Origin of the sequence: Micromonospora sp. NPDC049359 (assembly GCF_044466585.1) — a bacterium.
GTDB lineage: Bacteria > Actinomycetota > Actinomycetes > Mycobacteriales > Micromonosporaceae > Micromonospora.
Genome location: NZ_JBITMW010000009.1, coordinates 172,299 through 285,499, shown reverse-complemented (window position 1 = coordinate 285,499; position 113,201 = coordinate 172,299). Strand labels below are relative to the sequence as shown.

Annotated in this window: 106 protein-coding genes and 1 pseudogene (2 of these 107 cut by a window edge); 58 read left to right on the top strand and 49 right to left on the bottom strand. The window is 72.7% G+C overall.

All coding sequences use genetic code 11. From position 1 onward, the window contains the following. The 3 genes from ACIBTX_RS22025 to nadA form a co-directional block, all read right to left on the bottom strand. A protein-coding gene (locus tag ACIBTX_RS22025) for a DUF3043 domain-containing protein (protein ID WP_357126698.1) crosses the window boundary here: on the bottom strand, positions 1-145 show its start. 449 nt of this gene lie to the left of the window's left edge; 145 of the gene's 594 nt are visible here — the first part of the coding sequence; its start codon is at positions 143-145; the stop codon falls past the left edge of the window. A gap of 114 nt (positions 146-259) precedes the next feature. Next, positions 260-1,615: a UDP-N-acetylglucosamine 1-carboxyvinyltransferase gene (murA, locus tag ACIBTX_RS22020; protein WP_203177790.1), complete on the bottom strand. Its 1,356-nt coding sequence runs from the start codon at positions 1,613-1,615 to the stop codon at positions 260-262. A 212-nt stretch (positions 1,616-1,827) separates the two neighbouring features. Further along, positions 1,828-3,003 (bottom strand): quinolinate synthase NadA, encoded by a 1,176-nt coding sequence (gene nadA, locus ACIBTX_RS22015; RefSeq protein WP_357126702.1) that lies wholly within the window; start codon positions 3,001-3,003, stop codon positions 1,828-1,830. A gap of 68 nt (positions 3,004-3,071) precedes the next feature. On the opposite strand from nadA, the gene ACIBTX_RS22010 reads away from it, so the two are divergent. From ACIBTX_RS22010 to ACIBTX_RS22000, 3 genes are all read left to right on the top strand, one after another. After that, the gene (locus ACIBTX_RS22010) at positions 3,072-4,211 is read left to right on the top strand and encodes a glycerate kinase (protein ID WP_357126705.1); all 1,140 of its coding nucleotides are present in this window, start codon (positions 3,072-3,074) and stop codon (positions 4,209-4,211) included. Between the two features lie 158 nt (positions 4,212-4,369). After that, on the top strand, positions 4,370-4,738 hold the full coding sequence (gene erpA / locus ACIBTX_RS22005) for an iron-sulfur cluster insertion protein ErpA (protein ID WP_007463211.1): 369 nt from the start codon (positions 4,370-4,372) through the stop codon (positions 4,736-4,738). A 151-nt stretch (positions 4,739-4,889) separates the two neighbouring features. Continuing rightward, positions 4,890-5,867, top strand: a complete 978-nt coding sequence (locus tag ACIBTX_RS22000) for a carbohydrate kinase family protein (RefSeq protein WP_357170650.1) — start codon at positions 4,890-4,892, stop codon at positions 5,865-5,867. A 114-nt stretch (positions 5,868-5,981) separates the two neighbouring features. Here the strand turns inward: ACIBTX_RS22000 and ACIBTX_RS21995 are convergent, their stop codons facing one another. Both ACIBTX_RS21995 and ACIBTX_RS21990 read right to left on the bottom strand, forming a co-directional pair. Continuing rightward, positions 5,982-6,215, bottom strand: a complete 234-nt coding sequence (locus tag ACIBTX_RS21995; RefSeq protein ID WP_355049374.1) for a sulfurtransferase TusA family protein — start codon at positions 6,213-6,215, stop codon at positions 5,982-5,984. Then, a complete protein-coding gene (locus tag ACIBTX_RS21990; RefSeq protein ID WP_357170652.1) occupies positions 6,212-7,363 on the bottom strand; it encodes an aminotransferase class V-fold PLP-dependent enzyme in 1,152 nt (383 codons plus the stop codon). The genes ACIBTX_RS21995 and ACIBTX_RS21990 overlap by 4 nt, the downstream gene beginning before the upstream one ends. Before the next feature lie 230 nt (positions 7,364-7,593). On the opposite strand from ACIBTX_RS21990, the gene coxB reads away from it, so the two are divergent. The 3 genes from coxB (at position 7,594) to ACIBTX_RS21975 (ending at position 9,499) form a co-directional block, all read left to right on the top strand. Continuing rightward, positions 7,594-8,565, top strand: a complete 972-nt coding sequence (coxB, locus tag ACIBTX_RS21985; RefSeq protein WP_357126715.1) for a cytochrome c oxidase subunit II — start codon at positions 7,594-7,596, stop codon at positions 8,563-8,565. 9 nt (positions 8,566-8,574) lie between these two features. Then, a complete protein-coding gene (locus ACIBTX_RS21980; RefSeq protein WP_357126718.1) occupies positions 8,575-9,000 on the top strand; it encodes a cytochrome c oxidase subunit 4 in 426 nt (141 codons plus the stop codon). Between the two features lie 292 nt (positions 9,001-9,292). Then, the gene (locus ACIBTX_RS21975) at positions 9,293-9,499 is read left to right on the top strand and encodes a hypothetical protein (RefSeq protein WP_357126721.1); all 207 of its coding nucleotides are present in this window, start codon (positions 9,293-9,295) and stop codon (positions 9,497-9,499) included. 389 nt (positions 9,500-9,888) lie between these two features. On the opposite strand, the gene trpD is transcribed toward ACIBTX_RS21975, so the two are convergent. The 3 genes from trpD to ACIBTX_RS21960 all read right to left on the bottom strand — a co-directional run bounded on the left by trpD (position 9,889) and on the right by ACIBTX_RS21960 (position 12,541). Then, positions 9,889-10,956, bottom strand: a complete 1,068-nt coding sequence (gene trpD / locus ACIBTX_RS21970) for an anthranilate phosphoribosyltransferase (protein WP_363661092.1) — start codon at positions 10,954-10,956, stop codon at positions 9,889-9,891. A gap of 90 nt (positions 10,957-11,046) precedes the next feature. Continuing rightward, entirely contained in the window at positions 11,047-11,442 is a 396-nt protein-coding gene (locus ACIBTX_RS21965; RefSeq protein WP_355049380.1) for a hypothetical protein, read from the bottom strand. Positions 11,443-11,551: 109 nt separating this feature from the next. Further along, positions 11,552-12,541 carry a cytochrome c oxidase assembly protein gene (locus ACIBTX_RS21960; RefSeq protein WP_396832910.1) on the bottom strand — a complete coding sequence of 330 codons (990 nt, stop codon included), beginning with the start codon at positions 12,539-12,541 and terminating at the stop codon, positions 11,552-11,554. A gap of 108 nt (positions 12,542-12,649) precedes the next feature. Between ACIBTX_RS21960 and ACIBTX_RS21955 the strand changes: the two genes are divergently transcribed. The 5 genes from ACIBTX_RS21955 to ACIBTX_RS21935 all read left to right on the top strand — a co-directional run bounded on the left by ACIBTX_RS21955 (position 12,650) and on the right by ACIBTX_RS21935 (position 17,833). Further along, positions 12,650-13,249: a heme-copper oxidase subunit III gene (locus tag ACIBTX_RS21955; RefSeq protein ID WP_357126727.1), complete on the top strand. Its 600-nt coding sequence runs from the start codon at positions 12,650-12,652 to the stop codon at positions 13,247-13,249. Between the two features lie 72 nt (positions 13,250-13,321). Further along, positions 13,322-14,161, top strand: a complete 840-nt coding sequence (locus ACIBTX_RS21950) for a cytochrome c (protein ID WP_396832909.1) — start codon at positions 13,322-13,324, stop codon at positions 14,159-14,161. A gap of 64 nt (positions 14,162-14,225) precedes the next feature. Next, positions 14,226-15,329 carry a Rieske 2Fe-2S domain-containing protein gene (locus ACIBTX_RS21945; RefSeq protein ID WP_355049384.1) on the top strand — a complete coding sequence of 368 codons (1,104 nt, stop codon included), beginning with the start codon at positions 14,226-14,228 and terminating at the stop codon, positions 15,327-15,329. Beyond that, a complete protein-coding gene (locus tag ACIBTX_RS21940) occupies positions 15,326-16,957 on the top strand; it encodes a cytochrome b N-terminal domain-containing protein (protein ID WP_355049385.1) in 1,632 nt (543 codons plus the stop codon). The genes ACIBTX_RS21945 and ACIBTX_RS21940 overlap by 4 nt, the downstream gene beginning before the upstream one ends. Positions 16,958-17,152: 195 nt before the next feature. Next, the gene (locus ACIBTX_RS21935) at positions 17,153-17,833 is read left to right on the top strand and encodes a DUF4142 domain-containing protein (RefSeq protein WP_357126735.1); all 681 of its coding nucleotides are present in this window, start codon (positions 17,153-17,155) and stop codon (positions 17,831-17,833) included. A 70-nt stretch (positions 17,834-17,903) separates the two neighbouring features. On the opposite strand, the gene ACIBTX_RS21930 is transcribed toward ACIBTX_RS21935, so the two are convergent. The 5 genes from ACIBTX_RS21930 to ACIBTX_RS21910 all read right to left on the bottom strand — a co-directional run bounded on the left by ACIBTX_RS21930 (position 17,904) and on the right by ACIBTX_RS21910 (position 23,354). After that, positions 17,904-18,191, bottom strand: coding sequence for an Lrp/AsnC ligand binding domain-containing protein (locus tag ACIBTX_RS21930; RefSeq protein ID WP_355049387.1), 288 nt, complete (start codon positions 18,189-18,191; stop codon positions 17,904-17,906). A 36-nt stretch (positions 18,192-18,227) separates the two neighbouring features. Continuing rightward, complete coding sequence (locus tag ACIBTX_RS21925; protein WP_363661090.1) at positions 18,228-19,082, bottom strand: sugar phosphate nucleotidyltransferase; 855 nt, start codon at positions 19,080-19,082, stop codon at positions 18,228-18,230. Continuing rightward, positions 19,079-19,624 carry an NUDIX hydrolase gene (locus ACIBTX_RS21920; RefSeq protein ID WP_357126740.1) on the bottom strand — a complete coding sequence of 182 codons (546 nt, stop codon included), beginning with the start codon at positions 19,622-19,624 and terminating at the stop codon, positions 19,079-19,081. Before ACIBTX_RS21920 ends, ACIBTX_RS21925 begins: the two co-directional genes overlap by 4 nt. 54 nt (positions 19,625-19,678) lie before the next feature. Further along, a complete protein-coding gene (locus ACIBTX_RS21915) occupies positions 19,679-21,472 on the bottom strand; it encodes a RelA/SpoT family protein (RefSeq protein WP_396832924.1) in 1,794 nt (597 codons plus the stop codon). A gap of 127 nt (positions 21,473-21,599) precedes the next feature. Continuing rightward, on the bottom strand, positions 21,600-23,354 hold the full coding sequence (locus tag ACIBTX_RS21910) for a DEDD exonuclease domain-containing protein (protein ID WP_396832908.1): 1,755 nt from the start codon (positions 23,352-23,354) through the stop codon (positions 21,600-21,602). 127 nt (positions 23,355-23,481) lie between these two features. On the opposite strand from ACIBTX_RS21910, the gene ACIBTX_RS21905 reads away from it, so the two are divergent. Further along, positions 23,482-24,912 (top strand): NYN domain-containing protein, encoded by a 1,431-nt coding sequence (locus ACIBTX_RS21905; protein ID WP_357126746.1) that lies wholly within the window; start codon positions 23,482-23,484, stop codon positions 24,910-24,912. A gap of 123 nt (positions 24,913-25,035) precedes the next feature. Continuing rightward, entirely contained in the window at positions 25,036-25,449 is a 414-nt protein-coding gene (locus ACIBTX_RS21900; protein WP_355049393.1) for a hypothetical protein, read from the top strand. Between the two features lie 50 nt (positions 25,450-25,499). On the opposite strand, the gene ACIBTX_RS21895 is transcribed toward ACIBTX_RS21900, so the two are convergent. Both ACIBTX_RS21895 and ACIBTX_RS21890 read right to left on the bottom strand, forming a co-directional pair. After that, a complete protein-coding gene (locus ACIBTX_RS21895; protein WP_357126750.1) occupies positions 25,500-25,832 on the bottom strand; it encodes a hypothetical protein in 333 nt (110 codons plus the stop codon). Between the two features lie 23 nt (positions 25,833-25,855). Beyond that, positions 25,856-26,248 (bottom strand): hypothetical protein, encoded by a 393-nt coding sequence (locus ACIBTX_RS21890; protein WP_357126753.1) that lies wholly within the window; start codon positions 26,246-26,248, stop codon positions 25,856-25,858. Positions 26,249-26,607: 359 nt separating this feature from the next. On the opposite strand from ACIBTX_RS21890, the gene ACIBTX_RS21885 reads away from it, so the two are divergent. From ACIBTX_RS21885 to ACIBTX_RS21870, 4 genes are all read left to right on the top strand, one after another. After that, positions 26,608-26,841: a hypothetical protein gene (locus ACIBTX_RS21885; protein WP_357126756.1), complete on the top strand. Its 234-nt coding sequence runs from the start codon at positions 26,608-26,610 to the stop codon at positions 26,839-26,841. Between the two features lie 155 nt (positions 26,842-26,996). After that, on the top strand, positions 26,997-27,155 hold the full coding sequence (locus ACIBTX_RS21880) for a hypothetical protein (protein ID WP_363661088.1): 159 nt from the start codon (positions 26,997-26,999) through the stop codon (positions 27,153-27,155). Then, the gene (locus tag ACIBTX_RS21875; protein ID WP_357126762.1) at positions 27,152-28,411 is read left to right on the top strand and encodes a M48 family metallopeptidase; all 1,260 of its coding nucleotides are present in this window, start codon (positions 27,152-27,154) and stop codon (positions 28,409-28,411) included. Before ACIBTX_RS21880 ends, ACIBTX_RS21875 begins: the two co-directional genes overlap by 4 nt. Next, entirely contained in the window at positions 28,408-29,532 is a 1,125-nt protein-coding gene (locus tag ACIBTX_RS21870; protein ID WP_357126765.1) for a glycosyltransferase family 4 protein, read from the top strand. Before ACIBTX_RS21875 ends, ACIBTX_RS21870 begins: the two co-directional genes overlap by 4 nt. Before the next feature lie 13 nt (positions 29,533-29,545). On the opposite strand, the gene ACIBTX_RS21865 is transcribed toward ACIBTX_RS21870, so the two are convergent. From ACIBTX_RS21865 to ACIBTX_RS21835, 7 genes are all read right to left on the bottom strand, one after another. Continuing rightward, positions 29,546-30,202, bottom strand: coding sequence for a lysophospholipid acyltransferase family protein (locus ACIBTX_RS21865; RefSeq protein ID WP_357126768.1), 657 nt, complete (start codon positions 30,200-30,202; stop codon positions 29,546-29,548). Positions 30,203-30,214: 12 nt separating this feature from the next. Beyond that, entirely contained in the window at positions 30,215-30,799 is a 585-nt protein-coding gene (locus tag ACIBTX_RS21860; RefSeq protein WP_357126771.1) for a TetR/AcrR family transcriptional regulator, read from the bottom strand. 71 nt (positions 30,800-30,870) lie between these two features. Continuing rightward, complete coding sequence (locus ACIBTX_RS21855; protein ID WP_357127307.1) at positions 30,871-32,529, bottom strand: EAL domain-containing protein; 1,659 nt, start codon at positions 32,527-32,529, stop codon at positions 30,871-30,873. 79 nt (positions 32,530-32,608) lie between these two features. Then, the gene (locus ACIBTX_RS21850; protein ID WP_357126774.1) at positions 32,609-33,418 is read right to left on the bottom strand and encodes an SAM-dependent methyltransferase; all 810 of its coding nucleotides are present in this window, start codon (positions 33,416-33,418) and stop codon (positions 32,609-32,611) included. Between the two features lie 189 nt (positions 33,419-33,607). Then, positions 33,608-34,276, bottom strand: coding sequence for a response regulator transcription factor (locus ACIBTX_RS21845; RefSeq protein WP_007072219.1), 669 nt, complete (start codon positions 34,274-34,276; stop codon positions 33,608-33,610). A gap of 7 nt (positions 34,277-34,283) precedes the next feature. Continuing rightward, entirely contained in the window at positions 34,284-35,975 is a 1,692-nt protein-coding gene (locus ACIBTX_RS21840) for a GAF domain-containing sensor histidine kinase (protein ID WP_357126777.1), read from the bottom strand. A gap of 14 nt (positions 35,976-35,989) precedes the next feature. Continuing rightward, positions 35,990-37,807, bottom strand: coding sequence for a long-chain fatty acid--CoA ligase (locus tag ACIBTX_RS21835; protein WP_357170662.1), 1,818 nt, complete (start codon positions 37,805-37,807; stop codon positions 35,990-35,992). A gap of 155 nt (positions 37,808-37,962) precedes the next feature. Here ACIBTX_RS21835 and ACIBTX_RS21830 point away from each other — a divergent pair, with 155 nt between their 5' ends. The 6 genes from ACIBTX_RS21830 to ACIBTX_RS21805 all read left to right on the top strand — a co-directional run bounded on the left by ACIBTX_RS21830 (position 37,963) and on the right by ACIBTX_RS21805 (position 43,262). Then, positions 37,963-38,418, top strand: a complete 456-nt coding sequence (locus tag ACIBTX_RS21830; protein ID WP_355049405.1) for an SRPBCC family protein — start codon at positions 37,963-37,965, stop codon at positions 38,416-38,418. A gap of 31 nt (positions 38,419-38,449) precedes the next feature. Then, positions 38,450-39,142 (top strand): hypothetical protein, encoded by a 693-nt coding sequence (locus ACIBTX_RS21825; RefSeq protein ID WP_357126786.1) that lies wholly within the window; start codon positions 38,450-38,452, stop codon positions 39,140-39,142. Positions 39,143-39,221: 79 nt separating this feature from the next. After that, positions 39,222-40,169 carry an ROK family glucokinase gene (locus ACIBTX_RS21820; protein WP_357126789.1) on the top strand — a complete coding sequence of 316 codons (948 nt, stop codon included), beginning with the start codon at positions 39,222-39,224 and terminating at the stop codon, positions 40,167-40,169. Between the two features lie 13 nt (positions 40,170-40,182). Further along, the gene (locus ACIBTX_RS21815; RefSeq protein ID WP_396832907.1) at positions 40,183-40,875 is read left to right on the top strand and encodes an endonuclease/exonuclease/phosphatase family protein; all 693 of its coding nucleotides are present in this window, start codon (positions 40,183-40,185) and stop codon (positions 40,873-40,875) included. Between the two features lie 115 nt (positions 40,876-40,990). After that, positions 40,991-42,397, top strand: coding sequence for an NAD(P)-binding domain-containing protein (locus tag ACIBTX_RS21810; RefSeq protein ID WP_357126795.1), 1,407 nt, complete (start codon positions 40,991-40,993; stop codon positions 42,395-42,397). Between the two features lie 70 nt (positions 42,398-42,467). Continuing rightward, positions 42,468-43,262: an alpha/beta fold hydrolase gene (locus ACIBTX_RS21805; RefSeq protein ID WP_357127310.1), complete on the top strand. Its 795-nt coding sequence runs from the start codon at positions 42,468-42,470 to the stop codon at positions 43,260-43,262. A 13-nt stretch (positions 43,263-43,275) separates the two neighbouring features. On the opposite strand, the gene ACIBTX_RS21800 is transcribed toward ACIBTX_RS21805, so the two are convergent. Beyond that, complete coding sequence (locus ACIBTX_RS21800; protein WP_396832906.1) at positions 43,276-44,748, bottom strand: trehalose-6-phosphate synthase; 1,473 nt, start codon at positions 44,746-44,748, stop codon at positions 43,276-43,278. 211 nt (positions 44,749-44,959) lie between these two features. Then, positions 44,960-45,820: a DUF308 domain-containing protein gene (locus ACIBTX_RS21795; protein ID WP_357126801.1), complete on the bottom strand. Its 861-nt coding sequence runs from the start codon at positions 45,818-45,820 to the stop codon at positions 44,960-44,962. A 278-nt stretch (positions 45,821-46,098) separates the two neighbouring features. Here ACIBTX_RS21795 and ACIBTX_RS21790 point away from each other — a divergent pair, with 278 nt between their 5' ends. Both ACIBTX_RS21790 and ACIBTX_RS21785 read left to right on the top strand, forming a co-directional pair. Next, complete coding sequence (locus tag ACIBTX_RS21790; protein WP_357126804.1) at positions 46,099-46,407, top strand: hypothetical protein; 309 nt, start codon at positions 46,099-46,101, stop codon at positions 46,405-46,407. Between the two features lie 156 nt (positions 46,408-46,563). Continuing rightward, on the top strand, positions 46,564-47,244 hold the full coding sequence (locus ACIBTX_RS21785; RefSeq protein WP_357127312.1) for a lysophospholipid acyltransferase family protein: 681 nt from the start codon (positions 46,564-46,566) through the stop codon (positions 47,242-47,244). Between the two features lie 3 nt (positions 47,245-47,247). On the opposite strand, the gene ACIBTX_RS21780 is transcribed toward ACIBTX_RS21785, so the two are convergent. Continuing rightward, entirely contained in the window at positions 47,248-50,790 is a 3,543-nt protein-coding gene (locus ACIBTX_RS21780; protein WP_357126807.1) for an adenylate/guanylate cyclase domain-containing protein, read from the bottom strand. A 148-nt stretch (positions 50,791-50,938) separates the two neighbouring features. Between ACIBTX_RS21780 and ACIBTX_RS21775 the strand changes: the two genes are divergently transcribed. Beyond that, complete coding sequence (locus tag ACIBTX_RS21775) at positions 50,939-51,136, top strand: hypothetical protein (protein WP_357126810.1); 198 nt, start codon at positions 50,939-50,941, stop codon at positions 51,134-51,136. Between the two features lie 96 nt (positions 51,137-51,232). Here ACIBTX_RS21775 and ACIBTX_RS21770 read toward each other — a convergent pair whose 3' ends face one another. Further along, the gene (locus ACIBTX_RS21770; protein WP_007463121.1) at positions 51,233-51,925 is read right to left on the bottom strand and encodes a Crp/Fnr family transcriptional regulator; all 693 of its coding nucleotides are present in this window, start codon (positions 51,923-51,925) and stop codon (positions 51,233-51,235) included. A 304-nt stretch (positions 51,926-52,229) separates the two neighbouring features. On the opposite strand from ACIBTX_RS21770, the gene ACIBTX_RS21765 reads away from it, so the two are divergent. From ACIBTX_RS21765 to ACIBTX_RS21735, 7 genes are all read left to right on the top strand, one after another. Then, the gene (locus ACIBTX_RS21765) at positions 52,230-52,727 is read left to right on the top strand and encodes a polyadenylate-specific 3'-exoribonuclease AS (RefSeq protein WP_357127315.1); all 498 of its coding nucleotides are present in this window, start codon (positions 52,230-52,232) and stop codon (positions 52,725-52,727) included. Positions 52,728-52,804: 77 nt separating this feature from the next. Further along, the gene (locus ACIBTX_RS21760) at positions 52,805-53,308 is read left to right on the top strand and encodes a pyridoxamine 5'-phosphate oxidase family protein (RefSeq protein WP_357126814.1); all 504 of its coding nucleotides are present in this window, start codon (positions 52,805-52,807) and stop codon (positions 53,306-53,308) included. A gap of 158 nt (positions 53,309-53,466) precedes the next feature. Then, positions 53,467-54,495, top strand: a complete 1,029-nt coding sequence (locus ACIBTX_RS21755) for a 6-phosphofructokinase (RefSeq protein ID WP_357127318.1) — start codon at positions 53,467-53,469, stop codon at positions 54,493-54,495. 93 nt (positions 54,496-54,588) lie between these two features. Next, the gene (gene proC / locus ACIBTX_RS21750) at positions 54,589-55,407 is read left to right on the top strand and encodes a pyrroline-5-carboxylate reductase (protein ID WP_357126817.1); all 819 of its coding nucleotides are present in this window, start codon (positions 54,589-54,591) and stop codon (positions 55,405-55,407) included. A 762-nt stretch (positions 55,408-56,169) separates the two neighbouring features. After that, positions 56,170-57,429 carry a magnesium transporter MgtE N-terminal domain-containing protein gene (locus tag ACIBTX_RS21745; protein WP_396832905.1) on the top strand — a complete coding sequence of 420 codons (1,260 nt, stop codon included), beginning with the start codon at positions 56,170-56,172 and terminating at the stop codon, positions 57,427-57,429. 53 nt (positions 57,430-57,482) lie between these two features. Next, positions 57,483-57,902, top strand: coding sequence for a hypothetical protein (locus tag ACIBTX_RS21740; RefSeq protein ID WP_357170674.1), 420 nt, complete (start codon positions 57,483-57,485; stop codon positions 57,900-57,902). Positions 57,903-58,207: 305 nt separating this feature from the next. Further along, entirely contained in the window at positions 58,208-58,558 is a 351-nt protein-coding gene (locus ACIBTX_RS21735) for a DUF2203 domain-containing protein (protein WP_357126827.1), read from the top strand. A 72-nt stretch (positions 58,559-58,630) separates the two neighbouring features. On the opposite strand, the gene ACIBTX_RS21730 is transcribed toward ACIBTX_RS21735, so the two are convergent. The 4 genes from ACIBTX_RS21730 to ACIBTX_RS21715 form a co-directional block, all read right to left on the bottom strand. Next, positions 58,631-59,266 (bottom strand): class F sortase, encoded by a 636-nt coding sequence (locus ACIBTX_RS21730; RefSeq protein ID WP_396832904.1) that lies wholly within the window; start codon positions 59,264-59,266, stop codon positions 58,631-58,633. Beyond that, positions 59,263-60,117, bottom strand: coding sequence for a DUF4397 domain-containing protein (locus ACIBTX_RS21725; protein WP_357126833.1), 855 nt, complete (start codon positions 60,115-60,117; stop codon positions 59,263-59,265). The genes ACIBTX_RS21730 and ACIBTX_RS21725 overlap by 4 nt, the downstream gene beginning before the upstream one ends. Before the next feature lie 277 nt (positions 60,118-60,394). Further along, the gene (locus ACIBTX_RS21720) at positions 60,395-61,060 is read right to left on the bottom strand and encodes a methyltransferase domain-containing protein (RefSeq protein ID WP_357126836.1); all 666 of its coding nucleotides are present in this window, start codon (positions 61,058-61,060) and stop codon (positions 60,395-60,397) included. 78 nt (positions 61,061-61,138) lie between these two features. Then, positions 61,139-61,363, bottom strand: a complete 225-nt coding sequence (locus ACIBTX_RS21715; protein WP_357126839.1) for a GntR family transcriptional regulator — start codon at positions 61,361-61,363, stop codon at positions 61,139-61,141. A gap of 536 nt (positions 61,364-61,899) precedes the next feature. On the opposite strand from ACIBTX_RS21715, the gene ACIBTX_RS21710 reads away from it, so the two are divergent. Then, a complete protein-coding gene (locus tag ACIBTX_RS21710) occupies positions 61,900-63,501 on the top strand; it encodes a glycosyltransferase 87 family protein (RefSeq protein ID WP_357126842.1) in 1,602 nt (533 codons plus the stop codon). Between the two features lie 25 nt (positions 63,502-63,526). Here ACIBTX_RS21710 and ACIBTX_RS21705 read toward each other — a convergent pair whose 3' ends face one another. After that, on the bottom strand, positions 63,527-64,201 hold the full coding sequence (locus ACIBTX_RS21705) for an NADPH-dependent F420 reductase (RefSeq protein WP_396832903.1): 675 nt from the start codon (positions 64,199-64,201) through the stop codon (positions 63,527-63,529). 426 nt (positions 64,202-64,627) lie between these two features. Then, positions 64,628-65,110, bottom strand: a complete 483-nt coding sequence (locus ACIBTX_RS21700) for a glutathione peroxidase (RefSeq protein ID WP_396832902.1) — start codon at positions 65,108-65,110, stop codon at positions 64,628-64,630. A 167-nt stretch (positions 65,111-65,277) separates the two neighbouring features. On the opposite strand from ACIBTX_RS21700, the gene ACIBTX_RS21695 reads away from it, so the two are divergent. The 5 genes from ACIBTX_RS21695 (at position 65,278) to ACIBTX_RS21675 (ending at position 71,225) form a co-directional block, all read left to right on the top strand. Next, positions 65,278-66,915, top strand: a complete 1,638-nt coding sequence (locus ACIBTX_RS21695; RefSeq protein WP_357126850.1) for a glycosyl hydrolase family 18 protein — start codon at positions 65,278-65,280, stop codon at positions 66,913-66,915. Between the two features lie 181 nt (positions 66,916-67,096). Next, the gene (locus tag ACIBTX_RS21690; protein WP_357126853.1) at positions 67,097-67,603 is read left to right on the top strand and encodes a hypothetical protein; all 507 of its coding nucleotides are present in this window, start codon (positions 67,097-67,099) and stop codon (positions 67,601-67,603) included. 87 nt (positions 67,604-67,690) lie between these two features. Beyond that, positions 67,691-69,097, top strand: coding sequence for a class II 3-deoxy-7-phosphoheptulonate synthase (locus tag ACIBTX_RS21685; protein WP_355049430.1), 1,407 nt, complete (start codon positions 67,691-67,693; stop codon positions 69,095-69,097). A gap of 113 nt (positions 69,098-69,210) precedes the next feature. Continuing rightward, on the top strand, positions 69,211-70,248 hold the full coding sequence (locus tag ACIBTX_RS21680) for a threonine aldolase family protein (protein ID WP_396832901.1): 1,038 nt from the start codon (positions 69,211-69,213) through the stop codon (positions 70,246-70,248). 110 nt (positions 70,249-70,358) lie between these two features. Further along, a complete protein-coding gene (locus ACIBTX_RS21675) occupies positions 70,359-71,225 on the top strand; it encodes an alpha/beta hydrolase family esterase (RefSeq protein ID WP_396832900.1) in 867 nt (288 codons plus the stop codon). Between the two features lie 29 nt (positions 71,226-71,254). Here ACIBTX_RS21675 and ACIBTX_RS21670 read toward each other — a convergent pair whose 3' ends face one another. Further along, on the bottom strand, positions 71,255-72,130 hold the full coding sequence (locus ACIBTX_RS21670; protein WP_396832899.1) for a deoxyribonuclease IV: 876 nt from the start codon (positions 72,128-72,130) through the stop codon (positions 71,255-71,257). Further along, positions 72,130-74,118 (bottom strand): Stk1 family PASTA domain-containing Ser/Thr kinase, encoded by a 1,989-nt coding sequence (gene pknB, locus ACIBTX_RS21665; RefSeq protein ID WP_357126866.1) that lies wholly within the window; start codon positions 74,116-74,118, stop codon positions 72,130-72,132. Before pknB ends, ACIBTX_RS21670 begins: the two co-directional genes overlap by 1 nt. 191 nt (positions 74,119-74,309) lie before the next feature. Here pknB and ACIBTX_RS21660 point away from each other — a divergent pair, with 191 nt between their 5' ends. Beyond that, positions 74,310-74,684: an Rv2175c family DNA-binding protein gene (locus ACIBTX_RS21660; RefSeq protein WP_357126869.1), complete on the top strand. Its 375-nt coding sequence runs from the start codon at positions 74,310-74,312 to the stop codon at positions 74,682-74,684. A gap of 149 nt (positions 74,685-74,833) precedes the next feature. Here ACIBTX_RS21660 and ACIBTX_RS21655 read toward each other — a convergent pair whose 3' ends face one another. Both ACIBTX_RS21655 and ACIBTX_RS21650 read right to left on the bottom strand, forming a co-directional pair. Beyond that, positions 74,834-75,916 carry a polyprenyl synthetase family protein gene (locus ACIBTX_RS21655; RefSeq protein ID WP_357126872.1) on the bottom strand — a complete coding sequence of 361 codons (1,083 nt, stop codon included), beginning with the start codon at positions 75,914-75,916 and terminating at the stop codon, positions 74,834-74,836. Between the two features lie 9 nt (positions 75,917-75,925). Then, positions 75,926-76,315 (bottom strand): helix-turn-helix domain-containing protein, encoded by a 390-nt coding sequence (locus ACIBTX_RS21650; protein WP_357126875.1) that lies wholly within the window; start codon positions 76,313-76,315, stop codon positions 75,926-75,928. Between the two features lie 241 nt (positions 76,316-76,556). Here ACIBTX_RS21650 and metF point away from each other — a divergent pair, with 241 nt between their 5' ends. Continuing rightward, on the top strand, positions 76,557-77,474 hold the full coding sequence (gene metF / locus ACIBTX_RS21645) for a methylenetetrahydrofolate reductase [NAD(P)H] (protein WP_355049438.1): 918 nt from the start codon (positions 76,557-76,559) through the stop codon (positions 77,472-77,474). Positions 77,475-77,495: 21 nt separating this feature from the next. Next, entirely contained in the window at positions 77,496-78,209 is a 714-nt protein-coding gene (locus ACIBTX_RS21640) for a CDP-alcohol phosphatidyltransferase family protein (protein ID WP_357126879.1), read from the top strand. Positions 78,210-78,301: 92 nt separating this feature from the next. Here ACIBTX_RS21640 and ACIBTX_RS21635 read toward each other — a convergent pair whose 3' ends face one another. The 6 genes from ACIBTX_RS21635 to ACIBTX_RS21610 form a co-directional block, all read right to left on the bottom strand. Continuing rightward, positions 78,302-79,789 (bottom strand): phytoene desaturase family protein, encoded by a 1,488-nt coding sequence (locus ACIBTX_RS21635; protein WP_357170691.1) that lies wholly within the window; start codon positions 79,787-79,789, stop codon positions 78,302-78,304. Positions 79,790-79,801: 12 nt separating this feature from the next. Next, positions 79,802-80,941, bottom strand: coding sequence for a glycosyltransferase family 2 protein (locus ACIBTX_RS21630; RefSeq protein WP_357170693.1), 1,140 nt, complete (start codon positions 80,939-80,941; stop codon positions 79,802-79,804). Continuing rightward, a complete protein-coding gene (locus ACIBTX_RS21625; RefSeq protein ID WP_357170695.1) occupies positions 80,938-81,786 on the bottom strand; it encodes a carotenoid biosynthesis protein in 849 nt (282 codons plus the stop codon). The genes ACIBTX_RS21630 and ACIBTX_RS21625 overlap by 4 nt, the downstream gene beginning before the upstream one ends. Further along, positions 81,783-82,334: a GNAT family N-acetyltransferase gene (locus ACIBTX_RS21620; protein WP_355049443.1), complete on the bottom strand. Its 552-nt coding sequence runs from the start codon at positions 82,332-82,334 to the stop codon at positions 81,783-81,785. The genes ACIBTX_RS21625 and ACIBTX_RS21620 overlap by 4 nt, the downstream gene beginning before the upstream one ends. Then, positions 82,331-82,999 (bottom strand): monooxygenase, encoded by a 669-nt coding sequence (locus ACIBTX_RS21615; protein ID WP_357127321.1) that lies wholly within the window; start codon positions 82,997-82,999, stop codon positions 82,331-82,333. The genes ACIBTX_RS21620 and ACIBTX_RS21615 overlap by 4 nt, the downstream gene beginning before the upstream one ends. A 161-nt stretch (positions 83,000-83,160) precedes the next feature. Continuing rightward, the gene (locus ACIBTX_RS21610; protein ID WP_357126892.1) at positions 83,161-83,649 is read right to left on the bottom strand and encodes a YbaK/EbsC family protein; all 489 of its coding nucleotides are present in this window, start codon (positions 83,647-83,649) and stop codon (positions 83,161-83,163) included. A gap of 453 nt (positions 83,650-84,102) precedes the next feature. On the opposite strand from ACIBTX_RS21610, the gene ACIBTX_RS21605 reads away from it, so the two are divergent. The 3 genes from ACIBTX_RS21605 (at position 84,103) to ACIBTX_RS21595 (ending at position 87,005) form a co-directional block, all read left to right on the top strand. Next, a complete protein-coding gene (locus ACIBTX_RS21605; RefSeq protein ID WP_234589090.1) occupies positions 84,103-84,552 on the top strand; it encodes an SAV_6107 family HEPN domain-containing protein in 450 nt (149 codons plus the stop codon). Between the two features lie 96 nt (positions 84,553-84,648). Next, a complete protein-coding gene (locus ACIBTX_RS21600) occupies positions 84,649-85,374 on the top strand; it encodes a hypothetical protein (RefSeq protein ID WP_355049446.1) in 726 nt (241 codons plus the stop codon). Beyond that, a complete protein-coding gene (locus tag ACIBTX_RS21595; RefSeq protein WP_396832898.1) occupies positions 85,371-87,005 on the top strand; it encodes a DNA polymerase Y family protein in 1,635 nt (544 codons plus the stop codon). Before ACIBTX_RS21600 ends, ACIBTX_RS21595 begins: the two co-directional genes overlap by 4 nt. A 1-nt stretch (position 87,006) precedes the next feature. Here ACIBTX_RS21595 and ACIBTX_RS21590 read toward each other — a convergent pair whose 3' ends face one another. Next, the gene (locus tag ACIBTX_RS21590; RefSeq protein ID WP_396832897.1) at positions 87,007-87,159 is read right to left on the bottom strand and encodes a hypothetical protein; all 153 of its coding nucleotides are present in this window, start codon (positions 87,157-87,159) and stop codon (positions 87,007-87,009) included. A gap of 152 nt (positions 87,160-87,311) precedes the next feature. Between ACIBTX_RS21590 and ACIBTX_RS21585 the strand changes: the two genes are divergently transcribed. The 6 genes from ACIBTX_RS21585 (at position 87,312) to ACIBTX_RS21560 (ending at position 94,806) form a co-directional block, all read left to right on the top strand. Beyond that, positions 87,312-90,677 (top strand): error-prone DNA polymerase, encoded by a 3,366-nt coding sequence (locus ACIBTX_RS21585; protein WP_396832896.1) that lies wholly within the window; start codon positions 87,312-87,314, stop codon positions 90,675-90,677. 93 nt (positions 90,678-90,770) lie between these two features. Then, positions 90,771-90,950: a hypothetical protein gene (locus ACIBTX_RS21580; protein ID WP_355049450.1), complete on the top strand. Its 180-nt coding sequence runs from the start codon at positions 90,771-90,773 to the stop codon at positions 90,948-90,950. Continuing rightward, positions 90,947-91,717 carry a methyltransferase domain-containing protein gene (locus ACIBTX_RS21575; protein ID WP_357127324.1) on the top strand — a complete coding sequence of 257 codons (771 nt, stop codon included), beginning with the start codon at positions 90,947-90,949 and terminating at the stop codon, positions 91,715-91,717. The genes ACIBTX_RS21580 and ACIBTX_RS21575 overlap by 4 nt, the downstream gene beginning before the upstream one ends. Further along, positions 91,714-92,973, top strand: coding sequence for a nucleotide pyrophosphatase/phosphodiesterase family protein (locus tag ACIBTX_RS21570; protein ID WP_357126909.1), 1,260 nt, complete (start codon positions 91,714-91,716; stop codon positions 92,971-92,973). The genes ACIBTX_RS21575 and ACIBTX_RS21570 overlap by 4 nt, the downstream gene beginning before the upstream one ends. 62 nt (positions 92,974-93,035) lie before the next feature. Then, positions 93,036-94,295 carry a DNA polymerase IV gene (locus tag ACIBTX_RS21565; protein ID WP_357126912.1) on the top strand — a complete coding sequence of 420 codons (1,260 nt, stop codon included), beginning with the start codon at positions 93,036-93,038 and terminating at the stop codon, positions 94,293-94,295. Between the two features lie 115 nt (positions 94,296-94,410). Then, positions 94,411-94,806 (top strand): DUF3040 domain-containing protein, encoded by a 396-nt coding sequence (locus ACIBTX_RS21560; protein ID WP_234590673.1) that lies wholly within the window; start codon positions 94,411-94,413, stop codon positions 94,804-94,806. Between the two features lie 423 nt (positions 94,807-95,229). Here ACIBTX_RS21560 and ACIBTX_RS21555 read toward each other — a convergent pair whose 3' ends face one another. Genes ACIBTX_RS21555 through ACIBTX_RS21545 form a run of 3 tightly spaced genes read right to left on the bottom strand, consistent with a single transcriptional unit; the run spans position 95,230 to position 100,073 of the window. After that, complete coding sequence (locus ACIBTX_RS21555) at positions 95,230-97,704, bottom strand: transglutaminaseTgpA domain-containing protein (RefSeq protein ID WP_357170699.1); 2,475 nt, start codon at positions 97,702-97,704, stop codon at positions 95,230-95,232. Positions 97,705-97,720: 16 nt separating this feature from the next. Further along, complete coding sequence (locus tag ACIBTX_RS21550) at positions 97,721-99,019, bottom strand: DUF58 domain-containing protein (protein WP_357126920.1); 1,299 nt, start codon at positions 99,017-99,019, stop codon at positions 97,721-97,723. A gap of 1 nt (position 99,020) precedes the next feature. Then, the gene (locus tag ACIBTX_RS21545) at positions 99,021-100,073 is read right to left on the bottom strand and encodes a MoxR family ATPase (RefSeq protein WP_357126923.1); all 1,053 of its coding nucleotides are present in this window, start codon (positions 100,071-100,073) and stop codon (positions 99,021-99,023) included. Between the two features lie 403 nt (positions 100,074-100,476). Here ACIBTX_RS21545 and leuS point away from each other — a divergent pair, with 403 nt between their 5' ends. Further along, positions 100,477-103,317, top strand: coding sequence for a leucine--tRNA ligase (gene leuS, locus ACIBTX_RS21540; protein WP_396832895.1), 2,841 nt, complete (start codon positions 100,477-100,479; stop codon positions 103,315-103,317). A 154-nt stretch (positions 103,318-103,471) separates the two neighbouring features. On the opposite strand, the gene ACIBTX_RS21535 is transcribed toward leuS, so the two are convergent. The 3 genes from ACIBTX_RS21535 to ACIBTX_RS21525 are packed head-to-tail and all read right to left on the bottom strand — an operon-like array spanning position 103,472 to position 106,108. Next, positions 103,472-104,155 (bottom strand): VTT domain-containing protein, encoded by a 684-nt coding sequence (locus ACIBTX_RS21535; RefSeq protein ID WP_357126929.1) that lies wholly within the window; start codon positions 104,153-104,155, stop codon positions 103,472-103,474. Then, complete coding sequence (locus tag ACIBTX_RS21530) at positions 104,152-104,871, bottom strand: glutamine amidotransferase (protein ID WP_357126932.1); 720 nt, start codon at positions 104,869-104,871, stop codon at positions 104,152-104,154. Before ACIBTX_RS21530 ends, ACIBTX_RS21535 begins: the two co-directional genes overlap by 4 nt. Further along, on the bottom strand, positions 104,861-106,108 hold the full coding sequence (locus ACIBTX_RS21525; RefSeq protein WP_396832922.1) for a MurT ligase domain-containing protein: 1,248 nt from the start codon (positions 106,106-106,108) through the stop codon (positions 104,861-104,863). Before ACIBTX_RS21525 ends, ACIBTX_RS21530 begins: the two co-directional genes overlap by 11 nt. A 355-nt stretch (positions 106,109-106,463) precedes the next feature. Here ACIBTX_RS21525 and mraZ point away from each other — a divergent pair, with 355 nt between their 5' ends. From mraZ to murF, 6 genes and pseudogenes are all read left to right on the top strand, one after another. Further along, positions 106,464-106,895 carry a division/cell wall cluster transcriptional repressor MraZ gene (gene mraZ, locus ACIBTX_RS21520; protein ID WP_396832894.1) on the top strand — a complete coding sequence of 144 codons (432 nt, stop codon included), beginning with the start codon at positions 106,464-106,466 and terminating at the stop codon, positions 106,893-106,895. Between the two features lie 206 nt (positions 106,896-107,101). Continuing rightward, positions 107,102-108,211, top strand: a pseudogene (gene rsmH / locus ACIBTX_RS21515) (16S rRNA (cytosine(1402)-N(4))-methyltransferase RsmH). Beyond that, a complete protein-coding gene (locus ACIBTX_RS21510) occupies positions 108,201-108,806 on the top strand; it encodes a hypothetical protein (RefSeq protein ID WP_357126937.1) in 606 nt (201 codons plus the stop codon). Before rsmH ends, ACIBTX_RS21510 begins: the two are co-directional and overlap by 11 nt. Positions 108,807-108,809: 3 nt before the next feature. Then, positions 108,810-111,038 (top strand): peptidoglycan D,D-transpeptidase FtsI family protein, encoded by a 2,229-nt coding sequence (locus tag ACIBTX_RS21505; protein WP_396832893.1) that lies wholly within the window; start codon positions 108,810-108,812, stop codon positions 111,036-111,038. A gap of 52 nt (positions 111,039-111,090) precedes the next feature. Next, positions 111,091-112,653: a UDP-N-acetylmuramoyl-L-alanyl-D-glutamate--2,6-diaminopimelate ligase gene (locus ACIBTX_RS21500; protein WP_357126943.1), complete on the top strand. Its 1,563-nt coding sequence runs from the start codon at positions 111,091-111,093 to the stop codon at positions 112,651-112,653. Continuing rightward, positions 112,650-113,201 carry the 5' portion of a UDP-N-acetylmuramoyl-tripeptide--D-alanyl-D-alanine ligase gene (murF, locus tag ACIBTX_RS21495; RefSeq protein WP_396832892.1) on the top strand. Its footprint extends 846 nt past the window's final position, so 552 of the gene's 1,398 nt are visible here — the first part of the coding sequence; it begins with the start codon at positions 112,650-112,652; the stop codon falls past the right edge of the window. The genes ACIBTX_RS21500 and murF overlap by 4 nt, the downstream gene beginning before the upstream one ends.

The window sequence follows — 113,201 nt, the reverse complement described above, 5'->3', positions numbered from 1 at the left end:
GCCGGCCGACCGTGGGCCGCTTCGGCGTCTCCCGACCCTTGGCCGGGGTGTAGCCCCGGGAACGATCGGCGGTCTCCTCGGGGGTCACCGAGGTGACGGCCTCGTCGACGAGGTCGGTGGACTTGCGGCGAAAGAGCGACGGCACGCGGCAAGGGTAGCCAACGGTCCGTGCCCGGTGCACATCGCGGTGCAACGGGCCGACGGCTCCAGGTCGCAGCGCGACCTGGAGCCGTCGGGATCGAACGATTGGTGCGGGAGGTTACGGGCGCTCGGCGTGCGCGCCCAGGTCGGCGAGCTTCGCCTCGAAGTCCTCGTAGCCCCGGTTGATCAGGTCGACGCCGTACACCCGGGAGGTGCCTTCGGCCGCGAGCGCCGCGATCAGGTGGCTGAACCCGGCCCGCAGGTCCGGGATGACCAGGTCGGCGGCGTGCAGCTTGCTCGGCCCGGCGATCACCGCGGAGTGCTTGAAGTTGCGCCGGCCGAAGCGGCACGGGGTGCCGCCGAGGCAGTCCCGGTAGACCTGGATGTTGGCGCCCATCGAGTTCAGCGCCTCGGTGTAGCCGAGCCGCTGCTCGTAGACCGTCTCGTGCACGATCGACAGGCCACGGGCCTGGGTCAGCGCCACGACCAGCGGCTGCTGCCAGTCGGTCATGAAGCCCGGGTGCACGTCGGTCTCCAGCGCCACGGCGTTCAGCTCGCCGCCCGGGTGCCAGAAGCGGATGCCGCCCTCCTGGCCCGGGTCGCCCAGCTTCGGCGCGCGGGCGTCGGTGACCTCGTACTCGCCACCGACGGACCGGAAGATGTTCAGGAAGGTCATCATGTCGGCCTGCTGGGCACCGAGGACCTCGACGTGACCACGGGTGGCCAACGCGGCGGCGGCCCAGCTCGCGGCCTCGATCCGGTCCGGGATCGGCCGGTGGGTGTACCCGTGCAGCTTCGGCACGCCCTGGATCTCGATCACCCGGTCGGTGTGGACCTTGATGATCGCGCCCATCTTCTGCAGGATGCAGATCAGGTCGATGATCTCCGGCTCGACGGCGGCGTTGCGCAGCTCGGTGACGCCCTCGGCCATGACCGCGGTCAGCAGCACCTGCTCGGTGGCGCCGACGCTCGGGTACGGCAGGGCGAACTTGGTGCCGTGCAGCCCGTTCGGCGCGGACAGGTGCAGCCCCTCGGGCCGCTTGTCGACGGTCGCGCCGAACTCCCGCAGCGCCTGCAGGTGGAAGTCGATCGGACGCGGGCCGATGTGGCAGCCGCCCAGGTCCGGGATGAACGCGTGGCCGAGACGGTGCAGCAGCGGCCCGCAGAACAGGATCGGGATCCGGCTCGAACCGGCGTGCACGTTGATCTGGTCGGTGCTGGCGCTCTCCACGTTCGCGGGGTCGAAGACGAGTTCACCGTCCTCGGCGCCGTCGGTCACCTTGACGCCGTGCAGACCGAGCAGACCCCGGACCACCTCGACGTCGCGGATCTTCGGCACGTCGAACAGCCGGCTCGGGCTGTCGCCCAGCAGTGCGGCGACCATCGCCTTCGAAACCAGGTTCTTCGCGCCGCGCACGCGGATCCGCCCTTCGAGCGGAGTGCCTCCATGCACGACCAGGACGTCGTCGGTCAACGCAACCTCCAGCGCTTCGGTGCTGCTGTGTTGATGGTGGGGAGCGTGAACCTTGTCGCTACCCCGGATGCGGCCATATCGAAACGGCCCGCTCGCGTCGTCGCTCCGGCAGCATAGCCCTCGGTGACGAAAAAGGACTCGGTCAGACCGGCGTGTGTGGCATTAATCGGTGATCCGGCACTTTTGTGTACCAGGGACGTCACGGATCGTGGTCATGCGCCGGGCAGAGCGAGCATCTGGTCCAGCGCCACCCGCGCGTGGTGGGCGGTGTCGGCGTCCACCGTGATCTGGTTGACCACCCGGCCCGCGACCAGCTCCTCCAGCGCCCACACCAGGTGCGGCAGGTCGATCCGGTTCATCGTCGAGCAGTAGCAGACCGCCTTGTCGAGGAACATGATCTGCTTGTCCGGGTGGGCCAGGGCCAGCCGGCGGACCAGGTTCAGCTCGGTGCCCAGCGCCCACGCCGAGCCGGCCGGCGCCGCCTCGATGGTCTTGATGATGTACTCGGTCGAGCCGACGTGATCGGCGGCGGTGACCACCTCGTGCCGGCACTCCGGGTGGACCAGCACGTTGACGCCCGGCACCCGCCCCCGTACGTCGTTGACGCTGTCCAGCGTGAACCGGCCGTGCACCGAGCAGTGCCCCCGCCAGAGGATCATCTTGGCGTCGCGCAGCTGCTCCGGCGTGAGCCCGCCACCGGGCTTGTGCGGGTCGTAGAGCACGCAGTCGTCCAGCGACAGGCCCATCTCCAGCACCGCCGTGTTGCGGCCCAGGTGCTGGTCCGGAAGGAAGAGCACCTTCTGACCCTGCTCGAACGCCCAGTCCAGGGCGCGCTTGGCGTTGGACGAGGTGCAGACCACGCCGCCGTTGCGCCCCACGAAGCCCTTGATGTCCGCCGACGAGTTCATGTACGTCACCGGCACGGTGTCGCCCGCGATGCCCAGCTCGGTCAGCGTGTCCCAGGCGGCCTCGACCTGACCCAGCACGGCCATGTCCGCCATCGAGCAGCCGGCCGCCAGGTCGGGAAGGATCACCCGCTGGGTGCCGGTGGTGAGGATGTCGGCGCTCTCGGCCATGAAGTGCACGCCGCAGAAGACGATGTACTCCGCCTCCGGACGGGCCGCCGCCTCCCGGGCCAGCTTGAACGAGTCACCGGTCACGTCGGCGAACTGGATCACCTCGTCGCGCTGGTAGTGGTGCCCCAGCACGAAGACCTTGCTGCCCAGCTTCGCCTTCGCCGCCGTGGCGCGGGCCACCAGGTCGGGATCGCTGGGCGCCGGCAGGTCGCCCGGACACTCGACGCCGCGCTCGGTGTCGGGGTCGCTGCCCCGGCCGAGCAGCAGCAGAGCCGTCGCCGTGTTGGAGGGTTCCACCCAGGTCGAAGTCACGTAGCCCATGGTCCCACAGCACGAGCGCGCCGCAGCTCCGCTCGGTGTGTGCTGCCACACTGCTCGCCATGCGCGTGCTGCTCTGCCCGGACAAGTTCGCCGGCACCCTGTCCGCACCGGAGGTGGCCGCCGCGGTCGCCGCCGGTTGGCGCACCGTCACCGACACGGATGACCTGCTGATCCGGCCCCTCGCCGACGGCGGGCCGGGCTTCGTCCAGGTGCTCGCCGAAGCGCTCGGCGGCCGGCGGCTGCCGGTGTCGACGGTCGATCCGCTGGGCCGCCCGGCGGCGGGTGAGATCCTGCTCACCGCCGACGGCACGACCGCCTACCTGGAGAGCGCCCAGGCGTGCGGACTGCACCTGCTCGCCGCCGACGAGCGCGACCCGAAGGCCGCCACGTCGTACGGGCTGGGACTGCTGGTGGCCGCCGCCGTGGAGAGCGGGGCCCGGACGGTGGTGATCGGGCTGGGCGGCTCCGCCACCAACGATGCCGGCGCGGGCATGCTCGCCGCGCTGGGCGCGACTCCGCTGGACGGGACCGGCGCGGCGTTGCCGTACGGCGGAGCCGCGCTGGCCGCGGTCGACGCGCTGGACGGCGTACCCCGGTTGCGGGACGCCCTGCTGGTCGCCGCCACCGACGTGGACAACCCGCTGCTCGGCCTGCACGGCGCGAGCAACGTCTTCGGTCCGCAGAAGGGCGCCGACCGGGCCGACGTGCTGCTGCTCGACGCCGCCCTGGAACGCTTCGCGGCGGTGCTGGAACGGGACCTGCCCGGCTGCCCGGCGGGCCTGGGCGCACTGCCCGGCGGTGGGTCGGCCGGCGGCCTGGGCGCAGCCGTCCTCGCGCTCGGCGGCACCGTTGAGTCCGGTATCGGGCTGGTCACCCGCGCCAACCGGCTGGACGCCGCCCTGGACACCGTCGACCTGGTGATCACGGGGGAGGGGTCCTTCGACCACCAGTCGCTGCGCGGCAAGGTCGTCGCCGGGGTGGCCGGGGCCGCCCGGGACCGTGGGGTGCCCTGCGTGGTGGTCGCTGGCCAGGTCAGCACCGGTCGGCGGGAGGCCGCCTCGGCCGGGGTGACCGACGCCTACAGCCTGGTGGAGCACTTCGGCGGCGAGGAGACCGGCGGGCTCGCCGCAGCGCTGAGCCGCCCCGCCGACGGGCTGCGCGAACTGGGCGCCCGGCTGGCCCGGCAGTGGAGCCGCTGAGCGCGCGCCCCCGTCCCACCTGGGCCGGGTGCCCGCCACGCGGGTACGTCCGGCCGGGGCGGCGTACCATCGGAACCGGACCACAACCGGGAATCACTGGACGGCGTACGACGTTGGCCAGTGCGTCCGGACCCAAAACCGCGCAGGGAGACTTCCACGTGACCACGCCAGCGCAGACCGAGTCGACCGAGGCCCAGGCCCCTACTTCCGTCGTCCTCACCGACGTCGCGGCGCAGAAGGTCAAGGCCCTGATCGAGCAGGAGGGCCGCGACGACCTGCGGCTCCGGGTCGCGGTGCAGCCGGGCGGCTGCTCCGGCCTGCGGTACCAGCTCTTCTTCGACGAGCGGTCGCTCGACGGTGACGTCGTCACCGACTTCGGTGGCGTCGAGGTCGTCGTCGACCGGATGAGCGCCCCCTACCTGTCCGGCGCGACGATCGACTTCGCCGACCGGATCGACGCCCAGGGCTTCACCATCGACAACCCCAACGCGGGCAACTCCTGCGCCTGCGGCGACTCGTTCAACTGAGTCACGCACCACACCAGCGATGACGGGGCCGTCCCTTTCGGGGCGGCCCCTTCGTCGTGACGAGCTGGTTGCCGTCGCCCGACGGACCGGACACGCCCCGGTTACCGGGCCGGTAGGCTGACCGCGCCCCGCTCCCGACCCTGAGGTTGACATGAAGATCGCCGTGACCGGCTCGATCGCCACCGATCACCTGATGAGCTTCCCGGGTCGCTTCGCCGACCAGCTCATCGCCGATCAGCTGCACAAGGTTTCGCTCTCCTTCCTGGTGGACGACCTGGTGCTGCGCCGCGGTGGGGTGGCGGCGAACATCTCCTTCGGCATGGGGCAGCTCGGGCTGCGTCCGGTGCTGCTCGGGGCGGTCGGCGCGGACTTCGCCGACTACCGCTCCTGGCTGGAGCGGCACGGCGTGGACTGCGACTCCGTGCACGTCAGTGAGGTGGCGCACACCGCGCGGTTCGTCTGCACCACCGACACCGACATGTGCCAGATCGCCTCGTTCTACGCGGGCGCCATGAGCGAGGCGCGCAACATCGAACTGGCCCCGGTCGCCGACCGGCTCGGCGGGCTGGACCTGGTGCTGGTCAGCGCCAACGACCCGGAGGCGATGCTGCGGCACTCGGCCGAGTGCCGCACCCGCGGGTACGCGTTCGCCGCCGACCCCTCCCAGCAGCTCGCCCGGATGCCCGGCGAGGACGTGGTGGCGCTGATCGAGGGCGCCGAGTACCTCATGACCAACGACTACGAGAAGTCGCTGCTGCAGAGCAAGGCGCAGCTCAGCGACGAGCAGTTGCTGGACCTGGTGAAGGTGCGGGTCACCACGCTGGGCAAGGACGGCGTCGAGATCGCCGGTCGGGGCATCGACCCCATCCACGTACCCATCGCCCGGGAGATCCGGGCCGTCGACCCCACGGGTGTCGGCGACGGCTTCCGGGCCGGTTTCTTCACCGCGCTCTCCTGGGGTCTTGGCCTGGAGCGGGCCGCCCAGGTCGGCTCGCTGCTGGCCACGCTCGTCCTGGAGACGGTCGGGACCCAGGAGTACGACGTACGCCGCGACCTGTTCGTCAAGCGCCTCGCCGAGTCCTACGGCGACGTGGCGGCAGAAGAGATCCGCCCCCACCTCCTCCCGTAACCCTCACCCTCACCCTGACCCCGCGCCGATCTTGCACTTTGTGTCGCCGTTTCGCGGCTTGTGTCCGCTCTTGTCGGCACCGAAAGTGCAAGATCGCGGGGGAGGGGGTGGGGGTTAGTGGGTGCGGCGGATGTCGTAGGCGGGGCCTTCGGGGCCTGTTAGGGCGCCTAGGTACTCCTGGCCGCGCATGCGGCACCAGGCGGGGAGGTCGACCGCCGCCGCCGGGTCGTCGGCCAGCACCCGGACGACCGTGCCGACCGGCACCTGCGGCATCCGCCGGGCCGCCGCGATCACCGGCAGCGGGCAGCGCTGACCCCGGCAGTCGATCACCTCGTCCGGCATCGTCACAGCCCGACCACCCCGGCGTCGGCCCGCAGGCCGGCGACGATCCCGGGCAGCTCGGTGAGGAACCGCTCGACGTCCTCGTCGCTGGTGTCCAGGTGCAGACTGACCCGCACGTTGCCGTGCGAGAGCACCCCCATCGCCTCCAGCACGTGCGACGGCCGCAGCGTGGACGACGTGCAGGACGAACCGGACGACACCGCGAACCCCCGTCGGTCCAGCGCGTGCAGCAACGTCTCGCCGTCCACGTACAGGCAGGAGAACGTCACCAGGTGCGGCAGGCGCAGCACCGGGTCGCCGACCACCTCCACGTCGGGCACCTCCGCCGCGACCCGCGCCCGGATCCGATCCACCAGCGGGGACAGCCGGGCCGCCTCGGCGGCCGCGTCGGCCGCCGCCGCGCGCAGGCTCGCCGCCGCCGCCACCACCGCGGGCAGGTTCACCACCCCGGGGGTACGGCCACCCTCCCGCTCGTCGGCCGGCCATGGCGACTCCCAGCGGGTGCCCTTGCGCACCGCCAGCAACCCCACCCCGGGTGGCCCGCCCCACTTGTGGGCGCTGGCGCTGAGCACCGACCAGCCGGCCGGCAGCGGCACCCGTCCGACCGACTGCGCCGCGTCGACGTACAGCGGAACCCCGGCGTCCGCGCAGACGGCCGCCGCCTCGGCGACCGGCTGCACGGTGCCCACCTCGTGGCTGGCGCTGATCAGCGCCGCCAGCGCGACCCCGGGAGCGCCGACGGCGTCCGACCAGCCGGTCAGGTCCAGCCGGCCCATCCGGTCGACAGGTACGGCGGTGGCGGCGCCGCCGGCCGAGACGTGCCGCTCGGCGGCGTGCAGGACGGCGGAGTGCTCGATCGCCGAGTGCACCAGCGTCGCCCCGACCCGACGCCGTCCCGCGAGCGCGCCGAGCACCGCGCCGTGGGCTGCGGTCGTACCGCTGGGGGTGAAGGACAGCTCGTCGGCGCGGACGCCGAGCGTCTGCGCGGCGGCCTCGCGGGCGGCGTCGAGCAGTTGGCGCGCGCGGCGTGCCTGGCCGTAGAGCTTCCCCGGGTCGGCCCAGCCGTCCTCCAGGGCAGCCAGCAGCGCCTGCCGGGCGACCGGATGCAGCGGCGCGGCCGTCGCTGCGTCCAGGTACACCGAAGAGGCGCTCACGGCGCCGCCTTCTGCTCGCGACTGCGGGGCTCGCAACCCCGGCTCACTCCTCGCACTCACGGGTCCCCACGCTATCGCGACGTTATGCCCAGGATCCCCCCGATGGGGGCGGACAGTGACCCCACCACGGCCGAGTCCGTCATGGTCGAGTAATCTGCGACCGTCGGTGACGCCTTTGCCGCCGGTGCTGACGAACGACGCACCGCGGCGCGCTAGGGAGGCAGGACCAGGTGGTCGCAAGGAGTTCGGAGGTACGGCCGTCGGCCGTACGGCACGGTGCTGCCCCACGGGTCGGTGGACGCCGGGGACGTGGTGCCGGTCGGCTGGCCGGGCTCGGTCTCGGGGGCGTGGCGCTGCTGGTTCTGCTCACGGGCTGTGACGTCGGCAAGACGTTCGACGGCTTCGGTTGGCCCCAGGGCGGCATCACGCCCGAGTCGCACCGGATGTACGACCTGTGGATCGCCTCCTGCGTCGCCGCGCTCGCGGTCGGCGTCTTCGTGTGGGGCCTGATCTTCTGGTGTGTCGTGCGGTACCGCAAGCGTGGCAACGCGCTGCCGGTGCAGACCCGCTACAACCTGCCGATGGAGTTCCTCTACACCATCGCGCCGATCCTGATCGTCTCCGTGCTCTTCTACTACACGGCGATCGTGCAGACCGACGTCGACAAGCTGTCGAAGAACCCGGACGTCACGGTCGAGGTCGTCGCGTTCAAGTGGAACTGGCAGTTCAACTACCGCGACGGTCAGGGCACGGAGGCCAAGACCACCGCGTCGACGCTCGGCACCAGCGAGGTCATCCCGGTGCTCGTGCTGCCGACCAACCGGTCCATCCGGTTCGAGGAGACGAGCCGCGACGTCATCCACTCCTTCTGGGTGCCGGAGCTGCTGTTCAAGCGGGACGTCATGCCGGGCAAGATCCGTAACGTCTTCGAGGTCTCCAGCCTGGACGCGGAGGGCGCGTACGTCGGCCGCTGCGCCGAGCTGTGCGGCAGCTACCACGCGTTCATGAACTTCGAGCTGCGGGTCGTGTCGCCGGAGAAGTACGACCAGTTCCTCGCGGCCAAGCAGGGTGGCAAGTCCACCCAGGAGGCGCTGGCCCAGATCGGCGAGGAGCCGTACGCGCAGACCACGAAGCCGTTCGACACCCGACGGACGCAGAGCAACTTCAACCCGGACGACGCTCCGGCCGGCACGGGAAGCTGAGGCAGCCGCATGAAGACCGAGTGGCGTATCTTCCTGATCATCGCCGGGTTCCTCTTCGGCGCGACCATCCTCTACGGCGCCTGGACGCACGGTGAGTCCGGCAACATCGAGTGGGTGGGCACCGTCGCCCTGGCGCTGTCGTTCCTGCTCTGCTCGATGTGCGGTGGCTTCTTCTGGTTCGTCTCCCGCCGTATCGACCTGCGCCCCGAGGACCGGGCCGACGCCGAGATCGCCGACGGCGCCGGTGAGGTCGGCTTCTTCAGCCCGGGCAGCTACTGGCCGTTCGGTCTGGCGCTGGCCGCTGCGATCGCCGCGCTGGGCTTGGTGTTCTGGCAGTTCTGGCTGATCGGTCTCGGCCTGGTGGCGGTCGTCTTCGCCGCCTGCGGCCTGCTGTTCGAGTACTACAGCGGCACCCGGCGCACCGCCGAGCACTGATCGACGAGATCGCGTACCGCCACGGAGGCCCGCACCCCGACCGGGGGAGCGGGCCTTCGTCGTGAGGCGCGCTTGATCGACCCGGGTTCCCGGAATTCGGGGTGTCCGGGTGGCCCGAACACCCCGCCTTCAGTGATGTCGGGGTGGATCACCCGAGGCGGCGCGGTCCGGGGGCGGGCGCGGAGATTTGTCGGACCCGCGTGGGAAACTACAGGCGAGTAGTTCTTCGCTTCCGTTGTGCGTCGTTGTCACGTTCCGGGGGCGGGTCGCCTGGAGTGAGAGGAGACGCCCGATGTCGCACCGCGATCTCTACTGCGACGTCTGTGCGGGCGTGACGCCGTTCGAGGCGCCGCCCTGCGTCGACGGCCACGGCAGCGACTGTCCCGAGCTGGTCTGCGCCGGTTGCGGCGCGGCCGTGGTGATCACCACGTTCGTCGCGCCCGTCACTCGGCTGGCCGAGCGCCGACGCCGCCAGCCGTCGCGCCGCCACGCCGCCTGACGCACGGCACCGCCGCCTGACGCACGGCACCTGACGCCGCGCCGCCTGACGCACGGCACCGCCGCCGCGCCGCCTGACGCACGGCACCCGCCGCCGCGCCGCCTGACGCACGCCGCCCTCGGCCGCCCGGACATCGCGGCGACCGACGCGACGCCGTGCCCAGATCGCCGATGCGGCGGTGTCTCGCTGTGCTGTCGCCGCAGGTCGCCGATGTGGCGGTGTCTCGCCGTGCTGTCGCCGCCAGATCGCCGATGGGGCGGTATACCGCCGCGCCGACACCCCCGCGTCGCCGAGGTGGGAGCATTCCGTCGTACTGTCGCCCCCCACCTCCCCTACCTGGTCAGACGCGGCCGCGCGTGCCGGCCGATCCGGTGGGACGGGCGCGCGGATCAGGCGGTGGTCGCGGCCTCGGCCGTGGTGGTCGCGGTCTCGATCCAGCGCTCCAGGACGCCCGCCGCCGCGCCCGAGTCGATCGACTCGGCGGCGCGGTCCAGGCCGGCGCGCAGCGCCTCGGTCAGGTCGCCGTCGAGCGGCCCCTGCGTCGCGAGCGCCGCCGCCGCGTTGACCAGGACCGCGTCGCGCACCGGGCCGGTCTCACCGGCCAGCAGGCGACGGGCCACACCGGCGTTGTACGCGGCGTCACCGCCGCGCAGGTCACTCAGGGTGGCCCGGGGTACGCCCAGGTCGCTCGCGTCCAGCACGGCCTCTCGTACGGTGCCGTTCTGCGCCGCCCAGATCCGGGTCGGCGCGGCGGTGGTGAACTCGTCCAAGCCGTCCTCGCCGCGCATCACCAGCACCGAGTCGCCACGGGCGGCGAACACGCCGGCCATCACCGGGGCCATCCGCGCGTCGAAGCAGCCGACCGCGCCGGCGCGGGGTCGGGCCGGGTTGGTCAGCGGGCCGAGGAAGTTGAACACGGTGGGGACGCCCAGCTCCCGGCGGACCGGCCCGGTGTGCCGCATGCCCGGGTGGAAGCGGGCGGCGAAGCAGAACCCGATGCCCGCCTCGGTGACGCACCGCACGATGGCGTCGGGGTCGAGGTCGAGCGGGACGCCGAGGAACTCCAACAGGTCGGCGGTGCCGCAGGAGGAGGACGCGGCGCGGTTGCCGTGCTTGACCACCCGGACACCCGCGCCCGCGACGACAAGCGCGGCCATGGTGGAGATGTTGACCGTGTGGGCGAGGTCACCGCCCGTGCCCACGACGTCCAGCGCGGTGGAACGCAGCTCGTCGGGCAGGTCGACGGGGACGGCCCGGCTCAACATCGTCTCCACCAGGCCGGCCAGCTCGGCCGAGGTCTCACCCTTGGCCCGCAGCGCCACCGCGAAGCCGGCCACCTGGGCGGCACCCGCCGAGCCGGCCATGATCTCGCCCATGGCCCAGGCGGTGTCGCCGGTGGACAGCTCCTCGCCGCGCAGCAGCGAGTTGAGCAGGTGCGGCCAGGTCCGATCGCCCATGGCGGGCCTCCCGAGCGTACGAAGTGCGGGTGGGCTGGAACCGGCGCAGGCTCGGCCGGCGCCGTGTCGGTGCCGGGTGGCGCGGGGACGTCAGGCGGGTGCGTGCGTCCGCAGCAACTCGGCCACCGTGCTGCCGGTGGTCACCGGGTCGAGCGGGTGCACCAGCGTCGCGTCGACCTCGGCGTACGCGGCGAGCCATCGGTCCGCGGCGCGGGCGATCACGAGGCAGGTGGGAGGCGCGTCGTCCCGGTCGTCCTTGATCTGCCGGGCGATGCCGATGCCGCCGCCGGGGCTGGCCTCGCCGTCGAGCAGCAGCAGGTCGATCTCGTAGTCGTCGACCAGCCGGATGGTCTCGGCGTAGGTCGACGCGTCGACGAACTCGATCCGCAGGCCGGGCGCGGGCCGGGTGCCCACGGCGAGCCGCATCCGGTCACGGACCTGCGGGTCGTCGCTGTAGAGCAGGACGGTGCACAGACGCTCACTCATGCCGACACTCCGCTTCCAACCTCGTAGCTGCCCGCCGATCGTACCGGCCGACGTGACGTACCTGACACGCCGCCCGCTTCCCGCGCGTCGGGCGTGCCGTCTGCGCAGCTCAGGCCGTCGGGGCTTCGGCCGCGCGCTCGCGCGCCTCCTGGCGGTCCAGCTCGCGGTCGACGCGGCGGGCCTCCCGCTCGGACTGCTTGACCCACTGCACGACCAGCACCGCGAGCATGGTGACGCTGACGAACTCGCCGCCGGCCCAGAGGATGCCGCCGGCGACCACCTGGTCGGCCTTCGGGTCGGACCAGCTCAGGTTGAGCGAGGGGTACCAGTCGCCGCCGAAGAGCGTGGTGCTCTGCATGATGGTGAGCCCGAGCACGGTGTGGAACGGCACGGAGAGCAGCATCAGCAGCGCCCGCGCCGGATACGGCCAGCGGCCGGGCAGCGGGTCGAGGCCGAGCAGCGGCCAGAAGAACACGCAGCCGGTCATGATGAAGTGCGCGTGCACCAGCTCGTGCGCCCAGGCGTGCTCCAGCGTGAAGCGGTACAGGTCGCTGAAGTACAGCGCGAACGGGTTGACCACGAAGATGGCGAACGCCACCAGCGGGAAGCTGTAGACCCGGGCGATCCGGCTGTGCACGATCGCCAGGAGGCGTTTGCGCGGCCCGACCGGCAGGGTCCGCAGGGCCAGCGTCATCGGCGCGCCCAGTGCCAGGAAGATCGGCGACACCATGGAGAGCACCATGTGCTGGACCATGTGCACCGACAGCAGCGCGGTGTCGTAGGCGTGCAGCCCACTGACCGTGACGAGCGCGATGCCGCCGAGGCCGGGGCCGAGGAAGAAGACGGTACGGGCGACCGGCCAGCGGTCGCCCCGGATGCGCAGCCGGTGCACCCCGTACAGGTAGAGGCCGGCGGCGAGCACCAGGCCGAGGGCCAGCCAGCTGTCCAACCGGGTCTCGGTCAGCACCGCGCCGATGGTGAACGGTGGCGGGGTCGCCTCGGCCCCGGCGGCCAGCGTCGACGGGCCCGCCGAGGTGGCCGCGAGCACATCGGCCGGGAGGGCCGAGGTGGCGGCGAGGATGGGATCGACGTGCAGCACGCTTTTCAGGCTAGGCCAGGCGAACCGGACCCTGACGCCCGGGCCACGGAAGGCGCAGGTTTGCCACCCCGCTGATCGCCGGCCCCGGTCAGGGGCAATAATGACGGCGTGACTGCGGCCCCAGCCATTGACAAGAGCCGGATCCACTCTCTGACGCGACCCAACATGGTCAGCGTGGGGACGATCGTGTGGCTCTCCAGCGAACTCATGTTCTTCGCGGCGCTCTTCGCGATGTACTTCTCGATCCGCGCGGCTGCGCCGGAGCAGTGGGAGAAGCACACCGAGTCGCTGAACATCCCGTACGCGACCACCTTCACGGTGATCCTGGTGCTGTCCTCGGTGACCTGCCAGCTCGGCGTCTTCGCGGCGGAGAAGGGTGACGTGCACGCGCTGCGCCGCTGGTTCACCGTCACCTTCGTGATGGGCCTGATCTTCGTGCTCGGCCAGGTGAACGAGTACCGCCACCTGGTGGAGGACGGCGTCAGGATCAACGCCGACGGCTACGGCTCGATGTTCTACCTGACGACCGGTTTCCACGGCCTGCACGTGACCGGCGGTCTCATCGCCTTCATCATCTTCATGGTCCGCACGACCATGGGCCGGTTCACCCCGGCGCAGGCGACCTCGGCGATCGTCGTGTCGTACTACTGGCACTTCGTCGACGTCGTGTGGATCGGCCTGTACGCCATGATCTACTGGCTTCAGTGATCTTGGCGCGTCACGAACCGCGCCGCTGCTCCGTCCCCTGAGACAAGGTCCAACCGGTTAAGGACACAGCTCATGACTTCTGACAACGACCGCCGACGCGGCCTGCTCGCGCGGTTGCGCGGGCGGCCCGCCGCGCGCAGCAGGGGCCGCCGCCGGCTGGGCGCCGCGGTCCGGCTGATCGCGGCGCTGATGCTCGCCGGCGGCGCCTACACCGTCTTCGCGCCCGGTGCGCAGGCGCAGGACAATCCGCCGCTCACCGGCGCCGCAGCCGAGGGCAAGGCGCTGTTCGACGTGAGCTGTGTGACCTGCCACGGGCGCAACGCCCAGGGCGTCGAGGGCCGCGGGCCGAGCCTGATCGGCGTCGGCGCGGCCTCGGTCGAGTTCCAGGTCAGCTCGGGCCGGATGCCGCTGGCCCGCCAGGAGGCCCAGGCGCACCGCAAGCCCCCGGTCTTCACCGACGAGCAGACCCGGCAGCTCGCCCAGTACATCCAGGAACTCGGCGGCGGTCCGGTCGTCCCGGGCACCGAAGACGACCTGCACAAGAGCGGCAACGTCGCGGCCGGTGGCGAGCTGTTCCGGATCAACTGCTCGCAGTGCCACGCCTTCGGCGGTGGCGGCGGTGCGCTCTCCTCGGGCAAGTTCGCCCCGAGCCTGCACCCCGCGACCGACCGGCAGATCTACGCGGCGATGCTGAGCGGTCCGCAGAACATGCCGGTGTTCGGCGACAACCAGATCACTCCGGAGCAGAAGGCCGACATCATCGCCTACATCCAGGAGACGCTGAAGACCGACCAGGACCCGGGCGGGTTCAACCTCGGTCGGTACGGGCCGTCCACCGAGGGCCTGGCGATCTTCCTGGTTGGCATCGTGGCGCTCGTGTTCGCTAGCCTGTGGATTGCGGGTAAGTCGTGACCGAGCGGATCTTCAGTTCCACCGCCGTGGTGCCGCTCGGCGCCACCCGTAGCGAGGTGACGGCATGAGCACGCACACCGAGCACCAGGCCTCGCAGGGCCCGGAGCCGCTCGACGTGAACGACCCCAGGCTGAGCCGGTTCGACATCGTCCGCGAGGGCGCGCGTCGGGACGACATCGAGATCGTCCACTACGAGCCGCAGGTGCTGCCGGGCACCAAGGCGGAGCGTCGGCTCACCCGCGTGGTGGCCGGGTTCTTCCTGATCACCGGTCTGGCGGCGACCGCCTTCCTGGCCATCTACATCTGGTGGCCGTGGCAGTACGAGCCGGGGCGCGGCGGCGACAAGTTCTACACGCCGCTGCTGGGCGCCACCCTCGGCGTGGCCCTGCTCGCCGTCGGCTTCGGCATCCTGACCTGGGGCAAGAAGTTGCTGCCCAAGGAGGTCTCGATCCAGGACCGGCACGAGGGCCAGGTCGACTCCGAGGGTCGCACCATCACCGGCCAGACCATGCTCTACCTGGCCGACGAGATGGGCATCAAGCGTCGTCCGTTGCTCGGCATCTCGCTGCTGGCCGGTCTCGCGCCGGTCGCCGCGGTCGCGGCGGCGCCGCTGGTCGGCGGCCTGATCTCCCAGCCGCACAAGAACAACCAGATGTTCACCACCGGGTTCGCCCCGACGGAGAACGGGCAGAAGATCCGCCTGGTCCGCGAGGACGGCCGCCCGGTGCGCCCGGCGGACATCAGCGCCGGTGGTCAGCTGACCGTCTTCCCCGGCATCGAGCACGGCGTGAGCAACCGGCACGCCGACTCGCCGACGTTGCTGATCCACCTGCGCGACGCGGACGCCCAGAAGTCCCGCGAGGCCAACTCGCGCCCCGGCGAGACGCAGAAGCACCACAAGGACTACATGTGGGGCAACTACGCGGCGTTCTCCAAGATCTGCACGCACGCCGGCTGCCCCGCCAGCCTCTACGAGCAGCAGACCAACCGGCTGCTCTGCCCGTGCCACCAGTCCCAGTTCCTGATCACCGACAACGCCCGGCCCGTCTTCGGCCCGGCCAGCCGGTCGCTGCCGCAGCTGCCGATCGAGTTGGACTCCGAGGGCTTCTTCGTGGCGAAGTCCGACTACACCGAGACCGTCGGGCCTGATTTCTGGGAGCGGCCATGAAGCGTCGAAAGTTTGACCTGGCGGCCACGCCGGGCAAGGCCGCGGCGGGGGTGGACGACCGCTTCGCGGTGGCCACGCCGCTGCGCAAGCTGCTGAACAAGGTCTTCCCGGACCACTGGTCGTTCCTGCTGGGCGAGATCGCGCTGTTCTCGTTCATCGTGCTGTTGCTGACCGGTGTGTTCCTGACCTTCTTCTACGAGCCGGCGATGACCGAGGTGGTCTACGACGGCAGCTACGCGCCGTTGCAGGGCACCCCGATGTCCGCCGCGTACGCCTCCAGCCTGGACCTGTCGTTCGACGTCCGGGGTGGTCTGGTGATGCGGCAGATGCACCACTGGGCGGCGCTGCTGTTCATGGCCGCGATCGTCGTGCACATGCTGCGGGTGTTCTTCACCGGCGCCTTCCGCAAGCCGCGCGAGACCAACTGGATCATCGGCTCGCTGCTGTTCTGGGTCGGCTTCCTGGCCGGCTTCACCGGCTACTCGCTGCCGGACGACGGCCTGTCCGGCACCGGTCTGCGGATCGCCTCCGCGATCATGCTGTCCATCCCGGTGGTGGGCTCGTGGGTGACGTCATCGGTCTTCGGTGGCGAGTTCCCCGGCACGATCATCATCAGCCGGTTCTTCATCGCCCACGTCCTGTTGATCCCGGGCCTGCTGCTCGCGCTGATCAGCGCCCACCTGGGTCTGGTCTTCAAGCAGAAGCACACCCAGTGGCCCGGCCCCGGCCGGACCAACAACAACGTGGTCGGCGAGCGGATGTTCCCCCGCTACGCGCTGAAGCAGGGCGGCTTCTTCATGGTCGTCTTCGGCGTCATCGCGCTGCTGGGCGGTCTGTTCCAGATCAACCCGATCTGGCTGTTCGGGCCGTACGAGGCGTGGGTGGTCTCGGCCGCCAGCCAGCCCGACTGGTACGTCATGTTCCTCGACGGCTCGACGCGACTCATGCCGGCATGGCAGATCAACATCCCGATCGGCGACGGGTACGTCATCCCGCCGCTGTTCTGGCCCACTGTCGTGCTGCCCGGCATCCTGGTCGGCCTGTCGACGATGTACCCGTTCCTGGAGGCCCGGCACCTCAAGGACCGCAAGAGCCACAACCTGCTCCAGCGGCCCCGTGACGTTCCGGCCCGTACGGCCGTGGGCGCCATGGCCGTCGCCTTCTACATCGTGCTGACGCTTTCGGGCGCCAACGACGTGATCGCCGACAAGTTCCAGATCAGCCTGAACGCGATGACCTGGGCGGGCCGGGTCGGTCTGCTCGTGGTTCCGCCGCTGGCGTACTACGTCACCTACCGGCTCTGCCTGGGTCTGCAGCAGCACGACCGGGAGGTGCTCGCGCACGGCGTCGAGACCGGCATCATCCGGCGTCTGCCGGACGGTCGGTTCATCGAGGTCCACCAGCCGCTCAGCGCGTCGAACGGGCACGCGGACGGCCACGGTGAGCTGGAGTACGTCGGCTGGGTGGTACCGAAGAAGATGAACCGGCTCGGGGCCCTCGGCCCGGCGGTCCGGGGCTTCTTCTACCCGATCGAGAAGCCGGTCGAGGCGCCGGTCTCGCCGGGTCACCCGCCGGTCGAGCCCCGGGGAGATCGTGCGGAGATCGGCAGCGGCGAGAGCCGCCGCTGACCTCCCGACAGCACCGTCACGTGACGCCCGCCGGACTTCCGGCGGGCGTCACGCCGTTTCCGGTGTCCGGTCGCCCAACCGAGCAGGAGTCGGACGGGCACGGCGGGACCGGTCGACCCCGCGCGCCGGGCGATCGCAGGAATAACCCCCGTGAGCCGGGTATCCGTGCGATCCAACGTCTCTAGGGGGGGAAGCATGTTGGGTCTCAAACGCCTCGGCCTGTTGGCCGCGCTGGTGCTGGTGGGTGTCGCGCCGGCAGCAGCCGCCCAGGCGGCGGCACAGCCGTCGACGCAGGACACCCAGTACCTGCAGGCGGTGCACCAGGTGAACCTTTTCGAGATCACCGCCGGTGACCTGGCTCAGCAGAAGGGCCAGAACCAGGGGGTCAAGGACCTGGGCGCGATGTTCAAGACCGACCACACCCAGCTGGACCAGACGGTGCAGCAGACCGCGTCGCAGCTCAACGTCCAGCTGCCGAACGAGCCCACGACCGATCAGCAGGCGGTCATCGACAAGCTGAACAACGTCAGTGGGACGGAGTTCGACCGGCTCTGGGTGACCAGTGAGCTGGCCGGTCACGTCCAGGCCATCCAGGCCACCCAGACGGAGATCTCACAGGGCTCCGAGCAGTCGGTGGTCCAGTTGGCCCAGACCGCCCTGCCGACGCTGCAGGCGCACTACGACGAGCTGGTCCAGCTGGCCAACCAGTTGGGCATCCCGGTCCCGCAGACCAGCGCCAGCGGCACGCCCAGCCCGGGCACCTCGTCGCCGGCTCCGGGTGGCGTCACCGAGTCGCCGGCTCCGAGTGGTGGGATCACCGAGTCGCCGGAACCGGGCCTCGGCACCACCGAGCGGCCCGCTCCCAGCGAGAGCTGATCTCGCGGTAGCGCGACGGCCGGTCCACCCCACGCGGGGTGGACCGGCCGCGGCGCATGCGGGCTGCGGGTCAGTCGGCGTCCGCGAGGCCGATCGCGAACGTCTCCTCAAGGTCGAGCTTCGAGTACGCCCGGAACGCGATGTGCGACTCCGTGTTCAGCACACCCGGCACCTTGGAGATGCTGCCCGCGATGACCTGCGCGATCTGGTCGAACTCGCGGACCCGGACGATGGCGATGAGGTCGACGTGCCCCGCCACCGAGTAGACCTCGCTGACGCCGGGGACGTTGGCCAGGGCATCGGCCACCTCGGGGATCGCGTCGGTGGCGCAGTCGATCAGCACGATCGCGGTGATCACGGGGCACTTCTCCGTTCGTCGGCGTCGTCGCCCATGCTAGACCTGCACCGTCCCGCCGTCGCCGAAGCGGATCACGTTCCGCAGACGCTCGTCCGCTCGCACGGTCGCGCCCGGCCAGATCACGCTGCGTCGCACGTCGCCGTCGACCCGGGCGTGGGCGCCGACCACCGATTCGACGCAGTTCCCGGGCACCGTGGCGGACTCGTCGACGAGCACGCCGCCGGCCGCCGCGTGCAGGTTGGCCGCCAGGTAGTCGGCCGGCGTCCCGGTGTCGTAGAAGGTGCCCGCGTACGGCACCACGTCGAGCGCCCCGGCCGCCTCCGCCGGCCGCCACACCGCGCGCACCAGGTCGGACATGACCACCGGCAGGTCGCGGACCAGTCGCCACGGCAGCAGCGAGAAACCGGTGAAGCAGTGCCCGGCGAAGGTACCCGGCGCGTGCGGGTCGGCGGCGGGCTGCCCGAGCAGGCGTACGGAGTCCCGGTCCCAACCGTCGAGCAGCGCGGCCACGTCGGGGCCCGGCGCGGTGGCCGGCTCGGCCAGGTACGCGTCGGCGTTGCCGACCAGGACTCCTCGGCCGTCGATCCAGTCCCGCAGGTTCGCCACCCCGCCCGCCGTGCCGAGCGGGTCGCCGGGCTCCACCGACAGGTGGGCGCGGTCGCCGACGTGCGCGACCACCTGGTCGGCGAGGTAGCAGGCGTTCACCGCGACCCGGGCCGGACTCCTCAGGCCCAGACCGGCCAACCGATCCAGGGCCCGGTCCAGGAGCGGCACGTTACCGACCGGGCAGAGCGCCTTGGGCACCCGTTCGGTGAGCGGACGCAGCCGGGTGCCCTCGCCCGCGGCGAGCACGACCGCGCAGACGTCCCTCGGCCAGCTCGCCCTGGTCATGGCGCGGTGTCGGGCACCGGCGGCGGGAACTGCCCGGCCAGCGGCCCGATGTCGTAGTAGGCGAGCAACCGCGCGGTCGGCCAGGTGAGCTTGGGCAGGTCGTCCAACCGATGCCAGGCGGCCTCGAAGACCTCCCCGCCGTCCACCACCAGTTCGGTGCTGGACGCCGGCACCTCCGCCTCGAAGACCATGTCCACCCAGCCCTTGGCGTGCACGATCGCGTTCGGCACGGCGGGGCGCAGCCGGGACGGCGGCAGCCGGACGCCGGACTCCTCGAACAGTTCGCGGGCCGCGCCCACGACCGGGGGCTCACCCCGGTTCAGCAGGCCGGCGGGGAGCGACCAGCCCTTGTTGCCGGGAGGCTGGCGCAGCATCAGCAACCGACCCGCGCCGCTCGCCTCGGTGTCGCGGACCAACGTGACCGCGCCGACGATGTACTTCGGTACGGCGAGTCGGACCAGACGCCGGCGCACCGGCAGCGGCAGCCGGTAGAAGGCCTGGTAGAAGACGGCCCGACCGGTGGCGCGGGAACGGGGGATCATGACCCCAGGCTAGTGGTCACGAATGTCCCTCGGACGCGCTGGGGCACGCCCGAGTCACTGTCGATGGTCGACCAGGTCGATGAGCTGGCGTACCACGGCGTCCGGTTCGATCACCCGGTCGAAGACCGCGACGAGCAGGGTCTCCAGGTCGGGGTAGCCCAACTCCTCGGAGAGCCGCAGCAGCGGCAGGTCGCTGGCGAGGCCCCGGTTGTGCTGGCGCAGGGCGAGACCGATGGTGGCCCGACCGAGGCGTACCTTGTCGCTGATCGTGATGCCCGGCTCGGTGTGTTCGGCGAACCACCTGTTGATCTGCATCTGCGCGTGCGGCGACTTGACGAAGCCCAGCCACTCCTTGCGGGGGCCGCGCGGGGCGGCGGCGGCCTCGAAGCCGTTGTCGGCGTCGTTCTCGGTGAAGATCTCCACCACGTCGCCCTCGTCCAGTTCCGAGCTCAGCGGCGCGAGCCGGCCGTTGATGCGGGCCGCGAGGCAGTGGTCACCGCGATGATTGCCCAGCTCGTACGCCAGGTCGACGGGTGTGGCGCCGGCCGGCAGCACCACCTGACGGCCGTCGGCGAAGACCTGGATCTGGCCCTCGGCGAGGTCGCAGCGCAGCGACTCGTAGAACTGCGCCGGGTCGGCGGCCTCCGGCTCCCAGTCGAGCACGCGGCGCAGCCAGTCCAACTGCTCGGCCCGGGCCGCCGCGCTGCCGCTGCCCGAGCGCGGGAAGCGGAAGTCGGCGGCGATGCCGTACTCGGCCGCGCGGTGCATCTCCTGGGTGCGGATCAGCACCTCCACCGTACGGTCCTGCGGGCCGCAGACGCTGGTGTGCAGCGAGCGGTAGAGGTTGTTCTTCGGCGAGGCGATGAAGTCCTTGAAACGGCCCGCTACCGGCCGCCACGTGCCGTGGATCGCGCCCAGCGCCGCGTAACAGTCGGTGGCCGGGCCGTCGACCACCACCGAGATGCGGGGCAGGTCGTACGGCGCGGTGTGGCCGCCGGCGACGGTGTCCTTCCAGATCGAGTAGAGATGCCGGGGACGGGGGCTCACCTCGGCGTCGACCCGGCTGCGCTTGAGCGCGGCCCGGGCGCGGTTGACCACGGCGTCGAGGTAGGCCTCCCAGCCGGGCCGGTCGTGCACGTGCCGGGCCAGCCGGGCGTGCTCGTCGGGCTCCAGGTGCAGCAGCACCACGTCGTCCAGCTCACGCTTGAGGGTCTGGATGCCCAACCGGTCGCAGAGCGGGACCAGGACCTCCTGCGTCTTGCGGGCGATCCGCTCCCGGGACGCCGCCGAGCGCACCCCGAGCGTACGCATGTTGTGCAGCCGGTCGGCCAGCTTGATGATCAGCACCCGGACGTCCTTGGCGGCGGCGACGATCATCTTGCGGACCGTCTCCGCCTCGGCGGCCTTGCCGTAGAACGCCTTGTCGAACTTGGTCACCCCGTCGACCAGGTGGGCCACCTCGTGGCCGAAGTCCTCCGCGAGCGCCTGGAGCGTGTAGCGGGTGTCCTCGACCGTGTCGTGCAGCAGCGCCGCGACCAGGGTGGTGGTGTCCATGCCCAGCTCGGCGCAGATCTGCGCCACCGCGAGAGGATGGGTGATGTACGGCTCGCCGCTCTTGCGGAACTGCCCGCGGTGCATATTTTCCGCGATCGTGTACGCCCGGCGCAGCACCGCCGGATCGGTGCCGGCGTGGATGCCCCGATGGGTGCGGACCAGGTGGGTGACCGGGTCGGAGTCGGTGGTCGGCCAGGTGAGCAACGACCGCAGTCGGCGGGTCAGGGGCAGCTCGCCCGACTGGGTTGGCAGGGCGCCCCCCAGGGCGGCGCCGTGTCCGGCGTCGACGTCCACGAGGGACACCTCCTCACCCCGGCTCCGCGGTCACCGGACCCGGTGAACGGAGCAGGCCCACGAAACGGGCAGGACTGCACTTCCTTAACAGCCTAAGCGAGTCGACGTAGTCCGATCGGTCAGTTGGTCATGAGCGTTCGGTCGAGAGTTGGTGCGACGCCCCGCTCTCGGCCTTCGCCAGCAGGTCACGGAAGCGGCCCGCGCCGCCCGCCGGTGAGGACCAACCGGACGACATCTCGACCAACCGGGTCTCCGGCCGCTCCAACCAGGACAGGATGCGCTCGGACTCCTCGGCGGTGGCCGACGGCACCGGCCCGTGCCCACCCGACACCGTCTCGGCGGTGGCCCGGATGGCGTTCAGCGTGGGTCTCGGGTGGACGCCCGGCGGGGACACCCCGGCGCCGGCCAGCCGACCGTGGCGTACCAGGGCCAGCTCCCAGCCGCCGCGGGCGGCCGGTCGGGCCGCCGCCAGCTCGGCGATCCCGGTCAGCGCCGCCAACCGCTGCATCCGCACCGTGGCGCGCAGCACCGCGGCCAGCCGGTACCGCACCACGGCGGCCTCCTCGTAGCGCTGGTCGGCCGCGAGCACGTCGATCCGGGCCAGCAGCGCGTCCACCACCGGCCGCGGGTCGCTCATGGTGGCCGTCCGGAATGGCTCGACGGCTCTGTCGTCGTACTCCTCGGGGGTGATCCGGTGCTCGCAGGGCGCCGGGCAGCGACCCAGCTCGGCCAGCGCGCAGGCCGGCGTGACGGTGCGCAGCGAGAGCCGGTGCGTGCACTGGCGCAGCGGGACCGCGTCGTGGAAGGCGGCGGCGGCCAGCTCCGCGGCCCGCCGGGAGGTGAACGGCCCGAGGTAGGCGGTGTCGGTGGGGGAGATGTCGCGCACGATCGACAACCGGGGGTACGGCCCGTCGGTCAGCTTGAGCCAGACCATCCGCTCCGGGTACTTCGACCGCCTGTTGTACGGAGGCGCGTGCGCGGCGATCAGCCGCAGCTCGCGGACCTCCGCCTCCAACGAGTGCGCGCACTCCACCGCCTCGACCCGCTCGGCCGCGGCCAGCATCTCGGAGATCCGGGCGCGCTTCTCGCCGGCGGTGAAGTAGCTGCGCACCCGGGTGGCGATGTCGCCCGAGGTGCCGACGTAGAGCGGCCGGTCGTCGGCGGCCCGGAAGATGTAGACCCCCGGGACCCGGGGCAGCCCCTCGGCCAGATGCCGCTTGCGGCGCTGCGTCGGGGTGACCGCGCGGGCGAACTCGATGGCGTCGCCGACGGTGTCGACGCGGTGCCCGCCGAGGCGACCGATCAGACCGTGCAGCACGTCGACGGTGGCCTTGGCGTCGTCCAACGCCCGGTGGGTGGGCTGGGTGGCGGTGCGGAAGTACGCCGCCAGGGTGCCGAGCTTGCGGTTGGGCACCTCGTCGCGGGTCAGCACCCGCCGGGCCAGCGCCGCCGTGTCCAGCACGCGGGGGTTGGGCCAGCGGTAGCCGTGCCGGGCGCAGGCGGCCTTGAGGAAACCCACGTCGTACGGGGCGTTGTGGGCCACCAGCACGGCGTCGGCGATGAACTCCAGGAAGCTGGGCAGCACCTCCTCGATCGGCGGGGCCGGCAGCAGCATGGCCTGGGTGATCCCGGTCAGCACGGTGATGAACGGCGGGATCGGCTGCCCCGGGTTGACCAGGGTGGCCAGCACCCCCAGCTCCTCGCCGCCGCGCACCTTGACCGCGCCGATCTCGGTGATCCCGCCGCCGTCCGGCGCGCCGCCGGTGGTCTCCAGGTCGACCACCACGAAGGTCGTCGCGTACAGCGGCAGGGCCGGGTCCACCCCGCCCACCGCCGGGTCGAGACCGGCCAGTGACTCCTGGACGTACTCCGCCTGTGCCATCGGCGGCACGCTAGCGCCCCGGTCCGACACTCCCGTCGCAGAGGTCCCAGCAGTCACCATGGGGCTAGGATGAGAGATCGGCTCACTCACCAGGCGGTGGGCCCGCCAGCGGTGGGAGACTTGCCACATGCCCCTCGCCGAGCCGCACGACGACCACCTCCCGCAGGAGGATCCGGTCGCCCGCGACGGCGCGGTGAGCGATCCGGACGCCAGTGACACTCCCGCCGATTCGGGCGGTGATCCGACGATCGAGCCGGAGCCGACGCTGCCCGAGCCGGTCCGGCAACGGATCGTGGCGCTGACCGCCGCCGTGCTACCCAGCCTCCCCGGCGACGAGGTGCCGGTGCCGTTGCGGCGGGTGGCCAAGTTCGCCCCCAACCGGCGCGCCCGTCTCGGCGCTCCGGCCATCGCCGCCCAGCTCACCGCCGACCCGCTGTTCCGGCAGCGGGTCACCGCCCGGGTGCTGGCCGATGCCGGTGACCTCGGGGCGGCCGTGGTCGAGGGCACCGCGCCGGCCGCCGCCGACCCGGTCGAGGTGGCCGCACTGGCGTATCTGGTCCGGCCGCGCGGCTGGCGGGAGCTGATCGACGCCAGCGGCGCGGCGGTCCGCGCCGAGGCGGACAGCGCCGTCGTCGCCGAACTGGTCCGCGAGGCCGAGCAGCGGGCCACCCGCGCCGAACACGACCGGGCGGTGGCCCGGGTCGAGGCCGACAAGCTCCGCGACGAGCTGGCCCGGGTCCGCGAGGAACTCGGCCAGCTCCGTGAGGAGTCCCGTCAGCTGGCCCGTACCCTTCGCGAGACGCAGGCCCGCGAGCGCAAGGCCAGCGAACTTCTCGCCACCGAACGCGGCCGGGCCGCGCGCGCCAGCGCGGACGTCGACGCCGAGCTGCGCCGCGCCCGCGCCCGGCTCGCCGAGGCGGAGGCCGCCGCCGGCGTGGCCCGGGCCAGCGCCAAGGAGGCCCGCTCGGTCGACGACGCCCGCCTCTGGCTGCTGCTGGAGACCATCGGTCAGGCCGCCGTCGGGCTGCGCCGGGAGTTGGCGCTCGACCCGGTCGACAAGCTCCCCGCCGACTTCGTCGCCGACGCGTTCGCCGAGCAGCCCGGTACCGCCCCGGCGGGCCCGGCCGCGCGCGCCCGCGACACCGACGACCCGGCCCGGCTCGACCAGCTGCTCGCCCTGCCCCGGGCGCACCTCGTCGTGGACGGCTACAACGTCACCAAGCGCGGCTTCGGCGAGATGTCGCTGGAGCAGCAGCGCAAGCGCCTCATCACCGGGCTGGGCGGTATCGCCGCGCAGACCGGCGACGAGGTCACCGTCGTGTTCGACGGCGCCGAGCGGATGCACGGGCTGCCGCCCGCCCCGCGCGGCGTACGGGTGCTCTTCTCCCGCAAGGGCGAGACCGCCGACGAGCTGATCCGACGCCTGGTCCGCGCCGAGCCGGCGGGCCGTCCGGTCGTCGTGGTCTCGTCCGACCGCGAGGTCGCCGACGGGGTACGCCGGCACGGCGCGTACCCGCTGGGGGCCGACTCGCTGCTGCGCCGCCTCGCCCGCTCCTGACCGCACGTCCGGGCAGGCTGTCGGGGCGGGCAAGAATTTGGCGAGGTTCCGGCAGGTCCGGTCGGCGACGGTGTCCGCATCCGCCCGGCACCGCCGGGCACCGGACGAAGGCAGGCGAACGACATGGGAAAGAGACTGCTGGGCACCATCCTCGGCACGGTGGTCACACTGGCGGCGCTCCTGGTCGCCCCGGCAGCGGCCCAGGCGGCCTCGGGTGGCGGCTGCACCGGGGCCTACCCGATCAGCTCGTGCATCTCGTACCAGGGCTCCAACCAGACCGTGGTGGGTGACTTCTACATGAACGCCACCCCGGACGGGTCCCGGTGCACGGCGTACCTCCAGTTGCGGACCAGCAACAACGGCAACACCTCCTGGATCTACTACGACCTCAACCGGACCGGCCGGTTCGGGCCGATCAGCCGCAACGTCAACGTGATGAACAACTTCAAGGGCTCCGCCGTGGCGGTGGTCGAGGTCTACACGTGCAGCGGAGCGTTTCACGGCACCTACACCAGCCCTCGGGTCTACTACCCGTGACGTACGGATCCGGCCGTTGGCGCGTCAGCGCCAGCGGCCGGATCGGCGTGTCAGACGCAGCGGGAGACGGCGGGGTTCGGGTCGTGGCCGGTGTACATGTAGTCACCGGCGAGCATGCCGCTCGCGTTGCCGTAGAAGGCGTTGTACCAGACGGTGTCGCCGTTGACCGACGATCCGGTCGCCCAGCAGTTCAGGTAGACCGACTGGCCCTTCGGGATCGTCAGGATGACCGAGCACTGCGAATTGTTCAGCCACTGGCAGTAGCGCAGGTTCAGGTCCGTCTTCGTCGTGAAGTAACCACCGGCGAACGCCGGGTTGGCGACCAGGCCGACCGATGCGGTCACCGCGACCGCGCAGGCGGCCAGGAGACGTCGTGGATTCATGTCGTCAACCTCCGGTGAGCGGGTCAGTAGGAGCAGTACGGGGAGTCCATGATGTCGATGGCGACCGCGTAGCCGTACGGCTCGAGGTAGGCCAGTTCGCCCGGGGAGACGCAGACCCAGTCGTTGTTGGAGTAGAAGATCTTCGCGCCGTCGTCGTTGCGGCTGTTGTAGACCCAGTCCGCGCCCTTACTGCGGGACCCGAGGGTCTGGTAGTAGGTGTCCTGGAACGACGCGGTCGGCGGCGCGCCGTCGTACGGGTTGCCGCTCACCCAGAAGCAGACGCGGGGGTAGTTGCAGCCGAGTGCCGAGGTGGCCTGCGCCGGCGTGGCGACGAGCCCGCCCGCGGCCGTCGTGACGCCCGCGAGGAGCGCGACGGCGGTGAGCCGGGAGCGTGTGGTCGAAGATGGTCCGCGCATGTCGAAGCCTCCGTTGAGTCAGGGTGGTGCGACCCGTTCCGTTCGGCCCGGACCGACGGCCAGGGCTGGGGCCTCGCCCGGCGTGGCCCGGACGTAGCACCACGATCGCAGTGACCTGGATCGACGAAACAGGCGCTTGACCGGCAGTTGACCGGCGATTCGACGGGGTGCGCCCGCGCGAGGTCGGCGATGTCGGGCTGTCCGGCCGTTCGGGATACCCCGATTTCGCTGATCTGGAGTCGATCTAGCCCTCAACGGGCGGTTCTGTCGTACCCGGTGGATAACGTCGATGTGACCGACGGTGCTCGGGTGGCGACGACAGGGTGTCGGCCGCGCATCGCGAGCGATCAGGAGGCGTGATGCTCATCGACTGCGACGGGTGCGCGAAGCGGGCCGACGGCTGCTCCGGCTGCCCGCTGACCGCCCTGTTCGACGACACGTCCCCGGCGGCCGGGCTGGTCGCCGCCGAGGTTGAGGCGATCGAGGTGTTCGCCCGGGCCGGCTTCGACGTCGAGGTGCTGGCCGCGCCCGCCCGGCCCGACGCGCCCGCCCGGCCCGGCGCTGGCGCGCGTCGGGTCCGCCGGGTGGCCTGAGCCCTCGCCCCGGGGCCGGCCGGATGGCCGTCGACGAGCCGTGCGGGCGCTGAGCACAGCCGTGCGGGGGCCGCGTCGGCGAAGTGCGTCACCGCACCCGAAGCGGGCTTTTCGCGGGCCATAGGATGGGCGGTCACGGCGGGAGGAGCGGCGGGATGAGCGGGGTACGACGCGAGCACGACGGGCCCGTCGGTGCCCCGCGCGCCGGTGCCGTGTGGCGGTGGCGCGGCCACGCGCGGCGGCCCGACGCCGCCGCGTGCCGGGGTGATCGTGACCGGGCCTTGAGCGTGGTGGCCACGGCGGTGCGCCGGTGAGCCCGCGCGGCTGGGCGTTGTTGACGTTGGCCGGGTTGACGGTGGCCCTGCTGGTGACCGTCGCCGTGTTCGTGCCCTGGCACCGGCCCCCGGCCCCCCGTGCCGACCAGCTCGCCGCTCTGCGGGATCTCCCGGCCGACCAGGTGGCCAGGGGGCGGGAGTTCCGCGCCGCGCTGCGCCCCGGCGGCTACGCCGCGCTCGCCGTGGGGCTGCTGATCGCCGTCGCGCTGGGGCTCACCCCGCTGGGCGGTCGCCTGGTCGAGCTGGTGGGCCGGCCCTTCGGTGGGCACTGGATCGCCCAGGCGGTGCTCGGCGGCCTCGCCGTGGTGCTCGTCGCCGACCTGCTCACCCTCCCGTTCTCCGCCTGGCGGCAGACCGTCCTGACCCGCTACGGGCTCAGCACCAACTCCTGGAGTGGCTGGGCCGTCGACCTGCTCAAGTCGTACGCGGTGAGCGCCGTCATCGGTGCGGTGGCGCTGTTCGGCTTCTACCTGGTCATCCGGCTCGCGCCGCGCTGGTGGTGGGCGCTCGGCGCGGCGGGCGCGGCCCTGCTGGTGGTGCTGCTGTCGTTCGTGCTGCCGGTGCTCGTGGAGCCGGTGTTCAACAAGTTCACCCCGATGGAGCAGGGTGCGCTGCGCACCGAGCTGATGAGCATGGCCGCCCGCGACGGGGTGCCGGTGCGCGACGTGCTCGTCGCCGACGCCTCCCGGCGGACCACGGCGGTCAACGCGTACGTCTCCGGCCTCGGCCCGACCCGCCGGGTGGTCGTCTATGACACGCTGCTGCGCGAGGCCGACCCCGCCGAGGTGACGGCCGTGGTGGCGCACGAGCTGGGCCACGCGAAGGACTCCGACGTGGCGGTGGGCACGCTGACCGGGGCGCTGGGAGTCGCCGCCGCGGTGGTGGCCCTCTACCTGCTCGGCTCGTGGGGGCTGCTGCTGCGGTTGGCCGGCGTCGACTCGATCGCCCATCCACGCGCGTTTCCACTGGTAATTGCCCTGGTCACGGTGGCTGGTCTGGTCGCCACCCCGGTGCAGGCGCTGGTGTCGCGGCGGGTGGAGGCGCGGGCCGACGCGCACGCGCTCGCGCTCACCGGCGACCCGGCGGCCTTCGAGTCGATGCAGCGCCGTCTCGGCACGGTCAACCTGGGCGACCCCGACCCGCCGCGGTGGGAATACCTCTACTCGGCCTCGCATCCGTCCACCGTGGAGCGGATGGCCGCCGCCCGCGCGTACGCCCGGGAGGCACGCCGATGAGCCGCACGTTGCTGATCACGAACGACTTTCCGCCCCGCCCGGGGGGCATCCAGTCCTTCGTGCACAACCTCGCTGTGCGTCAGCCGGCGGGGTCGGTGGTCGTCTACGCGTCGAGCTGGCGTGGTGCGGAGAAGTTCGACGCCGACCAGCCGTTCGAGGTGATCCGGGAACGCACCCGGGTGCTCCTGCCCACCCCGCTGATCGCCCGGCGCGCGGCCCGGCTCGCCCGCACGTACGACTGCGACACGGTGTGGTTCGGCGCGGCGGCCCCGCTGGGGTTGCTCGCGGCCGGTCTGCGCAGGCGCGCGGGCGTACGCCGGGTGGTGGCGCAGACCCACGGCCACGAGGTCGGCTGGGCGGCGCTGCCGGCCGCGCGGCCGGCGCTGCGGCGCATCGGGCGTGGCGTCGACGTGACCACCTACCTCGGCGAGTACACGCGCGCCCGGCTCGCCCGGGTGCTGGCCGGGGTGACCGACCTGCGGCGGCTCGCGCCGGGCGTGGACGTGGACGCCTACCACCCGTCGGTGGACGGCGAGCCGGTCCGGGCCCGGTTGGGGCTGACCGACCGGCCGGTGGTGGTCTGCGTGTCGCGTCTCGTGCCGCGCAAGGGCCAGGACATGCTGATCCGGGCACTGCCGGAGATCCGCCGCCGGGTGCCCGACGCGGCGCTGCTGATCGTCGGCGGCGGGCCGTACCGGGCCACTCTGGAGAAGCTGGCCCGCCAGACCGGCGTCGAGCGGGACGTGGTCTTCACCGGCTCGGTGCCGGCGGCCGACCTGCCCGCGCACTACGCGGCCGGCGACGTCTACGCCATGCCCTGCCGTACCCGCAACCGTGGCCTGGACGTGGAGGGGCTGGGCATCGTCTACCTGGAGGCGTCCGCGACCGGCCTGCCGGTGGTGGCCGGCGACTCCGGCGGCGCGCCCGACGCGGTCCGGGAGGGCGAGACCGGGTACGTGGTCCGTGGCCGGGACGTCGCCCAGCTCGCCGACCGGGTCGCCCGGCTGCTCGGCGACCGGGACCTGGCCCGCCAACTCGGGGCGGCCGGCCGGGCGTGGGTGGAGCGGGAGTGGCGCTGGGAGGCGCAGGCGCAGCGGATGGCGGCTCTGCTGGCCGGCTGACCGCCGCCGCCGCTCAGGCGCGGGGTTGCCGGGGCGGGGCGTAGCGGGGGACGTACTCCTGGTCGGTGAGCCCTTGGATCGCGGCCATCACCTCGTCCGTGATGGCCCGGATGTCGCGCGGCCCGGTGATGCGGTCGGCGACCGGGATCGCCGGGCCGAAGCGCAGGGCGACCGGGTGTCGGCGGGGGATTCGCGCGTCGACCGGCAACACCTCGGCGGTGCCGAGTACGCCGACCGGGATGATCGGGACCTCGGCGTCGCGGGCCAACCGGGTCATTCCGGTGCGGCCGCGGTAGAGCCGCCCGTCGGGGGACCGGGTGCCCTCCGGGAAGATGGCGACGAGACCGCCGGCGCGCAACACCGGCACGGCCGCGTCGAAGGCCGTGAGGGCGGCCCGGCCGCCGGCGCGCTCGACGCGGATGGCGCCCATGCCGGCCACGACGTGCCGGCTGAGCCAGCTGCCGGTGAAGTACTCGGCCTTGGCCCAGAACGTCACGTGTCGGGGTGTCAGGCAGGCGAGGACCACCTGGTCGGCGACGGACAGGTGGTTGCTGGCGAGGATCGCTCCGCCTCGGCGGGGCAGGTGCTCCAGGCCTTGGACGCGGGGTCGCCAGCCCAGTCGCAGGGCTGAGCCGACGGTCAGTTTGCTGAGGTCGTACAGCAGGGGCACGTCTTCTCCCGTTCAGTTCCGCGCGGGGCCGAGGTACGCGTCGAGCGCGGCCCGCAGCACGGTGTCGTCGTCGCGGTCGCCGGTGGCCAGCGGCAGGCTGCCCCAGGCCCAGAGCTGGGCGATGCCGTGCAGGTTGGCCCAGAGCGCGCCGGCCACCACCGGCGCGGGCGGGGCGGTCGGCTGGCGTGTCTGGGCAACCAGGTCGGTCAGGAGGGTGAACAGCGGCAGGCTCGTCTCGCGCAGCCGTAGACGACTGCTGGCCAGCAGGTCGTGGCGGAACATCAGCTCGAACATGCCGCGGTGCCCGGCGGCGAAGTCCAGGTACGTCCGGGCCAGCGCGACCAGTCGGGTACGCGGCTCCGTACCGGCCGCGTGGATCGTCCGCTCCACCCGGGCGGTGAGGTCGGCGAAGCCCTCCCGGGCGATGGCCGAGAGCAGGTCGACGTGGGTGGGGAAGTAGCGGCGCGGGGCGCCGTGCGACACGCCCGCCCGACGGGCGATCTCCCGCAGGGACACGGCGGACTGGCCCTCACGCAACACGAGGTCGACTCCGGCCGCCACCAGCCGGGCCCGGACTCCGGCCTCCTCCACGGTCATAGACACTGTCTACCAGTTCGCCGTAGACGTTGTCTACGGCCGTGGGCGACGGTGCGGGTGCCCGTGCCGGCTCAGCGGATGCGGGCCAGGATGCGGTCGGCAGGGGCCGGGCGGCCGAAGTGCCAGCCCTGGGCGGCGTCGCAGCCGATCGCCCGCAGCCGCTCGGCCTGCCCGGCGGTCTCCACCCCCTCGGCGGTCACCGTGAGGTCGAGGGCGTGCGCCAGCGACACCAGCGAGGCGAGGATCCGCTCGTCGGTACGCCCCACCGTCGGCGACCGCAGGCCAGCCACGAACTCGCCGGCCACCTTCAGCTCGGTGACGGGCAGATCCCGCAGGTACGCCAGGTTGCTGTAGCCGGTGCCGAAGTCGTCGATGGCGATCCGTACGCCCAGGTCGGCCAGCAGCCGCAGCGCCCGGACGGGCTCCTTGGCGCTGCTCATCATCGTGCTCTCGGTGATCTCCAACTGGAGTCGTTCGGGCGGCAGGCCGGTCTGGCGCAGCAGCGTACGGACCTCCCGCACCAGACCGGGCCGGTGCACCTGCCGGACGGCCAGGTTGACGCTCACGAACGGCGCCTGCGCGCCATCCGTCGACCACGCCTCCGCCTCCCGGCACGCCTCGGCGAGCACCCACCCGCCCAGTTGCACGATCAGACCGGTCTCCTCGGCCAGCGCGATGAAGCTGTCCGGCCGCAGGACGCCCAGCTCCGGGTGTCGCCAGCGGACCAGCGCCTCCACACCGAGCAGTCGGCCGTCGCGCAGCGAGGTCAGGGGCTGGTAGTCGAGATAGAACTCGCCCCGCTCCAGCGCGGCCGGGATGGCCGCCGACAGGGCGTACCGGGCCAGCTCGCGACGGTTGCGCTCGGCGTCGTAGAGCGCCCAGCGCGCCCCTCCGGCCGACTTCGCCCAGTGCAGGGTGCTGTCGGCGGCCCGCATCAGGTCACTCGGGTTGGAGCCGGCCACCTGCCGCTCGACGATGCCGATGCTCGCCGTGACCTGGAGCTCGTGCCCGTCGACCACCGCGGGTGTCCGGACCGCGGCCAGAGCGCTCTCGGCGACCTCCACGACCGCGTCGGTGCCGCCCGCGCCCTCCACCAGGATGACGAACTCGTCCCCACCGAGGCGGGCCACCAGATGCTCACCGAGGCACTGGCGCAGCCGGTCGGCCACCGTGGTCAGCAACCGGTCGCCGACCTGGTGTCCCAGCGTGTCGTTGACCACCTTGAAGCGGTCCAGGTCGAGGAAGCACACCCCGACGCGTTGGGCGCCCCGGCCCGGCTCGTTGAGCGCGGCGGTGAGCCGCTCGGTGAACAGCGTCCGGTTGGGCAGACCGGTGAGCGGGTCGTGGGTGGCCTGGTGGCGGAACCGCGCCTCGCTGGCCCGCAGCGCCCGTTCGGCCTGGGTGCGCGCCATCATGGCGGCCCGGCGGATGGACTCCTGCTCATCGAGCGTGCGGTCCCGCAGCGCGCGGGCGTAACCGGTCGCCACGGCGGCCAGGAGTCGGGCCATCCGGTCCTCGACGTCCTCGGCCACCAGTCCCAGGTCCCGCACGAGCCGAAGCTGGATCACCTCGACGGTACGGCCCAGTCCCTCGGCGGACGCGATGTGCGCGGCGACCAACTCCGCACCGACCCGGTGCCCGGCCCGCAGGTCGAACGGCTCGGCGAGCAGCGCCTGGGCCAACTGGCCGGCGAGCCTCTGCAACAGGGCCTCGAGCTGGGCCTGTGTCATCGGTAGGTAGCTCGTACCGGAGACCGCCTTGGCCCAGGCGCGGGCGAAGGTGCCGGGGCGGGTGACCGCCGAGGGCGACTCAGTCACCGAGTCGCCCGACGCCGCCCATGAAGACCGCCCGCTCGGCGTCCTCCGCGCTCTCGGGGGTGTCCGGTCGCCACTGTGGCACCCAGACGACGCCCGGATCGACCAGCTCGAACCCGTCGAAGAGGGCGGTCACCTCGGCCCGGTTGCGAATCGTGAGCGGGCTGTCGGTACGCCGGTAGACGCGTTCGGCCTCGGCGCGCTCCTCCCCGGCGCGGCCGTCGTCGCTGGCCTGCGACAACACCAGGTAGCTGCCGGGCGCCACCGCGTCCCGAAGCGTCGCCAGCAACTCCGCCGGCCGGTCGTCGTCGGGGACGAAGTGCAGGACCGCCACGATCATCACCGCCACCGGCTGGCCGAGGTCGAGCAGCCGGCGCGTGTCGGGGTGCGCCAGGATCTCCTCCGGGTGCCGCAGGTCCTCCTGGACGATCGTCGCCCGGTCGTTGTCGGCCAGGATCTCCCGGCTGTGCGCCACCGCGACCGGGTCGACGTCCACGTAGACCACCCGCGACGCCGGGTCGATCCGCTGGGCGATCTCGTGCACGTTGCCGACCGTGGGGATGCCCGAGCCGATGTCCAGGAACTGGCGGACGCCGGCCTCGGCGAGGTGGTGGACCGCCCGGCGCAGGAACGCGCGGTTGGCCTGCGCGGCCAGCGGCGCCTCCGGTACGGCCGCCACCATCGCCTGCGCGGCGGCCCGGTCGGCGGCGAAGTTGTGCGATCCGCCGAGGTAGTAGTCGTACATCCGGGCGACGCTCGGGCGCTCGATGTCGATGGTGTCGGGCGCCCAGTCCGGCCGCTGCATGCGCTCACCCCTTGAGTCCACGACGCGGACGTCATCGCCCGCGCGGGTATTCTGCCCCCGCGGTACCCGCCAGACCATAGCGTGCCCGTCCACCCGTCGCGGACGTCGGTCGATACGCGAAGGTCCGCGACGGCGGCGAGCCGGCGCGGACCTTCGGTTACGGAATTACGCTCGACGAACGGGCGCGGGTCAGAACTTCGGCGCGTCCGGCGCTTCGAGCAGGCCGAGTCGCAGCGCGGTCATCAGGGCCTGTGCCCGGTTGGCGGCGCCGAGCTTCTCGTAGAGCTTGGAGATGTGCGTCTTCGCCGTGGACTCGCTGACGAACAGCTGCTTGGCGATGCCCGCCACGCTCATCCCGTCGGCGAGCAGCCGCAGCACCTGCCCCTCGCGGGGGGAGAGCTGCGGGCCGGAGGGGGCGAGCCGACGCTTCATCGCCTCGGCCAGGTCGGCGGCGGTGAACGCGCTCGGGGACGAGGCGGCGTGCCGCGCGGCGGCCACGACCTCGTCGGCCGGGGCGGTCTTGGGCACGAAGGCGCTCGCCCCGGCCTCCAGGGCGCCGAAGAGCTGGTCGTCGCCGGCGTACATGGTCAGCACCACGATGCCCATCGACGCGCTGGACTTGCGCAGCGCGCGGGTGGCCTCCAGGCCGCTGCCGTCGGGCAGCCGCAGATCCATGATCACCACGTCCGGCTGGAGGGCGCCGGCCTGGCGTACCCCCTCTGCCGCGGTCGCGGCCTCGCCGACGACCTCGAACTGACGGTCGCGCTCGAAGGCGTGCCGCAGGCCCTTACGAATCAGGTCATGATCGTCAACAAGGAGGACCTTGGTGCGGGTGGCCGGTGTCGGACTTGTGGTCATCCTCGGGTTACTCCCCTTCTGGTGCTGCGCTGTCACGCACGTTATCGCGCCGGGACGAGGTGCCGAGAACCACCGCCACGGTCGTGCCGCTGGGTTGCCGCGGCCTGATCTCCAACCGGCCCCGGATACGTTCCGCCCTCTCGGCCATGATCGCAAGACCGTACCGCCCGTCGGGGCGCTGGTCAGCCATCCCCTGACCGTCATCCGACACTTCTATTTGCGCGTACGGGGGGTCGACCTCACACGTGACCCACAAATTGGACGCTCCGGCGTGCTTGCGGGCGTTGGTCACGGCCTCCTGCGCGATGCGCAGCAACTCGGCCTCGGTGGCCGCCGGCAGGCGGGCCGTGGACTCGTCCAGCGACAGGTGCACCCGCAACCCGCCCGACGCGCCGACGGTGCGGGCGTACTCGGCGATCGCCGCGGCCAGGCCGCCCTGCCGGTCCACCTCGCTGCGCAGCTCGAAGAGGCTCAGCCGCAGCTCCTGGATCACCCGGGTCACCTCGGCGCGCAGCGTCCGCAAGGCCTCGGCCGTCTCGTCCGCGTCGTCGAAGACGGTGGCCAGGGCGTTGTCGATGCCGTAGCCGACCATCACCAGCTCCTGCGCCACCCCGTCGTGGATCTCCCGGGCCAGCCGCTGGCGCTCCTCGTTGGTGGCCAGCGACCGGACCTCGTCGAACAGCAGCGCCGCCTCCAGCCGCAGCGCGGCGGGCCGGGTCAGCCCGGTCACCCGGGACACCACCGGCGGCGGGTACGCCTGCGCGACATCGGCCTCCAGCACCACCAGCCCCACCGTGCGTACCCCCGCGACCAGCGGGACGATCAGCGCGGACACGTCCGGACCCCGGTGCGAGCGGGACTGCGAGCGGGCGGCGGTGGTGGCCTGCTGACTGGCCCAGGCGTCGGCGATGGCCGAGTCCGCGTCCAGCGTCGTCTCCCAGTCCACGCGGTCCGCCCCGGCCTGGGCGAGGACCACGAGCCGGCCGCCGCCGCTGGCGGACAGCACCGCGCCGCGGTCCGCCCGGGCCACCGTGCGCAGCTCGTCGATCAGGTGCTCGGAGATGCCCCCCGGGTCCAGGGTCGCCCCGGGCAGCTGCCGGGCCACCGTCCGCAGTTGGGTCAACAGCCGGGTGGCCTCGGCGTACGGCTGGGGCTTGCTGTCGGCGCGTACGGCCATCACCCGGTGCAGGGTGCCGGCGGCGTAGAGCCCGAGCGCGGCCAGGATCAACCACTGCGCGCAGACCGCGAGGTAGCCCACCTGGCCGAGTTGACGTTCCCCGTCGACCTCGGTCAGCGCCCCGCTGACCAGCAGCGTGCCGGCGGTCACCGCGAGCAGCGCCGCGCCCTCGCGGAAGCGGCGGCGCAGCGCGGTGACGGTCACCGGCACCGCCAGGTAGGGCAGCACGGCGGAGGCGCCGAGCCCGTCGACCGTGCCGCCGATCGACGCGACCGCGGCGACCTGGCTCGCGGCCAGCCCCAGCACCACCACCTCGGCGACCCGGCTCAGCGGCCCGACCAGCCGGTGCTGCGGCGCGAGCAGGGAGGGCAGCCCGGCGACCGCCAGCAGCGCGATCCACCACAGCTGGGTGACGTCGCGGGTGGCGAACAGGGTCAGGATCGCGACCAGCGCCAGCATCACCACGCGGGCGGCCGCGGCGAGAGGATGCGGGTGTGGGACGGCGGTTGTGGATGCGGGCACGTGACGGATCGTAGTCAGCCGCGGTAGATGTCGGCGATCTCCGCCGCGTACGTCTTGTGGACGACCTGGCGTTTGACCTTGAGCGACGGGGTCAGCTCGCCGGTGACCTCGGTGAAGTCGCGGGGCAGGATCCGGAAGACCTTGATCGCCTCGGCCTTCGACACGGCCTGGTTCGCGGCGTCGATGGCGGACTGCACCTCGGCGCGCAGGCCCTCGTGCTCGCGCAGCGTCTCGACCGAGGTCTCCGGTGGGAGCCCGGCGTTCGCCAGGAAGGTCGGCAGCGCCTCCTCGTCGATGGTGACCAGCGCCGCGATGAACGGCTTCGCGTCTCCGACGACGACGCACTGACTGATCAACGGGTGCGCCCGGACCTGGTCCTCCAGCACCGCCGGGGCGACGTTCTTGCCGCCGGCGGTCACGATCAGCTCCTTCTTGCGGCCGGTGATGCTCAGGTAGCCGTCGGCGTCGAGCTGGCCCAGGTCACCGGTGCGGAACCAGCCGTCGGGGCTGAGCGCCTCCGTGGTCGCCGCCTCGTTGTGCCAGTAACCCTGGAAGACCAGCTCGCCGGAGATCAGGATCTCGCCGTCGTCCTCGATCCGGACGGTCACGCCGGGCAGCGGCCGGCCGACGGTCCCGATCCGGGTGCCGGTGGGCAGGTTCGCGGCGGCGGCGGGGGACGTCTCGGTCAGCCCGTACCCCTCCAGGACCGTCACGCCGACGCCGCGGAAGAAGTGGCCGAGCCGCGCGCCCAGGGGCGCGCCGCCGGAGATGGCGTCGCGGCACCGCCCGCCGAGCGCGGCGCGCAGCTTGCGGTAGACGAGCCGGTCGAAGACCGCGTGCTGCGCGCGCAGCGCCAGGCCCGGCCCGCGCGAGGTCTCCAGCGCCTCGCTGTACGAGATGGCGACCTGCTCGGCGCGGGCGAAGACGCCGCCCTTGCCGTCGGCCTCGGCCTTCTGCTTGGCCGCGTTGTAGACCTTCTCGAACACCCGGGGTACGGACAGCACGAAGGTCGGCCGGAACTCCTGCAACTCGCCGACCAGGTTCTTGGTGTCCGCGCAGTGGGCGAGGGTGGCCCGTGCCTGCACCACGCCGATCTGGATGAGCCGGGCGAACGCGTGCGCCAGCGGCAGGAAGAGCAGGGTGCTCGCGCCAGCGTTGAACAGGTTCGGCAGCACGGGCACCGCGTTGGCGATGTCGGCGTACATGTTGCGGTGGGTCAGCACGCAGCCCTTGGGGCGGCCGGTGGTGCCGCTGGTGTAGATGATGGTGGCCAGGTCGTCGGCGCGGACCGCCTTGCGCCGCTGCTCCACCTGGGCCAGCTCGACCGTCGCGCCGACGGCGACCAGCTCGTCGACCGCGCCCCGGTCGATCTGCCAGACGTTCGTCAGCTCGGGGAGGCGGTCGCGGACACCGGCGATCAGCTCGGCGTGGGCGCCCGTTTCGACAAGCGCGGCGACCGCGCCGGAGTCGGCGATGATCCAGGCGGCCTGCTCGGCGCTGGAGGTCTCGTAGATCGGTACGGTGACCCCGCCGGCCGCCCAGATGGCGTAGTCGAGCAGGGTCCACTCGTAGCGCGTCCGGCTCATCAGGGCGACCCGCGCGCCCGGCTGGACGCCGGCGGCGATCAGCCCCCGGGCGACGGCCGCCACCTCGTCGCGGAACTGCAGGCAGGTCACTTCGGCCCAGGTGGTGGTGTCGCCGCCGTCGGCGGAGCGGGTGGCGCGGGCGAACTGCACGGTGTCCGGCGCGATCTCGGCGTTGTCCCAGACCGGATCGGTGAGGTTGGCCGCCTCGCCAACGGTGACGATCGGTGGAACGGAGAACTCGCGCACTTGCACTCCTTCGTGCTCGCACTGGCCTGGGCCGGACTCTGCCCGAGAGCATCGGCTCTGTCGAAACCTACCCGGCGGGCGGTTCGGGTGGGGTAGGCAGGGCGCGGCGGGGGCGGCGGGGGGTGTGGGCGGCGTCAGCCGGGTAGCCTCCCCCCATGGCGGACTCCTCCACCCAGTCGATCATCATCGGCGCGTCACCCGACCGGGTGGCGACGGTCATCTGCGACTTCCCGAGTTACCCCGAGTGGACCGAGGCGGTCCGCCGTGCCGAGGTGATCGAGGAGTACGAGGACGGCTACGCCAGCCAGGTGCGGTTCACCATCGACGCCGGGGTGATGGCCGACGAGTACGTGCTCGCCTACGAGTACGCCGAGGACCTGTCCCGCGTCGAGTGGCATCTGGTCGCCCCCTCGAAGATGCAGAAGAGCCAGCGTGGCTCGTACGACCTGGTGGGCAACCCGGACGGGACCACCACGGTGACGTACACGCTGGAGGTCGAGCTGTCCGTGGGGATGCTCGGCATGTTTCGGCGCAAGGCCGAGAAAATGATCATGGATACGGCGTTGAAGCAGCTCAAGCGCCGGGTAGAAGCACCCGGTGTGGCGCAGTGACGCGTCCGGCAGTGGGGTAGAGGAGCCGAGGGTGGGCGGAACGGACCCGGGTTCGGCCCGGGAAGAGGCGGAGCGTCTGGTGGCGGCCCTGCTCGCGGGGGCGCGGCTGGCCTCCAGCGGGTCGACGGGCGGCGCGTTCGGCCCGTTGGGCGGGATGTTGGCCGGTGTCCTCGGTCACAGTGCCGCTCCGGGCGGCGGCGATCGCGCCCGTGGTGGTTTCGCCACCGGTTCGGCCGAATGCTGCGTCTGCCCGGTCTGTCGTGGCATCGCCGCGTTGCGCGATCCGAGTCCGGAATTCGCCGAACGCCTCGCCACCGGCGCGGGCGACCTCGCCGCCGGCGTGGCCAGCCTGCTCCGCGCGTTCGCGCCGCCGGAGCCGTCCCCGACGACCGGGCCGGAGTGGGCCGCGTCGTCGCAGGCGGCGGCCGGTGCGGGCGGCGACGGCGAGCCGGCGCGGCCGGCCTCGACCGCGCGGTCGGCCGAGGCCTTCGACGAGCACGTGTGGCGCGATGCCACCCGCACCGGGCATGATTCCCAACCGGCGCCGGAGCGGGATGTCTGGTCGGTCGCCACCCGGTCGGCGGACACACCCGCCCCGGCCACCGCGGCACCCGTCGACGACGCCGGGGCGGTGGCCGCGCCGGTGCCGACCAGCCGACCCGTGGTGCCCGCTTCGCGGGCGTCCGACGACACCGGCGCGGACGCGCCGGGCGGCGGCGCCTGAGCGCGGGACATCGCGATCCGGACCGGCGTGCCCCGCGGCGCGCGCGAGCCGGACAGCACAGCAGAGGGGAGCGGCGGCGGTGACGCTGACCATCGGAGTCGACGTGGGTGGCACGAAGGTGGCCGGCGGTGTCGTGGACGACACCGGCACGGTCCTCGTGCAGAGCCGACGGGACACCCCCGCCGACGACGTCGCCAAGACCCGCGACGTCATCATCGAGCTGGTCGACGAGCTGGCCGCCGGGCGAACGATCGAGGCGGTCGGCGTCGGCGCGGCCGGCTGGATCGACGCCACCCGCTCGACCGTGCTCTTCGCCCCCAACCTGGCCTGGCGCGACGAGCCGCTGCGCGAGTACGTGAGCGCCGCCGTCGGCCTGCCGGTGATCGTGGAGAACGACGCCAACGTGGCCGCGTGGGCCGAGTTCCGCTACGGCGCGGCCCGCGCCGCCGACGACTCAATGATCATGTTCACGATCGGCACCGGCGTCGGCGGCGGCATCGTCCTCGGCGGCGAGCTGATGCGCGGCGCGCACGGCATCGCCGCGGAGCTGGGCCACATGCTGGCCGTGCCGGACGGGCACCAGTGCGGCTGCGGGCGGCTCGGCTGCATCGAGCAGTACGCCAGCGGCAGCGCCCTGGTCCGCTTCGCCCGTGCCGGCGCTCGACAGGAGCCGCAGCGGGCCACCGCCCTGCTGGAGCTTGCCGGCGGCGAGCCCGAGGCGATCACCGGTCACATGGTGACCGCCGCCGCGCAGGGCGGCGACCCGGTCTCCGCCGAGGCGTTCGCGCAGATCGGCCGGTGGCTGGGCACCAGCCTCGCCGACATGGCGCAGATCCTCGACCCGCAGGCCCTGGTCGTCGGCGGCGGCGTGATCGACGCCGGTGACCTGCTGCTCGGCCCGACGCGTCGCTCGTACCTCGACGCGCTGGCCCAGCGGGGACGCCTGCCGGTGGCCGAGGTCCTCCCCGCCGAGCTGGGCAACAGCGCCGGGGTGATCGGCGCGGCCGACCTGGCCCGCCGGATCTGAGGGCGGCCAGGAGATGGGCGTACCGCTGCGCGTGGTGTCGTACAACATCCACAGCCAGCGCGACGACACCGCCGCGCTGGCGGCGGTCGTCCGGGCCGCGAAGCCGGACGTCGTGATCGTGCAGGAGGGTCCGCGCCGGTTCCGGTGGCGGCAGAAGTCGGCCACGCTGGCCGAGTCGTTCGGCCTGGTGGTGGCCGCCGGAGGGCTGCCCGCCCTGGGCAACCTGCTGCTGACCAGCCTGCGGGTGCAGGTGCGCGGCGCCCGGTGCCAGCGGTTCCCGCTGACCCCGGGCCGGCACCTGCGCGGCGCGGCGTACGCCGACTGCCGGGTCGGCGACGCCCGCTTCACCCTCGCCGGCTCGCACCTGTCCACCGACCCGGCGGAGCGGCCCGCGCAGGCCGCCGAGTTCCGACGCGGCCTGGACGCCGCGAATGCTCCGGTGGTGGCGGGCGCCGACCTGAACGAGGGCCCGGACGGGCCGGCCTGGGCGATGGTGGCGCGCGGCCTGACCGACGCGGCGGTCGCGGCCGACCGCGCGGAACGGCTCACCTACTCGTGCGCCGACCCGCGCCGGCGCATCGACGCGCTCTTCGTCGACCCCCGGATCACCGTGGTCGACTACGACGTGGTGGACACTCCGCAGACCCGCCGGGCCAGTGACCACTTCCCGGTGCTCGTCGACCTGCTGCTGCCCGCCACGGCCTGACCCCCACCGGTCCGGACCCGCCGATCGGTCCGCGCCGGGGCTGGACATCCGGCTCCGATGTGGAGAGGATTTCGCGGCGAACCGGCACCCGTGCCGCACAAAAGGAGATGTCCCGGTGTCCACCTCCACCGACCAGGGCCGGCCCGACCCGGATGCGATCCCGTCCGCGCAGAGCCGCGACGGCCGCTCGCTCTCCGACCGGGGCGACACGGTCTGCGTCATCGGCGCCGGGGCCAGCGGCCTGACGGCCATCAAGAACCTGCGCGAGCACGGGTTCGGGGTGGACTGCTACGAACGCGAGACCGGCGTCGGCGGGGCCTGGAACTGGCGGCACGACCGCAGCCCGGTGTACGCCAGCACCCACCTGATCTCGTCGAAGCCGTTCACCCAGTTCCCCGACTTCCCGATGCCGGACTCCTGGCCGGACTACCCCCACCACGGCCAGCTCCTGTCGTACTTCGAGCGGTACGCCGACCACTTCGACCTGCGCTCGCACATCTGGTTCGGCACCGAGGTCGTCCGGGTCGAGCCCGCGCCGGGGGAGCGGTGGGACGTGACGACCCGCTCCACCGGCGGGTACGGCCCGGAGCGCACCTCCCGCTACGCCGCCGTGGTGATCGCCAACGGGCACAACTGGTCGCCGAAGCTGCCCCGCTACGAGGGCCTGGAGGAGTTCCGGGGCGAGATCATGCACGCGTCGTCCTACAAGGACCCGGCGCAGTTGCGCGGCAAGCGGGTGCTCGTGGTCGGTGCCGGCAACACCGGTTGTGACATCGCCGTCGAGGCCGCCCAGCAGGCGTCGCGCTGCTGGCACTCCACCCGGCGTGGCTACTGGTACGCCCCGAAGTACGTGCTGGGCCGACCGGCCGACCAGATCAACGACGCGCTGCTGTCACTGCGGGTGCCGCTGCGGGTCCGCCAGTGGCTCTACCACTGGACGATGCGGTTGACCGTCGGCAACCTGACCCGCTTCGGGCTGCCCAAGCCCGACCACCGGGTGTACGAGACGCACCCGATCGCCAACAGCCAGCTCGTCTACTACGTGGGCCACGGCGGGATCGGCCCGGTGCCCGACATCGCCCGGTTCCAGCCGTACGCCGTGGAGCTGGCCGACGGCCGCGAGATCGACCCCGAGCTGGTCATCTTCGCCACCGGCTACCTGCCGCGCTTCGAGTTCCTCGACGCGTCGGTGTTCGGCGACAGCGCCGGCACCGGCCGTCCCACGCTCTGGCTCAACGCCTTCACGCCGGGGCACCCCACGCTGGCCGTCGCCGGCCTGGTGCAGCCGGACTCCGGCCTGTTCACCCTGTCCCACTGGCAGACGGTGCTCTTCGCGCGGCTGCTGCTGGCCCGACGGGACCGACCCGAGCGGGCCGCCGCGTTCGCGCAGCGGGTCCGGGACCGGGCCGGGGAGCGCTACGCGGGCCAGGTCAAGGACAGCAGCCGGCACTGGTTCGAGGTCGGGCACGCCGACTACCTGCGCGCCGTCCAGCGCGCCCTGCACGACCTGGAGGGCAAGTGAGCGCGAGGAGTGAGCTCGCGAGCCCCGCAGTCGCGAACGAAAGGCTGGATCAGTGACCGAGGTGCGGATCATGCGGGGCCGGGAGTGGGCTCGTCCGGTCCGGCCGGCGCGCCGTGAGGTGCTCAGCGCCGTACCCGAGTTGGAACAGGGGCGTCCGCCGCTGCTGTTCGTACCCGGGTTCGGGCACGGGGCGTGGGCGTTCGCCGAGCACTGGCTGGGCCATGCCGCGTCGCGGGGCTTCCCGGCGTACGCGCTGAGCCTGCGGGGGCACGGCGGCAGCGAGCCGGCGCCGGAGGCGACGCTGCGCGCGTACACCCATGATGTGACCCAGGTGGCCGCGAGCCTGCCGCGCCAGGCGGTCCTGGTGGGGCACGGCGCCGGGGCGCTCGTGGTGGCCCACGCGATGGCGCGCTATCCGGCGCGCGGCGCGGTGCTGGTAGCGCCGGTCTTCGGCGGCTGGGGCGTCTTCGGTACGGCGGTGCGCCGCAACCCGGCCGGGACGCTGCCGGCGGTGTTCGGCGGACCGCTGCGGCTCAGCCGCGCGCAGCTGTTCAGCCGGGAGTTGCCCGACGAGGACGCCCGACGGTACGTGGCGCGGCTGGGCCGGGCCGGTCGGCGCGCGCAGTGGGCGCTGCTGGGCGAACCGCAGGCCGAGGCGGCCGTGGGCGAGCCCCCGGTCCTGGTGCTGGGCAGCCCGGACGACCGGGTGGTGCCGGCGGCGACGTTGACGCGGGTCGCCCGCCGGTACGGGTCGGCGCCGCTGTTGTTCCCCGGCATGGGGCACGACCTGATGCTCGACGCGCGCTGGGCCGAGCCGATCGACGCGATCCTGGACTGGTTGGAGAAGGAGCCCGCCGGCCGCTGATCACGCGGCCCGGTCAGCCGCCGGCGTGCTGGGTCGCCCGGGTCGCCGGCCGTGGCACCCGGGCGGTGCTGTCGGTGCTGGTGAGGCGGCTGACCAGCGCGCCCGTCTCGTCGAGGGCGCTCAGGTAGGAGCGGGCCCAGGCCCGGATGTCGTGCTCGTGCAGGTGGGCGCGCATCGCCCGCATGCGGGCGATGACGTCGGCGGGGTCGGCCCGCAGCGCCGTGCGCAGCGCCTGCTTGAGCCCTTCCAGGTCGTGCGGGTTCACCAGGTACGCCTGGGACAGCTCCGCGGCGGTGCCGGCGAACTCGCTGAGCAGCAACGTTCCGGTGTCGTCCACCCGGGCGGCGACGTACTCCTTGGCGACCAGGTTCATCCCGTCGCGCAGCGGGGTCACCGCCATCACGTCGGCGACCCGGTAAAGCGCCGCCAGCTCGGCCCGGTCGAAGGGCTGGGTGAGGTAGTGGATGGCGGGCTCGCCGACCCGCCCGAACTCGCCGTTGATCCGGCCCACCTCGCGCTCGATGCGTTCGCGCAGGATCTGGTACTGACCGACGCGTTCCCGGCTCGGCATGGCGACCTGGACGAGCACCGTGTCGCGGACCTTGACGTCGCCGCTGGCCAGCAGCTCGCTGTACGCCTTGAGTCGCTGTTCGATGCCCTTGGTGTAGTCCATCCGGTCCACGCTGAGGATGACCTGCCGGGGATCGCCGAGATCCTGCCGCAGGCGGCGGGCCCGGGCGGCCACGTCGGGGCGGGCGGCGAGGGCGGCCATCTCGGCCGTGTCGATCGAGACGGGGAACGCGCCGATGCGGACCACCCGGTCGTCGATCCCGATCCGACGGTCGGTGGCCGGCAGCTCCAGCACCCGGGTCACCAGCTGGGCGAAGTTGTGTGCCGCCTGCGCCCGCTGGAAGCCCACCAGGTCGGCCCCGAGCATGCCGCGCAGCAGCTCGGCGCGGCGCGGCAACTGCATGAACAGCTCCGGCGGCGGGAACGGCACGTGCAGGAAGAAGCCGATGCGCAGGTCGGGGCGGAGCGCGCGCAACAGCCCGGGTACGAGTTGCAGGTGGTAGTCCTGTATCCAGACCACGCCACCCGGCTCGGCCACCTCGGCGGTCGCCTCCGCGAACCGCTGGTTGACCCGCTGGTACGCCTCCCACCAGCGCCGGTGGTGCTCGGGTTGCTCGACGGCGTCGTGGTAGAGCGGCCAGAGGGTCGCGTTGGCGAAGCCTTCGTAGTGATCGCGCAGGTCCTCGTGGCTGAGAGCGACGGTGTGCATGTGGACGCCGTCCACGTCCGGCAGGGCGGGTGCCGGGCCGGTGCCGCCGGCCCAGCCCACCCAGATCGCCGGGGTGTGTCGCAGCAGCGGGTGTAGCGCGCTGACCAGCCCTCCGGGGCTGCGTCGCCACTCGCAGGCGCCGTCCGGGGCCTGGCTGTCGTCGATGGGGAGGCGGTTGGCCACCACCACGAGGGAACTCTGTCGCATCTCGGGCATTCCGATCAGCAGAGGACTGACCGCCACGAGCAAGGGAAAACCGGTCAGTCAGCGGGGGAAGTGACGTACAGCGGTATTCCTACTGACAGTAAGTTACACCACTGTTACGCCCCGAGTGAGGGCGGTCGTGTCCCGCGATGCGGGCCGGGTAGGGCCAGCTTCATAAGGGCGGCCGGCCAGTTTCTTGCTGATGAAACAGGCGCTAGACGACGGCGCCGTTGTCCGGGTCGTCGTCCTCCTCGTCACCGGGGCGCAGCCGCCAGATCAGCGTGACGAAGCCGGCCAGGATGCCCGTGAACCCGAACAGGGTGACCGCCGAGCGGTCGATCGGGAGCAGCGACGGGAAGAGGAAGAGCACGAACCCGACGACCACGGCGAGCGCGCCGACCACCGCGTACTTGGAGACGCGGGGCAGCGGCGGCGGCGGGGGCGGGTGGTAGGTGTCCTCGTCGTCGTCCGGCAGGTCGGCGCCGAAGGTGTCCAGACCGTCCAGCAGTGAGGGCTCATCGTCCCGGCTGTTGCGGCCGACCGAGATCCCGGAGAAGTCGGTCGCCGACGGCAGTCGACGGACGTCGGTCGCGGTGGGCCCGGCCTCGTCGACGCCGGAGCGGGCGAGCGGACCGGCCGTCGGCTCGTCCCGGGTGTCCCGGTCGTCACGTTCGTCCACGTCCTCCGCAGCCGGCCAGGGCCGCTCGTCGGTGGTCGAGGGGGTGCTGTGGAAGCCGGCCACGATCCGGGCCCACTCCGCGTCGATGTCCGGCTCGTCGCGGGCCGGGGGCTGCTCCGGGGCGCTCTCGTCGGCGAGCTGCGTCAGGTAGTCACGGGCGGTCCGCAGGTGCGAACGGTCGACGTAGAGCCGGTCGACCGGACGGGCCGGGACGGTGGTGGTACGGGTGACCGGATTGAGGTCGGCCGACGGTTGCAGGTAGGCGGCGATCCCGCCGGCGGCCAGCACGTCGAGCAGGTGCTCGCCGACGCGCGGATCGACATCGCCGACGACGGCGTACTCGCTCGCGTCGAGCCCGTTGTCCCGCCGTCCCCGGCGGGCCCCACCCGCTGACACCCGGACATCCTCCTCAACGCGCCCTGCGGCGCGGCCACCGCTGCCCCCTCGACGCCCGTGCGCACGTCGTGCTCTGAATCGTGACACGTCAGGGGCCGGTTCCGGGAGTGCGTTGTGTCGCGTCTTGGAAAGTCGGGGCTGCCGTCGCAGGTCGCGGCGGGGGTTCTTTGTCCGTTCTTGCGCGAGACGTGCGATCTCGGTGATCGTTGACGCCAGGGCGACCCGCGGTCCCGAACACCGCCCTGCGACCTGCCACCGACCGGGAACGAGAGGCGCACGTGGCTACTGACGACCACGAGGAGCTGAACATCCCGCCGCACCTTCAGACCTTCGCGCAGCGTCATCACCTTGACTACCGGCAGACGCCGCCCGGGATCGCGCTCTACCTGGGCCTGGGTTCGGCCCTGCTGGGGTTGCTGTTCAGCACCGCCCCGAAGGTCACCGGCGACCGGGCCCTCGGCTATCTGATGCTGGGCAGCGGTGTCGTGCTCCTCGTCGTCTCGCGGGTGCTGCACCGGCGCACGCGACGTCGGGAGGAGCAGCTGTACCAGGAGTTCCTGCAGTGGAAGACGGAGCGCGGCGAGTAGAGGTCGACATGGATCCGGCCTTGGAGACCGTCGTGGGGGAGCGCGTCCGCCGCGTCGTGGTGGTGAGCGTCCGTCCGTTGTGGTGAGAGCGCTCGCTTCGTAGGCTCCACGGGGATGACGGCCAGCGCTGTCGCGCCCCCCTCGGAAAGGACGCCGGTGCTCTACTGGCTGTTGAAGCACGTGATCCTCGGTCCGCTGCTCAAGTTGATCTTCCGCCCGCGGGTGGAGGGGCTGCGCCACGTGCCGGCGACCGGCCCGGTGATCCTGGCCAGCAATCACCTCTCCTTCTTCGACTCGATCTTCATCCCGTTGATCGTCTCGCGGAGGGTCACCTTCGTGGCCAAGGCCGAGTACTTCACCGGCAAGGGGATCAAGGGCTGGTTGACGAAGATGTTCTTCGTCGGCACCGGCACCATCCCGGTGGACCGCTCCGGCGGCCAAGCCGCCCGCGCCGCGCTGGACACCCAGTTGCGGGTGCTGCGCGCCCAGGGAGTGGCCGGCATCTACCCCGAGGGCACCCGCTCCCCGGACGGGCGGCTCTATCGGGGAAAGACCGGGGTGGCCCGGCTGGCCCTGGAGAGCGGCGCGGTGGTGGTCCCGGTGGCGATGCTCAACGCCGACGAGCTCCAGCCGCCCGGCCGGTTGCTGCCCCGGATCGGCCAGGTGCGGGTCCGCTTCGGCGCGCCCCTGGACTTCTCCCGCTACGCGGGCCTGGCCGGCGACCGGTTCGTCGAGCGCGCGGTCACCGACGAGATCATGTACGAGGTGATGGAGCTCTCCGGCCGCGAGTACGTCGACATCTACGCGCAGAAGCTCAAGACGCCGGTGGCCGCCTGACTCTCAGCAGGCGACCGCCGGTCCGGTCGGGCTGATCGGCCGGCCGGTCAGCGCCAGCAGGCCCGGCGCGTCGTTGCGTAGGGCGAAGGTGCGCACCTCGGCGCGGGGCGCCCGCGCGCCGGCCGGGTCACCCGCCCGGGTCAGCTCCGCGGCCGCCAGCGCCAGCGCCAGCACCCGGTCGCTCGCGTCCGGGATCCGCCCGTACGTCTCGGCGGCGGCCAGGTGCAGCTCGGCCGCGCGCCGGTGGTCGCCGTCGGCCGCCGCCACCGCCGCCGTCACCGTCCGCAACGCCGCCTCCGACCACGGCGTCCGATGTCCGACCCGGTCCAGCATCGCCCGGACCCGCACCGCGGCGTCCCGGCCGGCCAGGGCGCCGGCGTACGCGGCCGCGGCGATCCACTCCCCGCTGGCCAGCGCCGGCACCGCCGACCAGGACCGTTCCAGCTCGTCGATCAGCTCCGCAGCCTCGGCGTGGCGCTCCTGCAACGCCCGACACAGCGCGGCCATGCCCAGCATCGTCCAGCGCAGCCGGTGGAAGCCGCTGCGCCGGGCGGTGGCCAGCGCCTGCCCCAGGTCGGCCGGGTCCTCGTCGTCGCGCAGCACGAGCAGGCAGCACCGCAGCCCCCGCACCTGCATGTCCCAGCTACCGGTCGGCGTGTCCACGAACGCCTCCGCCGCGGCCAGCAGCCGGCCGAAGTCACCCTCGAACCAGGCCCGCATCGCCTCGGCCGAATAGCTGGTGGTCAGCGTCTGCCCGCTGGCCGTACGCGCCGGAGCGGCCGAGAGCAGGGCGTTCGAGCGCAGCCAGTCGCCCTCCTCGCGGATGGCCCAGGCCAGGTTCTGGGTGGCCCGGGGCAGCGCGAGCAGCTGACCGGCCCGGCTGAACTCGACGATGGCGTGCAACTCGTCCAGGCCGATCCGGTCGCCGGCCTGGTAGCGGGCGGTGGCCGCGGTGATCCGCGCGTTGGTCCGCGCCTCGGTCAGGCCCAGCCGCTCCGCGATCTCCGCCGCGGTGTCCGCCGCGGACACCGCCGGGTCGCGCTCGTAGTTGAGCATGTGCAGGCGGCCCAGCTCGGCGTACGCGTCGGCCTTCTGCGGGCTGTCCGGTAGCTGTTCGAACAGTTGGACCGCGCGATCCAGGCAGGCCAACGCCTCACCCCGGTCGGCGCGCAGCCACGCCGCCTGGCCGAGCAGCGTCCACGCCCGCGCGGCGCACGCGTCGTCACCGTGCGCCGCCAGCCGGTCGGCCAGCGCGTGCACCTGCTCCGGCCCGCCGCCGGAGAGGAACGCGTTGCCGTCCCGGTAGAACGAGATCTCCGTGCTCAGCAGCTCCAGTTGCAGCCGGCCCACCGGGTCGCTGTCGTCGGCCAGGCCGAGCGCCCGGCCGGCGTGGCTCGCCGCCGCCTCCAGCCCGTGCAGGGCGTACGCCCGGCGGGCCGCCCGGTGCAGCGCCTGTCGCGCGGGCCCCGCGTACCGCTGCATCTGCATGCCGAGGGACCGCGCGATCTCGTGGGCCGCCCAGCGGTGGTGGGCGAGGACCTCGGCCAGGTCGGTGTCGCGGCTCTGCGACAGCGCGTCGAGCCAGTCCGCGGCCCGCTCGTGCCGTGCCACCCGCTCGGTTCGGGGCAGCCGCTGGTAGCAGACGTCGCGTACCAGCACGTGCCGGAACCGGAACTCGGCCTGCCCGGCCATTGTCGACGCGGCCTGCTCGTGCACGAAGTCGCGCTGTTCGAGGCGGCGCAACGCGCGCTCGACCGACTCGACCGGCTGCCCCAGCGCGGCGGCCACCGCGCCCGGCCAGAACTGCACCCCGACCACCGAGGCGGCGAGCAGCACCGCCCGGTCCTTGGCGTCCAGCAGGTCCACCCGGTTGGCGATGACCGAGTGCACGCTCTCCGGCATGGTCAGTTCGAGCTGCTTGTCCAGCGACCAGCCCCGCCCCGACTGGCGCAGCGCGCCCTGCTCGATCAGCATCCGGACGTACTCGTGCGCGTAGAGGGGGTTGCCGCCGGCCACCTCGATGAGCGGCGTCAGCATCTCGGCGGAGAACGCCGCCTGGCCGAAGAGGTGCGCGTACAGGGCGGCGATGCCGGTGTCGCGCAGCGGCGGCAGGGTGATGGTCACCGAACCCGTGATCGTCCCGGCCCAGCTCGGGTCCCGGTCGACCAGCTCCGGACGGGCGGTGCACAGCAGCAGGAGGGGCACCTCACGAGCCGCCGCCCCGAGCAGTTCCACGAAGCGCAGCATCGCGTCGTCGGCCCAGTGCAGGTCCTCGAAGACCAGCACGGTGGGGCGGCGGGCCGCCAACGCCAGCAGGAACCGCCGCCACGCCGACTCCGCCTCCTCCGCCGGCAGCGGCGTGCCGGGCAGTCCGACCAGCGGACGCAGCGCGTCGACGACCCGGTCGCGCTCACCCGGCCCGATCAGCTCCCCGACCGCGGTGCCCAGCCGCTGGGCCGCGCTGGCGGCCGGGTCGGTGTCCAGGATGCCGGCCTCGGACTTGACGATGTCGGCGAGCGCGGCGAACGTGACGTTCTCGCCGAACGGCGGGCAGCGTCCCGTCCGCCACGTCAGCGGCTCGTCCACCAGCCGGCCGGTGTGCCGGTACAGCTCGCGCAGCAGCCGGCTCTTGCCGATTCCGGCCCGGCCGAAGATCGTCACCACCTGGGGCAGCCGGTCGCGCAGCGACCGGTGCAGGGCGTTGACCAGCATCCCCAGCTCGTGCTCGCGGTCCACCAGGGGCGTGGTGTCCGGCTCCCGGTCGGTGGGCTGACGGCGCAGCGGGGACAGGGCGAGCCACACCTCGGTGGGTGAGGAGCGCCCGCGCAGGGTGACCGGGGGCTGCTCCTCGTAGCGGATCGCGTCCTTGGTCAGGGCGTGCGTGGTGCCGCAGACCAGCACCCCGCCGGGCGGCGCGACCGACTGCATCCGCGAGGCGGTGTTCACCACGTCACCGGCCACGATGGCCTGCCCACCGTCGCGGGCGGCGGCCACGTCGACGAGGGCCTCACCGGTGGCCACCCCCACCCGGAAGCGCATCTCGGTGCTGCCCGTCGGCGCGAACCGGGTGAGCACCCGTTGCAGCTCCAGCCCCGCCCGTACGCAGCGCAGCGCGTCGGTCTCGGTGGCGATCGGCGCGCCGAAGAGCGCCATCACGGCGTCACCGATGTACTTCTCCACCACCCCGCCGTACTGGCCGACCACCCGGCGGGCCGCCGAGAAGAAGCCCGTCTGCATGCCGCGGACCTGCTCCGGATCGGCGCGCTCGACGTACGGGGTGAAGTCGATGAGGTCGACGAAGAGCACGCTCACCCGCCGGCGGTCCTCCTGCGGGGTGACCGTGGCGGTCCGGTCGGTGCCCGGCCGGGGCGACCCGCACGAGGTGCAGAACGCGACGTCCGAGGCGAGCGGACGAAGGCAGTGCGGGCAGACAGCACCCAGCTCGGCGCCGCAGCCACCGCAGAAGCGGTCACCGTCGGCGGCCGTGCGTCCACAGCGCCCACACTGCGCGGCGATGACACACCCTCCACTGGCGATACCGGCCACGCCCCCAGCGCCGCCGCCCGCAAGGAGTATCGCTGCCGAAAGGGCTGTCGGGTACCGGCCTGTTGGTTTGTGGACAGTCCACCAACGGCTTGAGCGACTACATTCAGTCCGCCACATCTTCGATCAGCGACCAGAGGGGGACAGGTCAATGGTGTACGTAAAGCTGGAGAGTGACTGGACCGACGGCAAGGGCGTCAGTCACTCGGCGGGCGAGTCCGTGGACGTCGACGCCGCCACGCTCGCCACGCTGCAGGCCGAGGGGATCGTCAGCGAGCAGTCCACCGGCTCGGGCGGCGACAGCAAGGGCCCGAACAAGTGGGCCGGCCCGGGCAGCCCCGGAGTCTGAACCGCCCTTCGGTGACACAGCGCAACGGCCGGGCCGCCCACGGGCGGCCCGGCCGTTGCGGATGTACGACCCCGCGTTCGGGGGCGGTGGGGCAGCTCAGCGGTCGTTCATGCCCGCCCGGCGGCGCAGCGCGGCGACGTCGGTGACGACGATCCGGCGCCCCTCGGTCCGCAGCCAGCCGCGGCTGGCGAAGGAACCGATGGCCTGGTTGACGCTCTGCCGGGAACCGCCGGCCATCTCGGCCAACTGGCTCTGGTTCAACTCGATGGTGATCATCGGGGCCTGGCTCTCGCCGGCCAACCGGACCAGTGTCTTGGCGACCCGACCCGGCAGGTCGAGGAAGACGTGGTCGGCGTTCTGCTCGGTGAGTCGGCGGATCAACCCGCCCAGCGACCGCATCACCGCGTCCAGGATGCGTGGGTTGGAGTGCACCAGCTCCATGAACGCGCCCCGGGAGAGCGCGAGCGCCGCGCAGTCCTCGATGGCCTCGGCCGACGCGGAGCGCGTGGAGGCGTCCAGCAGGGAGACCTCGCCCAGCACGTCCGGCGGACGGATCACCGACAGCACCGCCCGCTCGCCGGTCGGCGCGGTGCGGAACACGGCGACCGCGCCCCGGCGCAGCACGATGAGCGACTCGCCCGGGTCGTTCTCGACGAACAGCAGCTGACCCTTGCGGTAGGTGCGCGGAACGGCGGCCGCGATGACCCGCTGCCGCACCTCGGGCTCCAGGCCAGCGAACATCTCGACACCCGTGAGCGCGTCACCCGGCTCCGGCAGGCGCATCTCCACGGCCCAACCCCTCCCCGGTCATGGACCACACAATCGCTCACCGGGTGAACCTGATGGCCCTGACGAGGTGAACTGACACCGGTTCGGCATCCGGTAGCGGTACACATCAGATCATGACGGTCCGGTCGCTTGCTGTACACCCCTCGAAGCACTTCCGTGACCGTCGCGAGCTGCGGCGTACCCCCTGGGGCGTCGCCGGAGCGGCGTCGGCGGCCCGGGTCGCGGCCGGCCCACGGCGGGCCGGCCGGGCTCGGACCCGGCCCCGCCGCGCGCCGACGGACGGCGGTGGGTGAGGATGTCCGGAATGGTCTACCGCTACTTCTACGACTGCGAGTTCATCGAGGACGGCCGGATCGTCGACCTCGTCTCGATCGGTGTCGTCGACGAGAACGGCCGCGAGTTCTACGCGGTCTCCACCGAGTTCGACGACTCCCGAGCCGTGCCCTGGGTCCGACGTAACGTGCTGGACCGGCTGCCGTCGCCGGCCGACCGGGCCTGGCGCTCGCGGGAGCGCATCCGCGACGACCTGTACGACTTCCTCATGGAGCCCGTCCGGGACCGGCCGGCCGAGCAGTTGGAGCTGTGGGCCTGGTACGCGGCGTACGACCATGTGGTCCTCGCCCAGCTCTGGGGTGCGATGCCGGCGCTGCCCCGGGAGATTCCCCGGTTCACGAAGGATCTGCGGCAGCTCTGGGACGACCGGGGCCGGCCGGCCCTGCCGGACGCGGACGCGGCCCGGCACGACGCCCTGGTCGACGCCCGGCACAACCTGGCCCGTTGGCGGGCGATGACGGCGCGCTGAGCGATGGTCATACGTCTGTAGGTTTGACCGGTTCTGTCCCGGGCAACGGTTCGTCAGCCGAGCCGAGGGAGATTGCCATGAGCAACGATCCGACCAGCGTCGCCGACGCCCGGGCGCGGGTCACCGAACTGATCCGCGCCGCACGGATCTGCATGCTCACCACCATCGCGCTGGACGGGCGGCAGGTGAGCCGGCCGATGGGGCTGCAGGAGGCCGAGTTCGACGGGGACCTCTGGTTCTTCGCCTACACCGACTCGGCCAAACTGCGCCAGATCCGGGTGAATCCGGAGGTCAACGTCGCCTTCTCCGACCAGAGGCACAACTCCTGGGTCTCGGTCTCGGGGACGGCCAGTGAGAGTTCCGACACCGAGCGCGCGAAGCGGCTCTGGAACCCGCTGCTCAAGACCTGGTTCCCGGACGGGCTGGACACTCCCGGCCTGACCCTGATCAAGGTGCACGCCAGCTCCGCCGAGTACTGGGACTCGCCGAGCAGCACCGTGGTCAACCTCCTCGGCTTCGCCAAGGCCGCCGTCACCGGCCGTCCGCCGTCACCCGGCGAGAACCGTGAGGTGACCTACTGAGCCGCCGCCCCCGGGGCGCGCTGTCGTCGCGCGCGCAGGCCGACTACAGTGCGCAGTGACGGCCCGCCCCGGGCCGGCAACGGCGCCGATGGTCTGACCTGACACATACCCTGGGGCATATCGGGCTTTACCTGATGCTCCAGGAGGATGAGCGGATCATGCGTATCGGCGTGCTCACCGGCGGCGGCGACTGCCCGGGTCTCAACGCGGTCATCCGGGCGGTGGTCCGCAAGGGCGTCGCCACTTACAGTCACGAGTTCGTGGGCTTCCGGGACGGCTGGAAGGGCCCGCTGGAGGGTCTGTCCCGCCCGCTGGGCATCGCCGACGTGCGCGGCATCCTGCCCCGAGGCGGCACCATCCTCGGCTCGTCCCGGACCAACCCGTTCAAGATCGAGAACGGCGTCGAGCGGATCAAGGACAACCTCGCCGAGCAGGGCGTGGACGCGCTGATCGCGATCGGCGGCGAGGACACCCTCGGCGTGGCCACCAAGCTGCACGAGCTGGGCGTGAACGTCATCGGCGTGCCGAAGACGATCGACAACGACCTCGGCGCCACCGACTACACCTTCGGCTTCGACACCGCGGTCAACATCGCGATGGAGGCCATCGACCGCCTGCACACCACCGCGGAGAGCCACCACCGCACCCTGGTCGTCGAGGTCATGGGCCGGCACGCCGGCTGGATCGCCCTGCACGCCGGCCTGGCCGGTGGCGCCAACGTGATCCTGCTGCCCGAGCGGCAGTTCGACGTCGACCAGGTGGCCGGCTACGTCGAGAAGCGCTTCCAGCACCAGTACGCCCCGATCGTCGTGGTCGCCGAGGGCGCCCAGCCGCTCGACGGCCAGATGGTGCTCGCCAACCAGGAGCTCGACTCGTTCGGCCACGTCCGCCTCGGCGGCATCGGCCAGTGGCTCGCCGAGCAGCTGGAGGCCAAGACCGGCAAGGAGGCCCGCACCGTGGTGCTGGGTCACATCCAGCGCGGTGGCACCCCGACCGCCTTCGACCGGGTCCTCGCCACCCGCCTCGGCCTGCAGGCCATCGACGCCGCCAACGACGGCGACTGGGGCAAGATGGTCGCGATGCAGAGCACCGACATCGTCCGGGTGCCCCTCGCCGAGGCCACCCGCGAGCTGAAGACCGTGCCGCTGGAGCGGTACCAGGAGGCCGAGGTCTTCTTCGGCAGCTGAGGTGTAAGGAAGGGCCCCCTCTTAACGCGTGGCGTATAGCAGGGGGCCCTTGCTAACAGTCGACCCCTAGCAGTCGACCGACGAGGAGGCGTGGTGAGCGGGCACACGGTTGCGGTGATCGGCGCGGGCAAGATCGGCGAGCTGATGCTCTCCGGGCTGCTGCGCTCCGGATGGCCGGTGGAGCGGCTGCTCGCCACGGCGCGCCGACCGGACCGCGCGCAGGAGCTGTCCGACCGCTACGGCGTCCGGGTGGTGGACAACCTCACCGCGGTGGAAGAGGCCGACGTGCTCGCCGTCTCGGTCAAGCCCCAGGACGCCGCAGCGCTGCTGGACGAGATCGGCCCGAAGGTGCCCGCCGACAAGCTGGTCATCTCGCTCTGCGCCGGGCTGCCCACCAGCTTCTTCAACCGTCGGCTGCCCGACGGCACCCCCGTGGTCCGGGTCATGACCAACACGCCGGCGCTGGTCGACCAGGCGATGACGGCCATCTCCGCCGGCGCGTACGCCACCGGGGCGCATCTGAGCCTCGCCGAGGAGATGTTCAAGCCTCTGGGTCAGACCATCCGGGTGCCCGAGTCGCAGCAGGACGCGGTCACCGCGCTCTCCGGCTCCGGACCGGCCTACTTCTACCTGCTGGTGGAAGCCATGATCGACGCCGGGATCCTGCTCGGTCTGCCGCGCCAGGTGGCGCACGAGCTGATCGTGCAGACCGCCATCGGGTCCGCCGTGATGCTGCGCGACTCCGGCGAGCACCCGGTCAAGCTGCGTGAGGCGGTCACCTCGCCCGCCGGCACCACCATCTCGGCGATCCGTGAGCTGGAGAAGCACGGGGTCCGCGCGGCGCTGCTCGCCGCGCTGGAGGCGGCCCGGGACCGCGCCCGCGAGCTGGCCGCCCAGTCGGAGCGTAGCTGAGCTTCCGTTCACTCCATGCCCGACGAAATGGCTCTTGCGCTCGGGCAGGATTTCTCGGAGTGACGAAGTTGACCCCCAAGTCCTGACGCGCCCCGTCCGTGTCTCACTAGCCGACCCGCCGACGCGAGTGTTGGACGGTCCACTGGGCGCTGCGCACTCGATCCGCTGCGGTATACGCCATTTCCGTCAGCCAGCCTGGCGGATTTGCCATGAGAGGTCCGGGCGGGTCGAGGATCCACCCTTCTGAGCCGAGCTCGTCGAACGTGGCAAGTCCAGAACCCTGCATGACGCGGTCTCCCAAACGGGTTTGGAAAACGCAGACAGGATCTATCCTCTCCCCGCCGAAAAACTGCGGATAAACCGTGAGCAGCTTGCCGTACTCCCATCGCTCCATCTGGGCAGTTTCGCCATCACCGACTGCCCTGCGGGGCCAAGTGTCGCGTCACCGACAGACATGAGCGACTCACACGTGTGGGCAAGCAGGCAAAATGATGGATCGACCTTCTGTGAAGGCCGAACCTCAGTCGACCTCAAGAGAAGCCGGCCACGGAGGCGGCATTGTGTCTCCGAGAATGGCTTCGATGGCGGCGTTGAATCTGAATCTTCCAGCTAATGGAGACCTCAGTGACGAGCGAAGAGCAGGCAAATCAAGTTGGGGATGGGCTGCTGCTGCCCCGCCCAGGGCTTGACGGCGGGTCGCCGGCGGTACCCGGCCAGCCACTAGCGGACGACGTCGGTCTCAGGTCTGGCGGCCCTGTCCATATGAGCGTCGAAGCCAGCGGCTCTGCCCAGGTGGTGCAAGCTTTCCGTGATGCCTACGTCACCTTCGGCAAGGATCGGACCGAGGCGCAGGCGCTGATGGGAATGCCGGCGCAGGCGGCAGCAGAGGCGCTCTTGGCCATGGACGACGCCGAGGCGGCAGCGATCGTCGCCGAGATGGATGAGTCGGCGGCAGTGCGTCGCCTTGAGTTGCTGCCCGCCGCCCGGGCCGCCCGTCTGCTGGTGTCGATGGACGAGCGGCTCTCCGCTAGGCGGCTTTCCAAATTGTCCGTCGACCACGGAGCGTCTGTGCTCGCCTGCATCCCCGCCACGCACGTCGGCGGCATGCTCGCCGAGATCCCCCAGTCCCACCTGGCGATGCTGGTCACGGCGATGCCGTTGCGGCTGGCGGCGGCTCAGTTCACCGCCTTACCGGCGGCTAACTCCTCTGCCGTGTTGGCGATTCTGCCCGTGTCACGGGCCGCAGATCTGTTGCTGGCCGTGCCCGGTGAGACCGCAGCCGCAATGCTGACTGCGCTTCCGGCACACCACGCAGCCCAGATCCTGGAGTCCGTGGGCGACGTCGGTGCACTCGTTGGCCTGACGGCAATTGTGCCGAACAGCATGCTCGTCGCTGTCCTCGGCCGACTTCGCCCTGATCGCGCAGTCGCCATCTTTTCCGTGCTGCCGGACTCCACGGTGCGTTCGTTGCTGGCCGCTCTGCCGGGTCGGCGCTGCGCTGAACTCCTGGCGCCGTTGCCGATTCAGCGAGTGATGTCGCTCCTGAGCGAGGCGCAAGTTATCGAGGTGGCACCGCTATCACCGGTGGCACGCGCTGTGGAGATGGTGACCCGGCTGCCAAAGAGTTCGCTGATTCAGGCGACCGCGGTGTTGTCGGGCGAGACCGCCGCTGGGGTGCTGGCAGACCTTCCGGCCGCGACAGTCTCGCGGGCCCTCGACGCCATGTCCGACGAAATGGTGATCGAGACTGTGACCCATCTGCCCATCACCCTCGTCTGTGATGTGTTGGGCAGCCTGCCGGTGGATCTTCTCGGCACCGCTGTTGGTCGGATGCCGATCCGGAAAGCATCGCGGGTCCTGTCGCGGATCTCGCTTGACCTTGCGGCGGTCGTGGCGGAGGCGATGCCGGCCCGCCAGGCCGCCGACGCTCTTGAAGTGATGCAACCTTACGGCAGGTCGGCTGAGGTGATGCGCCGGATGACAGCCGAGAGCCGTCGGGGCGTCCGAGCTTGCATGCGCTGAAGCGCAATGATCTGGACGCGGCCTCAGCGGACGTACATGATCGGGGAGAGTGAATGGACGAGCAGTTGTTCGAATTGGCAACAACTGCGGGTAACGCCGTAGTCACCCTGCTGGCGACCGACGCGTGGCAGACGGCAAAGTCGGCCATGGTGTCGCTCTGGGGTGTTGCTCACCCACAGCGGGTCGAGGTGATCTCCGGTGAGCTCGACGATGCGCGCGCCGCGCTCCTGGCGGGCCGACGGTCAGATGGTCCGACTGTCGAGGAAGAGTTGGCCGGAGAGTGGAGGGGGCGTCTGCGACGGTTGCTCGCCGCTGATCCTGGTTTGGCGGACGAGCTCAAGCGGCTCCTGGACGAGCAGCTTGTGCCGGCAGCGCGCAACGCCGGAGTGGCCACGGTAAACCAGCGAGCCCGCGCAGAGGGTAATGCCCGCATATACATGTCGGGACGGGATCTGAGCGTTAACGAACGCTGAAGGCTGGTTGCCCGGAGGGCTCTTTGACTCCCGTCGATCAACCCGACGAGCGAATCATCGGTACGCCAAGGGACTGTACGCCTCCGGCTGCCAGTCGCCCACGATTCCATGCGGATGCCCACTTTTCCCACCGTCGCCATGATCGGGTCCGGGCCGAACAGGCTGACTTGCGCAGTGCGTAGGACGGACATCGGCCGGCGTGATCTCTGGGACGTGATCATGGTCGATCGGTCGGCGATACGCCGTCCAACTGATGGTCGAACCACGGGCAGCTCGACGGGGCCGCCGTGGCGCATACTGGCGGCGTGTTCACTCTCGCCCAGGCCCGGCACCTGGTGGCCACCCTGCAGCCGCGTGTCGACGAGCTGATCCGTGTCCGCGCCGACCTGGCCGAGCTGCGCGTCGACCTGGCCGACCACGGCGTCAGCGCGCTCGGCGGGCTGGCCGAGGTCAAGGGGCTGGAGGCCCGGCTGCACGGCATCGTCGACGAGCTGCACCAGCACGAGATCCAGGTCAAGGGCATCGCGCCGGTGCTGCTCGACTTCCCGGGCGAGCGCGAGGGCCGCGCCGTGCTCTGGTGCTGGCTGGAGGGCGACTCGGACGTGCGGTGGTACCACCGCGCCGAGTGCGGCTTCGCCGGCCGTCGCCCGCTCTGACCGGGCCGTCGTCCGCTCCGAGCTGGCCGTTGCCCGCTCTGACCCGGCCGTCGTCCGCTTTGACCGGGCTGGTCACCCGTCGAGGACCGCGAACACCACCACGTTGTCCCGGTAGTGCCCACGCCGCCGGTCGAAGTCGCCCCCGCAGGTGACGAGGCGCAGCTCGGGCCCGGGTGTCGGACCGTAGACCGTGGCCGTCGGGAACTGGTCCTTGCGGGTGCGCAGCGACCCGGTCACCCGGAACGACAGCCACTGCCCGTCGCGCCACACCTGAACGCGGTCGCCGGAGCGCAGCTCGTCGAGCCGGGCGAAGACCGCCGGGCCGCGGCGCGAGTCCAGGTGCCCGGCGAGCACGGCCGGACCGGTGTCGCCGGGGGCGGGGCCGCCCCCGTACCAGCCGGCCGTGTCGAAGTCGGCCGGCGGGACGAGCGCGCCGGCGCGGTCCAGGCCCAGCACCGTGAGCGCCGAGTCGACGCCGATGCGCGGCACCCGTACCCGGGTGGGTGGACCCTGTGGTCGCGGCGACGCGGCCACCGACGGGCAGCCGTCGGCGCAGCCGGGGTGCCAGGTCGCGACCGGCGGCGGCCCGGTCGTCGCGAGCCCGACGCCGCTGCCGGCGGCCAGGCAGACCGCCGCGCCGGCCGCGACCAGCGCGGCCAGCGGCGCCCGACGGTCGCGGTGCCGTCGGATGGCGGGCCCGATGCTCACCAGGTGGTGCGCCGCCGCCGACGCCAGAGCAGCAGGCTCGCCACCACGGCCGCCGCGGCCACCGCGCCGGCCATCAGGGGGTACGCCCCGAGCCCGCGCCCGGCCGTGCCACCCGCGCCGGTCTCCACTCCACCCGCCGGTACGACGGTGCCGCCCTCGGCGTCCTGACGCAGTTCGGCGCTGAGCCCACCCTGCTTGTCGTCGAGGACCAGCAGCGAGTAGACCGCGCCGCCGGCGAGCCGTACCTCGGTGTCGGTGCTCGGACCGCCCGCGCCGGTCAGCCGCAGCTTCCAGGTGCCCGGCTCGACCTGTTGGTAGTCGGTGGTGGTGGCGAACTGCACGCCGTCGGCGATCCTCGGGCCGTCGGGGTCGGCCACGTCGAGGACGGGCGTGCGCACCGACGCCTGCACGACGCGCACCTTGGCCCGGCCCTGCGTGGGAGCGCTCAGGTCGTCGGTGAGCACCCGCAGCCCCAGGTCGGCGTGCCGCCCGACACCGGCCACCGTGTACGCGCCGCCACTTTGCACCGCGACCTCGGTGGTGAGCACCGGCGGCTCGCTGGCGGGCGTGCCGGCCTCGCGCATCGCCACCGCGTACCGGCCCGGAGGCAACTGGAGATAGTCGGAGACCACGCCGTAGCCGACGCCGGGAAAGACCCTCGGCTTCGCGGCGTCGGGGGCGGCGAGGTAGACGTCCACCGCCGGTGTGTCGGGGGAGAGGTGGGCCAGTCGGACGTACCCGACGCTGGCCGCGCCGGCCGACGCCGGGATCGCGGCAGCGAGGGAGGTGCCGAGCAGGAGCGCGCCGGCACCGGCCAGCAGCCGGCGGGACGCGGTACGAAGCGTGTGCATGTCGCCTCCGAGGCACGTTCGGTGAGCGGGCGGCAACCCACCGACAGAGTCCCGTGCGTGAGACTCGCGCGCAAGTTGTACACGCGATGTTTCTCCCCGCCGCGTCGTCGGCTGCGGCCCGTGCCGGATGCTGCCCGTGCTGCGGGCCGTGCTGTGGGCCGCAAGATCGTGCTCGATCCAGGATGTAGTGGCCCCGGCGTCGGGAGGATGCCACTGGATCCATGATCGAGCGCGATCTTGCCGCTCGGCGAGGGGTCTGCGAGCGAGGCGGGTGCTGCTAGCGCACCGCTAGGAAGCCGAACAGGTCCGGTACGCCGCCGGGACCCGACTCCGCGAATCGAACCGGTCGGAGGCCGGCGGACAGGGTCGCGTTGAGGAGATCGGCGAGCGGAACGTGCCACGCCCCGACCCGCGCCCGGACGCCGCTGGTGTTCCAACTGTCGAAGCTGCGGGCCCGATCCGCGTAGCGCTCGTCCACCACGACGGCCGGGTGCCCACCCCGGTCGGCGAACGCGCCCACGAAGCAGGGGTGCACACCCACGTGCACGAACCGTCCGCCCGGCCGCAGCACGCGCGCGACCTCGCGCAGCACGAGCGAGTAGTCGGGCACATCGGTGCTGGCCAGGACGCACATCGCCGCCGGCAGCGACGCGTCGGCGATCGGCAGTGCGGTTGCGTCGCCCCGGGCTGCCGGCAACCTGTCGCGCGCGTGCCGCAACTGCCCACCGGACAGGTCCACACCCAGTGGCGTCCAACCCAGGGCGGCGGGCACGGACGCGTGCGCGCCGGTGCCACAGCAGATGTCGAGGCAGGGTCCGTCGCCCGGGCCGAGCAGGTCCGCCACGCTGGCGTGCACCCGCTGGCGATAGTCACGGCCGCCGGAGATGAAGTCCTCGTACCACTCCGCGTGAGTGTCGTACGCCGGTGTGCTCGTCGCTCCCATCCGCCGATGCTATGGACGAGGGTCTGCCGCGCGGCCCCAGATCTTCCGAGGGCAGAAGCGGCCGAGCTTCGCGGCAGGCTACTCCGATTCGGCGACGAAAACGCCCTGTCCCTGTTGGCCGTAGACCAGGTTCCGCTGGTGCAGTTCGCGCACGGCTCGGTAGGCGGTCGACCGTGCCACGTTGTAGATCTCGCCGAGGTCCGAGACCGACGGCAGTTGATGGCCGGGCGGGTACTCCCCGGACTTGATTCTGCGCGCGATGTCGTCGGCGACGCGGAGGTAGTGCGGTGGCCTGGTAGGCATGATCGGCTCTCCTGGACTTCAGCGCAGATCATGGTTCCAGTCGGGACCGGGGCAGGACAAGTGACGACGCGACTCGACTGAACACAGTGAGAACTTGACTACACTGAGACAGTGGATACAGTGAGACAGCGGTCGGATGCTTCTGGACTTCAGCACCCCGAGGTTTTCGATCCACCCACCCTGGAGGGCGCGACGCATGGCCTCCGCCCTCCAGGGTGTGCAGCTCGTGACCTTGGAAAGGTGCGGACGATGGCGATCGACGAGCCGGTGTCCAGGGCGACCGAACTCTTTATGGCAAAGCGGGTCCTCGACGCTCACTGGGGCCGAGGGCCAGATCGACCCTGGCAGCCGGGCGGCTGCCTGGAGTGTCAGGGCATCACGATTGTCCGCAGTTGGATTGGGCTCTCGAGATCGTGGCGGACGTTGCGTCTGTGCTCTTTCAGAAGTAGTGCCTTCGCCCGCCGATCGGGTCCGTGCTCGTCAGCGTCTGGGTCGGCGGGGTCGTCGCTCGTCTCGCGTCCGCCTATTCTCGGGCGATGCGGGATCGACGCGTGGCGTTGGTGTGGGCGGCGTTCGTCGTCGTCGCGACGGTGTCCTGTGTGCTCGTGTCGACCCGCGATGACCGACTCTCCGACCTGCACATCTACTACGGCGCACTGTCCGATCTGCACGCCGGCCGGCCGTTGTACGAGTACCGCGCCACCAACGGCGGGCCGTTCACCTACCCGCCGTTCGCCGCTCTCGTGCTGGGGCCGATCACTCTCGTGGGTGAGGGCGTACTCCAGGGGATCTGGCTGGTCGCGACGTGCGCGGCGGTCGTCGCCGTCGCCGCGATGGTCGGTGTCGCGCTGAGCGCCGATCGGTCCCGCCGCCCGTTGGTCGTCGCGGTGGCCGCCACGGTTTTGATGCTCTCGGCGCCGGTGCAGAGCAACCTGCGGTTCGGGCAGGTCAGCATCTTCGTCGTGCTGTTGGCGCTGCTGGACGGCATGGGCGTCGTTCCGCCACGGCTGCGGGGAGTGCTCGTCGGGGTGGCGGCGGCGATCAAGCTGACGCCGCTGCTGTTCGTCGTCTACTTCCTCGCCACCGGGCGCTACCGCGACGCCGGGCGTGCCGCGGCGACCTTCGTGGCATGCGCCGGGCTGGCGGCGCTCGTGCTGCCCGGCGAGAGTTGGATCTACTGGACCGAGGCCGTCCGGCAGACCTCACGGATCGGCAACCTGGCCTCGCTGGGCAACCAGTCGGTGCACGGGATGCTGTTACGCCTCGGGGTAGACGAGGCGACCCTGCCCGTGCTGTGGGCCGCTCTGGTCGCGGTGATCTGCGGGGTGGCGCTCCTTCGCGCCCGCCAGTTGGCGGCGGGGGCCCGCCCTGGCCACGCCGCCGTGCTCGTGGGCTGCGCCACGGTGGCCGCGTCCCCGGTGTCCTGGACCCACCACCAGGTGTGGCCGGTGCTCGCCGCGATGCTGCTGGTCGGCGCGTCCGGCATCACCCAGCGGGTGGCCGGCGCGGCGCTGCTCGCCGCCATGGTCGTCTCGCTGGGGGCGGTTCTCGGACCGGTGTCGGCGCGTCCGGGCGTGCAGTTCCTGTTCGAGAACGCCCGCACCGTCGGCACGTGCCTGCTGTGCCTGGCCGGCTTCGGCGGTGTCGCGGTCGCCGCCGCCCGGGGCAGCCGTCGCCCCGCCGCACGGCGGGCCTGGCTGCGGGTGGGCGTCACGACCGGCGTGGCTCTCGCCTTCTTCGCCGTACAACCGCTGCCCGCCGGGGCGGACCCGACATTCAAGGCGTACGCCCTCGACGACGTGGCCAACCCGCGATACTTCTTCGTCTGCCGGGGTCCGGCCGAGTGTGCGGCCTACGCCACCGACGCGCCGGTCACGTTCGGCACCCGGGCGGAGAAGACCAAGGTACGGGTCAACGGCGTGGTCTCCCCTCGGGTGGCCCGACTGGAGTACTACTCCGCCCCGGGCGGCGCACCCCGCAGCATCCCCCTACTGGCGGCCTACCCCGGTACCCGGACGTTCTCGTTCCGGTCGGCCAGCATGGCGCAGGGTCGGCTGGTGGCGTACGACGTCGACGGTCAGCCGGTCGCCAGTTACGACGACGAACTGGCCGTCGCCCTCCGGAGGGCCACCCGGTAGGCGGTCACCGGAGGGCGACGGGTGCTCAGCGGGTGGCGGCGGCCAAGGCCGTGCGCAGCTTCTCGGCGTCGCCCGGCGCCGGGTGCTCCCAGTCGGTGGGGGTGGCGGAGTAGAGCGTGCCGTACGCCGGGGTGTCCGGCTGGTAGCGCCAGCCCTCCGCGAGCGGGCCGACGTCGACCGCGTCGTACCCGATCCGGTCGAGGAAGGCCGTGACCTCGGCCTTCGCGGCAGCGTCGTCGCCGGCGATGGCGAGAGCGCTGCGGTCGGCGGCCCCGGACGGCCGGGCGAGCGCGGCCAGGCCCGTGAAGTAGATGTTGTTGAAGACCTTGACCACCCGCGACTCCGGCAGGTGCCGCTGCAGGAGTTCGCTGCTGGTGGTCTCGCCCGAGTCCAGCTCAGGGAAGTTCCCGTCCCGCTGCGGGTAATAGTTGTTGGTGTCGATGACGACCTTGCCGGCCAGTGGCTGGACGGGCACCGCCCGGTACGCCTTGAGCGGCACCGTGACCACCACCAGGTCGGCGACCTGCGCCGCGTCCTGCGACGTGCCGGCGCTGGCCCGCTCGCCCAGCTCGTCGACCAGATCGGTGAGCGTCTCCGGCCCGCGCGAGTTGCTCAGCACCACGTCGTAGCCGGCGGCCACGGCCAGCCGGGCCACGGTGCCGCCGATGTTGCCACTGCCGATCAGTCCCACAGTTGTCATGTTTCTTCCCAACTCCGTCCACCCACGACGCATTCCGGCCGATGCGCGGAGTTATCCCGGTTACGGCACAACGTACTGCGGACGGTCGTCGCCCGATCGGCTCCCACCCACGTACCACCCTCCGGTGGCCGCGCTGCCTCGGTAGCCGCGCTGCCCCGTGGCCGCGCCGCCTCGGTGGCCGCGCTGCCCCGGGTGGCCGCGCTGCCCCGGGTGGCCGCGCTGCCCCGGGTGGCCGCGCTGCCCCGGGTGGCCGCGCTGCCCCGGTGATCAAGAGATTCGCGTCACCGATCGGCCGATTCCTGACGCGAACCTCTTGATCACCGGGGCCGGAGCCGGGCGGGACCCGGGCGGGAGCCGGGCGGGACCGGGCGGGATCCGGGTGGGACCCGGGCGGGACCCGGGCGGGACCCGGGTGGGAGCAAGCCCTTAGGCGGGGAGGATCTTTTCGATGGGGGTGCGGAGGTCGTCGGGCTCGACCGTCGGGGCGAAGCGGCCGGCGACCGTGCCGTCCGGTGCCACCAGGAACTTCTCGAAGTTCCAGCGGACGTCCCCGCTGTGCCCGTCGGCGTCCGGGGTGTCCACCAGCGCCGCGTAGAGCGGGTGCCGGTCGGGCCCGTTGACGTCGACCTTCTCGGTGAGCGGGAACGTCACGCCGTAGTTGACCTGGCAGAAGTCGCTGATCTCGGCGGCGCTGCCCGGCTCCTGCCCGGCGAACTGGTTGCACGGCACGCCCAGCACGACGAGGCCGCGCTCGGCGTACGTGTCGGCGAGGCGCTGGAGGTCGGCGTACTGCGGGGTGAGGCCGCAGCGGGAGGCGACGTTGACGACCAGCAGCGCCTTTCCGCGGTAGCGGGCGAGGTCCGCGGGGCCGCCGTTGAGGGCGCCGATCTGGATGTCGAAGACGGTCATGGCCCGAGGCTACGCGCCGGGTGTGGGGTTGCCCGGGTAGGGCGTGGCCGGCCCGTTCCGCGCACCAGGGGAAATCGAAACATGGACATCTTGACGGAGCGATGACGGTGTGAGTACCGTCTCACCATCTCTTTTGGAAAGTTTCCTAACAGTGCGGGAGACGCCTCATGAAAAGATCGCTCCGCCGGGCCCTCTGGGCCGGCGCCGTGGTCGCCGTGACCGTCGCGGCGGTGCCGATGACGACCGCGTTCGGCGCCGGCACGGTCACCACCACGTTCGCCAAGGCGCAGGACTGGGGGACCGGTCACGAGACGAAGGTGACCGTGACCAACGGCACCAGCGCCACGGTCGCCACCTGGCGCATCGAGTTCGACCTGCCGTCGGGCACCACAATCAGCAGCGCGTGGGACGCCGACGTCACCAGCAGCGGCAACCACTACGTCGCGGTCAAGAAGAGCTGGGCCGGCGGGCTCGCGCCCGGCGCCTCGTTCAGCTGGGGCTACAACGGCACCGGCGCGTACAAGGCGCCACTGAACTGCACCGTCAACGGCGCTCCCTGCGGCGGCGGCACCCCGACGACCCCGCCGACCACGACCGCGCCGCCGACCACGGCACCCCCGACCACCGCGCCGCCGACCACGGCGCCGCCGACCACCGCGCCGCCGACCACCACCCCGCCGCCCAACACGGGCGGTAAGAAGGTCGTCGGCTACTTCGCCGAGTGGGGCGTCTACGGGCGCAACTACCACGTCAAGAACATCCAGACCAGCGGCTCGGCCGCCAAGCTGACCCACATCCTGTACGCCTTCGGCAACACCACCGGCGGTCGCTGCACCATCGGCGACCCGTACGCCGACTATGACAAGGCGTACACGGCGGCGGAGAGCGTGGACGGCGTCGCCGACACCTGGGACCAGCCGCTGCGTGGCAGCTTCAACCAGCTGCGCAAGCTCAAGGCGCTCAACCCGCACCTCAAGGTGATCTGGTCGTTCGGTGGCTGGACGTGGTCCGGCGGCTTCACCCAGGCCGCGCAGAACCCGGCCGCGTTCGCCGAGAGCTGCTACAACCTGGTCGAGGACCCGCGCTGGGCGGACGTGTTCGACGGCATCGACGTGGACTGGGAGTACCCCAACGCCTGCGGTCTGAGCTGTGACACCAGCGGTCCGAACGCGTTCAAGAACGTGATCGGCGCGCTGCGGTCGAAGTTTGGGTCCAACGCCCTGGTCACGGCCGCCATCACCGCGGACGGCAGCAACGGCGGCAAGATCGACGCCACCGACTACGCCGGCGCGATCGGCAACCTCAACTGGCTCATGCCGATGACGTACGACTACTTCGGCGCGTTCAACGCCCAGGGCCCCACCGCCCCGCACTCGCCGCTGACGTCGTACACCGGGATCCCGCAGCAGGGCTTCAACTCCGACGCGGCCATCCAGAAGCTCAAGAGCAAGGGCGTCCCGTCCAACAAGCTGCTGCTCGGCATCGGCTTCTATGGCCGGGGCTGGACGGGCGTCACCCAGGCCGCGCCGGGCGGCAGCGCCACCGGTGCCGCGCCGGGCACCTACGAGGCGGGCATCGAGGACTACAAGGTCCTCAAGAACACCTGCCCGGCTACCGGCACGATCGCCGGCACCGCGTACGCCAAGTGCGGCAGCAACTGGTGGAGCTACGACACCCCGTCGACCATCAACGGCAAGATGACGTACGCGAAGAACCAGGGCCTCGGTGGCGCGTTCTTCTGGGAACTCTCCGGCGACACCAGCAACGGTGAGCTCATCGGCGCCATCAAGGGCGGTCTCGGCTGAGCCGAGGGCCGACGCACCACCCACACGGCGGGAAGGGGCCCGCACCGCCCCTTCCCGCCCGTGCCGTAGCGGCCCGGTCGACGCCACGCGTCGGCCGGGCCGCCGGCCTTGGGCGGGTCGGGTCCGATATGGCAGACTCGCGGCTCGGCAGGTCCCGATTTCCCGTTCGACGGAGGTGGTCATGCGCGCGACCCACCGTGGGCTGGCGATGACCGCCGCCGCGTTCGTGCTGCTCCCGGCCGCCCTTGCCGGCTGCGGGAGCGGCGGCGACGACGCCGACAAGCAGACCGCCGCGCCCCAGCGGGCGCCCGCCGAGGAGGCCGCCAACCGGTCCCGCGAGCGCGTGCAGGCGTACCTCGACGCGATGACCGCCAAGGACGTCGCCGCCGGCCGCAGCCAGCTCTGCGCGGTGTTGCAGGCCGGGTTCGACGCCGCGGCCACGGGTCCCAACGGCGACTTCGCCGACCACTTCAAGGTGCCCCAGGCGACCATCACCGACGTCCGGTCCGGTCAGCGCGGCCAGGAGGTCAGCGTCTCGGTCTCGGTCACCGCCGGCAAGAGCAAGGTCACCCGCCCGCTGGTGTTCACCGTCACGCGGGACGGCGGCGACTGGTGCATCGCGAGTGAGGCGCCGGGCGGCAACCCGGCCACCAGCCCTTCACCCGCGTCTCCCTCACCCGCGTCCTGACCGAGGTGGGTGGGATCGACCTCCCACTTGCCGGAACCGTCACCCTCGCCGCCCGGTCACACGCACGGTCGCCGTACGCTTTCTCTCATGCGCCATGAGTGGCATCAGCTGAGCCATCCCGCGGTGGGTAGCCCGGGCCTGCAGACCAGCCGTCCGACCGTCGACTCCGCCGAGGACGCCGCCCTCGGCCTGGACCGCTGGCGGGAGCTGCCCCGCGAGCAGGTCCCACCGTGGTCCGACCCGGCCGCCGTCGCCGAGGTCTGCAAGGTGCTCGACACCGTGCCGTCGGTCGTCGCGCCCTACGAGGTGGACCAGCTCCGGCAGAAGCTGGCGCTGGTCTGCGAGGGCAAGGCGTTCCTGCTCCAGGGCGGTGACTGCGCCGAGACCTTCGCCGACAACACCGAGAGCCACCTGCTGGCCAACGCCCGCACCCTGTTGCAGATGGCGATCGTACTCACCTACGGCGCGTCGCTGCCGGTGGTCAAGGTCGCCCGGGTCGCCGGCCAGTACACCAAGCCCCGCTCACTTCCGACCGACGCGCGGGGTCTGCCCGCGTACCGCGGCGACATGATCAACTCGCTGGAGGCCGATCCGGCCGCCCGCGTGGCCGACCCGCAGCGCATGATCCGGGCGTACGCCAACTCGGCCGCCGCGATGAACATGCTGCGGGCGTACCTAGCCGGTGGGCTCGCCGACCTGCACGCCGTGCACGACTGGAACAAGGGCTTCGTCCGGACCTCCCCGGCGGGGGAGCGCTACGAGGCGATCGCCCGGGAGATCGACCGGGCGTTGGCCTTCATCCGGGCCTGCGGGATGACCGACGACGAAGCGCTGCGGACCGTCACCCTCTACTGCTCCCACGAGGCCCTGGCCCTGGAGTACGACCGGGCGCTCACCCGGGTCTCCGACCGCCGGGCGTACGGGCTGTCCGGGCACTTCCTCTGGGTCGGCGAACGCACCCGGCAGATCACCGGCGCGCACATCGACTTCATCTCCCGGATCGCCAACCCGATCGGCGTCAAGCTCGGCCCGACGACCTCACCGGACGAGGCGATCGAGCTGTGCGAGAAGCTCAACCCGGACAATGTCCCCGGCCGGCTCACGCTGATCAGCCGGATGGGCAACCACCGGGTCCGCGACGCCCTGCCGCCGATCGTGTCCAAGGTCACCGCCTCCGGCGCCAAGGTGGTCTGGCAGTGCGACCCGATGCACGGCAACACCCACGAGTCGTCCAACGGCTACAAGACCCGGCACTTCGACCGGATCGTCGACGAGGTGCTCGGCTACTTCGAGGTGCACCGGAGCCTGGACACCCACCCCGGTGGCATCCACGTGGAGTTGACCGGTGAGGACGTCACCGAGTGCCTCGGCGGCGCGCAGGGCATCGAGGACCTCGACCTGCCCGACCGGTACGAGACCGCCTGCGACCCGCGGCTGAACACCCAGCAGTCGCTGGAGCTGGCCTTCCTCGTGGCGGAGATGCTCCGAGGCTGAGGCCGCGAGCCCCGCGGTCGGCAGCCGAAAGGCCGGCTCCGAGGCTGTCGCTCTCTGTCGAACAGGAATGACCGTGGCCAGGTGTGCGCGACCCGCGACCGGCCGCCGAAAGGATGACTGTGGCTGAGCTTGTTGACCTGCGTTCCGACACGGTGACCCGGCCGACCGCCGGGATGCGCGAGGCGATGGCCGCCGCCGAGGTCGGTGACGACGTCTACGGCGAGGACCCCACCGTCAACGCGCTGGAGGCCGAGGTCGCCGCGCTGTTCGGCCACGAGGCGGCGCTGTTCGCGCCGAGCGGGACGATGGCCAACCAGATCGCCCTGCAACTGCTCGTGCCGCCCGGCGAGGAGTTGTTGTGCGACGCGGACGCGCACGTCGTCACGTACGAGATCGGGGCCGCCGCCGCGTACGGCGGAATCTCCTCGCGGACCTGGCCGACCGTCGGCGCGGACATCGACCCGGAGGTGGTCGCCCGGATGATCCGTCCGGACGGCTTCTTCGCCGTGCCCACCCGTGCGATCGCCGTCGAGCAGACCCACAACCGGGGTGGCGGCGGAGTGATCCCGCTGGACACCCTGCGAGAGCTGCGCGGCGTCGCCGACGACGCGGGGGTGGCGCTGCACTGCGACGGCGCCCGGATCTGGCACGCGCACGTCGCCGACGGGGTGTCGCTGAGCGAGTACGGCGGGCTGTTCGACACGCTGTCCGTCTGCCTCTCCAAGGGGCTCGGCGCGCCGGTCGGCTCGCTGGTGGTGGGCAGCGCGGAGAGGATCGCTCAGGCCCGGATGATCCGCAAGCGGATGGGTGGCGGCATGCGTCAGGCCGGCATCCTCGCCGCCGCCGGCCGGTACGCGCTCGCGCACCACGTCGACCGGCTCGCCGAGGACCACGCGAGGGCGGCCCGGCTCGCCGAGGCGGTCGCGCCGTTCGGGGTGCTTGCCACCACGGTCCGCACCAACCTCGTTCCGCTGGACCTGACCAAGCACGCGCTGGACGCCCGCGCCCTGGCCGCCGCCGCGCGCCAGGAGGGCGTACTGATCTCGGTGCTCGGCCCCCGGACCGCTCGCCTGGTCACCCACCTGGGCCTGGACGACGAGGGCCTGGACCGCGCGCTGCGGGCCCTACCCCGCATCCTGGCAGCAGCCTGAGGCCGTGATCGAGAGGTCCGGAGTCTCACCGACCGTCACGAGCGTAACGGATAACTAATCCGCTTATGCTACGTTGGAGCGGATGACCCATCCACTTCAGGGGGCTCCGCATGCGCGACAGCATCACGGTGAACGGCACCCGGCGGACGTACGAGATCATCGGGTCCGCGGACGGCAACCCCGGACGCAGTCTCGTGCTCGTCTTCCACGGATCGAAACAGACCGGGGCCAAGCACCGGAAGTTCATCGGCCGGGCCTACGACGCGCTCGCCGAGACCGGCGCGGCGGTGGTGATCTACCTCGACGGCCACAAGGGCAACTGGAACGACGCCCGGCGGGAGAGCTCCTTCCCGGCCCGCGCCGACAACAGCGACGACGTCGGTTTTGTTCGGGCGCTGATCGAGAAGGTGGCCCTCAGCCACGACATCGACCCGGCGCGGGTGTACGCGATCGGCTACTCCAACGGCGGCCAGATGGTGATCCGCCTGGCCCACGAAACTCCGGTGCTGATCGCCGGTGCGGCGGTGATCGCCGCGACCATGCCGGCACCCGAGAACTTCCTGCTCGGCGACGCGTCACCCGCGCCCATGCCGGTCCTGCTGATCAACGGCACGAAGGACCGGATCGTCCCGTACGCCGGTGGTGCGTACAGCTGGTGGGCGCGCTTGGCCTTCAAGGTCGGCGGCCGCAACCTGTCCGCGCCCGAGTCCGCAGCCTATTTCGCCGCCCATAACGGCATCACCGCACAACCCACCAGCACGAAACTGCCGGCCGCGAACGCCGCGACCTCGATCGAACGCACCGAGTACCGGCAGCCCGGGCACCCGTCGGTGGCCCTCTACACCGTGCGCGGTGGCGGACACACCATCCCAGGGCCGGCCAAAGCGCCTGCCGTGCTGGGCAGGACCAACCAGGACGTGCAGACGGCCCGGCTCATCGACGAGTTCTTCGCCATCACCACACCGGCGCACGGCTGATGGCGACCGGCCGTACCCGTGGGTGAACCTCAGGAAGGATGACGGGCCAGGCGGCTGAGGATGGCGATGTCGGCCGCGTGGCCCAGCTGCTTCTCGCTCGGGGTCTCCACCACCACGGGGACGCCGACGGTGGCCGGATGGGCCATCAGCTCGGCGAACGCCGGCTCGCCGATGGTGCCCTTGCCGATGTTCTCGTGCCGGTCCCGGGTGGAACCGCACAGATCCTTGGAATCGTTGGCGTGCACCAGCCGCAGCCGGTCGGCTCCCACGGTGGCCACCAGCGTGTCGAGGGTCGCGGTCATACCGCCCTCGGCGGCCAGATCGTGCCCCGCCGCCCAGGCGTGGCAGGTGTCGAAGCAGACGCCGAGCATCGGATGCCGGTCCACCGCGTCGAGGTAGGGCCCGAGGTGCTCAACCCGCGAGGCGAGGGAACGGCCGCCACCGGCGCTCGGCTCGACCAGCAGCATCGGTCCGCCGGCCTCGGCCGTCCAGTCGAGCAGGGGCAGCAGCTCCCGACGGACCTGCCGCATCGCCTCCTCGGCGTACCCCTCGTCGACCGCGCTGCCGGCATGGAACACCACCGCCCGCGCGCCGATGGCCACGCCCCGGCGTAGCGCGTGCGCCAGTGTCAGCGCCGACTTCTCGACGGTTGCCGGGGTGGGTGAGCCGAGGTTGACCAGCAGCGAGGCGTGGATGAACGCCGGGATGCCCCGCTCGGCGCAGCCGTCGCGGAACAGCGCGTCCTGCGCCGGGTCACCCGGTGGCAGCGCCCAGCCCCGCGAGTTCGAGACGTACACCTGCACGGCCGCGGCGCCGGTCGCGTCCAGGTACGGCAGAGCCGCCCTGGCCAGCCCGCCGGAGGTCGGGGTGTGCGCGCCCACCGGCCGCGCCGAGATCGACGTCATCAGAAGCACGTGATGACGACCGGGGTGCCCGGAGGCACCTGCGAATTCTCCCCGGGTGCCTGGATGCGGGCCACGGCGTTCGGGTTGACGGCGACCGTCACCGGGAAGCCCTGGCTCTCCAGCACCTGCTTGGCCTGCTGGCAGGGCAGGTCGATCACCCGGGGCACCACGACCAGCGGCGGACCCTTGCTGATCTCCAGCTTGACCTCGGTGCCCTTTTCCACGCCCCCACCGTCGGCCGGGCTCTGCCCGAGGATCTCGTCCTTGGGCTTGTCGGAGTCCTTGAAACTCTCCACGGGGACCAGGCCGAGCTGGCCCAGTTTGGTGCGCGCCTCGGTCAGGCTCTTGCCCACCAGGTTCGGCACCGTCACCGGCGCCCGGCCACGGCTCAGGATCAGCGTGATCTTCGTGCCCGGCTTGACCTCGGCGCCCACCTTCGGATTGCTGTCCAGGACGACGCCGGCCGGCAGGGTGTCGTCATAGCGGGCGGTGCCCTTGGCGACCACCAGCTGGGCGTTGACCAGATCCGCCTCGGCCAGCTCGTACTCCTTGCCGATCACGTCCGGCACGGGGAAGCGCTCCGGGCCCAGCGAGAGGGTCAGGGTGATCGTGCCGCCCTTGACGATCTTGCTCGACGACGCCGGGCTCTGCCCCAGCACGCTGTCCTTCGGGGCCTTCTCGTCGAAGCGGGGCTCCCCGTACGCCAGGGTCAGGCCCGCGCGCTCGGCCTGGGCCTGTGCCTCGGCCTTGTTCAGGCTGACCAGTTGCGGGGCGGACGTGTAGCGGCCGACGCCGAACCACCAGCCACCCAGCGCGGCCACCAGGCCCAGCGCCACGACCACGGCCGCGAACGCCAGGCGACCCTGGGACGTGCCCAGGATCCTGGTGCGCAGCTCAGTGAACCGCGCGGCCAGACCCTCGGCGGGCTCCGGGGCGGCCCGCCGACGACCCGGGCCCGGCGCGCCGCCCTCGGGCAGCCGCGCCCAGGTCGGCCGTTGCGCCGGGCGGATCGCGGCGACCATCATCGTCGGCTGGGAGGCCGGCGGCTCGTCGGTGATCCGCCGCAGGACGGCGGTGCTGGTGCTGTTGACGTTGCCCAACTGGTCCCGGGCCACCTGGACCTCGGCCAGCAGCGCGCCGGCGTCGGCGGGCCGGGCGGACGGGTCACGCCGGGTGGCGCGCTGCACCAGGGTGTCGAGGGCCGGCGGCAGGCCGGGCACCAGCGTCGAGGGCGCCGGCACGTCCCGGTCGACGTGCTGCCAGGCGACGTCCACGGGACGGCCCCCGTCGTACGGCACCCGACCGGTGAGCATCTCGAACAGCACGATGCCGGCGGAGTAGACGTCGGTACGCGGATCGGCCCGACCCTCGGTGACCAGCTCCGGGGCGACGTACGCCACGGTGGCCATCAGTTGGTTGCCCTGCTCGTCGTCGGCGCTGGCCTCGACCGCGCGGGCGAGCCCGAAGTCGGCCACCTTGACGACGCTGTCCACCAGGTTGGCGACACCGCCGGTGGGCGCTTCGGCGACCAGGACGTTCTCGGGCTTGACGTCGCGGTGCACGAGGCCGGCCCGGTGCGCGGCGGCGATCGCGGCGAGCATCTGCTCGGCGATGGCCAGCGCCTCGTCCGGGTTGAGTCGGCGTCGTTCGGCCAGCACGTCGCGCAGCGTGCGGCCACGCACGTACTCCATCACCAGGTACGGCAGGCCGGCGTGGGTGCCCTGGTCGTAGACCGCGACCACGTTCGGGTGGGTCAGCCGGGCGATGGTCTTGGCCTCGTCGGTGAACCGGGCCACGAAGTTGGCGACCCGGGCCCGCGCCTCGGGCGCCTGGGTCGGGTGAATGATCTTGACTGCGACGGTGCGCTCGAGGCGCTCGTCGGTGGCGGTGTACACGGTCGCCATGCCACCACGGGCCACGCGACCGCGAATGCGGTAGCGCCCGTCGATCAGCGAGCCCAGCAACGTGTCGGCGACCTGTGTGTCCATCGGCAGGGAGTCTATGTGTCCAGGGGGTGAGAGTTGAACAGGATGCTACAGCCCGGAGACGCACCTGGTCCGTCCCGTCGTGACCGCCCGCCCTGAGCTGCTGCTCACCGGTGGTGCCCGCCCCGCGGACCCGGACCGGTCGTGCGGGGTGCCGATGGCTCCCGCCGCCGACGGCGTGGCAGGGTGATCGGGTGACCGAATCCGTACCCGACCCCGAGCTCGCCGGCCCCACCGACCCGTCCGGCTGGCTCACCCTGCCCGACGTCGCCGAGCGGCTCGACGTGTCGATCAGCAAGGTCCACCAGATGATCCGCGACCGGGAGCTGTTGGCGGTCCGCCGCGACGGCGTACGCCGGATACCCGCGGACCTGGTGGCCAACGCGACAGCCCTCAAACACCTGCCCGGTGTGCTCAACCTGCTGGCCGACAACGGCTACGACGACGAGGCGGCGCTGCGCTGGCTCTACGAGCGGGACGACACGCTCCCCGGCGACACTCCCGCCGCGGCCCTCTCCGGCGACCAGGCCCGCGAGATCAAACGCCGCGCCCAAGCCCTGGGCTTCTGACCGACCCGCGTGGTGTGGGGAAGCCCCCAGGCCCACGCTGCGCCGATCTTGCACTTTGTGTTGCCGTGATGGGCTGGTCTGCCCCTTATGTCGCCACCGAAAGTGCAAGATCGACGCAGCGTGGGACGGGGACGGGGACAGGCAGGGGGTTAGTCGGCTCGGCGGGTGGCGGCTATGGCCAGGTCCACCAGGGCTTGGCGGGCTTCGGTGTCCAGGTCTACGGCACTCAGGGCGGCCAGGGCCGTGTCGGTGAGCGTCACGATGCGCTGCTCGGTGCGGGTCAGGGCCCCGCTCGCGTGGATCAGCTCGCGCAGACGGGCCACACCCTGCTCGTCCAGGTCCGGGTTGCCGAGCTGACCGAGCAGCAGCTCCCGGCCCGCGTCGTCGGTGGTCTCCACGGCCGCCGCCACCAGATACGTGCGCTTACCCTCGCGCAGGTCGTCCCCGGCAGGTTTGCCGGTCTGCGCCGGGTCGCCGAAGACCCCCAGCACGTCGTCGCGGAGCTGGAACGCCTCACCCAACGGCAACCCGTACGCCGAGTAGGTCGTCCGGATCTCCTCGCCCGCGTCGGCCAGCGCGGCGCCGAGCAGCAGCGGACGCTCGACGGTGTACTTCGCCGACTTGTACCGGGCCACCTTGCCGGCCCGCTCCAGTGAGGTGTCCCCGGTGGCCTGGGTCAGCACGTCGAGGTACTGCCCGACGGTGACCTCGGTGCGCATCTCGTCGAAGACCGGCCGGGCCCGGGCCAGCGCCCGCAGGTCCAGGCCGGCGGAGTGCAGCAGCTCGTCGGACCACACCAGGCACAGGTCGCCGAGCAGGATCGCGGCGGCGTCGCCGAACCCGTCCGCGTCGCCACCCCAGCCGGCCGCCCGGTGCCGACTGGCGAACCGCCGGTGCACCGCCGGTTCGCCCCGCCGGGTGTCGGAACGGTCCATCAGGTCGTCGTGGATGAGGGCGCTGGCCTGCACGAACTCCAGCGCGGCGAGCGCGGTGAGCACCTCGTCGCCGTCCACCCCGCCGGCGCCTCGGAATCCCCAGTACGCGAACGCCGGACGCAGGCGCTTGCCGCCACCGAGCACGAACGCCTCGATCGCCTCCGCCACCGGAACGAGGGCCTGGTCAACTCGGGTCAACCGGGCCCGCTGGCCGGCCAGGAACTCGGTGAGCGCCTCGTCGACCCGCTGCCGCAGGCCGGCGCGGTCGACGGGGGACACGGGAGCAGCATGGGTCACGCCACGACGCTAGCGGTTCGCCACGTCCCGCGCCCCACCGCCACGCGTAGTCCCGCCGGCCCGGCCCGGCCCGGTCCGCCCGCCCGGCCGCGCACCGGCCGCGCCGTGTCGGCCCGACCCGGCCGTCGTGGGCGGCCCGGTCCGCCGGGCGCGCACGGCCGCCTCGGTGAGCACCCCCGCCGGTACGTCCAGCACGACGGCAAGCCAGCCGAGCCAAAATTCACCGGGTACGCGTCGCTGCCGTTCCCACCGGGACACCTCGTTCCGACTCAACGTCGGCACACCTGCGGCGGCGCACAACTCGGCGGCGGCGCGCCGCTGACTCCACCCCCGGGCCAGCCGATGCCGGACCAGCAGTGGCCCGAGCTGCGTGCGGTACGGCGGTGGAGACGAGGTCACGGGCCCTCCCAGCGGGACGTCGACGCGGTGCCACCCCGCCGCTCGACGGCCGGGCGCACCTCGGCTGTGTGACCCCCACGCCGGAACCGGCCGCCCCCGCCGCCTCTTCCGCGCCCCTCATTCCTACCCCTGGGGTACGACGACTCTGCCCGCCCGGCCGCGCCGCGTTCGGGACCGGTCGACTCGTGCGCACGGTGGGAAGCTTCTGGGTCACGGTGGCGCCGCCCGCTAGAGTCGGGTCGTGGCGCTCGGTCTTCCCTCGGTACTCCCCAATCCGCAGCCGGCGATCGGGGCGCTCATCCGTGACCGTCAGCCGACGTTCTCGTTCGAGTTCTTCCCGCCCAAGACCGAGGCGGGGGAGCGGCTGCTCTGGCAGGCGATCCGCGAGCTGGAGTCGCTGCGTCCGTCGTTCGTGTCGATCACCTACGGCGCGGGCGGTTCGACCAGGGACACCACCGTGGCGGTGACCGAGCGGATCGCCACCGACACCACCCTGCTGCCGATGGCCCACCTGACCGCCGTCAACCACTCCGTGGCCGAGCTGCGACACGTCATCGGGCGGCTCGCCGGGGTGGGGGTGCGCAACGTCCTGGCCGTACGCGGTGACCCGCCCGGCAACCCCGGCGGCGAGTGGGTCCGGCACCCCGAGGGCGTCGACTACGCCGAGGACCTGGTCCGGCTGGTCCGTGACTCCGGCGACTTCAGCGTCGGGGTGGCGGCCTTCCCGTACAAGCACCCCCGTTCACCCGACGTGGCCAGCGACACCGCGCAGTTCGTCCGCAAGTGCCGGGCCGGCGCCGAGTTCGCGATCACCCAGATGTTCTTCGAGGCCGACGACTACCTGCGCCTGCGTGACCGGGTGGCCGCCGCCGGCTGCGCCACCCCGATCCTGGCCGGGGTGATGCCGGTGACCCAGATCGGCACCATCGAGCGGTCCGTGCAGCTCTCCGGGGCGCCCTTCCCGCCCGCGCTGGCGGCGCGTTTCGAGCGGGTGGCCGACGATCCGGAGGCGGTGCGCCAGCTCGGCATCGAGCAGGCCAGCGAGATGTGCCGCCGGCTGCTGGACGAGGGCGTCCCCGGAATCCACTTCATCACCCTCAATCGGTCCACCGCCACGCGGGAGGTCTGGCAGAACCTCAAGGCCGGCGCGCGGGTGTGAACGCGGAGTCGGCGACACCTGATGCCCGGCACGACGGTTGATCCCCAGGTGGGCACACAGCTGAACTGGGACCAGTACGCCACGGCGTGGGCGCGGCTGCACGGCGGGTTCGACCCACGGGTCGCCGCGCCGGTGGTACGCGCCTGGCTGCGGTTCGCCTACCACGTCGGGTACGTGCTGGGCCGGCTTCGGGTCGGCCCCACCCCGGTCACCGTCGTCGGGGTGCTGCTCTGCTTCTGCGTACCGTTGCTGGCGACCCGGCCGGGCGACGGCCCGTTCCTCGGCGCGTTGTTCGTGCTGCTCGCCGCCGTGGCCGACAGTGTGGACGGCGCCGTGGCCGTCGCCACCGACCGCACCACCCGGCTCGGCTACGTCTACGACTCGCTGGCCGACCGGCTCGGCGAGGTGGCCTGGCTGCTGGCGTTCTGGCTGGTCGGCGCGCCCGGCGCGCTGGTCGTCGCGGCCGGTGCGCTGTCCTGGCTGCACGAGTACGTCCGGGCCCGCGCGGCCCTGGCCGGCATGCGTGAGATCGGCGCGGTGACCGTCGGCGAACGACCGACCCGGGTCTCGGTCGCGCTGGCGGGTCTGGTGGTCGCCGGGCTGGCCGGTCTGATCGAGCCGGACCTGGCCGCCGGCACTATCACCATGGCGACCGCGGTCTGGGTGCTGCTCGCCGGCTTCGGGCTGGGGCAGTTGCTGTCCACCGTCCGCCGCGCGCTCCTCGACGCCGGCTGATCTCCCGCAGCGTTAGCCGGCTGATCTCCCGCAGCGTTAGCAAGGGGCCCTTCCTATACCGCAGGCGTTAATAAGGTGCCCTTCCTTACGACCTACCAGGCGGGGCCGATCTCGTCGGCGACGATCTGCGCGGAGAGGGTCACCATCGGCAGCCCGCCGCCGGGGTGGCTGGAGCCACCCACCAGCCACAGCCCGTGCGCCGGGCCCCGGTTGGCCGGGCGGAGCAGACCGCCGGCGGTGCCGTAGATCGTGCCGCCCGGCGCCCCGGTCGCGGTGTCCAGGTCGGCTGGGGTGCGGACCTCACGGAACAGCAGCCGGTCCCGCACGTCCACGCCGCGCTCGGCCAGCACGTCCAGGATCCGGTCGGCGTACGCGTCGGCGAGCCCCGGGCGTCGCCAGTCGACCGCCCCACCGGTGGTGCCGTGCCGGGCGGCGTTGACCAGCACGAACCACGCCTCGTGCCCGGCCGGGCGGGCCATCGGGTCGTCGGCCACGGTGACGAACACCGTCGGGTCGACAGCCGGCCGGGCCCGTACGCCTCGACCCGGGTCGCCGAAGACCGCGTCGAACTCGGCGTCGTAGTCGCGCGGGAAGAAGACGTTGTGGTGGGCCAGCCCGGTGTCGCCGGAGACGCCGAGCAGCAGCACGAAACCGGCGAGGCTGCGGTCGGCCAGGCCGGCCAGCCGGCGCGGGTGCGGCAACAGGTCACGGTAGACGGTGAGGGCGTCCACGTTGGCCACCACCACGTCGGCGGGGACCGGAGCGGCGACGCCCGCGAGGCGTACCCCGTGTACCCGGCCGCCGGTCGCGTCGATCCGGGTGACCCGGGTGTCGGTCTGCACGACCACGCCGAGGTCCAGGCAGCGGGTCAGCAGCGCGTCGGCGAGCGTGCCCAGCCCGCCGCGCAGGTACCAACCGCCGAAGGCCAGCTCGGCGTAGGGGACCGCGACCAGCGCCGCCGGGGCCCGGCGTGGGTCGGCGCCGGTGTAGGTGGCGTACCGGTCCAGCAGCATTCGCAGCCGCGGGTCGGACAGGTGCCGGCGGCCCAGGCCGCGCAGGCTGCGGCCCGGCGCGATGGCGGCCAGGTCGCCCAGCCGCCAGGCCAGCGACGCGAGGTCGCGGGGGGAGTCGACGGTGCGGCGCAGGATGTCCCGCTCGGAGGCGCGCCACACCCGTTCGGCACGGCCCCACAGCCGCTGCCAGTCGGCCGCCGCCCGGTCACCGAAGGCGGCCCCGATCCGCGCGGCGAACTCCGCCGGGTCGGCGCACGAGTCAAGGGTCGGGCCGCCGCCGGGAAAGACGTGCCGGACGATCGGGTCCAGCGGGACCAGGTCCAGGTACTCGTCGAGCTTCGCCCCGGTCGCCTCGAACAGGTCGTGGAACACCTCGGGGAGGGTGAGCAGGCTCGGCCCGGTGTCGAAGTGGAACGTCCCGGCCGGGGTGTCGTGCGCGTACCGGCCGAGCTTGCCGCCGACCGCGTCGGCCGCCTCGAAGACGGTCACCTGATGTCCGGTGGCGGCCAGCCGGGCGGCGGTGGCGAGGCCACCCATCCCGGCGCCGACGACCACGATCCGCGCCATGCCGTGCCCTCCCTAGCTGACCGGACGGCCCCGCCAGGTGAGGCGGCGTCGCTTGCGCAGATGGTACGACCGCAGGGTCAACCAGCCGAGGACCACGACCGACACGGGGTGTGCGAGCGCGTCGGGCCACCACCGGCCCCCGGTCGCGCGGGCGGTGAGCGCCCGCCCGGTGACTCCGAGCAGGTAGCCGGCCAGGCCCACGGCGGCCACCCCTGGCGCGCCGGCCACCAGCCCTCCCAGCGCGACCAGCGGCGGGGCGGTGTAGAGCAGCAGCAGCGCCGCCACCACGGCCGCCGCCGCGCCCGGGTGCCCGAACGACGCCCAGAGCGACTTCGAGTACCCGTCGCGCAGTTGCGGCCAGTCGTCGTACATCCGGCAGGTGGCCAGCCGCGACCCGTCGGCCAGGGCGATCCGACCGCCGGCCCGCTTGACCGCGCGGGCCAGCTCGACGTCCTCCAGGATCTTGTCGGCGACCGCGGCGTGCCCGCCGGCGGCGGTGTAGCCGGCCCGGTCCACCACCAGGAACTGGCCGCCCGCCGCGGCCAGCGACGGCCGCGGCGAGCGTTCCATCGCCCGCAGCGGCAGGAAGGTCAGCCAGAGCCACTGCAACAACGGCTGGACCAGCCGGTCGGCCGCCGTCGCCACCACGATCCGGGGGTACGGCGACAGCAACGTCGCGCCGGCGGCGCGTAACTCGGTGACGGCCGCCGCGACGGCGTGCGGGGCGAGCACCACGTCGGCGTCGACGAAGACCAGCGCGGTGGCCTCCGGGGCGGCCCGGGTGGCGAGCTGCCAGCAGGCGTGCGGTTTGCCCAGCCAGCCCGGTGGCGGGGCGACCCCGGTGAGCACGGTGACCCGGGGGTCGTCGCCGGCCACCGCGCGGACCACGTCGGCGGTGCCGTCGGTGGACCCGTCGTCCAGGACCACGATGCGCAGCCCGGGTACGCCCCGTTGGGCGAGCAGGGCGCGCAGGCAGGGCGTGACGCGGGTGGCCTCGTCGCGCAGCGGCAGCAGGACGGCCACCGACTCGCCGACCACGTCCGGTGCGTCGGTGGGCCGGCGCAGCCAGCGGGCCGCGTTGACCCAGGTGTGCGCGGTCAACGCGGCGACGGCGACCAGCAGGACGGACAGCAGGGCGGACAGGACGGTCATCGGGTCGCGTCGACGCCGGTACGGTCCGGCCGGTGATCCTCCTGGCGGGTCTCGCCGTCCCGGCGGGCACGCAGCAGCGTCACCGTCAGCGGCACGGCGGTGACCGCCATGCCGGCGGCGCCCCAGAGCGCCGAGGCGGGCAGGTCCAGAAAGACGGCGTGGGCCAGGATGCTGGAGAAGTACGTCCACAGGTAGAGCGCGACCATCGGGTGGTCCCGCCGGTCGGTGCGTTCGGCGGTCGGACCGGCCAGCGGGCGCAGCGCGCTCATCAGCAGCACCGCGAAGAGCAGCCAACCCAGGTAGTTGCTGACCGGGATGCCGGTCAGGCCGGGCAGCGCGGGGGTGGCGTCACGCCAGACCCAGTAGCCCTCGGCGACCATCTGCGGGTCGAGGAAGAGGTCCCACGCCGCCAGCCCCAGCGCGGCCAGCGCGATCCTGCCCACCCACCGCCCGGCCGTCGTGCCACCACCTGCCGTGCCGCCGCCGGTCAGGCGGACCGCGGCCAGCCAGGCCGGCCAGGCCATCCAGGTCCAGGCCAGCGGGATGATCAGCGGTACGCCGGCCAGCTTGGGACCCAGCTCGCCCGAGTAGTCGTAGCTGCCGAACGGCACACCGGTGGCCACCCCGATCGCCTCGATCGCGAACCCACCGCCGGTGGCCACCGCGACCAACGCCGCCGCCACCCGGGGGCCCCGACTGAGCAGCGCGTGACCGACCGAGAGCAGCCAGCCGAGCACGACGGTGGCCACGGTCAGCCCGGCCCGGGTCGCGCCGGTGGTCAGCGGGTAGCAGATCTGGGCGAACACCAGGACGCCGAGCAGCGTCCAGGAGATCCGCCGGGTCATGACGCCGGGGGATCGAGCGGCAGGTCCCGACCGAGTACGCCGAACGGCCGCTCGTCACCCGGAAAGTGGAAGTCGCGCAGCACGTCGACGAAGCCGAAGCGCCGGTACAGCCGCCAGGCCCGCGAGGTCTGCTCCTCCGCCTCCGGGGTGGACAGCAGCGTGGTGTCGCCCTCGGCCATCGTGAGCAGCGCCCGCAACTGGCCGGCGCCCAGGCCGTGCCCCTGCGCGGGCGGGCGGACGTGCAGCTCGACCACCTCGAAGCAGTGGGTGAGCCAGCGCTTGCGGGTCGGGCCGTCCAGCGCCCGGTGCACCTGGTCGTGCCACCACTGGCCGGCGCTGCCCAGATAGCCGTACCCGAAGCCGGCGAGGTGACCCTCGCTGGTCAGGCTGGCCACGGCCCGGAACCCCGGCCGGCGGACGTGGGTGGCGATGTAGCCGCGCCGGGCCTCCAACAGGTCGGTGCGGTACCCCATCGCCTCGCCGTAGACGGCCACCACATCGTCCAGTCGTCGGACGAGGTCGTCCGGCGTCCAGCGCACCAACCTCATGCCCGTCCACCCTTCCCTGTCGCCTGGTCGCCGTCGTCGGCGACCCACCCGAGGACCGTCCGGTCGCCGACCACGTCACGTACCTCGAACCGGGCGAACAGCTCCTCGGCGTACCAACCCGCGGTGGGGGTTCGCATGATCGCCGCCCGATGCTCCGGGTGACGGTACGCGAACGCCACCAGGTCCGTCGGGTCGCGCCACACGCTGACCGTGCCCTGCCAGCCCAACGGGGCCTCGCCCACGCCGAACCGGGCGAGCAACCCCGGCGCGTCGCGCAGGGCCGCCGCCACCGGCGGGATCGCCCGCCAGAAGGTGGCCGCCCGACGTGCCCGCAACCGGGCCCGCGTCAACGCCAACACCGGCCCGGCCACCCGACCGCCCGGTGGTTCGCCGAACGGCCGCTCGCCCGACCACTCGCCACGGCTGCTCAGCGGACGCAGGTCGACCCGGACCTGCGCCTGGGCGATGCGCGCCCAGGCCCGCCCGACCGGCGAGTCGTCGAAGCCGGCCGCCGCGGTGGGGGAGTCCCAGACGGTCAGCGTCGCCCACCTGGTGAGGTCGGCGTCACCCGGGCCGAAGCCGGTGCCCGTCCCGGTGCCCAGCAGCTTGCCGAACCGGACGCCCGGCAGGGCGCGCAGCCGACGCGGATCCACCGCCATCCTCATCAGCGCCCGGGGCAGCGCGCTCCGGGCGGTCCGCCACACGTGCAGGGTGACCAGCTCCGGTACGGCGCTGCTGGGCCGGCTGGTTCGCTCGCTCACGCCACCGCTTCGCGGCGGCGCGAGCGCATCGCTGCTGTGCCGGCTGGTTCGCTCGCTTCGCTCGCTCACGCCACCTCGGCCGGGATGCCGGCGGTGACGCGCAGCAGTTCGGCGTAGGTGGTCGGGAAGACCGCCTGCGGCACGCCGCCCGCCGCCCAGATCTGTGGGTACGTCGCCAGCGCCGTGTCCACCAGGGTGCGCAGCGCCCGAGGGTGCCCGAGCGGGGCGACCCCGCCGATCGGCTGGCCGGTGTGCTCGCGGACGAACTCCGGGGTGGCCCGGCGCAGCCGGGTGACGCCGATGGACGCGGCCAGACCGGCGGTGTCCACCCGGTGCGCGCCGGAGGTGAGCACGAGCAGCGGCGCGTCGTCCGCGTCGAAGATCAGCGAGTTGGCGATCTGGCCCACCTCGACGCCGAGCGTCTCGGCGGCGGCTACCGCGGTGTGCACCGCGTCGGGCAGGAGTCGGACCGTGCTGGGCTGACCGGCGTCGTCGAGCGCGCCGGCGCCGTCCAGCGCGTCCTGCACCGCCCGTACGTTCGGGTGTGGCTGCATCCCGTCATTCTTCCCGGTCTGTGTGCGCCGGTTCACGTCGGCACACGTCACGGCGAGTCCTGGCGCGTCACACGTTGCATTTTCGTCGGAGGGGAGGTGTACTGTCAGCAGCAGTTAGAACGAGTGTTCGATTGTCTCGAACGCTCGTTCCAACCAGCCGGAGCGCGGTGTTTCGCGGCGCCAGTTCCGGCCGGTGCGGCTCCGCGGGCCGCACCTGGGTTTCCGGGCAGTCGCGAGCCCGGTCCCATCAGGCAGGAGCGTCGCCCGCCGCCCACGACCCCCGGGCGGCGGGCGACGAACCCGCCGGTACGCCGGCCGGGTGTGGTGTGGGGAAGCATCCACACCCGGCCGGCCACCCCTGGTGCGTCTTCCTCCGCACCCACCCGACCTCGGCGTCTCGTCGGCGGCACCACCGCCCCGACCGACACCCCGGCCACGTGGAGGAGACAGTCCATGCCGACCAACCCGGCTCAGGCACCGACGGTGCCGGCGCACGTGCTGCCGCACCGCACCCCTGCCCAGCTCCTCACCCTGGCCCGCCGTGGGCTGGTCGAGGCCGGCCAGACCCGACCCGACGGCCTGCGCTACGCGGCCGCCCACCTGGCGGCGCTGCGCGCGGCGGCCGCCCTGCTCGCCGCCCGGGCCCGTCCCGCCCCGAGCCGGCGCAACCGGATCACCAGCGTCTGGGTCCTGCTCTGCGCCGTCGCCCCCGAGCTCGACGAGTGGGCCCGGTTCTTCGCGGCCGGGGCCAGCAAGCGAGCCGCCGCCGAAGCCGGCATCCCCCGGGTGGTCAGCGCCCGGGAGGCCGATGACCTGCTCCGCGCCGCCGAACAGTTCGTCACGGTGGTGGAGACCGCGCTCGGCGTGGCACACCAACCAGCCCTGGACGGCCTCGCGGCGTGAGACCGCCGTGACGCCGGCCGCCTGGAAGGGAAGCCGGGCGGCCGGCGTCACGGTGCGGCCTGATCTGTTCCACAGCAACGACGGGGGGTTGGTCCAATGGCGGGCCGCATGGTGGTGGGTTCCGCCGCGCTGGCCGATCTGGTACGCCCAGCGAGCGCGCCCGATCCGGTGGGCGGCCACCGCGTGCTACCGGTGACGCCTGAGCTGACCGGCCTGTTGCCCAACCGGGGTCTACGCCGGGGCAGCACGATCGCTGTCGCTGCCGGTCAGCCCCGCCGCAGTGGGGGTACCTCGCTGGTGCTCGCACTGCTGGCCGAGGCGTCCCGGGCCGGCTCGTGGTGTGCGGTGGTCGGGGTGCCGACGTTCGGCGCGGGTGCGGCGGCCGAGCTGGGCATCTCCCTGGACCGGCTCGCCCTGGTGCCGAATCCGGGTCCCGAGTGGGCCACCGTGGTCGCCGCGTTGATCGACGGGGTGGACGTCGTGGTCACCGCCGTACCGGCCGCGGTCTCCGCCTCGGTCGCCACCCGGCTGGCCGCCCGGGCCCGGCAGCGCGGCAGCGTGCTCGTCCCGTACGGCCGGTGGGACGGCGCGGACGTGACGCTGCAGGTGGTCCGCGGGGTCTGGGAAGGGCTCGGTCAGGGTCGGGGGCGGCTGCGCCGCCGGGAGGTCACCGTGTCGGCGCGCGGGCGGGGAGCAGCCGCCCGCCCCAAGGAGATCAAGGTCTGGCTCCCCGACGCCGAGCTCACCCGCGTCATTCCCCGGACGGTGCGATCGACCGTGGGCCGACCGTCCGGGCCGCTCGCCCTGGTCGGGTCGGGGTGACCGGCTCGCCGACCCGGACCCTGCTGCTGTGGTGCCCGGACTGGCCGGTGCTCGCCGCCGAGATCGTCGACGGGATACCAGCCACCGGCCCGGTCGCCGTCCTGCACGCCAACCGGGTGGTCGCGTGCTCCGAGCGGGCCCGCGCCGAAGGCGTACGCCGAGGGCTGCGCAAGCGGGAGGCGCAGGGTCGTTGCCCGCAGCTCACCGTCGTGGACTACGACCCTGGCCGGGACGCCCGGGCGTTCGAGCCGGTGGTCGCCGCGTTGGAGGAACTGGTGGCCGGTGTCGAGGTGGTCCGGCCGGGCGCCTGTGCGGTTGCCGCCCGGGGCCCGAGTCGCTACCTCGGCGGTGAGGAGGCGGCCGCCGAACGGCTCATCGAGCACGTCGCCCAGTCGTGTCTGGTGGAGAGCCAGGTGGGCATCGCCGACGGGGTGTTCGCCGCGGGGCTGGCCGCCCGCACCGGCCGGGTGGTGGCGCCGGGTGGGACGCCGGCGTTCCTGGCCGGGATGCCGGTCGAGGCGCTCGGTCGGTCCGCGCTGGCTGACCTGCTGCGCCGGCTGGGGGTGCGGACCCTCGGTGACTTCGCCGCGCTACCGGCCGGCGACGTGCTGGCCCGCTTCGGGTTCGACGGCGCGCTGGCCCACCGGCTGGCCGCCGGCCGGGACCACCGCCCGCTCGCCGTCCGGCAGCCGCCGGCCGACCTGACGGTGACCGCCGGGTACGACGATCCGATCGACCGGGTCGACGCGGCGGCGTTCGCCGCCCGTGCCCTGGCCGAGCAGTTGCACGCCCGGCTCGCCGGGCACGGGCTGGCCTGCACCCGACTCGGCATCGAGGCGGTTACCGAGCACGGGCAGGAGCTGCACCGGGTGTGGCGGCACGACGGTCTGCTCACCGCCGCCGCCATCGCCGACCGGGTGCGTTGGCAGCTCGACGGCTGGCTCTCCGGCAGCAGCGGTCGCGCCGGCGCCCGCCCGGCCCGCCCGACGTCCGGGATCATCCGACTGCGGCTGATCCCGGACGGGGTGGTCGCCCAGGCCGGCCTGCAGACCGGCCTCTGGGGGGAGACCGGCGAGGAGCGGGAGCGGGCGCACCGGGCATTGAGCCGCGTACAGGGCATCCTCGGCCCGGAGGCGGTGGTCACGGCGGTGCTCGGTGGCGGGCGTTCTCCGGCCGACCAGGTGCGCCTCGTGCCGTGGGGCGACGAGCGGCTCCCGACCCGACCCGGCCCACCGGCCGTCGCCGGCGTGGGCATGGGTGCTGGTGCCGGTGCTGGTCCCGCGGCTGGCCGGGGTGGGGGTATTCCGCCGTGGCCGGGTCGGTTGCCGCCGCCCGCGCCCGCCGTGGTGCTGCCCAGCCCACTCGCCGCGACCGTGCACGACGCCGCCGGCGAGCCTGTGGTGATCAGCGCGCGGTTGGCGGTGAGCGCCCCACCGGCCCGACTGGTGGTCGGCGCCGGTCAGCCGGCGGAGATCGTGGGTTGGGCCGGGCCGTGGCCGGTGGACGAGCGCTGGTGGGCGCCGGCCGAGGCCCACCGCCGGGCCCGGTTCCAGGTCAGCCTCGCCGACGGTGCCGCTCTGCTGCTCGCCGTGGAGTCGGGGCAGTGGCTGGTGGAGGCGATCTATGACTGAGTCAGATCGGCCCCTGACCGGTGTCGCCTGGCGCGGCGTCGCCTGGCGCGGCGTCGGCGGGCTCGGTGTCGGCGAGTCCGGTGTTGGTCGGCCCGGCGCTGGTCGGCCCGGCGCTGGCCGGAGAGCAGATGTCCTCATGAGCGTGATGACTCACCGGCATCTTGATGCCTGTGAGTCATCACGCTCATCGCACCTCTCGCCGCGGGCGGGGAGCGCCAACGCCAACGCCAGCGACGCCTGGAACGTCTCGGCCAGCGTCGGACGGACCAGCGCCGCCAGCGCCGCCAGCGTGGCCGGGGTGGCCGGATGAGTTTTCACAACCCGAAGATGCCCTGGTCGGAGCTGGAGAGCGTGCTCTCCGGCCGGGCCGGCGGCGGACGGCGGCGCGCCGAGCGGCACCTGCACGTGGTGGATCCGCTCGCCGTGGACGCCGACGGCGGTGACTCGCCGGCCTGGAGTCGCCACCGCGAGCGGTACGAGCCGCCGGAGCTGGCCCGTCCCGACGGCGTGGTGCCCTACGCCGAGCTGCACGCGCACACCAACTTCAGTTTCCTCGACGGCGCGAGCCACCCCGAGGAGTTGGCCGAGGAGGCGGCCCGGTTGGGGCTCACCGCGTTGGCCGTCACCGACCACGACGGCTTCTACGGGGTGGTCCGGTTCGCCGAGGCGGCCCGTACGCTGGGCCTGCCGACCATCTTCGGCGCGGAGCTGTCCCTCGGGCTACCGGGCCCGCAGAACGGCGAACCCGACCCGCACGGCGCGCACCTGCTGGTGCTGGCGCACGGCCATGAGGGGTACGCCCGGCTGGCCACCACCATCGCCCGCGCCCAGCTACGCGGCGGGGAGAAGGGCCGCCCGGTCTACGGGGAGCTGGAGGAGGTCGCCGCCGAGCTGCGCGACCACGTGCTGGTGCTGACCGGCTGCCGCAAGGGGCACGTGCCGGGCGCGCTGCTCACCGAGGGGGTGGACGCGGCGGCCCGCGAGCTGGACCGGTTGACCGCGCTCTTCGGCGCGGAGACGGTGGCGGTGGAGTTGACCGACCACGGTCATCCGGTCGACGCCGACCGCAACGACGCGCTCGCCGAGCTGGCCGCCGCGGCCGGGCTGCCGACGGTGGCCAGCAACAACGTGCACTACGCCAGTCCCGGCCGGAGGCGGTTGGCCACCACGGTCGCCGCGGTGCGGGCCCGGCGCAGCCTGGACGAGATCGACGGTTGGTTGCCCGCGGCGGCCACCGCCCACCTGCGCAGCGGCGCGGAGATGGCGGCGCGGTTCGCCGCGTACCCGGGCGCGGTGGCGCGGGCCGCCGAGTTCGGCGCCGAACTGGCCTTCGACCTCCAACTCGTCGCGCCGCAGCTGCCGGCGTACCCGGTGCCGCCGGGGCACACCGAGATGAGCTGGCTGCGCAAGCTGACCGCCGACGGCGCCCGGGAGCGCTACGGTCCGCCGCAGGCGCACCCCGCGGCGTACGCGCAGCTCGACCACGAGCTGAACATGATCGAGGAGTTGGGCTTCCCCGGCTACTTCCTGGTGGTCTACGACATCGTCTCGTTCTGCCGCGAGAAGGACATCTACTGCCAGGGCCGGGGCTCGGCGGCCAACTCGGCGGTCTGCTACGCGCTGCGGATCACCAACGTGGACGCCGTCCGGCACCGGCTGCTCTTCGAGCGGTTCCTCGCCCCGGAGCGGGACGGCCCGCCGGACATCGACGTGGACATCGAGTCCGACCGGCGGGAGGAGGTGATCCAGCACGTCTACACCCGCTACGGCCGGGAGCACGCCGCCCAGGTCGCCAACGTCATCTCCTACCGGCCCCGGTCCGCGGTGCGGGACGTGGCCAAGGCGTTCGGCTTCTCACCCGGTCAGCAGGACGCCTGGAGCAAGCAGATCGACAGGTGGGGTTCGGTCGCCACGGTCGACGTCGAGGGCATCCCGGAGCAGGTGGTGGAGTACGCCAACGAGTTGCAGACGTTCCCCCGGCACCTGGGTATCCACTCGGGCGGGATGGTGATCTGTGACCGTCCGGTGATCGAGGTCTGCCCGGTGGAGTGGGGGCGGATGCCCGGACGCAGCGTCCTGCAGTGGGACAAGGACGACTGCGCCGCCGTGGGCCTGGTGAAGTTCGACCTGCTCGGCCTGGGCATGCTCTCCGCCCTGCACTACGGCTACGACATGATCGGGTCCCGGCTGGATCTCGGCGACATGACGCTTGACGATCCCGAGGTCTACGACATGCTCTGCCGGGCGGACTCGGTCGGGGTGTTCCAGGTGGAGAGCCGCGCCCAGATGGCCACCCTGCCGCGGCTCAAGCCCCGCGAGTTCTACGACCTGGTGGTCGAGGTGGCGCTGATCCGTCCCGGCCCGATCCAGGGCGGTTCGGTGCACCCGTTCATCCGGCGTAAGAACGGTCAGGAGCCGGTGACCTTCGCCCACCCGTTGATGCGTAACGCGCTGGAGAAGACCCTGGGGGTGCCGCTGTTCCAGGAGCAGTTGATGCAGCTCGCCATCGACCTGGCCGGTTTCGACGCGGCCGAGGCCGACCAGTTGCGCCGGGCGATGGGCGCGAAACGGTCGGTCGAGCGGATGACCCGCATCGCCGACCGGCTCTACGCCGGGATGGCCGAGCGGGGCATCACCGGCGAGCTGGCCGACGACGTCTACCGCAAGCTCACCGCGTTCGCCAGCTACGGCTTCCCGGAGAGCCACGCGATGAGCTTCGCCTACCTGGTGTACGCCAGCTCGTGGCTCAAGCGCTACCACCCGGCCCCGTTCCTGGCGGCGCTGCTCAACGCCCAGCCGATGGGCTTCTACTCGCCGCAGACCCTGGTCGACGACGCCCGCCGGCACGGGGTGGAGGTCCGCCGCCCGGACATCAACGCCAGCGGTGCTCTGGCGGTGCTCGAGTCCACCCCGGACACCCGGTGGGGCAGCGAGCCGGGGGAGCCGCCGCACGCCTGGGGGCTGGGCGGTCCGGCCGTCCGACTGGGGCTGTCCAGCGTACGTACCCTCGGATCGGACGTGGCCGAGCGGATCGAGGCCGAGCGGACGGCCGGTGGGGCGTACCGTGACATGCCGGATCTGGCCCGGCGGGTCGGACTGACCGCCGCGCAGCTGGAGGCGCTGGCCACCGCGGACGCCTTCGCCTGTTTCGGGCTGACCCGGCGGGAGGCGCTGTGGGCCGCCGGCGCGGCGGCCCAGGACCGACCGGGCCGGCTGCCCGGCACGGTGACCGGCGCGACGGCGCCCACGCTGCCCGGCATGGAGGCCGTGGATCGGCTGGTAGCGGACGTGTGGGCCACCGGGTTGTCGCCGGAGAGCCATCCGGCCCGGTTCATCCGGGGGCAGCTCGACGTGCTGGGGGCGGTGCCGATCGCCCGGCTCGGCCGGGTGGAGCCGGGCCAGCGGATCCGGGTCGGTGGCATCGTCACCCATCGACAGCGCCCGGCGACCGCTGGTGGGGTGACCTTCCTCAACCTGGAGGACGAGACCGGGATGTTGAACGTGACCTGTTCGCCGGGTCTGTGGCAGCGTTATCGGCGGGTGGCCCGCACCAGCGCCGCGCTGGTGGTCCGGGGACGACTGCAACGCCACGAGGGAGTGACCAACCTGGTCGCCGACCGGTTGGACGCCATCGAGCCGCCGGTCAGTCCCGCCTCCCGCGACTTCCGCTGAACAGTGATCCACATTACGGTTTCTGTCGCCGCGGAGCGGGAGACTCGTCCTGAGCGGGCAGAGCGGCCCGTGATCCGTGAGGGGGACTGACAAGTGATGGGAAACCACGCGTACACCGGTGGCGGAATCGCCAACGTCCGGCGGACCCGGCTGGGTGCCGGCTGGATGCCGTCGCACCTCACCGACCCCCGCGAGTACGAGGTGACAAACGGTCCGGTCGCCAACGAGCGTCGATCCCGGGCTGAGGACGCGGTCGAGGGCACCCAGTCCTGACCACTAGGCTCGACCGGGTGGAGCAGACCCGAGGCCGGTTCGCCGCGCCGCCGCTGACCCCCCGTACCGCCGTGATCTGGTCGGTGCTGCGCGCCGAGCTGGACCGGCGCGGCGACGCCGAGCTGACCGTGCTGGACATCGGCGGGGGCACCGGCGGTTTCGCCGTCCCGCTGGCCCGGGCCGGGCACCGCGTCACCGTGGTCGACGCCAGCCCCGACGCGCTCGCCGCGCTCACCCGCCGGGCCGCCGAGGCCGGGGTCGCCGATCGGGTCGTCGCCGTGCAGGGCGACGGCGACGCCCTCGCCGGGCTGGTCGAGCCGGCCGGGGTCGACCTGGTGCTCTGCCACGCAGTCCTGGAGGTCGTCGACGACCCGACGCCGGTGGTCGCCGCGCTGGCCACCGCGCTGCGCCCCGGCGGCGCGGCAAGCGTGCTGGTAGCCGGCCGTGCGGCGGCCGTGCTGGGCCGCGCCATGAACGGGCATCTGGACGTCGCGGCGTCGGTGGCCGCCGACCCGGCCGGCAGCGCCGGGCCGCGCGACACCCTGCGCCGCCGCTACGACGCCCCCGAGGCCGTCGCGCTGCTCACCGCCGCCGGGCTGGAGGTCGAGGACATCCACGGGGTACGCGTGCTTGCCGACCTGCTGCCGGCCGCCGTCTCCGACGGGCAGCCCGCGGCCCTGGTCGAGCTGGAACTGGCCCTGGCCGCTCAGCCCCCCTACCGGGATCTGGCCGCCCAACTGCACCTGTTCGCCCGCCGACCGGCATGACCCGTCCGGTCCGGCCCGTCGACGGGGGTACGTCGGCCGGCTCGTCCGGCCCCGAGCTGACCGCCGACGGGCGTACACCGGCTGCCAGCGGTCCGGTGACCGGCCTCGACCCGCCGCTGGCGGTCCTCGCACCCGATCGAACCGGCGGACGGATCGCCGACGTGCTGCCCAGCGCGCTCGCCGTACTGGGCGTGCCCGGCTCGCCCGACCCGCTCGGCCTGACGCCCGCGCTGGCCGGGGTACGCCGGATCGCCGTCCTGCTCGTCGACGGGCTCGGCTGGTACCAGGTGCCGACCGCCGCCCCGTACGCGCCGACGCTCGCCGGGCTAGCCGCGACGGTGGGTCGGCCCCTCGTCGCCGGCTTCCCGTCCACCACCCCGACGAGCCTCGTGACGCTGGGCACCGGCGTCGCGCCCGGCGCGCACGGGGTGCTCGGCTTCACGGTGCGGGTGCCCGGCACCGACCGGGTACTCACCCACACCGACTGGGCCGCCGACCCGTCGCCGCTGCGCTGGCAGCCGGTGCCCACCCAGCTTCAACGGGCCCGGGCCGCCGGGGTGGCGACGACGGTGGTGAGCCGGCCGGAGTACGGCGGCAGCGGGTTGACCCTGGCCGCCAACCGGGGCGGCGACTTCCGGGGCGCCGCCGGCGCGGACCAGCTGGCCACCGCCATGCGCGCCGCGCTGTCCGCCGGCGACGGACCAACCCTGGTCTTCGGCTACCACCCCGACCTCGACCGGCAGGGGCACCTCAGCGGGGTCGACTCGGCGCCGTGGCGAAGCGCCGCCGCAGAGGTGGACCTGCTGCTCGCCCGGCTGGTCGACGGGCTACCGCCGGACGCGGCGCTGCTGGTCACGGCCGACCACGGGCAACTCGACATCCCCGTCGCGCACCGCTTCGACCTGGACACCGATCCACGGCTGCGCGACGGCCTGCGGGTGGTTGCCGGCGAGGCCCGGGTGCGCTACCTGCACACCGAGCCGGGAGCGGTGGACGACGTGGTGGCCGCCTGGTCGGCGGTGCTCGGCGACGCGGCCCGGGTGCGTACCCGCGCGGAGGTGGTCGCCACCGGCTGGTTCGGGCCGGTGCCCGAGGAGCACCTGGGCCGGATCGGTGACGTCGTGGTGACCTGCAACGACACGTACGCCGTCCTGGCCAGCCGCACCGAACCGCCGAAGGTGTCGAAGCTGGTCGCGTACCACGGGGCGGACACCGCCGCCGAGCTGACCGTGCCGCTGCTGGTCGTGCGGGGTTGACCGGGGCGCGGTCCGGCCAGCCGGCCGGTGCTGGTGTCGTACCTCGGGGATAACCTGCACCGATGGGCCGCAGTCAGTCGTTGCCCCGAGGCGGTGATCCGCGCTTCGGGCCGGACGCCGACGACTCCGCCAGCGGCATCCTGCACGTCGACATGGACGCGTTCTTCGCCTCGGTGGAGGTGCGCGCCCGACCCGAGCTGCGCGGCCGCGCGGTCGTGGTGGGTGGCGTGGGCTCGCGTGGCGTGGTCAGCTCGGCCAGCTACGAGGCTCGCCGCTACGGCGTGCGCAGCGCCATGCCGACCTCCCGGGCCCGAGCCCTCTGCCCGCACGCCGTCTACCTGCCGCCGAACTTCGCCGCGTACTCGGCCGCCTCGCGGGCGGTCATGCAGATCTTCCGGGACGTCACCCCGCTGGTCGAGCCGCTCTCCCTCGACGAGGCGTTCCTCGACGTCAGGGGCGCCCGCAAGCTGTTCGGCCCGCCGGCCACCATCGCCCGGCTGATCCGCCAGCGGGTCGCCGACGAGCAGGGACTGACGTGTTCGGTCGGGGTGGCGCCGAGCAAGTTCGTGGCCAAGCTCGGCTCCACCCGGGCCAAGCCCGACGGCCTGCTGGTCGTACCCGCCGGGCAGGTCCTCGACTTCCTGCACCCGCTCCCGGTGGACGCGCTGTGGGGGGTGGGGGAGCGGGCCGCCGAGACGCTGCGTCGGCTGGGTCTGGCCACCGTGGGGGACCTCGCCGAGGCCCCGGTGGGCATGCTGCGCCGAGCGGTGGGCGCGGCGTCCGCGGCGCACCTGCACGAGCTGGCGTGGGGGCGTGACCCGCGCCGGGTCAGTCCCGAACACGTCGACAAGTCGATCGGCGCCGAGGTGACCTTCGACGCCGACGTGGCGGACCCGACGGAGATCCGCCGTACCCTGCTCGCGCTCAGCGCGAAGGTCGGCGTCCGGCTGCGCAGCGCCGGCCACGTCGGGCGCACGATCACCCTGAAGGTACGACTGGCCGACTTTCGCACCGTCAACCGCTCCCGCACCCTCGACGTACCCACCGACACGGCCCGGGAGATGTTCGACACGGTCTGGGCGCTCTACACCGCGCTGGACCCGGCTGAGCGGATCCGCCTCGTCGGTGTCCGGGTGGAGGGGCTCACCTCGGCGCAGGGCGCGCCCCGACAGCTCACCCTCGGCGCGCCCGAGCGTGGTTGGCGGGAGGCGGAAGCCGCCGCGGACGCCGCCGCTGCCCGATTCGGGCGGTCCGTCATAGGTCCGGCCAGTCTGTTAGCCGACCGTGACGCTCATCGAAAGGAAAATCCACCCCACCCGTAGGTCGTCCCGCTTTCCGACGCGCGACCCCCCTCGTAGACTTGCGGGTAAGCAGCCGGTTGGCTGCCACGGTCTGTCGGCCCGAGTGGGCCGACCAACGTGACCGGGGAGGAGTGCCGTGCCGCTCTCGGAGCACGAGCAGCGGCTGTTCGAGCAGATCGAGCGGTCGCTTGCCGAGGACCCCAAATTCGCCTCGGCCGTGCGCGCCAGCGATCCGCGCTTCCACGCGCGGCGTCGCCTGCTCGTCGCAGCCGGCGTGATCATCGCTGGCTTGGCCCTACTGGTCTACGGCGCGGTGATCAAGACTCCACCGCTGGCGGTGGCGGGCTTCGTCGTCATGCTGGCGTCGGCCGCGTTCGCGGTGCAGTCGCACCGGCGGGCGCAGTCACCCGACCTGCACGTGGTGGGTGGCACGACGAGTCGTCGTCCCCGCGGTGGCCGGTCCGGTCGCCGACGGTCGATCCTGGACCGGATGGAAGACCGATGGCGGCAGCGCCCGGAGGGGCACCGCTGAGCGCGTCCCGCCGCTGAGGCGGGCCGACCACCGCGACGAGCGGGCCATCGGGACACCCCCGATGGCCGCCGTCGCTCCGTCATGCCCCGAACATCGCGCCCCGCGCCCCGCGCCGCCGTGCTCGCGCGCCCCGCGCCGCCGCGCCCCGCGCCGCCGCGCCCCGCGCCCCGCGCCCCGCGCCGCGCGTCCCTCCGAGATCGCGCCGATCTTGCAGTTTCTGTCGTCCGTATGAGTGGGATACCCCTTATGTCGCGACAGAAAGTGCAAGATCGCTGGGGCTGGGGCTGGGGCTGGGGCTGGGGCTGGGGCTGGGGCTGGGGCTGGGGCTGGGGCTGGGGCTGGGACCTGCTACTGGGACCTGCTACTGGGGCGGCGCCCCGGCGTTAGGCCGGGGCGCCGCCGCAGCGCGCTGGCGGGCGTCGGTCAGCGGGCGGCTCGATCGGCCAGCAACCGGCGCGGGTTCCAGCGCAGCAGCCGGTAGCGCATCCGCGTGGTCACCGCCACCAGGCGGCCGGAGGAGTCCGCCAGTGCGATCCGCCAGCGCAGCAGCACCGAGGGCGGCAACACGGCGGCGAGCAGCCGGGTCCGTCGATCCGCACGGGACGAGAGCGCCCCACGGACCGCGCGGAGCGCCGACGGCAACGGTTCACCGGTCAGCGGAGCCCGCGCGTACCGGGCCCGCTCCTCGGCACGGCCGAGCAGCCGCGCCGCCCCGACGGCCTCGGCGTCGTCGGGGAGAGCGTCCCGGACCAGCCGGTCCGCGGTCGCCCGGGGCGTCTCGGTCAGGTCCACCCGTACCTTGTAGTCGACGAGCGTGTCGAGCAACTCGGCCCAGGCGGCGTGGGCGTCGGCGCGAGCGCGACCCGGGTCCGCCTCGACCACCATCACCCGCGTGTCGTCGGTCGGCGGCCCGTCGCCCACAGCGGTGGTGGCAGCCGCGACGTCCGCCCGGCCGGCCCGCCGCCGACGCAGCGCCCGCCGACGAAGCGCCGGCACCGCCAGCAGCGCCACCAGCGCGAGTACGGCCGCCAGCCACCACGGCCACACCGGCGCCCGCTCAGTCGGCCGCGAATCCCCCAGCGAGAGCCCGGAGTCGGTGTCCCGGTCGGCGTTGTCCGGGCCGGTCGGCTCGGCCGACGAGTCCGCGCCGCTCGGGCTGTCCGTGGCGCCGGCCTCCGGAGTGGACGGCTCGGGGGCGTCCGTGTCCGGCGCCCAGGCCGATCGGGTGGAGCCGGGAACGCCGGACGCCGGGGTGGCGTCGAACGGCACCCAGCCGATCCCGTCGAAGAAGACCTCGGTCCAGGCGTGCAGGTTGAGGTTCGTCAGCGTGTACGTGTCGCCGTCGCGCCTGCTGCCGTTGGTGAACCCGAACGCGACCCGCGCCGGGATGCCGGCCGACCGGACCAGCCAGGCCATCGCGGCGGCGTACTGCTGGCAGTAACCGACCTTGTTGGTCAGGAAGTTCACGATGTCCTGGCCGCTGCTGCCGCTCGCGGTGCTCAACCGGTACGTGAACCCGTTGTTCGCGGAGAAGTGCTGGTAGATGGCCAGCACCCGGTCGTAGTCGGTCCGCTTGCCCTGGATCAGCCCTCGGACCAGCTCCTCCACCTCGGGCACCGGCCCGGGGGTGGCGGTCTGCTGCCGGCGGAGCGGGTGTTCGGCCGGCAGCGACTTCGCGGCCCGCAGGGTCGCCGGGGTGTACGTCGAGCGGATGTAGTCGAACGAGTACTTACGCCCCCGCGAGCTCTCCCGGTTGGAGAACACGATCTGCTGGTTGGGGTCGTACAGCCAGTTGCTGTTCAGGTCCTGGGTGCGCACCGGCTCGGCGTACACCGGCATCAGGGACATGCTGAGGCTCTTGGTCACCTCGACGGTCGCCCGGTACTCGGCCTGCTGCACCCCCGGCCCGACCCGCTCGCCCGGGTCGGGCAGATCGCGGTTGGCTGGCCGGCCACTCGCGGCGCGGGCCTGGAAACCGTTCGGGCGCAGCTCGTCGGCGACCGCGTAGCGCAGGTAGAACGGGGTCTGCTCCGACGTGGTCACCTTGACCAGGTCCACCACCTCGGACTGGTTGAGCTGGCCGGCGAGCGACGCGAACAGGTCGATCCGGCCGGACGAGCCACCCACCCCCCGACCGTTGCCGGTGCCGTTACCCGTGCCCTCGGTGATCCGGTCGAGCAGCCCACCGCTCAGGCCGGGCACCGCCAGCGGCAGCACCACGGCCAGCACCACGCCGACCACGGCGAGCCGACGTCCGGCGGACGCCAGCGGCGACGCCTCCCACACGTCCACGTCCCGGCCGTCGCCGGTGAACCGCCGCCCGAACCGACGCACCCGGTCGATGTTGTCGGTCACCAGCAGCCACAGGTAACCGGCGGCGCCCACCACGAACGGCAGTGGGGGAACGCTGTCCACGTAGACGGCGACCGGCACCGAGTAGATCGCGAGCATCGGCAGCCCGGCCAGCGCCGGCCGGCGAAGTCCCACGGCCAGTACGTCCACCAGCACGGCCACCCCGCCGACGCCGAGCACGGTGATGAACAGCAGCGGATCGGTGTCCGGGACCTCGACGCCGTACGAGCGCATGTCCTGCGCCGAACCGGCGAGCAGATCGGCGAAGTGCCCGATCGTGCTTGGCGTGGGCAGGAGGGCCAGCAGCTCGCTGCCGCTCGGGAACAGCCAGGTCAGCGCGAGCAGCAGGGCGGCCAGCATGCCGAGCACCTGGCCCCAGAGCGGCGCGCGGACGAGCCGGGTCAGCGCGGCGACCCCGGCCACCACGGCGACCGCTATCGCGCACTGGATCAGCCACGTCCAGGTCTGGAAGATGGCCGACAGCGGCGCGGCGGCGAGCAGCGTCGCGGCGGCCGCGACCAGACCGGTGTTCCGGCTGGCGATCATGAGGGGGACCTTCCGTTCATCGCACGCGGCCAGCGACCGTCTCGGCCAGCGCGGCCCGCAGGGCGAAGCCCTGGGAACCGCGGCCCGCCTGCGGCCACAGCGCCGGCAGTCGGCTGCCGTGGTCGGCGCCGACCACGCGCCAGCCGCTGCGCACCATGGTGAGCACGGCGGCGCCGTGCGCGTGCTCCGCCTCGGCGCGAGCCTTCTCGGGGAGGCTGAGCCAGGTGGAGCTGTCCAACAGGAAACCCACACACGTCGCGCCGTTGCCGCGCAGCCCGGCCAGCAGCTCGGCCTCGGCGACGCTCACCGCGCCGAACAGCCCGATGATCAGCCCGCCGTCGGCGCGCTGCCGCACCCGCTGCACCAGCCCGGTGACGTCGGCCCGCTGGTCCAACCGCACCTCGGCCAGATGGTCGAGCAGCACGCCGTCGCCACCGCCCTCCGAGGCGTCCACGTCGACCCCCGAGCCGGTGACCAGGCGCAGCTTGTAGCCGGCCTGGCGCAGGTGTACGGCGATGCTCGCGGCGGCCGAGACCGCCCACTCGAAGCTCGCTGTAGGCCCGTCACCCCGGTGGCCGTACGCCCGGGTGTCCAGCACGACGGTGGCGCGGCTCTCCCAGGGCTGCTCCTCCCGGCGCACCATCAGCTCGCCGGTGCGCGCCGTGGACTTCCAGTGCACCCGACGCAGGTCGTCGCCCCGGCGGTACTCCCGGGTCGCCGCGTCGTCCTCGCCGTGGACCGCCACCGAACGAGCCCGGCTGTCGCCGCTGCCCGCGTACTCCCCGGGGAGCCGGACCGACGGCAGGGGGGTGACCTGCGGGATGACCGTGAGGTGGTCGGTGCTGGGGAAGGAGCGGGTGAGCTCGCAGAGACCGAACGGGTCGGTCATCCGGACCACCAGTGGACCCACGTCGTAGCGACCGCGCACGTCCGCGCGGACCGTGTACGCCACGGAGCTGGCCTGTTGCGCGCCGAGCCGTTCCAGCACGACGCGGGGCCGGCTGCCCAGCGCGTAGGGCAGCCGGTCCTCCAGCAGCAGGGTGCCGGTGGGCAGCCGGGAGAGGTTCTGCAGGCGCAGCACGATCCTCGAGTTGGCCCCGACCGGGACCCGGTGCGGGTCCAGCGAGCGGTTGCAGGCCAGCTTGTAGCGGCTGCGACCCACGTAGGCGGCGGCCAGCAGCGGCAGGATGGCCAACAGCAGGGCCACCCGGAGCAGGTCCTTCTCGCCCAGGATGACGGCCGAGACCGCCGCGGCGACCGCGGCGGCCAGGAACGAGCGCCCGCGGGTGGTCAGCCCGCGCAGCCCGGCACGCACGTCACGGCCTCCGCGGCTCGTAGGGCGCGCGGCCGTTGCCGGTGGCGGGCCGGGTGTCGTACGGGTTGCGCTGACGGTCGTGCGGCAGGGGCAGCCGGTGCACCAGCTCGGAGACGATCGCGTCGGTGGTCCGCCGGGCGAGCTGCGCGTCGGCCGTCGGGATGATCCGGTGCGCCAGCACCGGCACCGCCAGGGCCTGCAGGTCGTCGGGCAGGACGTAGTCGCGGCCCTCCAGCGCGGCGACCGCCCGGGCCGTGCGCAGCAGTTGCAGCGTCGCCCGGGGGGACGCGCCGAGGCGCAGGTCGTGGGCCTCACGGGTGGCGGTGACCAGGTCGACCGCGTACTGCTTGACCGCGTCCGCTACGTGCACCTGCCGGACGGTGGCGATGAGCTGCCGGACCATGTCGGCGTCGGAGACCGGACGCAGCTCGTGCAGCGGGTCGGTGGCGCCGTGGCCGTCGAGCATCGCCAGCTCCGCGCCGGCGTCCGGGTAACCCATCGCGATCCGGGCGGTGAACCGGTCGCGCTGCGCCTCCGGCAGCGGGTACGTCCCCTCCATCTCGATCGGGTTCTGGGTGGCGATGACCATGAACGGGGTCTGGAGCTGGTAGGTCACGCCGTCGACGGTGACCTGCCGTTCCTCCATGCACTCCAGCAACGCGGACTGGGTCTTCGGCGAGGCCCGGTTGATCTCGTCGCCGACCACCAGGTTGGCGAAGACCGCGCCCGGCCGGAACTCGAAGTCGTGGGTCTCCTGGTTGTAGACGCTGACGCCGGTGACATCGCTGGGCAGCAGGTCGGGGGTGAACTGGATCCGGCGGACCGTGCAGTCGATGGACCGAGCGAGGGCCTTGGCCAGCTTGGTCTTGCCGACGCCGGGGACGTCTTCGATGAGGAGGTGGCCCTCGGCGAGCAGCACAGCCAGGGCCAGCCGCACGGTGGCGGTCTTTCCCTCGATGACCTGCTCGATGTTGGCCACGATGGCCTCGCTGGCGGCGCGGAACTCGTCGTGCGGCAACAGGCCGCCCACCTCGTCCCAGGTCTGTTGTGTCACGGGCCTCCTCCTCGTCGCCGTCACGGCAGCTCTGTCGAGAGCACCTGGACCCGCCGTTGGGTATGCGACGCCGAGCCTCGTTTGCCGCAGGGAGCTCACTGGCCTCTCAGGCTAACCATGTTTGTCGTTATCGCCGACCCCCGCAGGTAGTCCGTCGGTTACGGATGGATATTCGCCGAGTCGGGGGATCGGTGCGGGCGCGCTGACGGACGCATTAATGCCGCAGGTGAGGGGGTAGACTGCCGGATATGGCCGGAGTCTTCCTGCTTCTTATCGGGCCGTGCTGATGCGCTGAGCGCGCGACAGCACGGCGGCCCCCTCCTGTGCGAGGGGCTTTTTTTGTGCCCGCCGCCGGTCCGGCCCGGCGGTGCCGAGACGAAGCGAAGCGAAGCGAGGAGAGACGATGAGCAAGGCAGCCGCACCGGCGGGCGACATCCCCCCGTTCCGGTATACCGCGGCCATGGCCGACGAGATCGAGACTCGTTGGCAGGACACCTGGGCACGCGAGGGCACCTTCCACGCGCCCAACCCGACCGGTCCGCTGGCCGATCCGAGCCACCCGCGCTTCGACGCGCAGAAGCTGTACGTGCTGGACATGTTCCCGTACCCGTCGGGTGCCGGCCTGCACGTCGGCCACCCGCTGGGCTACATCGGCACCGACTGCTACGCCCGTTACCAGCGGATGGCCGGGCACAACGTGCTGCACGCGATGGGGTTCGACGCGTTCGGGTTGCCCGCGGAGCAGTACGCCGTGCAGACCGGCACCCACCCCAGGACCACTACCGAGCAAAACATTCAGCGGTACAAGGCGCAGATGCGCCGCCTGGGGCTGGCGCACGACGAGCGGCGCTCGGTGTCGACCATCGACACCGACTTCTACCGCTGGACGCAGTGGATCTTCCTGCAGATCTTCAACTCCTGGTACGACCGGGACGCCGGCCGGGCCCGTCCGATCGCCGAGCTGATCGCCGAGTTCGAGGGCGGCAACCGGGCGACCCCGGACGGCCGGTCCTGGGCCGAGCTGAGCGTCGCCGAGCGTCGCCAGGTCGTCGACGACCACCGGCTGGCGTACGTCTCGGAGGCGCCGGTGAACTGGTGCCCGGGGCTGGGCACCGTGTTGGCCAACGAGGAGGTCACCGCCGACGGCCGCTCCGACCGGGGCAACTTCCCGGTCTTCAAGCGCAACCTCAAGCAGTGGATGATGCGGATCACCGCGTACGGTGACCGGCTGCTGGACGACCTGGACAGCCTGGACTGGCCCGAGCCGATCAAGCTGATGCAGCGCAACTGGATCGGCCGGTCGCAGGGCGCGCACATCGACTTCGCCACGGCGGAGGCGCCGATCCGGGTGTTCACCACCCGTCCGGACACCATCTTCGGGGCCACCTACGTGGTGCTGGCGCCCGAGCACGAGCTGGTCGACGCCCTGGTGCCGGCGGCCTGGCCGCAGGGCACCCGGGACGCCTGGACCGGCGGGCACGCCAGCCCCGCCGAGGCCGTCGAGGCGTACCGCAGGGCCGCGGCCGCGAAGACCGACGTCGAGCGGCAGTCCGACTCCAAGGAGAAGACCGGCGTCTTCGTCGGCGCGTACGCCACGAACCCGGTCACCGGCGGGCAGATCCCGATCTTCGTCGCGGACTATGTGCTGGCCGGCTACGGGACCGGCGCGATCATGGCGGTGCCGGCGCAGGACGAGCGGGACTGGGCGTTCGCCGAGGTCTTCGAGCTGCCCATCGTGCGGACCGTGCAGCCGGCGGAGGGCTTCGACGGCAAGGCGTACACCGGCGACGGCCCGGCCATCAACAGCGCCGCGCCCGAGCGCGGCCTGGACCTGAATGGCCTGGGGGTCGTCGACGCCAAGGCGGCGATCATCGCGTGGCTGGAGGCCAACGGACACGGTACCGGCGCGGTGACCTACCGGCTGCGGGACTGGCTGTTCTCCCGGCAGCGCTACTGGGGTGAGCCCTTCCCGATCGTGTACGACTCCACCGGCGCGGCCATCGCCCTGCCGGAGGAGATGCTGCCGGTCGAGCTGCCCGAGGTGGACGACTTCTCCCCGAAGACGTTCGACCCGGACGACGCCGACTCCAACCCGGAGACCCCGCTGTCACGTCGCCGCGACTGGGTCGAAGTCGAGCTGGACCTGGGTGACGGGCCGCAGCGCTACACCCGCGAGACCAACGTGATGCCGCAGTGGGCCGGCTCCTGCTGGTACGAGCTGCGCTACCTGGACCCCACCAACACCGAGCGGTTCGTCAGCGCCGAGAACGAGCGGTACTGGATGGGCCCGCGCGGCGAGGGCGACTGCGGCGGCACCGACCTGTACGTCGGTGGCGCCGAGCACGCCGTGCTGCACCTGCTGTACGCGCGGTTCTGGCACAAGGTGCTGTTCGACCTGGGTCACGTGTCGTCGTTCGAGCCGTTCCGCAAGCTGTTCAACCAGGGCATGATCCAGGCGTACGCGTACACCGACTCGCGGGGCAGCTACGTGCAGGCCGAGGACGTCGTCGAGCGCGACGGCGCGTACTACCTGGAAGACCTGGTGGTCAACCGCGAGTACGGCAAGATGGGCAAGTCGCTGAAGAACGTGGTGACCCCCGACGACATGTGCGCGGCGTACGGCGCGGACACCTTCCGGGTGTACGAGATGTCGATGGGCCCGCTGGAGGTGTCCCGCCCGTGGGAGACCCGGGCGGTCATCGGCTCGTACCGGTTCCTGCAGCGGGTCTGGCGGGCGGTCGTCGACGAGCAGACCGGCGAGGTGCGCGTCACCGACGACCCGGCTGACGAGACGACCCGCCGGCTGCTGCACACGGTGATCGACGGGGTCCGTGGCGACATGGAGGGCATCCGGTTCAACACTGCGATCGCCAAGCTGATCCAGTTGACCAACGGGCTGACCGGGTTGTCGGCGACGCCCCGCGAGGTGGCCGAGCCGCTGGTGCTGATGGTGGCGCCGTTCGCCCCGCACCTGGCCGAGGAGCTGTGGCGCAAGCTGGGCCACGACACCTCGCTGACGTACGCGGACTTCCCGGTGGCCGATCCGGCGCTGCTGGTGGCCGACACGGTGACCTACCCGGTGCAGGTCAACGGCAAGGTCCGGGGACGCGTCGAGGTGCCCGCCGACGCCGCCGACGAGACCGTCCGCGCGGCGGCCCTGGAGGCGGTGGCCGCGACGCTGGCCGGCAGGGAACCCCGCAAGGTCATCGTGGTCAAGGGCCGGATGGTCTCGGTCGTCGCCTGACCCCCACCCCACCCTGTCGCCCCGCTCCGCCCCGTCGATCTTGCAGTTTCGGTCGACATTCCGCCCCTTTATGCGACGGTTTGTCGGGACAGAAAGTGCAAGATCGGCGGGCGCGGGCGCGGGCGCGGGCGCGGGCGCGGGCGGGGCGCGGGGGTCAGGTTGGGGTGGAGCGGCGGTGGCGGTTGGCGCGCCACCACTGGTGTACGAGGACGAGGCTGGCGATCAGGCCGAGGCTGGCGGGAGCGGCGGCGTACCAGTTGACGTGACCGGGTGAGCTGACCGCCGCGCCGATCGCCGCGTAGCCGAACGCGGTCGGCGCGGAGGCGATCACGCTGCCGGCCAGGAACGGCAACACCCGCGTGCCGGTCGTGCCGTAGCCGTAGCTGACCAGGCCGAACCCCGCGATCGGCAGCAGCCGGACGGTGACCACGCCGAACACGCTCTGCCGGGCGAACCAACCGTCGAGGCGGGCCAATCGACCGCGTACCCGTTCGGCGACGAACTCCCGGCCGAGCAGCCGGCCGACGGTGAACCCGATCGCCGCGGCCACCAACGCCGCGCCCAGGGCGTACGCGGCGCCCTCCAGCGGGCCGAAGATCGCGCCCGCGGCGAGCGTCACGAAGGTGCGGGGGACCAGCGCGACCAGGAGCAGCGCGCCGCCGAGGATCGCCGCCACCGGGGCGAGGTCGCCCAGCTGGTCGGCGAGCGCCGGTAGCCGCGCCGGGTCCGGGCGGGGCGCCAGGAGCAGCAGCAGCCCGCAGCCGCCGATGAGCGCGACCAGCAGGGCGAACCGGGCGGCCGACGGCTGCCGGAGCAGCCGCCGGACAGCGTGGATCATGCCCGGGCGGCGGCCACCGCTGAACGGCGCTCGGTGCGGAGCCGGTCGGGCCAGGTGTCGTCCAGCGGCGGGAGCTGGTGTGCCCCGGTGGCCCAGCGCAGCAGCAGGTCGGCCAGGGCCGGGTTGCGCGCCAGCGCGGGACCGTGCGAGTAGGTGCCGAGCAGCTTGCCGCGCCAGGCGCCCTCGGTGGCGCCGTCGTTGCCGATCCCGGCGGTGACCCGGGCCAGGGGGGCGACCTCCGGGCCGAGGTGGGTACGGCCACCGTGGTTCTCGAAACCGGTCAGTGGCGGCAGGCCCAGCCGAGGGTCGATCTCGCCGGCCAGCTCGCCGACGGCCCGGCTCTCGCCCCGGTCGGACCGCAGGTCCAGCAGTTCCAGGCCGCGGCACTGCACGCCCTTGGCGAAGAAGGACGTCCCGAGCAGCTGGTAACCGGCGCAGACACCGAAGACCACCGAGCCCTGTGCGACCGCCCGGTGCAGACCGCCGTCCGCGATGAGCCGCTGCGCGCCCAGCGCCTGCGGGCCGTCCTCGCCGCCGCCGACGAGGTAGATGTCGGCCGTCGACGGCAGTTGCTGGTCGGAGCGGACCTCCAGCACCTCGACCGGCATGCCGCGCTGGCGGGCCCGCCGGGCCAGGATCAGCGCGTTGCCCCGGTCACCGTAGGTGGACAGCAGATCGGGGTAGATCCAGACGATACGCAGGCTCTCAGTTGACACGGTCCAACTCCGCTCGGATGTCCTGGAACGCGGTGTAGTTCGCGATGACCTCGAGCCGGCCGGGCGGTACCGCCCGGACGGCGTCGTCGAACGTGCGGACGTGCTGGAAGGGCACGTCGTTGACGTCCAGCCGAACCGCCAGGTCGTATGCCCGGTCACCGGTGATCAACACCTGCCGGCCGCGGAGCGGGGCGAAGTCGACGTCGAACAGCCAGGAGGTGTCCAACCCGTCGGGGTCACGCGCGTTGATGGAGAGCAGGGTGGGCGCCTCGTCGGCCATGTCGAAGGCCTCCAGCCAGCTGGCCGGGTTCTTCGCCAGCAGCAGCCGGATGTTGCGGCCGTCCCGGTCGACCTGCGCGTACCGGCCGGCGACCGAGGTCACGATGCCGAGACGGCTCACCGCGTCGACGGGGCGTACGCCGAACTCGGCCGCCACCGCCAGCGCGGTCGCCGCGTTGCCCAGGTTGACCTTGCCGGGTAGCTGGAGGGAGACCTTGTGCCAGGCCCCGGTGGGGTCGAGCACGCCCTCGTCCTCGACGACCCAGTGCGGCTCCGGGCGGCGCAGCGCACAGCCGGTGCACCACCACTGCTCGCCGGAGCGGGCGATGGTGGAGCCGCACTCCGGGCAGACCCAGGAGTCGTCGTGCCAGCGCTGGCCGGCGCTGAACCAGGTCACGTGCGGTGGGTTGATGCCGCGGGCCGGGTCGGCCGGCGGGGTGGCCGCCCACACCACCATCGGGTCGTCGGCGTTGGCCACCACCCGTACGTCGGTGTGCCGGACCAGGGCCGCGCGCCAGAGCTGCGCCATCATGGCGACCTCCTTGGCGCGGTCGAGCTGGTCGCGGGAGAGGTTGAGCAGCGCGACCACGTGCGGCTCGGTCGACTCGAGCACCTGGGCGAGGTAGTGCTCGTCGACCTCCAGCACCGCGTACGGGGTGCTGCCGGCCTTGGCCAGCGCCGAGGTGTGCCCGCTGGGCATGTTGGCGCCGAACGAGTTGGTGGCGACCCGCCCGAGCACGCCGACCGCGGCGGCGGTCAACCGGGTGGTGGTCGTCTTGCCGTTGGTGCCGGAGACCAGCGCGATGGCGCGGCCGGCCGACAGGTGCGCCAGCAGGTCCGGGTCGATCTTCAACCCGATCCACCCGCCGATCACCGAACCGTCGCCACGGCCGGCGGCCCGGGAGAGCGCCGCGGCGGTCCGTGACACGGAGCTGGCCACCTTGGCCCGTAGGGGCATTTTCGCGTCCGTCACGCGAGCGAGGTTACCGGACCGCCCACCTCGCCAGATCGCCGCCGACGGTGAACCGTTCGGCCGTGGCATCCCGGCGGGCGGTCGGCGCGCGCTCGGCCGGACGGAGTCGATCAATGTCGGAAAGCGGACCACACGGGGCGGGCGCGCCGGCCCTCCACTCCGCTCCACCCCCTGTGACGTGCGGTTTCACGCGCGGATCGGACGCGCCACGCGGGCGAATCTGGTTGCAGGTGGAGGGAAGTGGAGTAGAGTGGGGCCCAATGGTGAGGCCGGGAGGGCTCACCGGCCCGGGGGGTCAGCGGCGCCGCGAACGCCGCTCAAGGGCGAGGGGGTTGGGCCGATGTTCCTCGGCACCCATACCCCGCGCCTGGACGAGAAGGGCCGGTTGATCCTTCCGGCCAAGTTCCGGGATGAGCTGGCGGGGGGTGTCGTGGTCACCAAAGGGCAGGATCGCTGCCTCTATGTCTTTCCGACACCCGAGTTCCAACGGATCGCGGAGCAGTTGCGCGCGCAGCCGATGACGCACAAGGCGGCCCGGGCCTACAGCCGGGTCTTCTTCGCCAGCGCGCACGACGAGGTGCCGGACAAGCAGGGCCGCGTGACGATCCCCGCGCATCTTCGTGAGTACGCGGCGCTCGACCGGGACCTGGTGGTCATCGGCGCGAGCACCCGGGTCGAGATCTGGGACAGGGTCGCCTGGGAGACCTACCTCGCCGAGAGCGAAGACGACTTCGCCGACATCGAGGAGGGGGTGCTGCCCGGCGGTCTGTAGGGCGGAACGGCGTCCGACGTACTGCGAGATCTCCAGCCGCTTTCGAGTTCCTGGCATCACTTCCCCGGTGCCAGGCGCACGATCCAGTAATCCGGCGGAAGTCGGTGTCCGGCGGGAGCGGATGGGGATCTGGCGGTACGACGGGAGCGCCGTCTCCAACGGCAGGCGCGCGAGAAGAACGGACGTTTCAACCAGTGGGGGTCATCATGGGGGAGTTGCGCGGCACGCACGTGCCGGTGCTGCTCGAGCGGTGTCTCGAGCTGCTGGCCCCCGCGCTGGGTCGAGGCGGCCGGACGGTGCACGTCGACGCGACGCTCGGCCTGGCCGGGCACGCGGAGGCGGTGCTCGAAGCGCATCCGGAGACCGTCCTGATCGGGCTCGACCGGGACACCGAGGCGCTCGCCCACGCACGGGTGCGGTTGGCGCGGTTCGCCGACCGGGTGCACCTGGAGCACGCCGTCTACGACGAGCTGCCCGACGTGCTCCAGCGGCTGGGTTATCCGGGCATCGACGGGATCCTGTTCGACCTGGGTGTCTCGTCGCTGCAACTGGACGCGCCCGACCGCGGGTTCGCGTACGCGCAGGACGCGCCGCTGGACATGCGGATGGACCAGACGCGGGGGACGACCGCCGAAGAGGTGGTCAACACGTACGCCCATCCGGATCTGGCCCGGGTGCTGCGGGTGTACGGCGAGGAGAAGTTCGCCGGGCGGATCGCCTCGGCGATCATCCGGGAGCGCGAACGGGCCCGGATCACCTCGTCGGCCCGGCTGGCCGAGCTGGTCCGGGAGTCGATTCCGGCACCAGCCCGACGAACGGGCGGGCACCCGGCAAAGAGAACGTTTCAGGCTTTACGGATCGAGGTAAACAGAGAGCTGGCAGCGCTGGAGACAGCGCTGCCGTCCGCGCTCGACGCACTGACCGTGGGCGGTCGCATGGTGGTCCTGTCCTACCACTCGCTGGAGGACCGGCTCACCAAGGCGGCGCTCGCGGACCGGGTCCGCAGTAAGGGCCCGATCGACCTCCCGGTCGAACTGCCCGGGTCCGGTCCGACGTTCCGGCTGCTCAGCCGGGGCGCCGAACTGCCCGGGGAGACGGAGGTCGCCGCGAACCCGCGCGCCGCTTCGGTGCGGCTGCGGGCCGCGGAGCGACTCGACCCGAACGCGACAGAGCAGGGGCGGACCGACCGCGAACGGTCTCGCCGACGGGTGAAGGGAATGCACCAACCGGGCACGGGGTCCGCCTGATCCGTGGGGGGTCAGGGGCGCCGCGACCGGCGAGGGACGGACGTTGAGGGGGAGGGACATGAGCATTGACAAGCGCGACCGCCGGGACGTCACCGGCGGCGGGCAGCGCGCACCGCGGTCGGGGGGCCGGACCGCGGCGGAGCGAGCTCCGCGCGTGGAAAACGGTACGCCACGCATCGATCGAGTGAGTCGGCAGGGGGAGACTCGCGCCCGGGGGGCGCGCGAGTTCCCGACCCAGGGCAGTGCCGCGCTGCGTCCGGCCGAGAAGGCAGCCGCCACGGCGGCAGCCCGCTCGCCGCGGCTGCGGGTGGCGCCTCCGCCGCCGGTGTCCGTTCCGCGCGCGCCGTTCGCGGCGCTGATCGTGGTGCTGGTGGTCGGCGGGGTGTTCGGCATCCTGGCGGTCAACACCAAGATCAATGAGAACGCGTTCCGGTTGGAGAAGCTGCAGCAGCAGCAGGCCCGACTGGACCTGGAGAAGCAGCAGCTCGACAAGCAGATCGCCGACGCCAAGGCGCCGGGGAACCTGACCGCCGAGGCACGTCGGCTGGGTCTGGTGGACGCCGGTGAGCCGGCGTACATCCGGATGCCGGACGGCAAGCCGATCGGCGTGCCCAAGCCGGCGACCGGCGAGCCGTCGGTCACCAGCCAGGGCGCGGGAGGCTGACCGGTGCCACCGAAGTCGGACGAGCCGCGCCGGGACCCCACGGGGTCCCGGCGCGGTTCTCGCCGGGACGCCGCCGACTCCGAGTCCCGCACGGGTGAGCCGGGGATCGGTGGCATCTCCGGCGCTCGGGCGTACACCCCGAGGGGGCGGACAGTCCGCGAGGAGCGCGGCACGCCCGCGCGCGGCGGGAACGCCGAGCAGCGGCGTACCCCTCGGGGCAGCACGCGGTCCGGCGACCCGTTCCGGCCGGCGTTGCAGGTGCTCGACGGCGGCCGGGCCGCCGCCCGCGCCGGCCGGCGTGACGCTCCGGCGGCCGGCCGCAGCGGCGTCGTGCGCACCGTCGCGCCCCGGACCCCGCGCGGCGCCCCCGGTGACGTCCCGCCGCCGCGTCGCCGCACCACGCCCCGCGCGCCCGGTCGCGGCGACCGTCCGACGGCCCGCCGGCCGTCCCGCAAACCGCCTCGCCCGCCGAAGCTCGCCGACCCGCGGCTGCGGCTGCGCCTGGGCACCGTGCTCACCCTGGCGCTCTTCGTCGCCATCGGGGTGCGGTTGATCTTCCTGCAGGCGGTCGACACCCCCGCCTACGCCGGTGGTGGCGTCGCCGACCGGACGCGCACCGTGGAGCTGCCCGCGCCGCGCGGCGCGATCTACGACTTCCGGGGCGAGCCGCTGGCGCACAGCGTCGAGGCGCGGTACGTGTTCGCCGATCCGACGCTGATCGAAGACCGGTCCAGCCCCGGGTGGATCGGGGCGGAGGCCACCGCCAAGGCGCTCTCCCCGTTGCTCGGCATTCCCGCGTCGAAGCTGACCGAGCTGATGAAGCCCCGCAAACTGGAGAACGGCAACGCGTCGCGTTTCGAGTACCTGGCCCGGGGGGTGGAGATCCCGACGGCCAAGCAGGTGCTGGACCTGGACCTGCCCGGCATCGGCGTGCACCGCGACGAGCGCCGGGAGGTGCCCGGCGGCGACCTGGCGGCCAACCTGATCGGCTTCACCAGCCAGGACATGGACGGCCTGGAGGGGTTGGAGGCCCGCTACGACGACCTGCTCTCCGGGCAGGATGGCCGGCGGGTGTACGAGGCCGGCCTCGGCGACCTCGCCGCGCCGATCCCCGGCGGCTACAGCAAGACGACTCCGGCGAAGCCGGGCAGCTCGCTGACCCTCACCATCGACCGGGACCTGCAGTTCCGTTGCCAGCAGATCCTCAGCGCGGGGATGGCGGGGCAGAAGGGCGCGACCGCCGCAGCCGTGATCATCGACGTCGCCACCGGGGAGGTGCGGGCCCAGGCCAGCGACCCCACCTACAACGCCGCCAAGCCGACCCCGAGCGACCCGGTCGCCCGGGAGGACGCCGCGACCAGCTTCGTGGTCGAGCCGGGCTCGGTGCACAAGGCCATCACCTACGCCGCCGCGCTCCAGGAGGGGGTGATCACCCCGGACACCACGCTGCCGATCGCGAACAGCATCAAGATGGGCGACACCTGGTTCTCGGACACGCACCCCGCCAACGGTAAGAAGATGAGCATTCCGGGAATGCTGGCCTTCTCGTCGAACGTCGGGGCCATCACCGTCGGCGACAAGCTCGGCAAGGACCGGCTGATCGACTACCAGAAGCGGTTCGGGCTGGGGCAGCCCACCCGCGAGGGCCTGCCCGGCGAGGCCAGCGGCCGGCTGCTGCCGGCCGACGAGTGGAGCGACTCGTCGTACGGCTCGGTGCCGATCGGGCACAGCGTCGACGCCACGCCGTTGCAGATGGCCGCCGCGTACGCCGCGATCGCCAACGACGGCACGTACGTGCAGCCGCACCTGGTCAAGGAGACGATCGGCCCGGACGGCAAGCGGACCCCCGCACCCCCGCCGGTCACCCGCTCCGTGCTCAGCCCGCAGAACGCGGCGGCGCTGCGCACCATGCTGGAGGCGGTCACCACCGTCGAGGGCGCCACCGGCACCACGGCCGCGGTCTCCGGCTACCGGGTCGCCGGCAAGACCGGCACCGGGTGGCGTCGGGTCGACGGCAAGAGGCAGCCGGGCGAGGTGTCCTCGTTCATCGGCATGGCCCCCGCCGAGAAGCCCCGGTACGTGATCGCGGTCTTCGTGTACGCCCCCGGTGGTGGTGGCGCGGCGATCGCCAACCCGGCGTTCCGGAAGATGATGCAGTTCACGCTGCGTCACTACCGGGTGCCGCCGTCCCCGAGTGGTTCCGCACCGAAGTTCGTGGTCTATCCGCGCTGAGCGGCGTGGGCGCGACATCATCGGTGAGTGCCGACGAACCACCGGGGCGGCTGTGCGGCCGGAACCGGACGACCGGGTAGGGTCTGACGCCGTGCCCGGCAATCCACGTCCACGTACCGTGACCGGCGTCCGGCTCGGTGATCTCGCCGCCCGGCTCGCCGTCGACCTGCCGGCGGACGCCGCCGACGTGCTCGTCACGGGTGCCACCCACGCGAGCCAGGAGGTCCGCCCCGGCGACCTGTACGCGGCCCTGCCCGGTGCCCGCCGCCACGGCGCGGAGTTCGCCGTCGGCGCGGCCGAGGCCGGCGCGGTGGCCCTGCTGACCGACCCGGCCGGCGCGGAGCTGGCGGCGGCGAGCGGCCTGCCCGCCCTGGTGGTCCCCGACCCGCGCGCGGTGCTGGGCGAACTGGCGTCGGCCGTGTACGGCGACCCGACCGCCGACCTGACCGTCATCGGCATCACCGGCACGGCCGGAAAGACGTCCACGGCCTATCTGGTGGAGTCGGGGCTGCGCGCCGCCGGACACACCACCGGACTGATCGGCACCGTGGAGACCCGCCTCGGCGATCTCGTGATCGACAGCGTACGGACCACCCCGGAGGCGACCGACCTGCACGCGATGCTGGCCACCGCCCGCGAGCGGGGGGTCACCGCCGTCGTCATGGAGGTCTCCAGCCACGCCCTGGCCATGGGCCGGGTCGGTGGGGTGCGCTTCGCCGTGGGTGGCTACACGAACTTCGGCTCCGACCACCTGGACTTCCACGCCGACAGCGCCGACTACTTCGCCGCCAAGGCGCAGCTCTTCGACGGCCGGTGCGCGGTCGAGGTGCTCAACCGCGACGATCCGGCCCTCACGCCGCTCTACCAGCCGGCGACGGTCAGCTACTCGGCGGCCGGCGACCCCACCGCGACGTGGTGGGCCGACGGCGTCGACGGCGAGGGGTACGCGCAGCGGTTCACCGCCCACGGCCCGGACGGCGTGGTCGTGTCCGCCGGGGTGGCGCTGCCCGGCCGACACAACGTGGCAAACGCGTTGCTGGCCATCGCCGCGCTGGTGGGCGCCGGGGTGGACCCGCGGACCGCCGCCGACGGGGTGGCCGCCTGCGGTGGCGTGCCCGGTCGCCTGCAACTCGTCGACGTCGCCGGGCCGGTGCGTGGGGTCGTCGACTACGCGCACAAGGCGGACGCGATCGTGGCGGCGCTGGCCGCGCTGCGGGAGCTGAGCGTCGGACGCCTGATCTGCGTGATCGGCGCCGGTGGGGACCGTGACCGGGGCAAGCGGCCGGTGATGGGCGCCGCCGCCGCCGAGGGGGCCGACGTGGTGCTGGTGACCGACGACAACCCGCGCACCGAGGACCCGGCCGAGATCCGCGCCGAGGTGCTCGCCGGGGCGTACCGGGCCGACACCGCCGCCCGGATCATCGAGGTGGCCGGTCGGCGGGACGCGATTGACGAGGCGGTCCGACTGGCCGAGCCGGGCGACGTGATCGCTCTGCTCGGCAAGGGCCACGAGCGGGGCCAGGAGGTGGCGGGCGAGGTGTTCCCGTTCGACGACAGCACCGAGCTGGCCGACGCGCTGCGGGCCCGCTTCGCGGACCGGGCGGGTCAGCGGTGATCGCCCTGACCCTGGCCGAGGTGGCCACGGCCGTCGACGGGCGGCTCGTCGCCGCCGATCCGGCCGCCACCGTCACCGGTTCGGTCGAGTTCGACTCGCGCAAGGTCGGACCCGGTTCGCTCTTCGTGGCGTTCCCGGGGGAGAAGGTCGACGGGCACGACTACGCGGCGACGGCCATCGAGGCCGGCGCGGTGGCGGTGCTCGGCACCCGTGCGGTTCCCGGGGTGCCGATGGTGCTGGTCGACGACGCCCTGAGCGCGATGGGTCGGCTGGCCCGCGCGGCGGTGGACCGGCTGCCCGAGCTGACCGTGGTCGGGGTGACCGGCTCGTCCGGCAAGACCACCACGAAGGACCTGATCGGTCAGCTCACCGCCCGGCTCGGCGCCACGGTCGCGCCGCCCGGCTCGTTCAACAACGAGCTGGGTCACCCGTACACGGCGCTGCTGGCCGGGCCGGACACCCGCTACCTGGTCATGGAGAAGGGCGCGCGGGGCATCGGGCACGTGCGCTACCTGTGTGAGCTGGTGCCGCCGCGGATCTCGGTGGTG

Coding starts and splice junctions, on each gene's coding strand:
- ACIBTX_RS22010 (WP_357126705.1), top strand. CDS start 3,072: ATGCGCGTGCTGCTCTGCCCGGACAAGTTCGCCGGCACCCTGTCCGCA.
- ACIBTX_RS22000 (WP_357170650.1), top strand. CDS start 4,890: ATGAAGATCGCCGTGACCGGCTCGATCGCCACCGATCACCTGATGAGC.
- ACIBTX_RS21980 (WP_357126718.1), top strand. CDS start 8,575: ATGAAGACCGAGTGGCGTATCTTCCTGATCATCGCCGGGTTCCTCTTC.
- ACIBTX_RS21975 (WP_357126721.1), top strand. CDS start 9,293: ATGTCGCACCGCGATCTCTACTGCGACGTCTGTGCGGGCGTGACGCCG.
- trpD (WP_363661092.1), bottom strand. CDS start 10,956: ATGGGCGATCGGACCTGGCCGCACCTGCTCAACTCGCTGCTGCGCGGC.
- ACIBTX_RS21965 (WP_355049380.1), bottom strand. CDS start 11,442: ATGAGTGAGCGTCTGTGCACCGTCCTGCTCTACAGCGACGACCCGCAG.
- ACIBTX_RS21950 (WP_396832909.1), top strand. CDS start 13,322: ATGACTTCTGACAACGACCGCCGACGCGGCCTGCTCGCGCGGTTGCGC.
- ACIBTX_RS21945 (WP_355049384.1), top strand. CDS start 14,226: ATGAGCACGCACACCGAGCACCAGGCCTCGCAGGGCCCGGAGCCGCTC.
- ACIBTX_RS21940 (WP_355049385.1), top strand. CDS start 15,326: ATGAAGCGTCGAAAGTTTGACCTGGCGGCCACGCCGGGCAAGGCCGCG.
- ACIBTX_RS21935 (WP_357126735.1), top strand. CDS start 17,153: ATGTTGGGTCTCAAACGCCTCGGCCTGTTGGCCGCGCTGGTGCTGGTG.
- ACIBTX_RS21925 (WP_363661090.1), bottom strand. CDS start 19,082: ATGACCAGGGCGAGCTGGCCGAGGGACGTCTGCGCGGTCGTGCTCGCC.
- ACIBTX_RS21920 (WP_357126740.1), bottom strand. CDS start 19,624: ATGATCCCCCGTTCCCGCGCCACCGGTCGGGCCGTCTTCTACCAGGCC.
- ACIBTX_RS21910 (WP_396832908.1), bottom strand. CDS start 23,354: ATGGCACAGGCGGAGTACGTCCAGGAGTCACTGGCCGGTCTCGACCCG.
- ACIBTX_RS21905 (WP_357126746.1), top strand. CDS start 23,482: ATGCCCCTCGCCGAGCCGCACGACGACCACCTCCCGCAGGAGGATCCG.
- ACIBTX_RS21900 (WP_355049393.1), top strand. CDS start 25,036: ATGGGAAAGAGACTGCTGGGCACCATCCTCGGCACGGTGGTCACACTG.
- ACIBTX_RS21895 (WP_357126750.1), bottom strand. CDS start 25,832: ATGAATCCACGACGTCTCCTGGCCGCCTGCGCGGTCGCGGTGACCGCA.
- ACIBTX_RS21890 (WP_357126753.1), bottom strand. CDS start 26,248: ATGCGCGGACCATCTTCGACCACACGCTCCCGGCTCACCGCCGTCGCG.
- ACIBTX_RS21885 (WP_357126756.1), top strand. CDS start 26,608: ATGCTCATCGACTGCGACGGGTGCGCGAAGCGGGCCGACGGCTGCTCC.
- ACIBTX_RS21880 (WP_363661088.1), top strand. CDS start 26,997: ATGAGCGGGGTACGACGCGAGCACGACGGGCCCGTCGGTGCCCCGCGC.
- ACIBTX_RS21870 (WP_357126765.1), top strand. CDS start 28,408: ATGAGCCGCACGTTGCTGATCACGAACGACTTTCCGCCCCGCCCGGGG.
- ACIBTX_RS21860 (WP_357126771.1), bottom strand. CDS start 30,799: ATGACCGTGGAGGAGGCCGGAGTCCGGGCCCGGCTGGTGGCGGCCGGA.
- ACIBTX_RS21855 (WP_357127307.1), bottom strand. CDS start 32,529: ATGACACAGGCCCAGCTCGAGGCCCTGTTGCAGAGGCTCGCCGGCCAG.
- ACIBTX_RS21850 (WP_357126774.1), bottom strand. CDS start 33,418: ATGCAGCGGCCGGACTGGGCGCCCGACACCATCGACATCGAGCGCCCG.
- ACIBTX_RS21845 (WP_007072219.1), bottom strand. CDS start 34,276: ATGACCACAAGTCCGACACCGGCCACCCGCACCAAGGTCCTCCTTGTT.
- ACIBTX_RS21830 (WP_355049405.1), top strand. CDS start 37,963: ATGGCGGACTCCTCCACCCAGTCGATCATCATCGGCGCGTCACCCGAC.
- ACIBTX_RS21815 (WP_396832907.1), top strand. CDS start 40,183: ATGGGCGTACCGCTGCGCGTGGTGTCGTACAACATCCACAGCCAGCGC.
- ACIBTX_RS21805 (WP_357127310.1), top strand. CDS start 42,468: ATGCGGGGCCGGGAGTGGGCTCGTCCGGTCCGGCCGGCGCGCCGTGAG.
- ACIBTX_RS21800 (WP_396832906.1), bottom strand. CDS start 44,748: ATGCGACAGAGTTCCCTCGTGGTGGTGGCCAACCGCCTCCCCATCGAC.
- ACIBTX_RS21775 (WP_357126810.1), top strand. CDS start 50,939: ATGGTGTACGTAAAGCTGGAGAGTGACTGGACCGACGGCAAGGGCGTC.
- ACIBTX_RS21765 (WP_357127315.1), top strand. CDS start 52,230: ATGGTCTACCGCTACTTCTACGACTGCGAGTTCATCGAGGACGGCCGG.
- ACIBTX_RS21760 (WP_357126814.1), top strand. CDS start 52,805: ATGAGCAACGATCCGACCAGCGTCGCCGACGCCCGGGCGCGGGTCACC.
- ACIBTX_RS21755 (WP_357127318.1), top strand. CDS start 53,467: ATGCGTATCGGCGTGCTCACCGGCGGCGGCGACTGCCCGGGTCTCAAC.
- ACIBTX_RS21745 (WP_396832905.1), top strand. CDS start 56,170: ATGAGCGTCGAAGCCAGCGGCTCTGCCCAGGTGGTGCAAGCTTTCCGT.
- ACIBTX_RS21740 (WP_357170674.1), top strand. CDS start 57,483: ATGGACGAGCAGTTGTTCGAATTGGCAACAACTGCGGGTAACGCCGTA.
- ACIBTX_RS21725 (WP_357126833.1), bottom strand. CDS start 60,117: ATGCACACGCTTCGTACCGCGTCCCGCCGGCTGCTGGCCGGTGCCGGC.
- ACIBTX_RS21720 (WP_357126836.1), bottom strand. CDS start 61,060: ATGGGAGCGACGAGCACACCGGCGTACGACACTCACGCGGAGTGGTAC.
- ACIBTX_RS21715 (WP_357126839.1), bottom strand. CDS start 61,363: ATGCCTACCAGGCCACCGCACTACCTCCGCGTCGCCGACGACATCGCG.
- ACIBTX_RS21710 (WP_357126842.1), top strand. CDS start 61,900: ATGCGGGATCGACGCGTGGCGTTGGTGTGGGCGGCGTTCGTCGTCGTC.
- ACIBTX_RS21705 (WP_396832903.1), bottom strand. CDS start 64,201: ATGACAACTGTGGGACTGATCGGCAGTGGCAACATCGGCGGCACCGTG.
- ACIBTX_RS21700 (WP_396832902.1), bottom strand. CDS start 65,110: ATGACCGTCTTCGACATCCAGATCGGCGCCCTCAACGGCGGCCCCGCG.
- ACIBTX_RS21695 (WP_357126850.1), top strand. CDS start 65,278: ATGAAAAGATCGCTCCGCCGGGCCCTCTGGGCCGGCGCCGTGGTCGCC.
- ACIBTX_RS21690 (WP_357126853.1), top strand. CDS start 67,097: ATGCGCGCGACCCACCGTGGGCTGGCGATGACCGCCGCCGCGTTCGTG.
- ACIBTX_RS21685 (WP_355049430.1), top strand. CDS start 67,691: ATGCGCCATGAGTGGCATCAGCTGAGCCATCCCGCGGTGGGTAGCCCG.
- ACIBTX_RS21680 (WP_396832901.1), top strand. CDS start 69,211: ATGACTGTGGCTGAGCTTGTTGACCTGCGTTCCGACACGGTGACCCGG.
- ACIBTX_RS21675 (WP_396832900.1), top strand. CDS start 70,359: ATGCGCGACAGCATCACGGTGAACGGCACCCGGCGGACGTACGAGATC.
- ACIBTX_RS21670 (WP_396832899.1), bottom strand. CDS start 72,130: ATGACGTCGATCTCGGCGCGGCCGGTGGGCGCGCACACCCCGACCTCC.
- pknB (WP_357126866.1), bottom strand. CDS start 74,118: ATGGACACACAGGTCGCCGACACGTTGCTGGGCTCGCTGATCGACGGG.
- ACIBTX_RS21640 (WP_357126879.1), top strand. CDS start 77,496: ATGCCCGGCACGACGGTTGATCCCCAGGTGGGCACACAGCTGAACTGG.
- ACIBTX_RS21635 (WP_357170691.1), bottom strand. CDS start 79,789: ATGGCGCGGATCGTGGTCGTCGGCGCCGGGATGGGTGGCCTCGCCACC.
- ACIBTX_RS21630 (WP_357170693.1), bottom strand. CDS start 80,941: ATGACCGTCCTGTCCGCCCTGCTGTCCGTCCTGCTGGTCGCCGTCGCC.
- ACIBTX_RS21625 (WP_357170695.1), bottom strand. CDS start 81,786: ATGACCCGGCGGATCTCCTGGACGCTGCTCGGCGTCCTGGTGTTCGCC.
- ACIBTX_RS21620 (WP_355049443.1), bottom strand. CDS start 82,334: ATGAGGTTGGTGCGCTGGACGCCGGACGACCTCGTCCGACGACTGGAC.
- ACIBTX_RS21615 (WP_357127321.1), bottom strand. CDS start 82,999: ATGAGGATGGCGGTGGATCCGCGTCGGCTGCGCGCCCTGCCGGGCGTC.
- ACIBTX_RS21610 (WP_357126892.1), bottom strand. CDS start 83,649: ATGCAGCCACACCCGAACGTACGGGCGGTGCAGGACGCGCTGGACGGC.
- ACIBTX_RS21605 (WP_234589090.1), top strand. CDS start 84,103: ATGCCGACCAACCCGGCTCAGGCACCGACGGTGCCGGCGCACGTGCTG.
- ACIBTX_RS21600 (WP_355049446.1), top strand. CDS start 84,649: ATGGCGGGCCGCATGGTGGTGGGTTCCGCCGCGCTGGCCGATCTGGTA.
- ACIBTX_RS21585 (WP_396832896.1), top strand. CDS start 87,312: ATGAGTTTTCACAACCCGAAGATGCCCTGGTCGGAGCTGGAGAGCGTG.
- ACIBTX_RS21570 (WP_357126909.1), top strand. CDS start 91,714: ATGACCCGTCCGGTCCGGCCCGTCGACGGGGGTACGTCGGCCGGCTCG.
- ACIBTX_RS21565 (WP_357126912.1), top strand. CDS start 93,036: ATGGGCCGCAGTCAGTCGTTGCCCCGAGGCGGTGATCCGCGCTTCGGG.
- ACIBTX_RS21555 (WP_357170699.1), bottom strand. CDS start 97,704: ATGATCGCCAGCCGGAACACCGGTCTGGTCGCGGCCGCCGCGACGCTG.
- leuS (WP_396832895.1), top strand. CDS start 100,477: ATGAGCAAGGCAGCCGCACCGGCGGGCGACATCCCCCCGTTCCGGTAT.
- ACIBTX_RS21535 (WP_357126929.1), bottom strand. CDS start 104,155: ATGATCCACGCTGTCCGGCGGCTGCTCCGGCAGCCGTCGGCCGCCCGG.
- ACIBTX_RS21525 (WP_396832922.1), bottom strand. CDS start 106,108: ATGCCCCTACGGGCCAAGGTGGCCAGCTCCGTGTCACGGACCGCCGCG.
- mraZ (WP_396832894.1), top strand. CDS start 106,464: ATGTTCCTCGGCACCCATACCCCGCGCCTGGACGAGAAGGGCCGGTTG.
- ACIBTX_RS21510 (WP_357126937.1), top strand. CDS start 108,201: ATGAGCATTGACAAGCGCGACCGCCGGGACGTCACCGGCGGCGGGCAG.